Consider the following 111190-nt stretch of genomic DNA (forward strand, 5'->3'; position numbering starts at 1 on the left):
CGGCAACCTCGACTCCCGCGCCGGCGCCGAAGTCCTCGACTTCCTGCGCCGCTCCGTCGACGACCTCGGCCAGACCATCGTCATGGTCACCCACGACCCCGTCGCCGCCGCCTACGCCAACCGCATCCTGTTCCTCGCGGACGGGCACATCGTCGACGACATGCGCTCCCCCACCGCCGACCAGGTCCTGGACCGCATGCGGCGCTTCGACGCCCGCGGGAGGGTGTCGTGACCGTCCTCAAGACCTCCCTGCGGAGCTTCTTCTCCCACAAGGGACGGATGGCCCTCTCGGGCCTGGCCATCGTGCTCTCGGTCGCCTTCGTCTCGGGGACGCTGGTCTTCAGCGACACGCTGAACAAGACCTTCGACGAGTTCTTCACCGACCTCTCGCCCGACGTGACCGTCGGCGCCGCGGGCGGGGACGAGGCGCAGGACACCGGCCGGGCGCGGACGATGCCGGGCTCGCTGGTGGACGAGGTGCGCGCGGTCGAGGGCGTCGAGTCGGCAGAGGGCCTGGTCCTCGACCAGAACGTGACGGTGGTGGACCGGGAGGGTGAGGCCGTCGGCCCCACCTCGGGGGCGCCGACGATCGCCGCCGACTGGGGCCCGTCCATGCAGGACTCGATGGACCTGGTGTCCGGGCACGCGCCACAGGGCGCGGGCGAGGTGCTGATCGACCAGGACACGGCGGAGCGGCAGGACGTCTCGCTCGGCGACGCGCTGGACATCGTCGCGGTGCCCGGCACCTACCACGTCAAGGTCAGCGGCATCACCAAGCTGCACAGCACCAACCCGGGTGCGATGTACGTGCTGCTCGCGCCCGAGGTCGCGGCCACCGAGCTGCTCGGCGAACAGGACGCGATCACCTCGGTCTACGTGACGGCGGCCGACGGCGTCTCGGACGAGGAGCTGAAGCAGCGGGTGGCCGCCGCGATCGGCGACGACTACGAGGTGGACAGCCGCGCGGACAACAGGCAGGACATGAACGAGGACGTCGGCGGCTTCCTCGACGTGATCAGGTACGCGATGCTCGGGTTCGCCGGCATAGCGGTGCTGGTCGGGATCTTCCTGATCGTCAACACCTTCTCGATGCTCGTCGCCCAGCGCACCCGCGAGATCGGCCTCATGCGGGCCATCGGCTCCAGCCGCCGCCAGGTCAACCGCTCCGTCCTCATCGAGGCCCTCCTGCTCGGCCTCATCGGCTCGGCGGTCGGCGTCGGCGCGGGGATCGGGCTCGCGGTCGGCCTGATGCAGCTGATGAACTCGGCCGGGATCAACATGGACACCTCGCAGCTGACGGTGTCGGCGACCACGCCGGTGGCCGGGCTCACGGTCGGCGTGCTGGCCACGGTGCTTGCGGCCTGGCTCCCGGCGCGCAGGGCGGCCCGCATCTCCCCCATGGCGGCGCTGCGGGAGGCGGGCACGCAGGGCATGGCGCGCGCCGGCCGGGTCAGGGGCGCCCTCGGGCTGCTGCTGCTCGGCGGTGGTGGCGCGGCGCTCGTCGCGGCGGCGAGCGCGGGCGAGGCGGCCGAGGGCTCTTCGTTCCTCGGCATCGGCCTGCTGCTGACCCTGGTGGGCGCGATCGTGGTCGGCCCGCTGCTGGCCGGGATCGTGGTGCGCGTGGTCAGCGCCGCGCTGCTGCGGGCCTTCGGCCCGATCGGGCGGATGGCCGGGCGCAATGCCCGGCGCAACCCGCGCCGCACGGGCGCCACCGCGGGAGCGCTGATGATCGGCCTGGCGCTGGTCGGCTCGCTGTCGGTGGTCGGGTCCTCGGTGGTGGCCTCGGCCGAGCGGGAGCTCGACGACTCGGTGGGCGCGGACTTCATCATCGACACCTCCCAGCAGCTGATCACCCCGGAGGCGGCGGCGGCCGTCCACGCCACGCCCGGCCTGGAGCACGTGACCGACTACTCGATCGTCAAGGTGGAGCTGACCGCCGGCGGAGAGTCCTCCGAGCAGGAGGTGACGGCGGCCGACCCGACCTACGCGCAGGACATGCGGGCCAGGACGGTGGAGGGCGAGCTGGCGGACGCCTACCGGCCCGATCACCTGTCGGTCGGCGAGTCCTTCGCCGAGGACCACGGGCTGCAGGTGGGCGACGAGGTGACCGCCCGGTTCGCCGGGGGCGACACGGCGACGCTGACGCTGGCGGCGATCACCTCGGAGGACACGCTGATCGACCACGGCGCGATGTACATGTCGCGGGAGACCGCCAGGGCGCATCTCCCGGCCGAGTCCATGCCGCTGAACATGGTGATGTTCGCGACGGCGGAGGACGGCCACGAGGCGGAGGCGTACGCGGCGCTTCAGGAGGCGCTGCAGCCGTACCCGCAGTTCGAGGTGTCCGACCAGGCCGACTACAAGCAGCAGTTCAAGGACGAGATAGGCCAGCTGCTGAACATCGTGTACGCGCTGCTCGCGCTGGCGATCATCGTGGCCGTCCTCGGCGTGGTGAACACGCTGACCCTGTCGGTCGTCGAACGCACCAGGGAGATCGGCCTGATGCGGGCCATCGGCCTCTCGCGGCGGCAGCTGCGGCGCATGATCCGCCTCGAATCGGTGGTGATCGCCCTCTTCGGCGCCCTGCTCGGCCTCGGCCTCGGCATGGCCTGGGGCACGGCGGCGCAGCGGGTGCTCGCGAGCGAGGGGTTCAACGTCCTGGAGATACCGTGGCCGACGATCGGCGCGGTGTTCGCGGGCTCGGCGGCCGTGGGCCTGGCCGCGGCGCTGCTGCCGGCCTTCCGCGCGGGCCGGATGAATGTGCTCGGGGCCATCGCGACCGACTGAGCGCGCCACCGCGGCCGGGCGGGGCCCTTCGGGGCTGCCCCGCCCGGCCCTGGCTCGCGGGGACGGCCCTGGCTCGCGGGGACGGCCCGGGTCCGCAGGGCGCACGGGTCCGCGGAGGTGCGGCCGTCCGGTCTCCGGGGCCGTGGGGGTCCTGTCCGCAGGGGCGTCGGGGCCGGGCCTTCCTGGGGCGGCCGGCGCTCAGTCTCCCGAGGGCGGGGTGAGGGAGCGGCTGCGGTCCCGGGCGGCCTCGATCGCGGCGATCAGGGCGGCCCGCACGCCGTGGTTCTCCAGCTCGCGGATGGCGCTGATGGTGGTGCCGCCGGGCGAGGTGACGGCCTCCCGGAGCTTCACCGGGTGCTCCCCGCTGTCCCGCAGCATCACGGAGGCGCCGATCGCGGCCTGCACGATCAGGTCGTGTGCCTTGTCCCGCGGCAGTCCGAGCAGGATGCCCGCGTCGGTCATCGCCTCGACCAGGTAGTAGAAGTAGGCGGGTCCCGAGCCGGACAGCGCGGTGGCGGCGTCCTGCTGGGCCTCCGGAATCCTGAGGGTCTTGCCGACGGCGTCGAAGATCTCCTCGGCGTGGGCGAGGTGGGCCTCGGTCGCGTGGCGCCCGCCGGAGATGACGGACATGGCCTCGTCGACGAGCGCGGGGGTGTTCGGCATGACCCGCACCACGGGGATGCCCTCGGTCAGCCGCGACTCGACGAAGGCCGTCGTGATGCCGGCCGCCGCCGAGATGACCAGCCGGTCGGCGGGGGTGTGCGGGGAGAGTTCGTCGAGCAGCGTGCCCATGTCCTGCGGCTTGACCGCGAGGATGAGGGTGTCGGCCGTCTTGGCGGCCTCGGCGTTGGTGACGGCCTCCACGCCGTGGCGCTCCCTGAGCGCCTCGGCGCGCTCGGCCCGGCGGACGGTGACCAGCAGGTCGGCGGGGGCCCGTCCGGCGCGGAGCAGTCCGCCGAGGATGGCCTCGCCGATCTTGCCGGCGCCGAGGACGGCGATCTTGTGGTTGTCGGAACTCATGGCGGCCCGCCTTGTGTGTCGAGGGTGCTGTCGGGGTGCTGTCGGTGCCGTTGGTGCTGCCGATGCTGTCGGTCGGGGGCCGGCCGCCGGCCCCGGTGCCGGCCCCCGCGATGCTCGTCGTGTTCGTTTGTCGCCGGTGTGCCGCGCTCGGGGTGTGCGGTTGCCCGTTCGGGTTGCGGGCCGCTTCCCGCTGCCTGCCGCGTCGGCGGCCGTGCCGGTCCCCGCGAGGGGGTGGGTTCCGGCGCCCGGGCGACGCGGTGGCCCGGCCCGGTGGCGCGGCCCGGCGGCGGTTGCGGAGTCTGCCCCCTGCCTCCGGCGGCGCGCGCGGCAGCCGCCCGCCATCCTCGCACGCGGCCCGGCCCGCTCGGCCCGGCGGACGCCCCTGCCGGGCGGGGCGGCGTTCAGCCGCGGGGCCGCACGGCCACCGAGAGCCGCACCCTGTAGTCCTCCCGCACCCGTGCGTCCGGGAAGACCCGAAGGAGCGCCGCCTCCTCCTCGGCGAGGAGTGCGGCGCGCTCCCCGGGGGCGAGCACCGAGATGTGGGAGTGGGTGGCGAGGTTGGCCAGGTGGGTGGCGAGCGGCACGGTTCGGTGCCAGGGCACCTCGCGGTAGTGGGCGCTCACCCCGGGGGCGTGGCTGCGGACGAGTTCGGGCAGCAGGCGGGTGCGGTCGGGGCGGCCGTCCAGCGAGGGGAGCCGTTCGCGCAGCCGCCGCTCCTGGGCGTCGCGCCAGGCGACGGAGCGGTCGGGGGTGTTCCACCAGGTGGCGAGCGCGCCGCCGGGCCGCAGCACGCGCAGGGCCTCGGGAAGGGAGCGCAGCGGGTCGGTCCAGTGCCAGGCCTGCGCGTAGGTGACCAGGTCGAAGGAGCCGCCGGCGAAGGGCAGGGCGTCTCCCGAGGCGCGTACCAGGCGAATGCCGGGCAGCCCGGCCCGCAGCTGGGCCGCCATCCCGGGCCCCGGCTCGGCCGCGGTGACGCGCGCCCCGCGCTCCCACATCGGCCGGGTGCCGAGCCCGGTGCCCGCGCCTATGTCCAGGACGTCGGCGCCGCGGAAGGCGCGCCCGGCGAGTTCCTCGACGGCGTCGTACAGGGCGGGGGGATAGCCCGGGCGGGAGGCGGCGTACTCGGCGGCGATGGCGTTGAAGGAGGTGGCGAGCTGCGCGTGGTTCATGCCCTTATCGTCCCCGGCTCGTCAATGGCCGCGCCTCCGCGGCCGGGTCTCCTCCCGCCCACCGGCGCGGCCGGTGCCGGCCGGGGGCGGCCGCCCGCGCGCCGGCTCGTTCGCCCCGGCGGGGGCCGTCCGGCGGAGCGTGTTCGCCCGGGCCTTCGCGGCCGAGGCGCCCCGGCCGGGGCCTTCTCAGCCGCGGCGGGGGCGCCTCGGGGTGCCGCTGGGGTGTTTGCGGGGGAAGCCGTCGTTGGCGTACTCCCCACGGGGCGACGGCAGCAGCCGTCGGACGAAGCGGTGCAGGCGGCGCTTCATTCGGGTCGGGTCTCCTTCGGAGGTCAGTCGAGCTCGCGCATCATGCGTTCCATCGAGTCGACGGATTTCCGGGTCTCGCTCAGTTCGTCGGTGTAGCGGCGCAGGATCTCGGTGTTGTCCTCAAGCAGTTCTGCGTACTTCACGGTAAGCCGCTTGTACTCGTCCTCGCGCGTTGCGAGCATCCTGGCGCGCCATGTCGCCGCGAACTGCCAGACGACCACGATGAGCAGTGCGAAGACTCCGGCCGTGCCGAGCCCGGCGGCCCAGACGCCCGCCGGGTCCTCCGCCATCGTCGTCATCGAGTCGCTCACTGGCCCCTACCTTCCAGTTCCGAGTGGGCCTCTTGCCGGCCTTGCCTCAGGGTCTCGGCCGCCGCCGCGATGGTCTGCGGGGTCAGCTCGTAGATGAACGGTGCCACGTCGAAGAACTTCATCGCCTTGCCGTCGTCCGACAGTTCGAGGGAGCCGGTGACCAGCCCCGCGGCCTCCAGCCGCTGGAGGTGCATGTGGAGCAGCGGGCGGCTCATCCCGGTCTCGCGGGCGAGCCTGCTGACGTAGTTCCGCTCCACGGCGAGCGCGGCGATGATCCGCATGCGGTGCGGGTTGCTCAGCGCGGAGAGGACCTTCAACAGCTGTTCCCCCGTGGATGAGGTGTCCTCTTCGGGCATCACGCCCCCATTTCCGTTCTTCGGGTGCCTTGGCAGCGTCTCAGCGCGTCCGACCACCTGTCAAGAAGAGTTGACACGTCCCCGGGGCAACTCAGGGACCCGTCTCAGGGGCCGGTCAGGGATGAGTCAGGGTCGCCGGAAGGCCGGGCCCTCGCCGGTGGGCGGCGCGCGGGCTCAGCGCCTGCGGCGCTCGCGGCGGCGCGCGGGGTTGCCCGAGCGCCGTACCGTGCGGCGCTTGTGCCTCTCCACGGCGGCCTCGTAATCCGCGCGGCGCAGCCGCTCCCCCGGCGCCTCCGCGAGGCTGCGCAGCGTGTACGCCAGCAGCAGCCCGACGAAGCCGACCACCTTGATGGTGCGGAACTGCGACTCGTCGGGGCCGTCCGCGGGCTGCGCGCGCACGTAGCCGCTCCAGGCCCTGGTGAACGCCAGGGCGGTGCACAGCACGAACGCGAGCACCACCAGCGTGCCGAGCCAGCCTCCGCTGCCGGTGCCCACCAGGCCGACGTAGCCGAGCCACAGCACCAGGACCCCGGCCAGGGTCAGCAGCGCGGCGCCGGCCGTCAGGGCCGCCCGCCGCAGCCCGTAGTGGCGCGAGTGGTCCACCCACGAGGTGCCGTAGAACCGCAGCGGCTCGGGCCGCGGCCCCTCCTCCCGCTCGGCGCTCCCCGGGCTCTCGGGGCCCTGTGGGCTCTCCTGCCTGTCGTGCCTCCCGGCCTCGTCGTGCTCACCGGCCGCGGGCGACTGCGCGAACTTGGACATGCGGTCGATTATGGCCGCCTCCGGGACAGGCACCCACCCCAGTACGCTGTCCCGGGCCCAGCGCGCACGAGGGGGGCGGAGGCCATGACCGGGAGCAGCGGAGAGGTCCCCGAGCGGCTCGGGGACTACGTGCTCGAACGCCGCCTCGGCAGCGGGGGCATGGGCGTGGTCCACCTGGCGCGCACCGTCGCCGGCCGGCAGCTGGCGATCAAGGTGATCCGCCACGAGTACGCCGAGGACCCCGGCTTCCGGGCGCGTTTCCGGCGCGAGGTGGCGGCGGCCAGGCGCGTCAGCGGGGCGTTCACCGCGCCCGTCGTCGACGCCGATCCCGAGGGCGACCCGCCCTGGCTCGCCACCCTGTACGTCCCGGGCGGCTCCCTGGCCGACCGGGTGGAGCGGGACGGGCCCCTGGGCGGGCCCGAGGCGGCCCGGATCGGCGCCGAGCTGGCCGAGGCGCTGCTCGACATCCACCGCTGCGGCCTGGTGCACCGCGACCTGAAGCCGGGCAACGTCCTGCTGGCCGGGGACGGCGTGCGCGTCATCGACTTCGGCATCTCGCGCGCCCTGGACGACGGCCGGCGGCTGACGGAGGACGGGGCGGTGCTCGGCTCGCCGCCCTTCATGGCGCCCGAGCAGCTGACCGGCGGGGCCGAGGTGACCTGGGCGGCCGACGTCTTCGCGCTGGGCGCGGTGGTGGCGTACGCGGCCACCGGCCGCAGCCCCTTCGAGGCGGGCCGGCAGCCGGGCGGCGACCCGCTGGCCGTGGCCTACCGGGTGGTGCACGAGGAGCCCGAGCTGTCCGGGGTGCCGGCGTCCCTGCGGGACCTGGTGGCGCTGTGCCTGGCCAAGGACCCGGACGAGCGGCCCGAGGTGGCCGCCGTGCTCCGGATGGCCGCCTGGGCGGGCAGCCGGGCGCAGGCCGCGGCCATCCGGGAGTCCCCGGCGTGGCAGGGCGGGCAGCGGCACGGGGGCCGGGCGCCTGCGGGCGCCGGGCGCGAGGAACGGGACGGGAGCGCCGGGGCGCGCGGCGCCCGCGTGGGGAGCGAGGCCAGGCGTGCGCGCGGGCGCCGCCGCGCGTGGCTGGTGGCCGCGGCGGTGGTGGCGCTCGCCGCGGCGGGCGGCGGCGCGTTGCTGGCCCGGCAGGCCGGCGGGGAGGGCCAGGCCGGCCCCTCGCGGGACGCCTCGGACGACCCGGCCGGAGGGGGCGCGTCCGCCACAGGTCCCCCGCGTCCCTGGGAACTCGACCTCCGGGAGCACGGGGTCCTGGACGCCGCGACGGCCGGCCTGCGCTGCGCCCCGGCCGGCGGCGACCTGCTGTGCGGGGCGGGAGCCGAACTGGCGGTGCTCTTCGGCCCCGAGGGAACGGAGCGCTGGACCCACGGCGGCCCGCGGGACGCGCTCGGCGGCCCGGCGCCCCTGGCCGTCGGCGACACCGTGTTCGCCCGCTCGGACAAGGGCGTGGTCGCGCTGGCCCGGGAGGACGGCGAGGAACGCTGGGAGATCGACGCCCCCGAGCTGACCGGCTCGCTGGTCGCCACCGACCGCAGCCTGGCCCTCCAGAACGGCGACAGCACCCTGCGCTTCTACGCCCTGGACTCCCCCGAGCCGCTCGGCACCTGGGAGACGCCGGGACGCTATGTGACGGCCACCCTGGGCAACGCCGACCGGGTGCTCGTGCTCAGCCGCGACGCGGGCTCGGGGGGCGACCTCGCGCTCACCCTGCTCGGCGACGCGGGCCGGGAGCTGTGGCCCGGGCCGGTGCCGCCCCCGGCCGAGGCCGCCGGGGACCTGCGCCCGCTCGGCATGGACGCCTCGGCCGGGTACTTCGAGGAGCTCGACCCCGAGGTTCCGGTCGTGACCGCGGTGCTGCGCCTCGACCTGCGCGACGGTTCCTGGACGCGCACGGAGCTGCCCGAGGCGGCCGAGCAGCGTTCCGTGCTCGCCGACGGCCTCGTCTACGTCTCCACGGGCGCAGGACGGCTCGCGGCCGTGGACCCGGCGGCCGGGGAACTGCTGTGGCAGGCGGACCTCACGGAGGCCGAGCCACCGCTCTCCGAGCCGGCCGTGGCGAACGGCCTGCTGTACCTCTCGGACGCCGAGGGGCGGCTGCGGCGGGTGGACGCGGCGGACGGCGAGCCGCGGGGCGTGGGCGAGCCCCATCCGGGGACCCCGGGCCCCGGCAGCGACGCCTGGGCGCCGCCGCCGGTGATCGAGGACGGCGTGGCCTACGTGGTCACCCTGGGGAACACGCTGTACGCCATGCCGCTCGGCGACTGACTCCCGGCCCGCCCGCGAGGGCCCGCACCGGAACCGGCCCGCACCGGAACCGGCCGGCCCGGCGCGGCTCCCGGACGCGGCTCCCCGGACGCGCGGCTCCCGGACCGGGCCGGGCCCGCCCGGCGCGCCGGCGCGGCTCAGCCCTCGAGCCTGCTGATGTCCCGGACCGCGCCCTTGTCGGCGCTGGTGGCCATCGCGGCGTACGCGCGCAGCGCCGTGGACACCTTGCGGTCCCGCGCGACCGGCGCGTACCGGCCGCCGAGCGCCTCGCGGCGCGCGGCGAGCTCCTCCTCGGGGACCCGCAGTTCGATGCGGCGGCCGGGGATGTCGATCCGGATCGGGTCGCCGTCGCGGACCAGGGCGATCGTGCCGCCGGCCGCCGCCTCGGGCGAGACGTGGCCGATGGAGAGCCCCGAGGTGCCGCCGGAGAACCGGCCGTCGGTGATCAGGGCGCACTTCTTGCCCAGGCCCCGGCCCTTGAGGAAGGCGGTCGGATACAGCATCTCCTGCATGCCGGGGCCGCCGCGCGGGCCCTCGTAGCGGACGACGACCACGTCGCCCTCCTTGACCCGCTTGGCCAGGATCGCCTCCACGGCCTCCTCCTGGGACTCCACGACCACCGCGGGGCCCTCGAAGGTCCAGATCGACTCGTCCACGCCCGCCGTCTTCACCACGCAGCCGTCCTCGGCGAGGTTGCCGTACAGGACCGCGAGGCCGCCGTCCGCCGAGTAGGCGTGGGCGACGTCCCGCACGCAGCCCTGCTCGGCGTCGGTGTCCAGCGACTCCCAGCGCTCGGACTGGGAGAAGGCGCTGGCCGACCGCACGCAGCCGGGGGCGGCGTGGAACAGCTCGACGGCCTCGGGCGAGGGCGAGCCGCCGCGGATGTCCCAGCGCTTGAGCCACTCGGCGAGCGAGTCGGCGTGCACCGCGTGCACGTCCTCGTTCAGCAGCCCGGCGCGGTGCAGCTCGCCGAGGATCGCGGGGATGCCGCCGGCGCGGTGCACGTCCTCCATGTGGTACGAGCCGTTGGGGGCGACCTTGCAGACGCACGGCACCCGGCGGGAGAGGGCGTCGATGTCCGCCATGTCGAAGGAGACCTGCGCCTCCTGCGCGGCGGCGAGCAGGTGCAGGATCGTGTTGGTGGAGCCGCCCATGCCGACGTCCATGGCCATCGCGTTCTCGAAGGCCGCCCGGGAGGCGATGGCCCGCGGCAGGACCGTGGCGTCGTCCTGCTCGTAGTAGCGCTTGGTGATCTCGACCACGGTGCGCCCCGCGCCCTCGTACAGGTCGCGGCGGGCCGTGTGGGTGGCGAGGACGGAGCCGTTGCCCGGCAGCGCGAGGCCCAGGGCCTCCACCAGGCAGTTCATGGAGTTCGCGGTGAACATGCCGGAACAGGAGCCGCAGGTCGGACAGGCGGCCTCCTCGATGCGCAGCAGGTTCTCGTCCGAGGTCTCCTCGGAGACCGCCTCGGACATGGCGCTGATCAGGTCGAGGTTGGAGCGGACCGTGCCGTCGACCAGCGTGGCCTTGCCTGCCTCCATGGGGCCGCCGGAGACGAACACGGTGGGGATGTTCAGCCGCATCGCCGCCATGAGCATGCCCGGGGTGATCTTGTCGCAGTTGGAGATGCACACCAGGGCGTCGGCGCAGTGCGCCTCGACCATGTACTCGACGGCGTCGGCGATCAGGTCGCGGGAGGGCAGCGAGTAGAGCATGCCGCCGTGGCCCATGGCGATGCCGTCGTCGACCGCGATGGTGTTGAACTCGCGGGGCACGCCCCCGGCGGCCGAGATCGCCTCGGAGACGATCCTGCCGACCGGCTGGAGGTGGGTGTGGCCCGGCACGAACTCGGTGAAGCTGTTGGCCACCGCGATGATCGGCTTGCCGAAGTCCTCCCGCGCTACGCCCGCGGCACGCAGCAGCGCGCGTGCGCCCGCCATGTTGCGGCCGTGAGTGACGGTGCGGGACCTCAGTGTCGCCATGGTGTCTGGCCCTCCCTGCGAGGCTGTCTGGCTGACTTTCGAGGCTACGCCCCTCGCCCGGTTCCCGGGACGTCGATTTCGGGATACGAGACACCTCCCTAGGCGCCCCGACGCGCCCCCGCAAGCCCCCGGGCGCCCCGTCGCGAGGTCTCGCGGGCTTGCGGGGCGCGGGCTCACCGGGCTTGCGGGCGCTTGCGGGCTTGCGGGCTCGCTCAGCCGAGCGGCGGGTTCGCGGCGGGCGCCGGGGGCGGGTCGGCCGGGTGCGGGGCGAGCAGCGGCAGCGGCCTGGCGCCGGGCGGCAGCCCGGTCTGGGCCGCGAGCCGCGCGGCGCACAGCTCCGCCAGCCGGTCGTAGCCCTCCTTGCCCATCAGCTCGGTCAGCTCCGCCCGGTAGCTGACGTAGAGGGGCTCGCCCGCCCCGTGCGCCGCGGGCGCGCCGGTGCACCACCAGTGCAGGTCGTGACCGCCGGGACCCCAGCCGCGCCGGTCGTACTCCCCGATCGACACGTAGAGCAACTGCTCCCCGTCGGGCTGCTCCACCCACTCGTACGTCCGCCGCACCGGCAGCTGCCAGCACACGTCGGGCTTGGTCTCCAGCGGCTCGCGGCCCTCGCGCAGGGCCAGCGTGTGCAGCGCGCAACCCGCGCCCGTCGCGAACCCCGGGCGGTTGAGGAAGATGCACGCCCCCTGGATGCGCCGCGTACGCCGATCGCCGCCCGCCTCGGCCGCCTCCCCTTCGGCCTCTTCGGCCCCTTCGGCCCCTTCGCCCCCTTCGATCTCTTCCCCCTCTTCAGCGTCCTCGCCGTCCTCCGCTTCGGGCTCCTCGACCTCGACCCAGCCGCCCTCCTGGGCCTCCGCGTGGAACTGCCAGGTCTCGGGCGTCAGCCGCGCCGCGTGCTCGGCCACCCGCCGCTCGTCCTCCTCGTCGGAGAAGTGCGCGCCGAGCGAGCAACAGCCGTCGGTGGCGCGCCCCGCGTGGATGCCCTGGCAGCCGCGCCCGAAGACGCACTCCCAGCGGGAGGTCAGCCACGTCAGGTCGCAGCGGAACACCTGCTCGGGATCGGCCGGGTCGGGGAACTCCACCCAGGCCCTGGGGTGGTTGAGCGCCACCTCCTCCCCGGCGGCACGGCGGCGCGCGCCGTCGAGCGGCTCGGTGAACGAGCCTCGCGTGCGGGTTGTTCTGCCCAGCTTCGCCCTCTTCGTCTTCGCCACCTGGCCAGAGTAAGGGGACGGTAGCGTTGACCCCCATGAGGCTCGGTGTTCTGGACGTCGGTTCCAACACGGTCCACCTGCTGGTGGTCGACGCGCATCCCGGCGCGCGTCCGCTGCCCGCCTCCTCGCACAAGTCCGAACTGCGGCTGGCCGAACTCCTGGAGGCGGACGGCTCGATCGGGACGGCCGGGGTCGACCGGCTGGTGAGCACCGTCCGGGAGGCCCTGGAGGCCGCCGAGGAGCAGGGCGTCGCGGCCCTGCTGCCCTTCGCCACCTCCGCGGTGCGCGAGGCGGGCAACGCGGACGAGGTGCTGCGCCGGGTCGCGGAGGAGACCGGCGTGGACCTGCAGGTGCTGTCGGGCCCCGACGAGGCCCGACTGACGTTCCTGGCGGCCCGCCGGTGGCTGGGCTGGTCGGCCGGGCGGCTGCTGATGTTCGACATCGGCGGCGGCTCCTTCGAGGTCGCCCTCGGCATCGACGAGGAGCCTGACGTGGCGGTCTCCCTGCCGCTCGGCGCGGGCCGGCTGACGGCGGCCAGGCTGCCGGGCGACCCGCCCGCGGCGGCGGACGTCCGCGCGCTGCGCCGGGAGGTGCGTACCCAACTGGCCGGGGTGATGGGCGACTTCACCAGGTACGGCCAGCCCGACCGCGTGGTGGGCACCTCCAAGACCTTCAAGCAGCTGGCCCGCGTCACCGGGGCGGCGAGGTCGGCAGAGGGCCTGTACGTGCGGCGCGAGATGAGCCGCTCCGACCTGCGGACCTGGGTGCAGAAGCTGGCCGAACTCCCGGTGCGCGAACGCCGGCAGCTGCCCGGGGTGTCCGAGGGCCGGGCCCGTCAGCTGCTGGCCGGGGCCGTGGTGGCCGAGGCGGCGATGGACCTGTTCGACATCGAGACGCTCGAGGTCTGCCCGTGGGCCCTGCGCGAGGGCGTCATCCTGCGCCGCCTCGACCACATGCCGGGCGACTGACGGCGCTCAGGCGGTGCGGCGGCGCAGCGTGGCCGCCCCCAGGCCGAGGACGCCGAGCGCGACGGCCGCCACGATGAGCACGTCGCGCACGTAGTCCACGGTGAGGTCGGAGTGCTTCAGCACCTCCGTCATGCCGTCCACCGAGTAGGACATCGGCAGCACGTTGGAGACGTATTCGAGCACCGGCTGCATCGCGGAGCGCGGCGCGAACAGGCCGCACAGCAGGATCTGCGGGAACAGGATCGCCGGCATGAACTGCACCGCCTGGAACTCGGAGGCGGCGAAGGCCGAGACGAACAGCCCGAGGGCCGTGCCGAGCAGCGCGTTGAGCAGGGCCACCAGCAGCAGCAGCCAGGGCGAGCCGGCGATGTCGAGGTCGAGGAACCACAGCGCCACGCCGGTGGCGAGGCCGGCCTGGAGCACGGCGAAGACGCCGAAGGCCAGCGCGTATCCGAGGATCAGGTCCGCCTTGCCCAGCGGCATGGCCAGCAGCCGTTCCAGCGTGCCCGAGGTGCGTTCCCGCAGCGTGGCGATCGAGGTCACCAGGAACATGGTGACCAGCGGGAAGATGCCGAGCAGCGAGGAGCCGATGCGGTCGAAGGAGCCGCGGTCGGAGTCGAAGACGTAGTACAGCAGCACCAGCAGCAGCACCGGCACGAGCAGCAGCAGGGCGATGGTGCGCGGGTCGTGCCGCAGCTGGCGCAGCACGCGCAGGGCGGTCGCGAGGATGCGGGTGGCACTCAAGGTGCTCAGCCTTCTTCGTTGTCTCGGTTGTCTCGGTTGTCTCGGGGGTGTCGCCGGGGGTCTTCGGGCTCCCGGTGGTTCTGGTGGTTCTGGTGGTCTCGGTGCTCCTGGTCCGCGGGGTCCCCGGGGTTCCGGGGGTCTTCCCTCCCGCCGTCGCGGCGGGCGGTGTCCTCCTCGACGAGCCGGAGGAACGCGTCCTCCACCGTCTCGCTTCCGGTGCGCCGGCGCATCTCGTCCGGCGTGCCCTCCGCGAGGATGCGGCCGTCCCGCATGAGGATCAGCCGCTGGCAGCGGTCGGCCTCGTCCATGACGTGCGAGGAGATCAGCAGGGAGGCCCCGCGCTCGGCGGCCAGCCGGTGGAAGAGCCCCCACAGGCTGCGGCGCAGCACGGGGTCGAGCCCGACGGTCGGCTCGTCGAGGACCAGCAACTCGGGGGTGCCGAGCAGCGCCACGGCCAGGGAGACGCGCGAGCGCTGGCCGCCGGAGAGGTTGGCGACCAGGGAGCCGGCGTGCGAGGTCAGGTCCACGTCGGCGAGGGCCGCGTCCACCTGCCGTTCCCGCTCCCGGCGGGGAACGCCGAGCACGGCGGCGTAGTACGCCAGGTTCTGCCGGATGGTGAGGTCCGCGTAGACGGAGGGCGCCTGGGTGACGTAGCCGAGGCGGTGCCTGAGCGAGGGGCTGCCCGCCGGGCGCCCCAGCACCTCCAGGGTGCCCGTCACCTTCGCCTGGGCGCCGACGATGGCCCGCATCAGCGTCGTCTTCCCGCAGCCCGAGGGCCCGAGCAGCCCGGTGACCGAACCGCGCGCCACCGCGAAGTCCAGCCCCTTGAGCACCGGCGTGCGACCGCGCACGACCCCGAGGTCGCGCGCCCGCACCGCCTCCCGGCCCGCCGCGGCGGGCCCCAGGGCGCCCTCGCCCCCGCCTTGCTCGTCGTCCGGGATTTTATTCATCATGTGTTTAATAATCCTCGTGAGGCTTCCCACGGTCAAGGCGGAAGGGCCGGGGGTTGCGCTTAGGCTGGGCGCCGTGGCACATCAGGCACCGGCTCCGCTCGCGAAGGTCGCCCTCTCGACGGCCTCCGTGTACCCGGAGAACACCGCTTCCGCTTTCCGCATAGCCGGGCGTCTCGGCTATGACGGGGTGGAGGTGATGGTGTGGACCGACCCGGTGAGCCAGGATCTGGACGCGTTGCGCCGGCTCTCGGAGCGGGAGGGGGTGCCGATCCTGGCCGTGCACGCCCCCTGCCTGCTCGTCACCCAGCGCGTGTGGTCGAGCGACCCGTGGCGCAAGCTCAGCCGGGCCAGGGAGGCGGCCGAGGCGCTCGGGGCGAGCACCGTCGTCGTGCACCCGCCGTTCCGCTGGCAGCGCGGCTACGCCCGCGACTTCGTGGCGGGGATACGGCGCATGGCTGACGAGACGGACGTCAGGTTCGCGGTGGAGAACATGTACCCCTGGCGGTACCGCGATCGCAGGCTGGAGGCCTACGCGCCCGGCTGGGACCCGACGGACGAGGACTTCCCGCACTTCACGCTCGACGTCTCGCACGCGGCCACCTCGCGGTCGGACGCGCTGGCGATGGCCGACCGGATGGGGGACCGGCTGGGGCACGTGCACCTCTCGGACGGCTCTGGCTCGGGCAAGGACGAGCACCTGGTGCCGGGGCACGGCACCCAGCCCTGCGCCGAGCTGCTGGCGCGGCTCGCGGCCTCCGGCTACCGGGGGCACGTCGTCGCCGAGATCAACACCCGCCGGGCGGCCTCCTCGGCGCAGCGCGAGGCCGACCTGGCCGAGACCCTGGACTTCACCAGGCGGCACCTGGCCGTCCCGGGGGGCGGGGCGGGGGCCGCGGGGCGCCCCGTGCCGGCGGAGGAGGCCGGGCCGTGAGCCCGGCGGCCCCCGCCGCGCCCGCGGGCGGCGGGCCGCGCCGCGGGCGGGGGCGGCCGCGGCGGGCCGACGTCGCCGAACTGCCCGCCACCCGGGACCGCATCCTGGCCGCCGCGCGGGAGGTCTTCGCGGAGCGGGGCTACGACAAGACGTCCATCCGGGAGATCGCCAGGCTCGCCGACGTGAATCCCGCCCTCGTGCACCACTACTACGGCACCAAGGAGCGGATCTTCGCCGCCGCCGTGGCCGCCGCGGCGGCCCCCGCGACGGCCGGGCTGCCGGTGGCGCAGCAGTTCCCGCCCGAGGAGACCGGCCTGGCGTTCACCCGGCTCTTCTTCGGCGTCTGGGAGAACCCGGCGACGCGCGGCCCCCTCCTCGCGCTGGTGCGGTCCGCGGTGAACAACGAGACCGCCGCCGGCATCTTCCGCGGCTTCGTCACCTCGCAGCTGCTGTCCCGGGTCACCGGCGGGCTCGACCTGCCGGACGCCGAGCTGCGGGCCGAACTCGCCGCGGCGCAGCTGGTGGGCACGGTCATGCTGCGCTACGTCATGCGCTTCGAGCCGCTGGCCGGCGCCGACGCCGAGGAACTGATCCGCCGCCTCGCCCCCGTCGTCCAGCACCACCTGACCGGGCACGGCCTCCACCCACCGCACTGAACGCGCCGGCGCACCGCGCCGCACGCCCGGCACCACGCAACCCCGGCGCGCCCCCGCGCCCTGATGGCGCCCACACCGGCGCGCCCCTGCCCCCCACGCCGCGACGTCCGCGCCCGCGCCCGCCGGGGCCGTACGCGGGGGGCCCGCGCCCTTTCCACGCGCCCCGTGGCGCCGCCGCACGCCGGGGCGAACGCGGGGGCGCGGGCGGGAGCGCACGCGGGGGCGCGGGCTAAGCCCCGCCCCCGCCGGACGCGGCGGGGTCCCCGCCCTCGGCCGGCGGCGGGTCCTCCGGCGGCGGCTCCTCGCCCGGCGGATCGGTGGGCTCCTCCGGGGCGGCGCCCTCGCCCTCCACGGTGACCACCGTGGCCGCGGGGCTGAGGGTGACCCGGGCCTGCCAGGCGCCCGCCGGCTCCCGGGCCCGGTCCACGGAGACCTCGATCACCTGCGTCTCCCCCGGCCGCAGGGTTCCCGAGGAGACGCTGAGGAGCAGCCAGTCCGCGTCCGCCTCCGCCGTCCAGTCCACGGGCGCGCCGCCGGAGGCCGTCAGCGTGATCCGGGTGCCCGAGTCCGTGGTCACGGCCTCCGCGCTCAGCCGTCCCGGCGCGCCCTCCTCGCCCGGGCCCTCGGCGGTACCCGCGCCCCGTGCCGCACGCTCCGGGGCGCCGTCGGGGGCGCCTCCGCCGCCGTCCGCCCGGTCACGCGCCTCCCGCCCGCCCCGCCGCTCCGCCGCCTCGCCGTCGGCCCGCCCGCCCTCGGCGCCGGCGGCCTCCGGCCGCGGATCGCCCTCCCCCTGCGCCGCCACCTCGGAGCCGGGCCCGAGGCCCGCGCCCGGATCGTCCTGCGCGGTCACGGCCGGCTCCTCGTGCCCGCCCGCCTCACCGGTGACGGGCGCGCCGCGGCAGGCCGCCCACAGCGCGAGCACCGGGGCGGCCAGCACCGCCGCCACCACCGTCGTCGTCACCGCCCGGCCGCGGAGCTTCTCCCGGCGGGCGGCCCGGTCCCGCGCGGCCACGGGGAAGCCCGCCCGGTCGCAGCGCGGCGTGTACTGGGCGCGGGCCCGGAGCACCGCCAGCCTGGCGGCGTGCACCGCCGCGCGCGGCGCGGGCAGCACGACGAGCCGGGTGCGCGAGCCGGGCGCGGTGCCCGGCCAGCCCACGCCCACCATGGCGCGCTGGGCGACGAGCCGGCAGGCGGTGCACTCGTCCACGTGCCGCACCAGTTCGCCGCGCAGCCTGGGGCCGAGCAGCACCCGCCGGTCGTCGCCCGCGAGCGCCGCGGTGGCCGGGCAGCCCGCCGACTCCACGGCGGCCAGCGCGGCGCGGGTCCGCTCCACCTCGCAGGCGGCCGTGGTCAGCAGCGTGTGTGTCGCGGACTCCGGCAGTCCCAGCACGCGCGCGATCTCCCGCACCGACAGCTTGTGCCTGACCGCGAGTTCGAGCGCCTCGCGCTGCTCGGCCGTCGTGCCCGCGGCCTCCGGCCAGGAGAGCGTGGCCAGTTCGCGCCTGCGGCGGCCGGCGTCGGCGTCCTCGCCCGTGGCCACCGGTCCCGCGGCGCCGCCCTGGGCCACGGCGAGGCGGCGCAGGCAGGCCCACCTGGCGAGCGCGTACAGCCAGCTGCGGCGCAGCTCCGGGGCGGCGGGGCGGCGGCCGCGCTCGTGCTGCCGCTCGGCGAGGGCCACCGCCTCGCCGAGCGCCGCGGTGGCGGCGTCGTGCTCGCACATCAGCGACAGGCAGTAGGTGAACACCCCGTCCAGGTAGGCGTCCTCGTAGGGGGCCTCGCCCGGCCCGCGCCCGGCGGCGTCCGGGGCGTTGCCGGCCCCGGGGACATCCAGCGGCCTCGTGGGCCGGGTGGCCGCGGCGGCCGTGGCCTTGCCGCCCGGCTTGGCGGCCCGGCCGGCTTTGGCGGCCCGGCCGTTCCTGGCGGCTCGGTTCCTTCGGGCGGCTCTGGCGGTGGTGGCGGACGGGGAGGGCTCCATGGCCTCGGCGGAGTTCGAGGGGCGGGAAAGGCCGGAAAGGGCGGGCGAGTGCCACGGGTCCGCGGAGTTCTCCGGGTTCTGCGGGTTCTGCGGATTCTGCGAACTCGTGGGGCTCATGAGGTCTGTGGGGTGTGCGGGGTGCCCGGCCTGGGGGGCCGGCGGGGGCTTCGGGTTCTCCGGCGAGGTGCCGGGCTTGGGGGCTTTCCTGGACTTGGGGGGCTTGGCGTGCCTCGTGGGCCGGGCGGGCGGGGTGGGGGTGGAGCGACGCGCTGGGCCCGGTGCGGCGCCTGTCGAGCGGTCGCGGCTTCGGGTCGTCACGCTGGCGACCGTAAGCGCCAGGCGGGCGGCCACCGCGGCCGCCGACCCGAGGTTCCACCTATCGGGTGACGCCTGGGGACCGGTACGGGCGGGTTGGCTGTCAGACCCGGGCGATAGCGTTCCGTACATGGCCCGTAAGACTGATCGACCCGCCTACCGCTGCTCCGAGTGCGGCTGGTCCACCGCCAAGTGGCTCGGCCGCTGCCCCGAGTGCCACGCCTGGGGCACGGTGGAGGAGGTCGGCGGCGTGCCCGCCGTGCGCACCGCCCCGGCCGCGCGGGTGGCCTCCCCGGCCCTGCCGATCGGTCAGGTGGACGGCGCGCAGGTGACCGCGCGCGGCACCGGCGTCCCCGAGCTCGACCGGGTGCTCGGCGGCGGCCTGGTGCCGGGGGCGGTGGTGCTGCTCGCCGGCGAGCCCGGGGTCGGCAAGTCCACGCTGCTGCTCGACGTCGCGGCCAAGGCCGCCTCGCCACACCACCGCACGCTGTATGTGACGGGCGAGGAGTCGGCGGCCCAGGTGCGGCTGCGGGCCGACCGGATCGGCGCGATCCACGACCACCTGTACCTGGCGGCCGAGACGGATCTGGGCGCGGTGCTCGGGCAGTTGGACGCGGTGAAGCCCTCGCTGCTGATCCTCGACTCGGTGCAGACGGTCGCCTCGGCCGAGATCGACGGCGCGCCGGGCGGGGTGGCGCAGGTCAGGGAGGTGGCCGGCGCGCTGATCCGGGCCTCCAAGGAGCGCGACATGGCCACGCTGCTGGTGGGGCACGTGACGAAGGACGGCGCCATCGCGGGCCCGCGGCTGCTGGAGCACCTGGTCGACGTGGTGCTCCAGTTCGAGGGGGACAGGCACGCGAGGCTGCGCCTGGTCCGCGGCGTGAAGAACAGATACGGGGCCACCGACGAGGTCGGCTGCTTCGAGTTGCACGACGAGGGCATCACCTCGCTCGCCGATCCCTCGGGCCTGTTCCTGACCCGCCGGGACGAGCCGGTGCCGGGCACCTGCCTGACGGTGACGCTGGAGGGGCGCCGCCCGCTGGTCGCCGAGGTGCAGTCGCTGACGGTGGCGAGCCAGATCCCCTCCCCGCGGCGCACCACCTCGGGCCTGGAGACCTCCCGGGTCTCGATGATGCTCGCCGTGCTCGAACAGCGCGGCCAGATAGCCGCCTTGGGGAAGAACGACATCTACACCGCGACGGTCGGGGGCGTGCGCCTCTCGGAGCCGGCCGCCGACCTGGCCGTCGCGCTGGCGCTGGCCAGCGCCGCGAGCGACACCCCGCTGCCGAAGAACCTGGTGGCGATCGGCGAGGTGGGGCTGGCGGGCGAGGTGCGGCGGGTGACGGGCGTGCAGCGGCGGCTGGCGGAGGCCGCGCGGCTCGGCTTCACCCAGGCGCTGGTCCCGGCCGACTCGGGCGACGCGCCGCGGGGGATGCGGGTGCGCGAGGTCGCCGACATCGGAGAGGCGCTCAGGGTCCTGCCCGGGCGCCCGCCCGCCCGGGAAGCGGAGTCCCGCGGGCGTGAGGAGGTGCGCCGGTAGACTCGTGTGCACTCAGCGCAGATTCGTCCTCCGGAGGAGTGCATGGCAGCCAGCGACCGGCCGGGGACTCCCGGCAGGGCCGGGGGTGGCTCCGGGAGCGACGGCCTGCTGCGCGCTGCGCTCAGCGCGGTGGCCCCGGGGACCCAGCTGCGTGACGGTCTCGAACGCATCCTCCGGGGGAACACGGGGGGCCTGATCGTGCTCGGCGTCGACCGCACGGTCGAGTCGCTGTGCACCGGCGGCTTCGTGCTCGACGTGGAGTTCACCGCGACCCGGCTGCGCGAGCTGTGCAAGCTGGACGGCGCGGTGATCGTGGACAAGGACATCTCCCGCATCGTCAGGGCGGGCGTGCAGCTGGTGCCCGACCCCAGCATTCCCACCGAGGAGACCGGCACCAGGCACCGCACGGCCCAGCGGGTCTCCATCCAGACCGGCTTCCCTGTGGTCTCGGTGAGCCAGTCGATGCGGCTGGTCGCGCTGTACCTGGACGGCCAGCGGCGGGTGCTCGAGGACTCGGGCGCGATCCTCTCGCGCGCCAACCAGGCCCTGGCCACGCTGGAGCGCTACAAGCTGCGCCTGGACGAGGTGGCGGGCACGCTGTCCGCGCTGGAGATCGAGGACCTGGTCACCGTGCGGGACGTCGCCTCGGTCGCCCAGCGCCTTGAGATGGTGCGGCGGATCGCCGCGGAGATCGCCGAGTACGTCGTCGAGCTCGGCACGGACGGCCGGCTGCTCTCCCTGCAGCTGGACGAGCTGATCGCGGGCGTGGAGCCGGAGCGGCAGCTGATCGTGCGGGACTATCTGCCGGAGGCCGGGGGGAAGCGCTCGAAGCGGGTCGCCACCGCCCTCGCCGAGCTGGACACCCTGGGCCATGCCGAGTTGCTCGAACTGGCCACCGTCGCCAGGGCGCTGGGGCTCGGCGCGGGCGCCGAGGCGCTGGACTCGGCGGTCTCGCCGCGCGGCTTCCGGCTGCTGGCGAAGGTGCCGCGGCTGCCCGGGCTGGTCATCGACCGGCTGGTGGACCACTTCGGCGGGCTGCAGAAGCTGCTCGCCGCCAGCGTGGACGATCTGCAGGCCGTGGACGGCGTGGGCGAGACCCGGGCCCGCTCGGTGCGCGAGGGCCTCTCCCGCCTGGCGGAGTCCTCCATCCTGGAGCGTTACGTCTGACCCGGTGCTGCCTGGGCACCGCCCGCTGCGAGCGGCGTGGCCGCCGCCCCGCCCACCGGTCGTGCCGCGCTCCCTCGCGCGGCGCCCCACGGCCCGGCCGCACCCGGCCCGCGCCTCCCGCAGGCGCCCCTCCCACAGGCACCCCTCCCACAGGCACCCTCCCGTGGGCACGCTTCCCGGCGGGCACGCCTCGCCCACGCATCCCGCCCACGCGCCCCGCCTGCTCCTCCCGCCCGGTGGGGCGCACGTCCCGCCCGCCGGGGCCCTGCGCCCGGTGGTCCGGGCCCGCAGTCACGCGCCGGGTCCCGCGCCCGTGCGCCGTGCTCCGCTGCCACGCGCCGCCCGCGCGCCGCCGGGGGCGGCGCCGCGGGTGTTCCCGCCGGCCCGGTGGCGGTTGCCGCCAGGGGGCGTGCCGGGCCGGGGCGGGAGCCGGTTCAGTCCTCGTCGAGCAGGAAGGGCGTCTGCACCACGGGGAAGCCCGTCAGCTGGGCCTCCGCCAGGTAGGTTCCCGGCGCCGCGGGCTCGCCCGCGGGCCCGTCGCAGTCCTGGGGCGTGGAGTGGCGCCGGTCCCAGTCGAAGCTGCGGGTCACCGCGCCGCCGGCCGCGATGCCCACCCAGTCGGAGGAGGCCCCCTCCGGGCAGTCGGCGGAGGACCACACCTGCTCGTCGGCGGCGTCGGCCAGGGTGACGGTCAGCGCCGCGTACCCGAGGTCGAGGCGGCAGGCGGACCCCGATTCGTTGTGCGCGGTCAGCAGCAGCCGCGGCTGCTGTTCCGGCGAGTAGTCGTTCTCCGCGCTGCTCAGCGTCAGCGACACGTCCGCGGGCAGGCAGTCGGCCAGCCCCGCCGGGTCGATGCCTACGGTGTCGCCGCCTCCGCCCGCGGAACCGTCGGCCGCCGCGCCGCCGTTCGAGCCGTCCGCGGCGCCGGTGCCCTCCTCGCCACCCGCTCCTGCCTCGTCCCCGGGCTCCCCGGACTCGGTGGAGGAGGTGTCACGGCCGCCCGGGCGCTCGTCTATGAACGACTCCGATGGGGTGGGTCCCGGGGTGATCGACTCGGCCGGCCCGCCGTTGCCGTCGTCGTGCCCGCCCGTCTGCTGCTCGTCGTCCCCGCCCGAGGGGCGCAGCGCCCAGACGATCAGCAGCACGACGATCACGACGGGTAGCAGCACAACGGCCCTTCGCCGCCAGTAGATGGAGGACGGCAGCGGCCCGACCGGAGTGCGCAGTGATCCCACGCGGAAACCTTACGAGACATCAGCGGGGCCTCGTTCCCCTCCCCTCCGCTTCCCCTGCGCCTCCCCCGTCGTCAACACGCGCGGCCGTGACCGCTTTGTGCCGTGCCCGCGGCATGCCAGGATCGCCTTGCCATGACTGCGACGACTCCCACGACTGTTCCGACGGCGACGGCCGACCCCACCGTCCTGCACGCCCCCGTCATCGACTGGTTCGACAAGAACGCCCGTGACCTGCCCTGGCGCCGCCCCGACGCGAACGCCTGGGGGGTCATGGTCAGCGAGTTCATGCTTCAGCAGACCCCCGTCAGCCGCGTGCTGCCGGTCTACGAGGAGTGGCTCAAGCGCTGGCCACGCCCCGCCGACCTGGCCGCGGAGGCGCCCGGCGAGGCCGTGCGCGCCTGGGGCCGCCTCGGCTACCCGCGCCGGGCGCTCCGGCTGCACAACGCGGCCGCCGCCATAGCGGAACGGCACGGCGGCGACGTGCCCACCGACCACCACCAGCTGCTGGCGCTGCCGGGCGTCGGCGAGTACACGGCCGCCGCGGTGGCCTCCTTCGCCTACGGGCAGCGGCACGCGGTCCTCGACACCAACGTCAGGCGGGTGTTCGCCCGCGCCGTCACCGGCACGGAGTTCCCGCCGAACGCGACGACCGCGGCCGAGCGCAAGCTCGCCAGGATGCTGCTGCCCGAGGAGCCGAGGACGGCGGCCCGCTGGGCGGCGGCCACGATGGAGCTCGGCGCGCTGCTGTGCACCGCGCGCACTCCGGCGTGCGGGCGGTGCCCGATCGCCGACCTGTGCGCCTGGCGCCGGGCGGGTTCACCGGCGCACGCGGGCCCCCCGCGCCGCACCCAGACGTACGCCGGAACCGACCGGCAGGTGCGCGGGAAGCTGCTTGCGGTGCTGCGCGAGGCGACGGCGCCGGTGCCGCGCCTCCTGCTCGACCGGGTCTGGGGTGACCCGGAGCAGCGGGCCCGCGCGCTGAACGGCCTGGTCGGCGACGGGCTGGTCGAAAGGCTCCCCGACGGCCGCTACCGCCTGCCGGGAGCCGGCTGACCCGGCCCCCTCCCCGTCCCCGCCTCACCGGCCCGCTTTCCGGACCCCGTCCCGCCCCCGCTTCGGCCCGCCTACCGGTCCCCTACCCGACTCCCCGAACCCCACCCCCGTTCCGCCCCGCCCCCGCCTCCTTCCCGCTCGCCCCCTCCCCTGTTCCCCGGCACCCTTCCGATCCCGGTCCCCTTCCGGTCCCGGTCCCCTTCCCCTCCGCCTCCGTCCGGTCCTGTCCCGCCCGGCCCGCTCCCCCGACTGCGTTCCCCTTCCGTCCCGTTGTCCGTCCCGTTGTCCGCCCCGTTGCCCGTTCTGCCGTCCGTTCCGTTGTCCCGCCTTCCGTCCCGTTGTCCGTTCCGCTTCCGGTTCGTCACCTCTCCGCGGTTTCCGGCTCGTCCGCGGGGTCCTGGCGCCTGCCGAGCGTGGGCCTGGGAGCGTCGGCTCCCACCCACGGCAGCACGGCCCTCGCCTGGGCCCCCTGCGCCCAGAGCCCGATCATGAAGGCGGCGGCCGCCTCGAGGAGTCCCGCTCGCTCGAGGCCACCGCCCGCCACGGGCACGCAGCCGAGGTCCGCGACCAGGGTGCCCACCAGGGCGAGCGCCGTCTCCTGGTCCCCACACAGCGGCACGCCGAGCGGCACGCCGTCGAAGACCGGTGGCGTCATCCGCCACACCTCGTCCGGGCAGAGGTTGAACGCCTTCACCACGTGCGCCCCCGGCGCCGCCGCGGCGATCCGTTCCGCCATCGAGGGGCCGCCCTCGGTGGCCAGGCGCACCGTGCCGGGCACCAGCGGGTTGGTGCAGTCGATCAGCGTGCGCCCGCGCAGGGCGCCGCCTCCCGCGCCCACCGCCGCCAGCACCTCCAGGGCGGCGTGGTCGGGCACCGCCAGGAGCACCGCCTCGCCGAACGTCGCGGCCGTGGCGAGGCTCTCCGCTCCCGGCCCGGCGCGCCGCGGGTCGCGCGCCCCGGACAGCACCTCGTGCCCCGCCTCCCGCCACCGGCCGCCGAGCGCCTGCGCCATCCTCCCGGCGCCCAGAATCCCGATCCGCATGCGTGCTTCCTCCCTGTGTCTCGCCTGTCTCTCGCCTGTCTCTCGCCCGTCGGCCCCGCCCACGCATGCCGGCCGGCCGTTGCCGCCGGCGGCCGTGCGGTGCGGGGCCTCGTGGACGGTGCCGCTTGGCCGGCGGAGCACGAAGGTAGAAGATCCGTCATGCACCATTCGGTGCCCGACGCCCGCCTCGGGGGCGGGACGGACGGGCCGGGGCCGGGAAAGGAGGCGGCGTGCCGGAGTTCATCGCGGACTGCCAGGCGAGGCTGGCCCTCGACCTGCTCGGCAACACCTGGAACGGCGTGGTCCTGTGGGCGTTGCGCCGGGGCGCGCAGCGCCCCCACGAACTGCGCCGGCGCATCGGCGGGATCAGCCCCAAGGTGCTCACCGAGACGCTGCGCAGGCTGGAGCACAACGGCCTGGTCGCCCACCGCCGGTACCGGGAGGCGCCGCCGCGCGTGGAGTACGCGCTCACCGGGCTGGGCCGTTCGCTGCTCCCGGCCATCGAGGCGCTCGGCCTGTGGGCGGTCGAGCACGCCGAGGAGGTGCTGGCGGCGCAGGACCGCGCGGAGCAAGGAGCGGGCCGCGCGGGCTACGCCGACGCCGGCCAGGCCGACGGCACCGGCCACCCCGGGGGCACCGGCTACGCCCCGAAGTCCCAGACCTGAACGGCGACCGGCTCCTCCGCGTCGCGGCCCGCGGAGCGGTACGTCGCCCTGGCCGCCTCGTTGTCCGCGTCGACGGCCACCCACATGCCGTAGCAGCCCCTGCTCCTGGCCAGGTCGGCCAGTGCCTCGACCAGCGCGCGGCCGATGCCGCGCCGCCGGTGCGCCTCGTCCACGCCGAGCTCGTACAGGAACATCTCGGTGCCCTTGTCCGGGTGCGTCGTCTCCACGCCGCTGACCATCCCGGCCGGCTCGCCGTCCACGTAGGCGAGCAGCAGGTGGTGGCCGGGCTCCGCCAGGAAGCGTTCCGCCCACTCCGCGTGCACCGGGCCGTCGAACAGCCCCTGCGCCGCCACCAGTTCGGCCACCGTCGCCGCCCGCCGGATCTCCATGCAGGCACGGTACGCCCCCGCGTCGCGCGCCGCCCCCACCCCCTCGCCGGCACCCGGGCCGCCGGCCAGGCGGGCGCGCCGTGGCGGCCTGGCCCTACATCCGGTCCGCGGCGAGGAAGGGCAGCACCCCGGCCAGCACCTCCCCGGAACGCGCCCACCCTGCCTGGTGGTCGGCGCCGGGCAGCGAGAGGAACTCCGCCCCGGCGCGGCGGGCCGTCTCCCGCATCGGCTCGTGCCAGGGGTCCTCCGTCCCGCAGTACAGCAGCGTGGGGAGGGGGCTGGCGACGAGGGCCGCGTCGAGCCCGCGATCCCGGGAGAACGCCTCGTAGTTGGCCCGCAGGGCCGCGGGCGAGGCGGCCTCGCAGACGGCGGCCGACCCCGGGTCGGCGTACGCGACCTGCAGGAGGAGGCCGTACGGGTCGGTGTCGGCGGGGAGCCGGTGCAGGCGGAGCTCGTGGCGGACCGCCGAGGCGAAGCCCTCCACCGGGTCCCAGGCCCCGGCGACGACCCGCTCGCAGCGTTCCGGGGCGTAGCGCACCAGGCCGAGGACGGTCAGGGCGCCCATCGAGTAGCCCCACACGGCGGCCCGGTCCGCGCCCAGGTCGTCGAGCACCGCGAGAACGGACTCGGCGCGGCGTTCCAGCGCGTAGGCGGCCGGCTCGCCGGGAGCGTCGCTCGCGCCGAGGCCGAGCGGGTCGACGGCGACGACGGTGTGGCTCTTCCGGAGGATTTCGGTGTAGCCGAAGGCGGCCCACCCGGCGCCGGTCTGGAACATTCCGGGGTGCAGCAGGAGGAGCGGCCCTTCACCGTCGACCTCGTACGCGATCCGGTGACCGTTGCTGCGTGCGTGCGGCATGCTCCGCTCCTCACCTCTCCAGCCCGGCCTCCGGCCAGGACTGTTACCACTTGTAACGGGAGTCATCCTGGGGCAGGCTCGGGGTGCCGCGGAAGGAGGCACTTTCATGTCGCGACGGAACACGGCGGTAACGCACCAGGTCACCGGGCCGCCCGCGAACGAACGCGGCGCCGCCTCCGGGGCGGCGGGCCGCGCCCACCCCCGCACGAACGCCGCCGGTCCCCTCGCGGACCCCGCCGGCTCCCTCCCTGACCCGGCAGACTCCCTCGCGGACCCGGCCGGCTCCCTCGCGGACCCGGCCGGCCTCGCGGACTGCCCGCTGCGGGAGGTGCTGGCGCTGATCGGCGACAAGTGGAGCGCCCAGGTGCTGGTGGTGCTCGGCGCGGGACCGCACCGGTTCACCCAGCTGGAGCGGGCGATCGAGGGCATCAGCCGCCGGATGCTGACCCTGAGCCTGCGCAACCTCGAACGCAACGGCCTGGTGACCCGCACCGTCCACCCCGACACCCCGCCCCGGGTGGAGTACGCGACCACGCCGCTGGCGGAGGAGATCCGCGCCCCGCTGGAAACGCTCGCCGAGTGGTCGCAGCGCAACCGCCCCACCATCGCCGCGGCCCGCCACCGCTACGACGCCCGCCGCCCAACCCCCGCGGCACGCTGACCGGCGATCGTACGGCGGGCCCCCGGGGGGTCACCCGTTGCCCTGCGGCCGGCTGTCAGAGGGCCGCGTTACCGTTCCGGTGCGGCGGAGCGTCCGTGCCCAGCGCGTCCGGTGCAGCGGTCGCGAAGAGCAGCGGCGACGCGGGGAGCAGTGAGTGACCGGGGAAGCGGTGAGCGCGAATGAGCCCGTTGCACGACTACATCGACGGCTGGCGGCGGCACGATGTTGCCGCCGTGCTGGCCACGCTCGCCGAGGACTGCGTGGTGGTGGAGAGTTACGGTCCCGTCTACCGCGGGCGGGAGCGGGTCGCGCAGTGGATGCGTGCCTGGTTCGGCGCCGGGGGCACCGTGGACGGGTGGGAGATCACCGGCGAGGCGGCGGCGGGGGACACGCTGGTGGCCGAGTGGGTCTTCTCCTGCACCTGGGAGGGCAAGCCGGCGACGTTCGACGGCGCCTCCGTCGCCCGGGTGCGGGAGGGCCGCATTCGCTCGCTGCGGGAGTACGCCACCACCGCTCCGCTCTACGAGTGGACCGGCACCTGGCGCGGCTGAGGGGGCTGGGGCGCCAGGGAGCGGACGAAGGCGCCTACGCGCCGGGCCCGGGCGGTGTGGCGGGGTCCCGCTCGGCGACGAGGCCGGGGAGGGCGACGGCCTTCGGCCCGCCGAACGCCGCCCCGGCCGCCTCGACGGCCGCTGCCGGGTCGGTGCCGGGCCACAGGTGGGTGAGCAGCAGCCGGGCGGCGCCCGCGGCGGCGGCGTACTCCCCGGCCAGGCGCGCGGTCATCAGGTAGGGCGCGTCCTCCTCCGGAACGCGCCGTACGTACGTCGCCTCGCACAGGAACACGTCCGCCCCCTCGGCCAGCCGCAGCAGCTCCGGGGTGGGCCCCGTGTCGCCGGTGTAGGCGACCACCGCCCCGCCCGCGGCCACCCGGAGACCGGCGTTCGGCAGGTGGTGGGGGAGCAGCCGGGTCTCCACGGCGAAGGGGCCGATCTCCAGGCGCTCCCCCGGCGTGAACTCGCCCAGGCGGTAGGCCGGCTCCAGCATGCCGGGCCGGTCGAGCGCGAGCACGGCGTCCAGGGCGCCGTGCGGCGCGAAGACCGGCAGCCGCGGCGGCGGTTGGTCCCGCAGCGCCCGCGCGCGCAGCAAGGGGTTGAGGTCGGCGCAGTGGTCGGGGTGGCCGTGCGTGACCAGCACCGCGTCGATCCGCTCCGCCGCGCCGTGCGTCAGGAGCGCCTGGAGGGTCCCGTAGCCCGGGTCGAGGAGGAGCCGGAACCCCGCGTGCTCCACGAGGTAGCCGCTGCGGGCCCGCTCCGCCGTCGGCCATGCCCCGCTTCCGCCCAGCACCACCAGCCGCATGCCGCCACGGTAGGCGACCCCCCGCGCGGCAGGAACCCGGGGGCAGGAACCCCGGGGGGCGGCCGGCCCGGCCGACCCTCCGCCGGCGGGCCGGCCGCCGCCCGCTCGCCCGGAGGTCAGCGGCCGAAGGGGCGGGCGTGGCAGTCGGCCAGGTGGTCGTTGACCAGGCCGCAGGCCTGCATCAGCGCGTAGGCCGTCGTCGGGCCGACGAAGCGGAGGCCGCGCCGCCGCAGCTCCTTCGACAGCGCGGTGGACTCCGGGGTGGTGGCCGGGATGTCGCCGTGCGCCTTCGGGGCCGGCCGCCCGGCCGGGTCGGGCGCGAAGGACCATATGAGCTCGGTGAGCTCGCCCCCGGCCCAGTCGGCGAGCACCCGGGCGTTGGACAGCGTGGCCTGGATCTTCAGCCGGTTCCTGATGATGCGCGGGTCCTCCAGCAGGCGGGCGGCGTCCTCCTCCGTGAAGGCCGCCACCTTCTCGATCACGAACCCGGCGAAGGCCTCCCGGAACCCCTCCCGGCGCCGCAGGATGGTCAGCCAGGAGAGCCCGGACTGGAACGCCTCCAGGCACAGCCGCTCGAACAGCGCGTCGTCCCCGCGCAGCGGGCGGCCCCACTCGGCGTCGTGGTACTCCCGGTAGTCCTCCGGCTTGACCCCCCACGGGCACCGCAGCAGCCCGTCGGGCCCGGCAACGGCCTGTGTTTCGTCCATGGGAGGCAGTCTGCACGAGGCCACTGACAGTCGGCCCCGGCGAGGGCGCCCGCCCGCGTTCGGCGCCCGCGTCCTCGCGGGCGTCCCGCCACCGCCCCCGGCGCCCCGACGGCCCCCGCCGCCCCGCCGTCCCACGGCGACCCGACGCTCCGGAGCCTCGCCGCGCCCACCGCGCCCACCGCCCCCGCCGAAGTCTCCGTGCGGCCCCGGGCGCCCGGGGCCGGAACGGCCCGTCCCTCAGGCCACCTCGCGCAGGTAGAGGGCGCCGCAGGTGTGGCAGCTCAGTTTGGGCCAGGTGCCCCAGTCCCCGTCGGGCCGCGTCTCCGCCTCCGGCTGGAGCACCCGCCCGCACATCGCGACGTTGCCGTCGCCGCGCACCATGTGCCAGGTCCGCACCTCGTGCCCGGGAGACTCCTCCTCGCCGCTCGCGCCCACGTGCTCGTACTCGGCGCGCATCGTGTGCCGCATGCCTTCCGCACCTCCGCTCGCTCACGCCTCCCTCCCATCCTGGGCCCGCCCCCGCCGCCCGGCGAACCGGGCCGAACCCCCCCGTCACACCGGCCCCCCCTGGCCCCCGGAGCACCCGCGCCCCTCCGGCGCCCCGGCCGCGGCGCCCTGCCCCGGCCCCCGGCCCCCGGCCGCCGCACCCCGCCTCCGCCGCCTCTCCGCCGCCCCCACAGCGGCCCGCAGACGTCGCGAGACGCGCGCACTCTCTTGACAGGTCCCCCTCATCACCCGCAGCATCCTCACGGGTATGGGAGCGCTCCCACTCCTTCCGGGAATCGAGGTGCGCACAGTGAAACACCGACACAGAGCGGGCTGGGTCCGCAGGCTGGCCGCGGGCGGGCTCACGCTCCTGCTCGCGCTCGGCGGGGCCGCGCTGACCAACGGCAGCGCCCAGGCCGCCCCGGGCGACGGCCCGTGGTCCACGGACGGCGCCCAGATCGTGGACGCGGCGGGCAACCCGGTCCGCATGACCGGCATCAACTGGTTCGGCATGGAGACCGACACGTTCGCGCCGCACGGCCTGTGGGCGCGGAACTACCAGGACATGCTCGACCAGATCAAGGAGCTGGGCTACAACACGCTCCGCCTGCCGTACTCCAACGAGCTCTTCGAGGCCGGCTCGGCGCCCAACGGCATCGACTACACCAGGAACCCCGATCTCCAGGGCCTGTCCGGCATCGAGATCATGGACAAGATCATCGACTACGCGGGCGAGATCGGCCTGCACGTCTTCCTGGACCAGCACCGTCCCGACTCCGCCGGGCAGTCCCCGCTCTGGTACACCTCGGGGCTCAGCGAGCAGCGCTGGATCGACGACTGGGTCATGCTGGCCGAGCGCTACCGCGGCAACGACACCGTCGTCGGCGCCGACCTGCACAACGAGCCCAACGGCGCCGCCACCTGGGGCAGCGGGAACCAGTCCACGGACTGGCGGCTGGCCGCCGAGCGCGGCGGCAACGCGATCCTCGCCGCCAACCCGGACTGGCTGATCATCGTCGAGGGCATCGAGTGCTACCAGGGCGACTGCAACTGGTGGGGCGGCAACCTCCAGGGCGCGGCCTCCTACCCGGTGCGCCTGAACGTCCCGCACAAGCTCGTCTACTCGGCCCACGAGTACGCCACCTCGGTCTACCCGCAGCCCTGGTTCAACGACCCGTCCTTCCCGAACAACCTCCCGGCCCGCTGGGACAAGTACTGGGGCTACCTGGAGAACGCGGACACCGCCCCGGTCCTGCTCGGCGAGTTCGGCAGCACGCTCACCGCCACCAAGGACCAGCAGTGGCTGGCCGAACTGCTCGACTACATGGGCACGGGCAGCGGCGGCATGGACTTCACCTACTGGACGCTCAACCCCAACTCCGGTGACACCGGCGGCATCCTGAACGGCGACTGGACCACGGTCGACCAGAACAAGCAGCGCTTCCTCGACCCGTACCTGATCCCCGTGGGGGAGGTCGGCGATCCCGGCGACCCGGGAGACCCGGGCGATCCAGGGGACCCCGGCACGCCGGCGGCCTGCGACGTCACCGTGCAGATCGCCAGTAGCTGGAACGGCGGCTACCAGGCCAACCTCACCGTCACCAACACCGGTACGAGCCCGATCGGCGGCTGGCGTCTCGTCTTCCCGCTGCCGAGCGGCCAGCAGCTGAGCAGCGGCTGGAACGCGAGCTTCACCCAGTCCGGCCAGAGCGTCACCGCCACGAACCTGGACTGGAACGCCACCATCCCGGCCGGCGGCAGCGTCTCCTTCGGCTTCATCGTCAGCGGCTCGACCGACACCGCGCCCTCCTCGTTCACGCTCAACGGCAGCACCTGCTCCTGAGGGTCCGGCGCCCGAACCCGGCCGTCTCGCCTGAGCCCGGCCACCTCCCGGGAGCCCGGCCACCCGCCGGGAATCGGGCCGCCTCCGGCGCGTCCCGGTGTCCGTGCGGCGCCCCGCGGCAGGGCCGTGCCGCCGCCTCGGTCCCCACCAGGGTCCGGGGCGGCGGCCCCGCATAGGCTGAGGCCATGGACGTCTCGGGGGGTATGGTCCTGCGGCTCGCGTCCAGCGTGGTGACGCCGCTGGTGAAACGGCTCTTCAGGACCGGCGAGCCGGGGGCCGGGCTGGTGGCGGGGCCGGTGCGGCTCTCCGCGCTGGTGACCTTCCGCGGCGAGAAGCAGACCCTGACCGAGGCCGAACTCACCCGGCTGGCCCGGGCCCTGGTCGACCGCGCCGCCCGCGACCTGGACCCGCACGACCCGCTGCCCGAGGGCGAACGGGCCTGCGTGGCCGAGGCGTTGGCGCAGGCCCTGCTGGGGCTGGGCGAGCTCGGCATGGACGACGTGCAGGCCGTCCGCCTCGGCCACCGCGAACTCGCCCGCCGGCTGCGGGAGGCACGGCCCGGCCTGCCGGAGGGGCACCTGCTGGCGCGGGACGCGGAGCACCTGTTCGAGGCCCTGCTGGACGTCGCCTGCCTGCACATCCTGAACTTCTTCACCCAGCGCTCGGCCTTCGTCGCCCGCACCCTGGTCGAGCAGAGCCGCCTGCTGGACCGCCTGGTCCGCACGGCCGACCTCATCGCCGAGCGCCTGCCGCCGCGTTCGGTGGAGGACGCCGCCTTCGAGAAGCGCTACGCCGCCTACGTCGGGCGCGAGCACGGCCGCCTCACGGTCCACGGCCTCGACCTGGAGCAGTCCCGCCGCTGGCCGCTCGACGACGCCTACCTGAGCCTGGAGACCCACGACCAGCCGGAGGCTCCGCCGCGGCGCGCGGAGGTGGCGCTCGCCTACCGGCCCCGCGTGCTGCTGCGCGGCCTCGCCGGCTCGGGCAAGACCACGCTCGTCCAGTGGCTCGCCGTCGCCGCCGCCGGGCAGGACGTGGACAGCGGGATACCGGACCTGTTCGGCCACGTGCCCTTCGTGCTGCCCGTCCGCACCCTGACCCGCGACGGCCGGTCGCTGCCCTTGCCCGGCGCCTTCCTGTCCGCCGTCGACTGCCCGCTGGCCGGGGCCCAGCCGGAACGCTGGGCCGACCGGGTCCTGGCCGCGGGGCGCGGCCTCCTGCTCGTCGACGGGGTGGACGAGATCCCCGAGGAGGAGCGCGAGGGCGTCCGCCGCTGGCTGCGCCGCCTGGAGTCCTCCTACCCGGGCAACCGCTGGCTGGTCACCGCACGGCCCTCGGCGATCGAGCGCGACTGGCTGGGCGCGGAGGGCTTCGCCGAACTCACCCTCGCCCCCATGGGCCGGGACGACGTGGGGGCCTTCGTGCACCGGTGGCACCGGGCGGTCGGGGCGCAGGAGCAGCAGGAGCGCGCCCTGCGGGAGCTCCTCGACCGGCGCGCCGACCTCGCCGCCCTGGCCACCAGCCCGCTGATGTGCGCCCTGATCTGCGCCCTGCACCGGGAGCGCAACGGCCACCTGCCGCGCGGCCGCAAGGCCCTGTACGACGCGGCGCTGACGATGCTCCTCGAACGCCGGGACCGGGAGCGCCCCGACCCACCGCGCGGCGGGCTCGACCTGGACACCGACACGCAGCTCTCGCTGCTCCAGAAGCTCGCGTACTGGCTGATCACCAACGGCCGCGCCGAGCTCAACGCCGAACTGGCCGCCCGGCTGCTCGCCCAGGCGCTCCCGGCCCTCGGGGGCGGGCAGGCGCTCGGCTCGGGCGCGGAGGTGCTGCGGCACCTGGTGGAGCGTTCCGGGGTGCTGCGCGAGCCGATGGAGGGGGCGGTCGACTTCGTGCACCGCACCTTCCAGGACTACCTGGGGGCGCGGGAGATCGTCGAGTGGCAGCACTTCCCCGCCCTGGTCGAGAAGGCGCACCTGGACCAGTGGGAGGACGTGGTCCGGATGGCCGTGGCCCACGCCCAGCCGCTCCAGCGGGGCGAGTTGCTCACCGCCCTGCTGGAGCGCGGGGACCGGGACCAGGAGCACCGCACGCGGCTGCACCTGCTGGCCGTCGCCTGCCTCGACCAGGCCACCCAGCTCGCCCCCGAGGTGCGGGAGGCGGTGGCCGGGCGCGCCGCCCGTTTCCTGCCGCCGCGGGTTCCGGCCGAGGGCGTCTCGCTGGCCGCCGCGGGGGCCGTGGCCCTCAGCGTGCTGCCCCCGCCGGACGGGCTCGGGGACCAGGAGGCGGCCGCGGTGGTGCTGGCGGCGGTTCGCGTCGGCACCGACGCGGCGATTCCCCACCTGCGGCCCTTCCGGAACCATCCCTCGCCCGAGGTGCGCCACCGGCTCGCCACCTCCTGGTACCGCTTCGGCACCGAGCGCTACTTCGAGGAGGTCATCGCCCACCTGCGGCTGGACGGGGAGGTGACGCTCCCGGTGACGAGCCGGGAGGAGCTGCGGCTGCTGGAGAGGATGCGCCCGCGGCCGCGGCGGGTGGACCTGCGGGGCGGCTTCACGACCTGGGACATCGCCACCCGCCTGGCCTCGCTGCCGCTGACCGCGCTCGGCCTGCGGGAGTGCCGGGAGCTGGGCGGGGTGGGCTTCGTGCGGGACTTCCCCGAGCTGACCGGCCTGCTGATCGACGCCTGCCCGCAGATACGCGACCTTTCCCCCCTGGCCGGCACCGGCGTGCGGACGCTGAGCCTGCACGCCGACGCGGCCTCCTGGCGGCCGCAGGGCCTGGCCCGCCTTCAGGCCCTGGCGGAGCTCACCCTGGGCCGCCTCTTCCCGCTCGGCGCGCTGGCGGAGCTCCCCGCCGGGGCGCCGCTGCGGGCGCTGACCCTGCCCGCGCGGCCGCCGGTCCTGACCGGCCTGGCGGCCTGGCCCTCCCTCACGCACCTGGGGCTGCAGCACTGCGCGCGGGCGCTGTCCGCGGCCGAGGCGGTGGCCCTGGCGGGCCTGCCCCGGCTCGTCTCCGTGAGCCTCAGCCTGCCCGTGCTGCGTTCCCTGGCCCGCGCGGGAGTGGTCCTGCCCGCGGTCGAGGCGGTCACCTGCCTGTCGCACGAGGGGCCGCGGCCCGAGGACGGGGACCTGGCGGCCCTCGCCGCCGTGTTCCCCGGCCTGGCGCGGCTGCACCTCGTCGGATGGCAGTCCCTGGGCGCCGCCCCGCTCGCCGGGCTGCCCGGGCTGCGCGCGGTGCGGTGCAGCGAGCCGCTTCCCCGCCCGGCGGGCCTCCCCGCCCACGTGGAGTTCCTCGCCCCGCCCGCCCCCCGCTACTGACCGGGCGGACACGGGCCGGGCGGGACACGGCACCGGGCGGGACACGGGCGGGCGGGGCCGAAGGGCCGGGAACGCGACGGCGCCCCCGCCCGGGTGGGCGGGGGCGCCGTCGGCGTCGGGGCGGGTCAGTCCTTCGACAGGTTCGGGCCGCCCTTGGCCGCCTGCTCCACCGGGGGAGCGTCGGGCAGCGCGGACTTCTCCTCGCCGCGGAAGGTGAAGACCTTGTCCTTGCCCTCGCCCTCGGTGTCCACGACCACGATGTGCCCGGGCCGCAGCTCGCCGAAGAGGATCTTCTCCGAGAGCAGGTCCTCGATGTCCCGCTGGATGGTCCGGCGCAGCGGCCTGGCGCCGAGCACCGGGTCGTACCCGCGCTTGGCCAGGAGCTGCTTGGCCTCCGTGCTGAGCTCGATCCCCATGTCGCGGTCCTTCAGGCGGTCGTCCACCTGCGCGATCATCAGGTCGACGATCTTGATGATGTCGTCCTGGGTCAGCTGGTGGAAGACCACCGTGTCGTCGACGCGGTTCAGGAACTCGGGGCGGAAGTGCTGCTTCAGCTCGTCGTTGACCTTGGCCTTCATCCGGTCGTACCCGGTGGCGACGTCGCCGGCCACCGCGAAGCCCATGTTGAAGCCCTTGGAGATGTCCCGGGTACCGAGGTTCGTCGTCATGATGATGACGGTGTTCTTGAAGTCCACGACCCGGCCCTGGGAGTCGGTCAGGCGACCGTCCTCCAGGATCTGCAGCAGCGAGTTGAAGATGTCCGGGTGGGCCTTCTCCACCTCGTCGAAGAGGACCACGGAGAACGGCTTCCTGCGGACCTTCTCCGTCAGCTGGCCGCCCTCCTCGTACCCGACGTAGCCGGGCGGGGAGCCGAAGAGCCGGGAGACCGTGTGCTTCTCGCCGAACTCCGACATGTCGAGGGAGATCAGCGCGTCCTCGTCGCCGAACAGGAACTCGGCCAGCGTCTTGGACAGCTCGGTCTTGCCGACGCCCGAGGGGCCCGCGAAGATGAACGATCCGCCCGGGCGCTTCGGGTCCTTCAGGCCCGCCCTGGTGCGGCGGATGGCCTGGGAGAGCGCCTTGATGGCGTCCTCCTGCCCGATGACGCGCTTGTGCAGCTCGTCCTCCATCCGCAGCAGCCGGGAGGACTCCTCCTCGGTCAGCTTGAACACCGGGATGCCGGTGGAGGCGGCCAGGACCTCGGCGATGAGCTCCTCGTCCACCTCGGCGACGACGTCCATGTCGCCGGACTTCCACTCCTTCTCCCGCTGCGCCTTCGCCGCGAGCAGCTGCTTCTCGTTGTCACGCAGCGAGGCGGCCTTCTCGAAGTCCTGCGAGTCGATCGCGGACTCCTTCTCCCGGCGCACCCCGGCGATCTTCTCGTCGAACTCGCGCAGGTCCGGCGGTGCGGTCATCCGGCGGATGCGCATCCTGGACCCGGCCTCGTCGATGAGGTCGATCGCCTTGTCGGGCAGGAACCGGTCCGAGATGTACCGGTCGGCCAGCTGGGCGGCGGCCACCAGCGCGGCGTCGGTGATGGAGACGCGGTGGTGCGCCTCGTACCGGTCGCGCAGGCCCTTGAGGATCTCGATCGTGTGCGGCAGCGAGGGCTCGGCGACCTGGATCGGCTGGAACCTGCGCTCGAGCGCGGCGTCCTTCTCCAGGTACTTCCGGTACTCGTCGAGCGTGGTCGCGCCGATGGTCTGCAGCTCGCCGCGGGCCAGCATCGGCTTGAGGATGCTGGCGGCGTCGATCGCGCCCTCGGCGGCGCCGGCGCCGACGAGCGTGTGCAGCTCGTCGATGAACAGGATGATGTCGCCGCGGGTGCGGATCTCCTTGAGCACCTTCTTCAGGCGCTCCTCGAAGTCACCGCGGTACCTGGACCCGGCGACCAGGGCGCCGAGGTCCAGCGTGTACAGGTGCTTGTCCTTGAGCGTCTCGGGCACCTCGCCCTTGACGATGGCCTGCGCGAGGCCCTCGACGACGGCCGTCTTGCCGACGCCGGGCTCGCCGATCAGGACCGGGTTGTTCTTCGTCCGGCGGGAGAGCACCTGCATGACCCGCTCGATCTCCTTCTCGCGCCCGATGACCGGGTCGAGCTTGGATTCGCGCGCGGCCTGGGTGAGGTTCCGGCCGAACTGGTCGAGGACCAGGGAGGTCGACGGGGTGCCCTCGGAGGGAGCGCCCGCCGTGGCGGCTTCCTTGCCGCCGGAGTAACCGGACAGCAGCTGGATGACCTGCTGGCGCACCCGGTTCAGGTCGGCACCGAGCTTCACCAGGACCTGGGCCGCGACGCCTTCGCCCTCGCGGATCAGGCCGAGGAGGATGTGCTCCGTACCGATGTAGTTGTGGCCGAGCTGGAGGGCCTCGCGGAGCGAAAGCTCCAGCACCTTCTTGGCCCGGGGAGTGAACGGGATGTGCCCGGACGGTGCCTGCTGGCCCTGCCCGATGATCTCCTCCACCTGCTGGCGGACCGCCTCAAGCGAGATCCCGAGGCTCTCCAGGGCCTTAGCGGCGACACCCTCACCCTCGTGGATCAGGCCAAGAAGGATGTGCTCGGTGCCGATGTAGTTGTGGTTGAGCATCCGGGCCTCTTCCTGAGCCAGGACGACAACCCGCCGCGCACGGTCGGTGAACCTCTCGAACATCGTTAATCGCTCCTCAGAGCGGTCAGGCAGTAAAGGGGTCGGTCCCCTCCCTGTCCTTCCGCAGCTTAGTCCCGCAACGGGGGACCGCTCATTCCAAACTGTCTACTCCTGCTCCGGCCGGCGTGCCCCGAACAGGCGACAACAGTTCCAACCCGATGGTGCGAGACGATGTTCCCGCAGGCCAAGTGCTGGCGCCCCGGACGGCTACGCCGTTGGCGAACACCCCCGGGCGGCACAGGCCACGCGGCCACCGCCCCCTCATCCAATAGGGCCCCCTCTCTCCTTAGGGAACTGCCTACCCCTCAAGGCTGACACTCCATGCCGTACCAGCCACGGACATCCGCTACCGGCGAACGCGGCCACCCCGGCCGTCCTCGCGCTCACGCCCCGCGGCCGGGAGCCGACAGGGCGTAACTCTTCCGTACTCGGGCGGGCGGGTTACGGCATGACACTCGTGATTCCCCGTCCGCGCCGCGGCAACCCACGTCCCGGCGCCCTCGCACACCCGCCCCGCGCCCCCGGCCGCCCCGGCCGCCTCCCCTCGCCGCCCCCGGCCCCGGCGCCCTTCCCCCGGGCACACCTCGGGGGGCCCGCCCACTGGGCGTGGCCCCCCGGACATGGTTGGCGTCAGTGCCGCGGCGGTGGAGCCGGCCGGCCGGCCCCGGCGCGCGGCACCCGCCCGCGACTTCAGGCGCCGGCCTTCTCGTAGGCCTCGCGAATGTTGGCGGGAACACGGCCCCGGTCATTGACCTCGTATCCGTTTTCCTTGGCCCAGGCACGGATTTTCGCGGTGTCCTGGCTCCCCCCGGTGCCGCCGGAGGGGGCGGCGGCCCGGCCGCCACGGCCCCGCGCGGCGCGCCCGCCGCCGGCCCGGCGCCCGGCCTTGACATAAGGCTCAAGGGCGCTGCGGAGCTTGTCCGCGTTTTCAGAGTTGAGGTCGATCTCGTAAGTCTTGCCGTCCAGCGCGAACGTAACGGTCTCCTCCGCCTCGCCGCCGCTGAGGTCATCGAGGAGAAGGACCTGAACCTTCTGTGCCACCGGGCTACTCCTCATTCATAGTCGCTGAATACACATTAGGTGTAGTGCGGTGTAATCAAACCGCCATTGCCGGGAAAACACAAACCTCGGGTCAGGATTAAGGAGCACCCCATAAGACACCATGGGACGATCCGGACATAACCACCACTCGCTGTGTTCAATCAGAGATGCCTCGGCATCCGACTGTTACCCAAAGTGCCGACCTTCACGCGTTCCGGACCGGTGAACTCGGCGATCCCCACATCATAGGAACGCCGAGCTCGCCCCGAGGCGCCGGCGGAGTCGGTCTCCCGGGCATCACAGACATCGCGCGGAGACATCAGGGGAGACAACCCGGGAGACAACAGGAGACTTCAGGGGGACGGATCGGAAGGGCAACAAGGGCCAACACGGAGAGAGTGGCCCTTGGCGCCCACCTCGCCGATCCGGGGAAGCCGGACGCGGTGAAGAACTCGGCTTCGAAGGTCAGACAGAAAAATGGCCCGCCGAGCGGGCGGCGCACCCCGGGATCTCCGCGGCGTACCCCGGGACCACCGCTTCTTCCACGCCCGGCGCCCGCTCCCCGCCATTCCCGGCGCCCGCCGCCCCGCCACGACCTGGCCCCACCCGGGCCGGGCCGTCCGCGCAGAGGGCGCCACCGCCTCTCCCGCCGGGCCCTGCCCCTCCCGCCGCCCTCCGGCGCCCCAGGGGCGGCTCCGGCGTACCGCCGCGCTCCCGGCGCCCCACGGGCGTTTCCCGGCGTTCTCCGGCCTTCTCCCGGCGTTTTCTCCCCGGCCTCCCGCCCGTGCCCCCGGCCCCGCGCCCCGCCGCTCCCCTCGCCCGGGCCCGCCGGGGGACGCACCCGCCGCCCACACATCGCTTCCGCGGCGATCCCGCGGTACGGAACTCGTGAATGCCCGGTTAAAGGCCCGCGCCCCGGCCGCCGCGCCCGGTTCCCGGTGACTCGCCCCGGCGAGGATGCGCCCGGCGAGTGGAGATGCGTAGTCTCAGGACGGCGGACAGTGACTTCCGCGCGCCTTCCCCGGCGCTTCCCAGGCGCTTTCCGGCGCGACGCCCCGGCTAACGGCTTCCGGCTTCCTCCCGGCCTTCGAGACGGCCTTCGGCAGGACCTTCGGCCGCGCCTTCACCGGCCCCTTGGCGCCGCTCTTCGCGTTCCCCTTCGGGGGCGGTCACCCGCACCCCCGCGACATCGACGACGCGCAGCGCGTCCCGCAAAGCCTCGGTCTGCTCGGCGGACATCATCCCGAAGAAAGCGACGAGCGCCGCCGCGGCGTTGTCGCTCTCCGCCCAGGCGTCATTCATCAATGCCGCCGAGTACGCCGCGCGAGTGGAGATGGCCTCATAACGATAGGCCCTGCCCTCCTGCTCGCGACGGACCCAGCCCTTCTGATGGAGGTTGTCCAGGACGGTCATCACCGTCGTATAGGCGATCGAACGCTCCCTGCGCAGATCTTCAAGAACTTCTCGCACCGTGACGGGACGGTTCCACTCCCATACACGGCTCATCACCGCGTCTTCCAGCTCTCCCAATGGTCGGGGCACAGATGCAGAATAACCGCGCGAGAACAAAACGGACAGATGTGGCGATCCGGGCTCGGGGCCCGGGCGGCGGCCCGGCCGGAAGCGGCCCCGCTCCGGCAGCCGGCGGCGCCTTGGCCGCGGCGGGCGGGCCGTGGCAAAGGCGGGTGGCGGCGGAGGGGCGGGGCGGCGCCCGGCGGGGCCGGCTCAGGCGTCGGGGTGCCCGGCGCGCTCCTGCGCGGCGAGGGCGGCGTCCACGGCCGCGTCCTCCTTGGCCTTGTTGGCGCCGCCCTGCGAGCGGACGATGGTCACGATCAGCCAGATGAAGCCCACCGCCATCACCAGCGGGGGGAAGAGTGCGACGATGTAGTCCACAGCGATCGGCCTCCAGGTGCGCGCTCGGCTAGCCGCCGCCCAGCCTACCGACCGCCTTGGGCGGAGTTCTCCCCACTCCTCCCCTCGCCGCTCTCCCCCCTGCCCTCGCGGCTCTCCCCGCGGCCCTCGCGGCCCTCGCGCTCGCGGTCCCGCGCCTCCCCCGGCGGGGCCGGCGGCGCCTGGGGGCGCTTGCGGTGCGGCGGGAAGACCTCCGCGGGCGTGGGGACCGGCCGGGGCGCCTTGGGCCGGCGCTGCTGCTCACCGTTCTCGTCCCCGTCACCGCCTGGGGTGGGGGACCCCTTGGACGTAACCATAAACCGACATTAAGTGGTAAGCAGACAAATCGCGCGGAGCGCGCCCGGCCCCGGCGTGTTCCCGGGTGTTCCCCGGAGCCGGGGACCCGGCGGGAGGCCCCGGCCGGAAGCAGCCGGTCCGGGGCCCGCTCAGGAGCGGGAGACGTTCCGCTCGTAGACCAGGCGCAGGCCGATCAGCGTGAGCCAGGGCTCGTGCTCGTCGATCACCGTCGCCTCCCGCAGGACCAGCGGCGCGAGGCCGCCGGTGGCGATCACGGTGACGTCGTCCGGGTCGTCCGCCAGCTCCCGCGACATCCGCTCCACGACCCCGTCCACCTGCCCGGCGAAGCCGTACAGGATGCCCGACTGCATCGACTCCACGGTGTTCTTGCCGATCACGTGCCGCGGCCTGGCCAGCTCGACCTTCCGCAGCTGGGCCCCGCGCATGCCCAGCGCCTCCACCGAGATCTCGATGCCGGGCGCGATCGCGCCGCCCGCGTACTCGCCGCGGGCGGAGACGGCGTCGTACGTCGTCGCGGTGCCGAAGTCCACGACGATGCAGGGCCCGCCGTAGAGCTCGACGGCGGCGACCGCGTTGATGATCCGGTCGGCGCCGACCTCCTTGGGGTTGTCGGTGAGGATCGGCACCCCCGTCTTGACGCCGGGCTCGACCAGCACGGCGGGGATGTCCCCGTAGTACCTGCGGGTCACCTCGCGCAGCTCGTGCAGCACGGAGGGGACCGTGGAGCAGATCGAGATGCCGTCGATCCCGTCGCCCAGCTCCTCGCCGAGCAGCGGGTGCATGCCCATGAGCCCCTGGAGGAGCACGGCCAGCTCGTCGGCCGTCCGGCGCGCGTCCGTGGAGATGCGCCAGTGCTCCACGATCTCCTCGCCGTCGAAGAGGCCGAGGACCGTGTGGGTGTTGCCGACGTCGATGGTGAGCAGCATGGTCAGTCGCGCCTCTCCTGGCGGAGGTCGAGGCCGATGTCGAGGATCGGCGCGGAGTGGGTCAGGCCGCCGACGGCCAGATAGTCCACGCCGGTCTCCGCGTAGGAGCGTGCGGTGTCCAGGGTGAGGCCGCCCGATGCCTCCAGGGCGGCGCGGCCCGCGGTCAGCGCCACGGCCTCGCGCACCTGCCCGGGGCTGAAGTTGTCGAGCAGCACCAGGTCGGCCCCGGCGGCGAGCACCTCCTCCAGCTGGTCGAGGCGGTCCACCTCCACCTCCACGGGAACGCCGGGGAACTCCTCGCGCACCCGCCGGAACGCCTCGGCGACCCCGCCCGCGGCGAGCACGTGGTTGTCCTTGACCAGGGCCGCGTCCGACAGCGACATGCGGTGGTTGACGCCGCCGCCGCAGCGCACCGCGTACTTCTCCAGGGCGCGCAGCCCCGGCGTGGTCTTGCGGGTGTCGCGGACCCGGGTGGGGGTGCCCTCCAGGGCATCGGCCCAGGCCCGGGTGAGGGTGGCGATGCCGGAGAGGCGGCACAGCAGGTTGAGCGCGCTGCGCTCGGCGGTGAGCAGGTCCCGGGTGCGGGTGGTGACGCTGAGGAGCACCTGCCCCGCCTCGACGCGGTCCCCGTCCGCGACGTGCCGCTCGACCTCCAGGTCGTCGGTGCACACCACGGAGAGCACGGCCTCCGCCACGTGCAGGCCGGCGACGGTGCCGGCCTGGCGGGCGGTGAAGTCGCCGGTGGCGACGGCGTCTTCCGGCACGGTGGCCACCGTCGTCACGTCCACGCCGTTGTCGAGGTCCTCCTCGACGGCGAGGTGGGCGACGTCCTCCACCTGGACCGGGTCGAGACCGGCCGCGGCGAGCAGTTCGGCGAGGTCGGGGTCAAGACCGCACTCCAGGGGGTCGAACTCCCCGGCGTGGCCTTCCGCCCCACAGGCGCAGCCTGCGCCGCAGCCGCCGGCGGCGGCCCCGGACTCGGCGTCGCCCGGGCGCGTGCCGATGGGCAGCAGGGTCAGCTCCACGCGCTGCGGGGGTGGGCTCTGAGGGCTGGTCACGGGTTCTCCGGATTCTGCTGGGCGGCGACCGCCGTCGGCGGGAAGGCGGGCGTCTCGGTGGTGCGGATGTCGAGGATGGAGCCGGTGGGACCGGGGCGCAGGGTGAGCACGAGGTGACGCCGCCAGCGGGCATCGTCCCGCTCGGGGAGGTCCTCGCGCCAGTGGGAGCCGCGCGTCTCCGCCCGCTGCGCGGCGGCGGTGACGAGCGCCCTGGCGACGAGATGCAGATTAGCGGTCTCCCAGGACTCGGCGCCCGGCTCGGCCGGTTTACGATCGTCCTCGGCCAGGCCGAGCGCGTCGAGGGCGCGCGCCGCGGCTTCCAGGCTGGCGGCGGAACGCAGCACGCCGGCGCCCTCGGTCATCACCCGCTGGATCGCGGCCCTGGCCTCGGGCGGCGGCAGGGGGGCGGCCGCCGGGCCAGGGGCCGCCGCGGGCGCCGCCGCGGCGGCCGGGGAGTCACCCGCGGCGCCGGCGTCGGCGGCGATCGCCCCGGCCAGGCGGGCGGCGAAAACCAGCCCCTCAAGCAGGGAGTTGGAGGCCAGGCGGTTGGCGCCGTGGACGCCGGTGCAGGCCGTCTCGCCGCAGGCGTACAGGCCGGGGATGGTGGTGCGCCCCGACCGGTCGGTGCGGACGCCGCCCGAGGCGTAGTGCGCGGCGGGGGCGATGGGGACGGGCTCGGTCACCGGGTCGAAGCCGTTGGCCCGGCAGGCGGCCAGGATGGTGGGGAAACGGCGCCGCCACAGGCGCTCACCGAAGTGCCTGGCGTCCAGGTACATGTGGGAGACGCCCTGTTCGAGCATCCGGCGCGTGATGGCCTTGGTGACCACGTCCCGCGGCGCCAGCTCGGCCAGTTCGTGCTGCCCGCGCATGAACCTGACGCCCTCGGCGTCCACCAGCCGGGCGCCCTCCCCGCGCACCGCCTCCGAGATCAGCAGCTGCTGCCCCTCGGCCTCCGGGCCCAGGTAGAGGACGGTCGGGTGGAACTGGACGAACTCCACGTCGGACACCTCGGCCCCGGCGCGCAGCGCCAGGGCGACGCCGTCGCCCGTGGAGACCGGCGGGTTGGTGGTCGCCGCGTACATCTGGCCCATGCCGCCGGTGGCGAGCACCACGGCCGGGGCGTGCACCGCGCCGACGCCGTCGTGGCGGCCCTCCCCCATGACGTGCAGGGTGACCCCGGCGGCGCGGCCCGAGGCGTCGCGCAGCAGGTCGAGGGCGAGGGCGTGTTCCACCGTCTCGATGCCGGCCGCCCGCACGGCGGCGACCAGCGCCCTGGAGACCTCGGCGCCCGTGGCGTCGCCGCCCGCGTGGGCGATCCGGTGGCGGTGGTGGCCGCCCTCCCTGCCGAGCGCGAGGCCGCCGTCCTCCTCCAGGTCGAAGGCGGCCCCGAGCGCGATCAGCTCCCTGACCGCCGCGGGGGCCTCGGTGACGAGGGTGGCGACGGCCGCCTCGTCGCACAGCCCGACGCCAGCCACGAGCGTGTCGGCCAGGTGCTGGTCGGGCGAGTCCCCCTCGCCGAGGGCCGCGGCGATGCCGCCCTGCGCCCAGCGGGTGGAGCCGTCGTCGAGCCCGGCCTTGGTGACGATGACGGTGCGGCGCCCGGCCGCGGCGCAGCGCAGCGCGGCGGTGAGCCCGGCCACGCCCGAGCCGACGACCACGACGTCGGCCTCGATCGCCCAGCCGGGCGCGGGGGCGGGCAGCGCCACGGGCATCGGCAGGGGAACGGAGGCGAGCACGCCGGCCGCCGGGGTTTCGCTCATGCCGCACCTCCGAAGCGCAGGCGGACGTTGTCGATGAGGCGGGTGGTGCCGACCCTGGCCGCGACGGCGAGCAGGGCCTCCCCGGCGAACGCCCCGGACACCGGCGTGAAGTCGGCCGGGTCCACCAGCGCCAGGTAGTCCAGGCGCAGCGGCGGGTCAAGGCGGGCGGCCTCGCCGAGCACGGCGCGGGCCGCCGCCTCGGCCGCGGCGGGGGTCGCCGGCGCGGCCTCCGCCTCGCCCGGGGCGCCGGGGGGCGGCCCGGCGACGAGGCGGCGGGCGGCGTCGAGGGCCCGGGAGAGGGCCAGCGCGGTGCCGCGCTCGGGGCCGGACAGGTAGGCGTTGCGGCTGGACTTGGCCAGGCCGTCGGGCTCCCGCACGGTGGGCACGGCCAGGATCTCCACCGGGAAGTTCAGGTCGCCCACCATGCGCCTGATCAGGGCGAGCTGCTGGGCGTCCTTCTCGCCGAAGGTGGCGACGTCCGGCTCGGTGAGGTGCAGCAGCTTGGCGACGACGGTCAGCATGCCGTCGAAGTGGCCCGGCCGCGAGGCGCCTTCGAGCACCTCGCCCATCGGCCCGGCCGCGATCGTCACCCGCGGGCGGCCCGAGGGGTACATTTCGGCGTCCGAGGGGGCGAAGACGAGGTCGGCGCCCGCGGCGGCGGCCACCTCCAGGTCGTGGTCCAGGGTCCGCGGGTAGCGGTCGAAGTCCTCTCCCGCGCCGAACTGGAGCGGGTTGACGTAGACGGTGACGAGGACCTGGCCCGTGGGCCCGACGCGTTCGCGGGCGGCCCTGATGCCCGCCGCGTGGCCCTCGTGCAGGGCCCCCATCGTCATCACCACGGCGCGGGTGGCTCCCGGCCGGTGGTGGGCGCGCAGCTCCTTCGCGCGGTGCGCCAGGGGTATGGTCATGCCTCTCCTTCCGCGGCGCCGTCCGCCAGGACGCCGAGCAGTGCCTCCGCCAGCTCCGGCTTGAGCAGGCCGTGGTCGAGCGCACGGTCGGCGGTGGTGCGGGCCATCGCGAGGTAGCCGGCCAGCGCGTGCGGGGCGTGCCGGCGCAGCTCGGCGATGTGGGCGGCGACCGTGCCGGCGTCCCCCCGGGCGACGGGCCCGGTGAGGGCCGCGTCGCCGGAGCGCAGCGCGTTGTCGAGGGCGGCGCCGAGCAGCGGGCCGAGCATCCGGTCGGGGGCGGCCACCCCGGCGAGGCCGAGGAGTTCGAGGGACTGCGCGACCAGCGTCACCAGGTGGTTGGCGCCGACGGCGAGGGCCGCGTGGTACAGCGGCCGGTCCCGCTCCTCGATCCACTCGGGCTCGCCGCCCATCTCGATGACCAGGGCCTCGGCGGCGAGCCGCAGCTGCGGGGGCGCGGTGACGCCGAAGGAACAGCCGGCCAGCCGCTGCACGTCGACGGGGGTGCCGGTGAACGTCATCACCGGGTGCAGCGCGAGCGGCAACGCGCCCGCCCGCAGCGCCGGGTCGAGCACGGAGGCGCCGTACCGCCCCGAGCAGTGCACGAGCAGCTGCCCCGGCCGCACCGCGCCCGTCTCGGCGAGGCCGCCGACCAGCCCGGGGAGGGCGTCGTCCGGCACGGTCAGCAGCACCAGTTCCGACCTGGCGAGCACCTCGTCCGGGGCGAGGAGCGGCACGCCGGGCAGCAGCGCCTCGGCGCGGCGGCGGGAGGCGTCCGAGACGCCGGAGGCGGCCACCGGCCGGTGCCCCGCGAGCCGCAGCGCGGCGGCGAGCACGGGGCCGACCCGTCCGGCGCCGACGACGCCGACACGCAGTCGCGCGGGGCGGTCCTGCGCCTCGGTGGCCCGGGGGGCGTTCGGGGCGGCGTTCACGGCGGGGTGCCTTTCTTCTGCCGTTCCGGTCCGTGTGTTCGGTACCGGACGTCGGTCCATGCTACGGCCGCCGGCCGCCGCGGTGGCCGGGAGCGTCCCCGCCCGGGCCGTTCAGCGGCCCTGGGCCCTGACCAGCCCCGTCTCGTAGGCGAGCACGACCGCCTGGACCCGGTCGCGCAGGCCGAGCTTGGCGAGGATGCGGCCCACGTGCGTCTTGACCGTGGCCTCGGAGACGAAGAGATGGGCGGCTATCTCGCCGTTGGACAGGCCCTGGGCGATCAGCAGGAGCACCTCCCGCTCCCGCTCGGTGAGCTGGTCGAGTTCGGGGTGGGCCGCCGGCTCCTCGACCGGCAGCAGCGACATGAAGCGGTCCAGCAGGCGGCGGGTCGTGGAGGGCGCCACGACCGAGTCGCCGCTGTGCACCGACCTGATGGCGCCCAGCAGCTCCTGCGGCGGCACGTCCTTGAGCAGGAAGCCGGCGGCGCCCGCCTTCAGCCCGGAGAACGCGTATTCGTCGAGGTCGAAGGTGGTCAGGATGAGCACCTTGGGCTCACCGGGGCCGCCCGCGCCGCCCTGGCAGATGCGCCGGGTGGCCTCCACCCCGTCCAGCCGCGGCATCCGCACGTCCATGAGGACCACGTCCACGGCCGTGCCGCGCAGCACCTCCAGGGCCTCGGCCCCGTCGCTCGCCTCGGCCACCACCTCCATGTCGGGCTGCGCGGAGAGCACCATCCTGAAGCCCGTGCGCAGCAGCACCTGGTCGTCGACCAGCATCACGCGGATCGGCATCTGTCACTTCCCTGGAGAGTTCGGTCCCGGCGCGGGGGTGGCGGCGTCGGTCGTGGCGAGGCGCGGCGGCGGCCTCACCCGTGCCCCGACAGGGGCAGTGTGGCGCTTATCCGGAAGCCGCCGCCCGGCCGGGGCCCTGCCACCAGCACGCCGCCCACCATCCCGACCCGCTCCCGCATGCCGATCAGGCCCTGGCCGAGGCCGTCGGCGCCGCGCTCCTCGTACAGCTCGCGCTGGGCGCCGCGCCCGTCGTCCTCGGCGAGCACCGTCAGCGCCTTGCCCCCGTACTCCAGCCTGACGGTGGCCACGACGCCGGGGCCGCCGTGCTTGCGGGTGTTCGTCAGCGCCTCCTGCACGATGCGGTACGCGGTCAGCTCCACGCCGCTGGGCAGGGGGCGCGGGGCGCCGTCGATCCGGAAGTCGACGGAGAGCCCGGCGTCGCGCACCTGGTCCACCAGGTCGGCCAGCTGCTCGACGCCGGGCTGCGGCACGTAGTCCTGGGCGGTGGTCCCGCCGTCCTCGCTGCGCAGCACGCCCAGCAGGCGGCGCATCTCGGTGAGGGCCTGGCGCCCGGTGCCCGAGATGGTCTCCAGCGCGTCGCGGGTCTGCTCGGGGGCGCTGTCGAGCATGTAGGCGGCGCCGTCCGCCTGCACCACCATCACCGACACGTTGTGCGCGACGACGTCGTGCAGCTCGCGGGCGATCCTGGCGCGTTCCGCGGCCACCGCCATCCTGGCCTGCGTCTCCTTCTCCTGCCCCAGGCGGTGGGCGCGTTCCTCCAGCTCGGCGTAGTAGGCGCGGCGGGTGCGCAGCGAGTCGCCGAGCACCCAGGCGAGGCAGAAGGCGGCGGTGAGGAAGACCGCCGAGACGACGGCGCCCGCGGTGCTCTCGTCCTCGCCCTGCTGGGGCCAGCGGAGCTGGGCGAGGGTGGGGGCGACGAGGGCGCCGGCGAGTGCCAGCCTGGAGGGCCGGCGGGGCGGGCGGGAGGCCACGGTGAAGATGATGACGAGGAACGCGAAGTTGGCCGGCATCGGCGGCACGTCGGCGATCAGCTGGAAGACCCCGGTGAGCCCGGCGAGCACCAGCATGGGCTCCGGCGTGCGGCGGCGCAGCAGCACCACGACGCACAGGGCGAGCACCGCGACGACGGCCGGGGCCTCCGCGCCCCGGTACTCGGTCTCGCTCTCCGGCAGGGAGAGCAGCACGACGGAGAGGAACAGCAATACGAGCGCCCAGCAGCCGTCGACCCAGGTCGGGTGACGGCGGATGAAGTCGTAGAGCCGGTTCACGTAACCCAGAGTAGGCATTCTGTGCGCGTCGGGAGTCAGCCGAAGGGCCGATACGTGAAGGCATCAACTACTCCTCAAGGTGGACGGTGATCGTGCGGGAATCGGGGACGTGGCCCCTGCGCTGGCGGGCCGCGGCGGAGCGGGCGCTGTACGGGCCCGGCGGGTTCTTCCTCCGCCAGGCGCCGGGGGCGCACTTCAGGACGGCGGTGCACGCCTCCCCGCTGTTCGCGGAGGCGGTGGCCGAGCTGCTGACCCGGGTCGACGCCGCCCTCGGCCGCCCGCCGCGCCTGGACTTCGTGGACCTGGGCGCGGGCCGGGGCGAGCTGGTGGCCGGGGTGCTGGCCGCGCTGCCCGCCGGGGTGGCCGCCCGGCTGCGGCCCTGCGCGGTGGAGCGGGCGCCGCGCCCGGCGGGCCTCGACGAGCGGATCGCGTGGCGGGCCGCGCCCCCGGCCGGCGCGGTGGGGCTGCTGTTCGCGAACGAGTGGCTGGACAACGTGCCGCTCGACGTGGCCGAGGTCGACTCCCGCGGCACGGCCAGGTACGTGCGGGTGGCGGCGGACGGCGCCGAGAGCCTGGGCGAGCCGGTGTCGGGCGCGGACCTGGACTGGCTGCGCCGCTGGTGGCCGCTGCCCGCGGAGCCCGGGCTGCGCGCCGAGCTGGGCGGGCCGCGCGAGGCCGCGTGGGCGGGGGCTGTGGCGCGCGTGTCCCGGGGACTTGCGGTGGCGGTGGACTACGGGCACACCCGCGGGGAGCGCCCGCCCTTCGGCACGCTGACCGGCTACCGCGAGGGGCGGCAGGTGCGGCCGGTGCCCGACGGCAGCTGCGATCTGACGGCGCACGTCGCGCTCGACGCCTGCGCGGACGCCGCCGCCACGCTGCGGACCCAGCGCGCCGCGCTGGCCGCGCTCGGCCTGCGGGCCGCGCGCCCGCCGCTGCGGCTGGCCGCGGCGGAGCCCGCGGCCTACGTGCGGGCCCTGGCCCGGGCCGGTGAGGTTGCGGAACTCACCGACCCGGCCGGCCTCGGCGGGTTCACCTGGCTGTGCCGGCCGGTGGGGACGGCCGACCCCCTGGCGTAGCGCGGGCGCGGGCCTGCGCGCCCCACGGCGTGGCACGGGCGCCGGGCGCCGCGCCGCCCGCCCGCGGCTGCCCGTGCGGCTACTTGTCGATGTCTCCGACCACGAAGAAGAACGACCCCAGGATCGCGACCATGTCGGAGACCAGCGTGCCGGGCAGCAGCTCGCCGAGGGCCTGGATGTTGTTGAAGGAGGCGGAGCGCAGCTTCAGGCGGTGGGGGGTCTTCTCCCCCTTGGAGACGAGGTAGTAGCCGTTGATGCCCAGGGGGTTCTCGGTCCAGGCGTAGGTGGCGCCCTCGGGTGCCTTGAGCACCTTGGGCAGCCGCTGGTTGACCGGTCCCGCCGGCAGCCGGGCCAGCCGGTCGAGGCAGGCGTCGGCCAGGTCGAGGGAGTTCTCCGTCTGGTCGAGCAGCACCTCGAACCTGGCCAGGCAGTCGCCCTCGGCGCGGGTGGCGACCCGCAGCACGTCCCCGAGCTCCCCGTAGGCGAGGTACGGCTCGTCCCGGCGCAGGTCGAAGTCCACGCCGCTGGCCCGGGCGATCGGGCCCGACACCCCGTAGTCCCGCACGACGGCCGACTCCAGTACGCCCACCCCGCGGGTGCGCGCCCGGAAGACCTCGTTGCCGAGCACGAGACCCGACAGCCGCGGGAGTCCGGCGCGGACCGCGGCCACCGCCTCCCTGACCCGGCCCGTCCAGCCGGCCGGCACCTCCTCCTTGAGGCCGCCCACCCGGTTGAACATGTAGTGCATCCGGCCGCCGGACACCTCCTCCAGCACCTGCTGCACGCTCTCGCGCTCGGTGAAGGCGTAGAAGACCGGCGTGATGCCGCCGAGTTCCAGGGGGTAGGAGCCGAGGAACATGAGGTGGCTGAGCACCCGGTTCAGCTCGGCGAGCAGCGTGCGCAGCCACACCGCCCGCTCCGGGACCTCCATGCCGAGCATCCGCTCGACCGCGAGCACCACGCCGAGTTCGTTCGCGAAGGCAGACAGCCAGTCGTGCCGGTTGGCCAGCACGATGATCTGCCGGTAGTCGCGCACCTCGAACAGCTTCTCGGCGCCGCGGTGCATGTACCCGACGATGGGCTCGGCCTGCGTGATCCGCTCCCCGTCGAGCACCAGGCGCAGCCGCAGCACGCCGTGCGTGGAGGGGTGCTGCGGGCCGATGTTGAGCACCATGTCGGTGCTGTCGGTGCTCTCGGCCCCCGCGCCCACCCCGACGACCGTCTCCGTCATGCCCGCCAGTTTCTCACCGGCGCCCCGCGCCTGGTTCCGCCAGGCCGCCCTCCCTCTAAGCTCGTCGGCATGGACAGGGCAGCTGAGGCACCTCCCGCCGGTGCGGGCGGCGAGGTATGGCAGCCGGTGGAGCCGGCACTGCTCACCATGCGGCGGCTGCTGCTCGTGTGCTGGCTGGCGCCGCTGGCGCTGGCCGCCGGGGTGCTGCCGCCCCTGCTCGGCGGCCCCGCCCTGGCGCTGCTCGCCCTTCCCCCGCTGGCCGCCCTGCCCTGGGGCTGGTGGGCGCTGGGCCGGAACTGGGCCTCCTGGTGCTACCTGGAGCGCGACGACGACCTGCTGATCAGGCGCGGGGTGATGTGGCAGCAGCTGACCGTGGTGCCCTACGGCCGGATGCAGCTGGTCGAGGTCACCTCGGGGCCGCTCGACCGCAGGTTCGGCCTGGCCAGGCTCCAGCTGCACACGGCCGCCGCCGCCACCGACGCCACCATCCCCGGGCTCGCCCCCGCCGAGGCCGAGCGGCTGCGCGACCGGCTCACCGAGCTGGGCGAGGCCCGTTCGGCCGGGCTGTGAGCGGGGAGAGGCGGCCGGACGTGGGCACCCCGAGCGCCGAGGACGGCCCCGGCACCCCGGGCACGCCGAGCACCCCGAGCACCCCGAGCACCGAGGCCGCCGTGAGCACCCCCGGCCTCCCCGCCGGAGGCGCTGCTCCCCACCCCGCCGAGGCCGCCGGGGCCGCCGCGGAGCTGCCCGCCGGCCAGGGCAAACGGCTGCACCCGGTGACCCCGTGGCGCCGCGCCTGGGCCCCGCTGACCGGCATGTCCGCGGTGCTCGCGCAGAACGCGGAGCAACTGCCCGGCTGGCTGGGCTCGCTCGGCCCCGGGCGGCTGCTGCTGCTCGCGCTCGGCCTGCTCGCCTGCGGCAGCGCCTACGGCTTCCTCTCCTGGCGGGTGACCCGCTACCTCGTCACCGACACGGAGCTGCGGATTCGCACCGGGCTGCTGTTCCGGCGCACCGCGCACCTGCGCCTGGACCGCATCCAGTCCATCGACATCACCCGCCCGCTGCTGGCCAGGGCCCTGGGCGTGGCCAAGCTGAAGATGGACGTGGTGGGTTCGGGCGAGGCGGACGAGCTGGCCTACCTCGGCGAGGAGGAGGCCAGGGCCCTGCGCGCCGAACTCCTCGCCAGGGCGGCGGGGATCGCCCCCGAGGCGGTTCCCTCCGCGGGCGAGGCCCCGGCCCGCGAGCTGCACCAGGTGGACCCGGGAACGCTGGTGCGGGCGCTGGCGCTCACCGGCCGGGTCTGGGCCCCGGTGGTGGTGACGCTGGTCGTGGCGCCCCTGCTGTGGTGGTTCAGCGACAGCCTCTTCGCGACGGCCGCCTTCCTGCTGCCGATGCTGGCCGCGATCTGGCGCGCGGGCCTCGGCACCTTCCTGCTCCAGTACGGCTGGACCGTCAGCGAGTCGCCCGACGGGCTGCGCCTGGACCACGGCCTGCTCCAGCGCGACCACGCCACCGTGCCGCCGGGCCGGGTGCAGTCGGTGCGGCTGGTGGAGCCGCTGCTGTGGCGGGCGCGCGGCTGGGTGCGGGTGGAGCTCAGGGTGGCGGGCGAGGGCACCGAGTCCGGGCTGCTGGTGCCGGTGGCGCCCCGGCGGCTGGCCGCGGACCTCGTCGGCCGCATCCTGCCCGGCCTGGACATCGAGGGCACCCTCGCCGCGATCACCCCGGTGCCGCGCCGGGCCCGCTGGGCGGCACCGGTCAGGCGGGTCGGCTACGGCCTGGGCGTGACCCCCTCGGTCTTCGTGGCCAGGAGCGGGCGGCTGCGCCGGGTGCACGAACTGGTGCCGCACGCCAAGGTGCAGAGCGTACGGCTGACCCGCGGCCCCTGGACGCGGCTGCTCGGCCTGGCGCACATCCACGTGGACCACGGCGCGAACGGCACCGCGAGCGCGCGGCTGCTCGACGCCGCGCAGGCGGAGCGGGAGGTCGCGGCCCAGGCCGTCCGCTCCCGGCTCGGCCGCAGGACGGCCGTCCCCGAGCGCTGGCTGACGGGCGGCGGGTAGCCCGCGCGGGCGGGCCGCCGCCGCGGCTCAGGCCTTGCCGCCGCCGAACTGGATCAGCTTCAGCAGGGCCTCGGCGGCCGTCTTGACGTGCCCCATCTGGCCCGGCAGCACGAAGCCGACGCCCCGGGCGCCCCAGCCGGGCGAGACGTTGTACTTGGTGCCGTTGACCACAAGCGCCAGGGTCTTCCCGCGGGTGAACCGCACCATCGAGGCGCTGACCTGGGACACCGGCGCGCTGTCGATGGGCTGCTGGTCGCTGCCCAGCAGCGACAGCACGCCCTTGTCGACGGTCACGAACCCGTGCTGGGCGACCGGCCGCAGCCCCTTGCCGATCTGCACCTGGTCGAAGACGTACTCCGGCTCCTGCCCGGTCATCGCGCGCCAGCCTCCCGTGCCTTGCAGTGATGTGCGGTCGATATGCGGTCGATATGCGGTCGATATGCGGTCAACAAACTGTCACCATGCGGCCGGCATGCGGTCGTATGCCGTCATCCACGGCCCTGTGCGTCCCTGCGCCGGAGCGTCAGCGACCCGGCCATCTCGCCGGCCGTCGCCAGCATGGCGTTCCCCGGCACCGGACTCGACCAGCTGACGGTCATCTCCACAATTCCGTCACCAAAACCGGGCGGCACGCCTTCGGACCGGGTGGCTCAGACCGTCTCGTGTGCCGCGAACTCCGCGGACTCGGCGGGCCGCAGGGTCAGCGACTCGGCCATCTCGTCCGCCGTCTCCAGCATCGTGTTGCCGAAGGTCGGGCTCGACCAGCTGACGGTCAGCTCCACGACCCCGCCGGGGTAGCTCTTCGGGATCACGTAGTAGGAGACGTACTCCATGACCAGCTGGCGCTCGTCGCCCGGCACGTCGTTCAGGACGAGCTCGTGCACCCGGCAGGCCGGACCCGCGGGGAGCTCGACGACCTTCACGTCCGGCTCCTGGAAGCGGTACGGCTGCGGCTGGCGGGCGAGTTCCGCGATGGCCTCCGGCGTGCGCTGCTCCGGCGGCGCGTCCCAGGGCGCGACGAACGCCGTGATGGGCAGCATCGGCCGCAGCTCGGAGGGATAGGCCGGCGCGAAGACGATGACGGGCGAGGCGTTGCGCTCCAGGGCGCGGTCCCTGATCGCCTTCAGTTCCACGTACGCCTCCTCGGCGTACGCCTGGTCCAGTTCGCCGCCGCGGTCGGCGATCTGCTGCGCGGCGCGTTCCGCCACGTCCTCGGCGCTCATGTCGAGCTCGATGAACCCGCCCTCGGGATAGTCGAACCCGGCCACCCACTCGGCCACGGCACCTCTTCCTTTCCTCGCCTTGTGGCGTCTGTTGTGTCACCGGCGCGCCCGTGCCCGGGGCCGGCGGCCGGCCCCGGGCACCGCGGCGCTCACTGGACGGCGGCCTCCTCGGGCCGGTAGGTGAAGTCGCCGACGCCCGCGGCGTCGCCCGGGAGCGGGTTGTCGCCGCCGAGCGAGATGCCGTTCCAGTCGACGAGCGAGCCGACGCCGTCCTTGAAGATGAGGCCGCCGAGCCCGGAGGCCGCACCGGCGCCGCCCGCCCCGAGGAACGCGCCGCTGGCCCCGGCGAAGCCGCTGATCTGGGCGCCGTTCTGGGCGGCCCGGCCCAGCGAGAGGGCGTCGGCCGCCGCGCCCGGGTTGGCGAACACCGAGTGCGCGCCCGCGTGCAGGGCACCGCCGACGCCCGCCGTGCGGAAGGCGTTCGGGATGTTCCTGAGCCCGGCCAGGCCCTCGACGCCGGCCTGCCGCCAGGCGCTGCCGCTGAAGATGGTCCGCATGCCCTCGCCGAACTCGCTGGCGATTCCCCGCGGCCCGAACGCGGCGCGGCCCCAGCCCATGATCCCGGAGGGGTTGCTGAACCGGCTGGCGATGACGTTGGCGCCGTGCAGGCGGCCGGCCGTGCTGCCGATGATGCCCTCGGCCCTGGCGGTACGCGCGGCCCGGTTGCCGAACTGCATCATGCCGCGCAGGCTGCGGAACGCCGCGAAGCGCGAGGACTGGCCCGCCGCCCGCAGCGCCGGGGTGACGGCGCGGCCGATGCCGAAGGTGACGATGCCGACCAGGTCGAGCGCCGCGCCCAGCCAGTCGCCCTTGAGGATGTTGCCGAGCAGCGAGAAGCAGCTGGCGATGAGGGCGATGGTGCCGAGCACGGCCGCGAGCGCCTGCCCGATGACGGGTATCCAGCCCACGAGCAAGGCGAGGACACCCGCGATGGCCGCGATCTTGCTCGCCCATTCCCCGATCGCGATGAGGATGTTCTTGAGGCCGTCGAAGAAGGTCTTGAAGCGGTCGCTCCAGCCGTCCTTGAGGCCGTCGTCCCCGATGAAGTCGCCGATCGCGTTGGCCGCGGCGTCGGCGGCGTCGTCCTTCATCGTGATGAGGTTGTGCAGCTGGTTGCGCAGCCCGTTCAGCCGGGCCTGGGCGTCGTTGAGGTGGCCCTGCGCCTCGTCGAGGTCGCTCTGGGCCTGCTCGTTCTCCTCGTCGGTGCCGCCCTCGGTGTCGATCGAGTGCACCCGGTGCGTGTAGACCTGGATGTCGTCCTGCACGCTCAGCGCCTGGGTGCGCAGGTCCAGGCTCTGCTCCTGGGCCTCCTCGAAGGTCGGCCAGTACCCTGCCAGGGCGTTGGCCGTCGCGTCGTAGCGGCCCCACGCCTTGAAGACGTTGTCGGAGAGCTCGGTGGCCTTCTCCCGGAAGGCGTCACCCGACTCGCCGCGCCAGCCGTTGCTCGCGTTCGTCACGTTGCCCAGCAGGGTCTTGGCCCGCTCGATCGCGTCCGCCGTGCGGCGGTAGCGCGCCGCCGCCTCCCGCACGAGCTCCCAGTCCCCCGGAATCGGGTCCCTGCCGTCCTCGGTCAGTGGACTCCAGTCGGCCGGCCTCCCCGCCATCAGCCGTTCCCTTCGAGCGAAGCCACCAGTTGGTCCTCAATGCCGTCGAATGCCTCGCCGGCCTCCTTCGCCTTGTCGGCGAAGGCCTTCAGCGTGTCCATCAGCGCCCGCCGCTTGTGGTGCCAGTTCTCCGCGAACTCGCGTACCTCGTGCGCCAGATGGTCGTTGCCCACCTCGTCCGCGTAGTCCGAGGCCAGGTCCTCGGAGTCCTCGAACTCGGCCGCCACGAAACGTAGTTGTGCCCCCAGCTCGGTCACTTCCGAGGGGGTTACTTCTATGTCGTGACCCATTTCTCAGCTCCTACGGTGCTACGACCACCGCAGCGATCCCGCGATGGCGTCGAACATATCCACCAGCGCGTCCGCCAGCTCCGGTATCGGTGTACTGAACGTCAGCAGCAGCCAGGCCCCCGTGTTGGGCACTGGTAGGTAGAAGTCAAGCAATGTATTGGGACGCTCTTCCGGCTGTCCCAGTTCCTTGGAATCGGGGGACAACTCGGTCCGCCGGCACCGCACGGCGGGCCCCGAGGGCAGCTGCACCACCGAGACCGCGGCGCCCTCCCCGTGCTTGTCCCGCAGCCCGTCGGCCAGCATCTCCGGCGGAAGCTGCACGCCCGGGTGCTCCGGGTCCTCCGGCTCCGAGGACACGAGCAGGGTCGCCGGGATGGGCACGGCGCCGACGCCCTGGGTGGACAGGTAGAGCTCGATCCCCTCCCGGGAAGCGGCCTGTTCCACGACGTTCGCCAGCAACTCGCCCAGCTCGTGCCGCTTGGCGGCGTCCTGGTCGCGGTTCGGGTAGGTCATGTCGACCAGGGTCTTGACCGAGCGCTCGCGCTTGGCCTCGGAACCCAGCGGTATCCGGAACCAGTCGGTCGGCGTGAGCATCCGGTAGCGCGACGGCGGCCGCAGCTCCCGCGGCAGCTCGGGCTCCGGCCCCTCGTCCAGCGCCTTCTGCGACGCGTGATCTTCCGCCAGCACGCGGAGTTCCCCCTGCCACGTGGATTATGTGTCGAACCAGAGAATGACCGTATCTCGCCGGTCAACGCCGAGGCAACACGCGTTCGCAGGGGGGTCCTCAGCCGATCTCGGTCAGGCCGCCGCCCTCGCCCTCCCCGTTCCCCGGGCCCTCGTTCTCCTCGCCCATCCCGCCGTCCTCGCCCTCCTCACGCTCGACGAGCACCGGCGAACCGTGGTGCGACCACAGCTTCCAGGCGCCCTCCGCGGTGCGGCGGAACAGGTTGGTCGCCACGACGAGCCCGCCGACCAGCGGCCCCGTGGAGCCGTCCGCCTCGGCCGGGCCGCCGCTGAGGATGTTCTCGGTGCAGGTGACCAGGGCGGTGTCCCCCGCCACCGAGACCTCCACGTCGGTCAGGAAGAACTGGATGTACTCGGTGTTGGCCATGATCAGCGCGTAGGAGCGCATCACCTCGCCGCGCCCGCTGATGACCGGCCACCCCGGGTGGACGACGCTGATGTCCTCGTCCAGCCACCGCTCCGCCACCGCGTCCAGGTCGCCGCGTTCGAGCGCCTCGTACAGCGCGGCGTTGGCGGCGGCCACCGCCTCGGAGTCGGAGGCCGGCGTGCTCATCGCGGCTCTGCCCCGGCCGCGGCGACGGCCTCGGCCACCCGGACCGCGTCGGCGCTGGCCCGCACCTCGTGCACCCGCACCGCCCAGGCGCCGGCCGCGGCGGCCAGGGCCGTGACCGCGGCCGTGGCCGCGTCGCGCTCGCGGGCGGGCGGGGGGCTGCCGCCCGGGCCGGCGAGCACCCGGCCGAGGAACCGCTTGCGCGAGGCGGCGATCAGCAGCGGCCTGCCCAGTTCCGCGCGCAGCCGCGCCGCCGCGGCCACCAGCGCCAGGTCGTGCTCGGCCCGTTTGGCGAAGCCGAGGCCGGGGTCGGCGATGATGCGGTCCGCCGCGATGCCGCCGGCCACCGCCGCGTCCAGGCTGCGCCGCAGCTCGTCGATCACCTCGCCGACGACGTCCGCATAGCCGGCCCGCTCGTTCATGTCGATGCTCTGCCCGCGCCAGTGCATCACCACGAAGGGCACCCGCGCCTCGGCCACCGTGGGCACCATCCGCCCGTCGGCACGGCCGCCGCTGACGTCGTTCACCAGCCGGGCGCCCATGGCCACCGACCGCTCGGCCACCGAGGCGCGCATCGTGTCCACGCTCACCAGGACGCCCTCGGCGGCCAGCTCCCGCACGACCGGGATCACCCGGCGCAGCTCCTCCGCCTCGTCCACCCGGGTCGCGCCGGGCCGCGTCGATTCGCCTCCGACATCGATCAGATCGGCGCCCTGGGCGACCAGGTCGAGGCCATGTTTGATCGCGGCCTCCGGGTCGAACCACCGGCCGCCGTCGGAAAACGAGTCGGGTGTGACGTTGACCACCCCCATCACCGCGCAGCGGTCCCACCCCGGGAGTCCTGTCACCTGGCCGTGCGAGAGGGTCATGGCACCAGAGTAGGGGCCACACCCCGGCCCCGCCGGGGCGAGGGGAACAACGCCGGGGCGGGTGGCGCTGTCCCCGCAGGGCCGGGCTTCGCAGGTAGATTCGAATGCCCCGGGCGGGAGCCGGCACCCCGGGTCCGGCCGGCCCACGACCACGCGACGACCCCCGCCGACCGGACAGCGACCAAACACCGACCAGACAGCGATCGAAAGCGCCTGGCCACCGAGCAGACAGCGAGCACACACCGACCAGACAGCGAGCAGAAAGCAGCGAACGGACGTCAACCGGCGTGCGGAGACGAACTCCGCCGGCGAGCCCCTTCGTCCCGCGGACGAACCCCCCAACGGGCCGCGGCCGAACGTGACCCCGAGCGTGACCGTGGGTAAGTGACCCAGAGCCGCGAAAACGGGCAACGCGCAGCAAATCAGCGAAACCCCGAGCACAGAGAACCCGAAGATCCCGGCAAGGCCGGGACCAGACGCAGGACAGAGACGAAGGGAAGTGAGCGCCGTGGACCGGATCGCGCTGCGCGGACTGCGAGCCAAGGGCTTTCACGGAGTCCTGCCGCGGGAGCGCGCCGAGGGCCAGCCGTTCGTGGTCGACGTGGACCTCGGCGTCGACACCAGGGCGGCGGCGGCCCACGACGACCTCGCGCGGACGGTCGACTACGGCCTGGTGGCCGAGCAGGTCACCGCCGTCGTCACCGGCGAGCCGTGCGACCTGCTGGAGACGCTCGCCCAGCGCATCGCCGACCAGTGCCTGAGCCACGAGGCGGTGCACGAGGCGATCGTCACCGTGCACAAGCCGCAGGCGCCCATTTCGGTGCCCTTCGCCGACGTGACCATCACCATCAAGCGGAGCCGAGCATGACCCCCATGAATGCCGCGTCATCCCCCGATCCCACCGTCCAGCCGGTGCCCGCATCCGTCGTCCGCCAGGTGGACGCGGCGGACGCCACGTTGCACAACCCGAAACGCGCCGTCCTCTCCCTCGGCAGCAACCTGGGCAACCGCCTGGAGACGCTCCAGGGCGCCGTCGACGCCCTGGAGGAGACCCCGGGCCTGCGCGTGAAGAAGGTCTCGCCGGTGTACGAGACCGCGCCCTGGGGCGTACCCGAGGGCAGCCAGCCCTCCTATTTCAACGCGGTGGTGGTGGTCAAGACGACGCTGCCGCCCTCCTCCCTGCTGGAACGCGCCCACGCCATCGAGGAGGCGTTCGAGCGCACGCGGGACACCCGCTGGGGGCCGCGCACCATCGACGTGGACATCGTGGCCTATCAGGGGGTCGTCTCCGACGACCCGGCGCTCACGCTGCCCCATCCCCGGGCGCACGAGCGGGCCTTCGTCCTGGTCCCGTGGCACGATGTCGAGCCGGGCGCCGAGGTTCCCGGCCGCGGCCCGGTCGCTGAGCTGCTGGCGGACCTGGCCGCACAGGGGGTCACCCGCCGCGCGGACCTGACGCTGATCCTGCCGGAGTGACCGGCCCCACCGGGGCGGCACCGGGCAGGGGCGGCGGCCCCGGCACGACCGCGGCCCCCTGAGAGAACGGCACAGGCACCATGCACCACCCGACAGACGGCACACCAGGCACCACGCACGGCACGGACGGCAACGCCTACGGCACCCCGTATGGCACCCCATACGGAACTCCGCACCGGACCGTGCGCGGGAACTCGCAGGAAGACTCGCAGGAAAACTCGCAGGGAAACTCGCAGGAAGAGGGGCGCGAACAGCGGTGAATCAGCTGCGGATCAGGACACTGGCCGGACTGTGCGTCGTGGCCTTCGCCCTGGCCTGGGCGGTGGCGGGGCTGTGGGAGTCGCTCGACCGGACGCTGCCCGCGGTGCCGCTGCTCGCGCCCGTCATCCTCGGCCTCATCGCGGTCGTCCTGCTCGTCACCGCGCTCTCCCTGCGCTCCCGGCTGCGCGCCTGGCGCGAGCGGCGCCCCGACGCGAAGCCGGTGGACCGGCTGATGGCGGCCCGCGCGGTCGTCTTCGGGCAGGCCAGCGCCCTGGTTTCGGCGCTCGCCTGCGGCCTGTACGGCGGCTTCGGCCTGTACCTCGCGCTCCACGAGTGGGACGTCCCCAACCGCAGGGACCAGGCCCTGTACGCGCTCCTGGCCGTCGTGGCCTCACTCGGGGTAATCGCCGCGGCCCTCTTCCTGGAACGGGTCTGCCGGCTCCCCGACGGGGACGACGAGGGCCGGGGCAACCGCAACGGGCCCATAGGCTCCCCGATATGACCCGGCTCCCCGGACGACGGGGCCCGGGACGCCGGCCCCGGGAGGCCGCGCCCCGGCCCGCCCCCAGGGCTCACATGCCGGCGATCTCCAGCTTCACGGCCGCCCGTTCCACATCCCTGGCGTCGGCGTCGATCGACCTGCGCAGCGCCTCGTGCAGGCTGGCCGGCGTGAGCACCCCGAGGAAGCGGTCGCGTTCCCCCGGGTCGAGGACGGCGATCCAGCCCGCGTCGTACTGCAGCATCGTGCTGAACGCCTGCTTGAGCGAGGCGCCGAGCGGCAGCCAGGCATCCATCCGCTTGGCATGCGCGGCGACGCTGCCCGGCAGTTCCCGGCCGCTCTCCGGTATCGGCACCCAGCCGTGCAGCGCGTCCCGCTCGTCGAGGACGACGGCCCAGCGCACGCCGTCCTCCCGCATCCGCGAGGCGGCCAGCGCCATCGGGTCCGCGAGGTGCACCACCGGCGGCTGTTCCAGGTCGCCCTTCTCCACCGGCGTCACCGACAGGCGCTTCAGCCCGCGGTCGCTGCCGACGAAGGAGGCCACGTACGCGTTGGCCGGCGCGCCCAGCACGGCCGCCGGCGTGTCGAACTGCTCGATCCTGCCCTGCCCGTAGACGGCGATGCGGTCGCCGAGCCGGACGGCCTCCTCCATGTCGTGGGTGACGAAGAGCACCGTCTTGCGCACCTCGGCCTGGAGCCGCAGGAACTCGCTCTGCAGCCGCTCGCGCACCACCGGGTCCACCGCGCCGAAGGGCTCGTCCATCAGCAGCACGGGCGGGTCGGCGGCCAGCGCCCTGGCCACCCCGACCCGCTGCCGCTGGCCGCCGGAGAGCTGCTCGGGGTAGCGGCCGCCGTACACCTTGGGGTCGAGGCCGACCAGTTCGAGGAGTTCGGCGGCCCGCCGGCGCGCGTCGGCGCGGCGCCAGCCGAGCAGGTGGGGGACGGTCGCGGTGTTGTCCAGCACGGTGCGGTGCGGGAAGAGGCCGACCTGCTGGATGACGTAGCCCATGCGGCGGCGCAACTTCACCGGGTCCCAGGTGGCCACGTCCTTGCCTTCCAGCAGGATGCGCCCCGAGGTGGGCTCCTCCAGCCGGTTGACCATGCGCATGGTGGTGGTCTTGCCACAGCCCGAGGGACCGACCAGCGTGACGAGTTCGCCTTCGCGAACCTCCAGGTCGAGGTCGTCCACGGCGACGGTGCCATCGGGGTAGCGCTTGGACACGTGCTCGAACCGCAACATGTTCATCATTCTGTCAGCTTTAACGGCTAGGGTGCTGGAGCATGAGTGCGCACGCCCGGAACTGTCTGGCGGCCAACGACTGGATCTGCGGCGAATACCTGCGCAGCCGGAGCGAAGAGCTGACCGACGCGACCGTCGAGCACATCGTCATCACCCTCAGCGCCGTCGGCCTGGCGATCCTCGTCGCCTTCCCCCTCGCGCTGCTGGCCCGGCGCTGGCGGATCGCGGCCGGCGGCATCCTCAGCCTGACGACCGTCCTCTACACGATCCCCTCGCTGGCGATGTACGCGCTGCTGCTGCCGGTCTTCGGCATCTCGGCATCCATCGTCGTCACCGGCCTCGTCCTCTACTCGCTCACCGTCCTCGTGCGCAACATGCTCGCCGGGCTCCAGGCCGTGCCCGAGGAGGCCCGCGAGGCGGCCAGGGGCCTGGGCTACGGCCCGGCCAGGCTGCTGTTCGCCGTCGAACTGCCCCTCGCCCTGCCCGCCGTGATGGCCGGGGTGCGGATCGCCACCGTCTCCGCCGTCTCGCTCACCACCGTGGGCGCGATCGTCGGCCACGGCGGCCTCGGCAACCTCATCTACAGCAGCCTCGACAGCTACTTCAAGGCCCAGGTCCTCACCGCCTCGGTGCTCTGCGTGGCCCTCGCCGTCGCCGCCGACCTGCTGCTGCTCCTCGTGCAGCGGCTCCTGACCCCGTGGGCCAGAGCCGGTGGCGGCGGGCGGCGCACCAGGCGGCGCCCGGGCCCGGCCCCGGCACCCCGCGCCGAGGAGGTGGCCTGAGATGAACCTGAGCGTCATCCCCGACGCCTGGTCCTGGCTGACCACCGCGGACAACTGGTCGGGCAGCGGCGGGGCCGCGCACCGGCTCAACGAGCACCTCTACCTGACCGCGGTCTGCCTCGTGCTGTCCTGCGCCATCGCCCTGCCGCTCGCCCTGTGGCTGGGGCACGGCGGCGGGCGGCGGTTCGGCGGCGCGCTGGCGATCAACATCTCCAACGCCGGGCGCGCGGTGCCCACCTTCGCCGTGCTGGTGCTGCTCACCCTCGGCCCGCTCGGCACCCACGGCGACCTGCCGACCGTCATCGCCCTCATCCTCTTCGCGGTGCCGCCGCTGCTCACCAACGCCTACGTCGGCATCTCCCAGGCCGACCCGAGCGTCGTCCAGGCCGCAAAGGGCATGGGCATGTCCCACCTGCAGGTCCTCGGCCGGGTCGAGATCCCCCTCGCCTTCCCGCTGATCATGACCGGCGTGCGCACGGCGGCCGTGCAGATCGTCGCCACCGCCACGCTGGCCGCCCTGCCGGGCGGCGGCGGCCTCGGCCGCATCATCACCGCGGGCTTCCGCACCTACCGCACCCCGCAGGTGGTGGCCGGCGCCGTGCTCGTCGCGCTGCTCGCCCTCGCCGTCGAGGGCGTGCTCGCGCTGGCCCAGCGGCTCCTCGACCCGGGCCGCAGGCACCGGGTCCGCGAGGCCGCGCCCGCGCCGGCCGGCGAGGCGCCCCACGAGCCGCCCACCGGCCGGCCCCGACCCACCCGACCCCTCACAGGGAGCACCCAGTGACCACCACTGACACGTCCGCCACCGACTCGCCCCGTCCGAGCGGAAGCACCGGAAGCACCGGAAGGGCGCCCGGTGGCCTCGGCCGCGCCCTCCTCGCCTTCGGCAGCGTCGCCACCCTCGCCCTGACCCTGGCCGCCTGCGGCGGGGACAGCCTGGAGGAACAGGACAGCGGCGGCTCCAGCGGCGGCGGCAGCGGCTCGGAGGAGCCCGCCGGGGGCTCGCTGACCATCGGCGCCGCCAGCTTCACCGAGTCGACGGTGATGGCCGAGCTGTACGCCCAGGTCCTCGACGAGGCCGGCTACGACACGACGGTCACCACCGTGCAGAACCGCGAGCTCTACGAGCCCGACCTGGAGGACGGCAACATCGACATCGTCCCCGAGTACGCCGCCACCCTGGCCGAGTTCCTCAACGCCCAGGTCAACGGCGCCGACGCGGAGCCGGTCGCCTCCCCCGACATAGCCGACACCCTCGCCGCCCTGCGGGAGCTCGCCGAGCCGAGGGGCCTGACCGTGCTGGACGCCGGGGACGCCGTGGACCAGAACGCCTTCGCCGTCACCGAGGACTTCGCGGCGGAGCACGACCTCAGGACGCTCTCCGACCTCGGCGAGGCCGGCGTGCCGGTGCGGCTGGCCGCCGGCGACGAATGCCCGGAACGGCCGTTCTGCGAGCCCGGCCTTGAGGACACCTACGGCATCGAGGTCACCGAGATCGACCCCAAGGGCGTGGGCACCGTCCAGGCCAAGCGCGCCGTCGAGCGCGGCGAGGACGACATGGTCCTGGTGACCACCACCGACGCCACCCTGGAGGACTTCGGCCTGGTGCTCCTCGAGGACGACCGTCACCTGCAGCTCGCCGACAACCTCGTCCCCGTCCTCAACACCGAGAGCGCGGGCGACGAGGAGATCGCCACCGCGCTCAACGGCCTCACCGAGACCCTCACCACCGAGGACCTGATCCAGCTCAACCGGCAGGTCGACTCCGAGCGCCTCAAGCCCGAGGACGTGGCCCACGACTACCTGGAGGAGCACGGCCTGATCGGCGGCTGAGCCCGGCCCGCACCGGTCCCCACCGGCTCCCGGCGCCCCCGCGCCGGCACCGTCGGCGCCCCTCACCGACCGGTACATAACCACCAGGGAACAACCGCCGGGTACCCTCCCGCGCAGCCGCGGCGTCACGGTAGGTTTCGCCCATGGCACGTGGACGTCACCGTAACGCGGCACTGCACCGAGTGCTGATCCCGGCCGCCCTCGGCGGCTCGGCGCTGCTGTGCGCGGCGGGGGCCTGGCTGGTGGGCGGCGAGCCGGGCGACCGGGACGCCCTGGTGCCGCGCGTCCTGGTCGCGGTGGCCGCGTTCGCCGCGGTGGCCGGCGCGGCCCTGCTGCGGCGCTGGGACCTGGAGGCGGGCCGGCAGGTGGCCCGGGAGCGGGCCGCCAAGGCGGGGATGAGCTGGCAGGTCGAGGAGAGACAGGCCGAGCTTGAGGAGGCCCAGGAGCTGGTCGCCGCCCTGGAGGAGAAGATAAGGGGCAAGCGCGCCGACCTCGGCCGGCTCCGCTCCGAGCACGCCGACCTGCTGCGCCGCTACGCCACGGCCGAGAGCGAGCGGGCCAAGGCCCTGGAGGGCCGCCGCCGGCTGGCCATCGAGGCGGCGGAACCCGCCAAGGCGCTGCCCGCCAGGGCCACCGACCACCGCGCGGCGAACGGCGCCCCGACCCCCCTCACCTACCTCCAGGCGTACGAGGCGCTCAACCGGCTCTCGCGCAACGCCGCCAGGCAGCGCGAGGCCGAGGCCGCCTCGGCCTACCGCGAGAGCGAGCCCTACGTCCGCCCGCGGCCCGAGGCGCTGCCCGAGGGGCAGCGGCCACGCGGGCTGCCCGCCGCGCCGCAACGCACCGGCGGCTTCGACTTCTTCGGCACCGGCAAGGTCGCGGGGCAGCGCAGGGCGCGCGAGGAGACTAGCGAGCGAGGATGAGGCTCATCGCCTCCGCCCTGGTGGCGGGGTCCCTGAGCTGACCGCGCACGGCGGAGGTCGTGGTCTTGGCGCCCGGCTTCCGCACCCCGCGCATCGTCATGCACATGTGCTCGCACTCCACGACGACGATGACCCCGCGAGGCTCCAGGATGCGCATCAGCGAATCGGCGATCTGCGTGGTCAGCCGCTCCTGCACCTGCGGCCGGCGCGCGAACACGTCGACCAGCCGCGCCAGCTTCGAGAGCCCGGTGATCTTGCCGCTGGTGGAGGGGATGTAGCCGATGTGGGCACTGCCGACGAACGGCACCAGGTGGTGCTCGCAGGAGGACATCACCTCGATGTCCTTCACCAGCACCATCTCGTCGTGCCCCAGGTCGAAGGTCGTGGTCAGCACGTCCTCCGGCTGTTGCCACAGACCGGCGAATATCTCCCGGTACGCCCGCGCCACCCGCGCCGGGGTGTCGCGCAGCCCCTCCCGGTCCGGGTCCTCGCCCACCGCGAGCAGCAGCTCGCGAACGGCCGCCTCGGCGCGCTTCTCGTCGAACTCGCCGATCGCGCCGCGCAGCGAGTCCCGCTCGCCAAGCGTCACTGGGTCAGTCATGGGCACCTCGCTTCTCGTCCGGCGCGCCCATTCGCACATACGGCCGCGCCCCTCACCATAACGTGAGAGGCGCGGCGGGTGATTCCTGAGGCGGGCCGGTCAGTCCTCGGTGCGGCCGTCCTCCACCGGCACCGCGTGCTCCAGGGTGCCGTTGGCCAGGTTGATCTCCTTGGTGGGGAAGCTCACCGGCGGCCGGGTGGAGGGGGTGCGGCGGGCGGAGCCGGTCCAGGCCGGGCGGCTCGGCCGCTTGACGACCCCGGCGAAGATCTCGGCGAGCTCCTCCTTGTTGAGGGTCTCCTTCTCCAGGAGGGCGAGCACCAGGTTGTCCAGGACGTCCCGGTTTTCCACCAGGATCTCCCAGGCCTCGTTGTGCGCGGCCTCGATGAGCTTCTTCACCTCGTCGTCCACGAGCCCCGCGACCTCTTCCGAGTAGTCGCGCTGGTGGCCCATCTCCTTGCCGAGGAACGGCTCGGAGCTGTCGGAGCCGAACTTGATCGCGCCGAGCCGCTCCGTCATGCCGTACTGGGTGACCATCGCCCTGGCCGTGTTCGTGGCCTTCTCGATGTCGTCGCCCGCACCCGTCGTCGGGTCGTGGAAGACCAGCTCCTCGGCCGCGCGGCCGCCCATCATGTAGGCGAGCCGGTCGAGCATCTCGTTGCGCGTCGTGGAGTACTTGTCCTCCTCGGGCAGCACCATCGTGTAGCCGAGGGCCCGGCCGCGGGAGAGGATCGTCACCTTGTGCACCGGGTCGCTGTTCGGAGAGGCCGCCGCGACCAGGGCGTGCCCGCCCTCGTGGTACGCGGTGATGATCTTCTCCTTCTGGCTCATGATCCGGGTGCGCTTCTGCGGACCGGCCACGACGCGGTCGATCGCCTCGTCGAGGAACTTGTTGTCGATCAGCTTGGCGTTGCCCCGGGCGGCGAGCAGGGCCGCCTCGTTCAGGACGTTGCTCAGGTCGGCGCCGGTGAAGCCGGGGGTGCGCCTGGCCACGGCCGCCAGGTCGACGTCGGGCGCGACCGGCTTGCCCTTCTGGTGGACCTTGAGGATCTCCAGCCGGCCCTGCATGTCGGGGCGGTCCACCGCGATCTGCCGGTCGAAGCGCCCCGGGCGCAGCAGCGCCGGGTCGAGGATGTCGGGGCGGTTGGTCGCCGCGATGAGGATCACGCCGCCCTTGACGTCGAAGCCGTCCATCTCGACGAGCAGCTGGTTCAGCGTCTGCTCGCGCTCGTCGTGCCCGCCGCCCATGCCGGCGCCGCGGTGGCGGCCGACCGCGTCGATCTCGTCGACGAAGACGATCGCGGGCGCGTTGGCCTTGGCCTGCTCGAACAGGTCGCGGACCCGGGAGGCGCCGACGCCGACGAACATCTCGACGAAGTCGGAGCCGGAGATCGAGTAGAACGGGACGCCCGCCTCCCCCGCGACCGCGCGGGCGAGCAGCGTCTTGCCGGTCCCCGGCGGGCCGTACAGCAGCACGCCCTTGGGGATCTTGGCGCCGACGGCCTGGAACTTCGCGGGCTCCTGAAGGAACTCCTTGATCTCCTGGAGTTCCTCCACCGCCTCGTCCGAGCCGGCCACGTCGGCGAAGGTGGTCTTCGGCGTGTCCTTGGTGATGAGCTTCGCCTTCGACTTCCCGAAGTTCATCACCCGGGAGCCGCCGCCCTGCATCTGGTTCATCAGGAACAGGAAGACGATGATGATCACCAGGAAGGGCAGGATCGAGAGCAGCATCCCGACGAACGGGTTCTGCGACTTCGGCGAGACGGTGTAACCGTCCTTCAGCTGGTCGTCCTGGAACTTCGACTGCAGCATGTTGGCGATGTCCTCGCCCTGCCCGTCGATGTAGTCCGCCTGGACCTTGCTGCTGCCGTCGATCTCCTGGCCGTCCTTGAGCTCGACCCTGATGGTCTGCTCATCGCCGGTGGTGAGCTCGGCCGACCTGACATGGTTCTGGCTGATCGCCTGTACGACCTCGCCGGTGTCCACGTGCTTGTAGCCCTCGGAGGAGCTGAACACCTGCATCAGCAGAATCACGGCGAGGACGGCCAGCACGATCCACATCACTGGCCCACGGAAATAGCGCTTCACGTCTATCCATACGGGGCGGCGCGCCCCGTCCCTCCTGCCACATCCAGGCACAGCCCCCGGTCGGGATCTGCTGTGCGCGCGGTGTCCTTGTCATCTCCAACGGTAGGGGATCGGCCCGTGTTCCCGGCTATCCGCTATAGACGTGCGGGGCGAGCGTACCGACGAAGGGCAGATTGCGGTACTTCTCCGCGTAGTCGAGGCCGTAGCCGACGACGAACTCGTTCGGAATGTCGAAGCCCACCCACTCGACCTCGATGTCCACCTTGGCGGCGTCCGGCTTGCGCAGCAGCGTGCACACCCGCAGCGAGGCGGGCTCGCGGGAGCCGAGGTTCGACAGCAGCCAGGAGAGCGTCAGGCCGGAGTCGATGATGTCCTCGACGATCAGGACGTGCCGCCCCTTGATGTCCGCGTCCAGGTCCTTGAGGATGCGCACCACGCCGGAGGACTGGGTGCCCTCGCCGTAGGAGGACACCGCCATCCAGTCCATCGTCACCCGCGAGGACAGGGCACGCGCGAGGTCCGCCATGACCATCACCGCGCCCTTGAGCACCCCCACCAGGAGAAGGTCCTTGCCCGCGTACTCCGCGTCGATCTTCACGGCAAGCTCGGCGAGCTTGGCGTCGATCTCTTCCTTGGTGATGAGCACCGACTCGAGGTCGGCTCCCAGGTCCTTCTCTCGCACCCGCGCCACTGCTCCGTACTGGCCTCAACCGTTCGCCTGCTGGAGGAACAGTCTGCCACCCTGCCTGCTGGCCTCCACGCGGCCGGGCAGGTTGAGCGGCCGCTGCCCCCGCCAGGCGGTGATCAGGCGGTCCGTCTCCTCGATGTGCCGGGCGAACAGCGAGCCCGCCGGGGCGCCCGCGGCGATGGCGGCCCGGCGCAGCACCCGGCGCCGCACGGCGGGCGGCAGCCGGTGCAGCGCGGCGATGTCGAGGGTGCCGTCCGGGCGGGTGGCGGCCCGCTGCGCCTCGGTGGCCCAGGCGTCGAGGGCGTCGGCGTCGTCCCTGGAGAGCTGGGCGGTGCGGGCGAGCGCGTCCACCACGCCCCTGCCGAGCGCCTTCTCCAGCACGGGCAGGGCCTCGTGCCTGACCCGGGAGCGGGTGTAGGCCGGGTCGGTGTTGTGCGGGTCGTCCCAGACCGGGATCGACTGCACCAGGCAGGCCTTGCGCGTGGTCTGGCGGTCGACGCCGAGGAAGGGGCGGCGGTAGCGGTGCGCGGCGGCGGGGGTGCCGGACAGGCCGCCGGAGACGGCGGCCATGCCCGAGAGCGAGCGGGTGCCCGAGCCCCTGGCGAGGCCGAGCAGGACGGTCTCGGCCTGATCGTCCCTGGTGTGGCCGAGCAGCACGGCGACGGCGCGGTGCCGGTCGGCCGCGGCGTCGAGGGCGGCGTAGCGCGCCGTGCGGGCCGCGGCCTCGGGGCCGCCCTCGCGGCCCACCTCGACGGGGACGACGTCCACGGGGTCGAGGCCCAGCTCGCGCAGCCGCTCGGCGACCTCGCGGGCGCGGGCGTCCGAGCCCGGCTGGAGGCGGTGGTCGACGGTGACGGCCCCGGCCCTGACCCCGGCCCGCGGGGCCTCGAAGGCGACGGCGGAGGCGAGCGCCATGGAGTCGGCGCCGCCCGAGCAGGCGACGAGGACCAGCGGGGCGTTCTGCGGGGAGTCCGGCGCGCCGGCGCCCCCGGGGCGGGCGGCCGGGACCTGGGAGCCCGGCGGGGGCTGGGGGGCGGGCCAGGCGGCGGGGGCCGGGGGCACGGGGGCCGCGGCGGGCGCGGTCCGGCCGGACGAGCCGGGGGAACCGGGGGAGCCGGAGGGGGCGGGAAGGCCCGGGGGCGGGGAAGCGGGGGCGGCGGGGAGGCCGGGAGCGCCGAATGCCGCGGCGGCCTCGGCGGGCCGGGTGGGCCCGGTGGGCTCGGGAAGCTCGGAGATCAAGCCGGGGAGATCGCGCAGGACGTCCTGGAGAACGCGGCGAACCGCCAGGCGTATCGCGGCGACCGCGGGGTGGGGACCCATATCCGAATCACTTCTTTCTGCGGGGCTCGGGCCGTGCGGGGACGGGGAGCGGAGTCACGCTGAGTGCGTAAATGGTGACAGAGAAGGTCTGTTACCCGAGCATCGCACGCCAGGCATGCCGCGACGGTCCCTCGTAAGAGTGATTTTGGGTGTGTTTTGGCCGCTACGCGGCACCGGGCCGCATTCGTGCCACCCACCGCTCGGGGTGGGAGATCTCCTCCTTGGTCGGCAGCGTGTTGGGCGAGGTCCACACCCGGTTGAAGCCGTCCATCCCGGCGCTCTCCACCGCGGCCCGCACGAAGCGCTCGCCGTCCCGGTACTGGCGCAGCTTGGCGTCCATGCCGAGCAGCCGCCGCAGCGCCCGGTCCAGCCGCCCCGCCCCGGTCTGGCGGCGCCGGGTGAACTTCTCGCGGATCTCGGCGACCGAGCCCACCACCTCGGGCCCGACTCCGTCCATCACGTAGTCGGCGTGCCCCTCGAGCAGGGACATCACGGCGGTCAGCCGGTCCAGGATCTCGCGCTGGCGCGGGGTCTGGACGAGGTCGACGATCCCCATGCCGCCGCCCCGCTGCGCCGCCGCCTCCTCGGCCTCCGCGGCCTGGGCCGCCTCCTCCTGCGGCTGCCCGCGGCCGGTCATCGACTGGACCGCCTGCCGCAGCCGCTCCACCAGCGTGCCCGGGTCGACGTCGGCCTCGCCGAGGAACGCCTGGATCTCGCTCTCCAGGTGGTCGCGCAGCCAGGGCACCGCGGTGAACTGGGTCCGGTGCGTCTCCTCGTGCAGGCACACCCACAGCCGGAAGTCGTGCGGCTGGACGTCGAGTTCGCGTTCCACGTGGACGATGTTGGGCGCCACGAGGAGCAGCCGGCCCGCGCCCTGCGCCTGTCCGCCGCTCCCGGCGGGGAGCCCGGGCGTGGCCGGGGCGAAGGTCTCGTACTGGCCGAGCACCCGGGAGGAGAGGAACGACAGCAGCATCCCGACCTCGACGCCGGTGACCTTGCTGCCCATGACCGCGAGCGCGGTGCCGCCGGGCGTCGCGGCCCGCCGCTGCCGCATCCGCGTCATCAGGGGCTGGAGCACCTGCCGGAAGCCCGCCACGTTGGCGCGCACCCAGCCAGGGCGGTCCACCACGAGCACCGGGGTGTCCGCGTTCGCGGCGCGCAGGCCGGTGAAGGCGCGCACGTGGTGCTCCGAGGCGATGGCGTGGCGGCGCAGCTCGGCGACGACGGCCCGCGCCTCGTCGCGGCTGACCTCCGGTCCCGGCCGCGCGATGCGGGCCGCGGTGGAGACCGCCAGATTCCAGTCGACCAGGTCCGTGTCGCCGAGGCTCGTCATGCCGTCAACGGTACGGTGCCCGCGCCGCAACCGGATAGGCCGGAGACGGCGGGCCACGCGCCGCCCCGCCGCCCGCACCCGGCCCGGGCGGCGCCCTCCGGCGGCCACGCGGCACGGCGGCGGGCGCGGCGCGCGCTGCTGCGGACGGGTGAGGCGGGCGCCGCCCGCGGCTACCCGCAGGCGCAGCCGGCCAGGGTGCCGGCGGCGGCGTCGAGGGCGGCCTCCGCCGCGGCGGCGTCGGCGGTCCCCGAGGCGAGGAAGGCGAAGGCGAGCACCCGGCCGTCCCGGGTCATGACGGTGCCCGCCAGGGTGTTGACGCCGGTGAGGGTCCCGGTCTTGGCGCGGACCGCGCCCGCCCCCGCGTCGGCCGGCGCCGCGGCGGCGCCCCCGGCCACCGGGTCCGTGTCCCGCGCCGCCCCCGCGTCCCCGTCGAAGCGGCCGGCGAGCGTGCCGGTGAACCCGGCGACGGGCAGGCCGGTGAGGACCGGGCGCAGCTCGGGCCGGTCCGGGTCGCCCGCGGCGACCAGGGCGCGGGTGAGCAGGTCGGCGGTGAGGCGGTCCTCGCGGTCCAGGCCGCTCGCGTCGGCGATCCTGACGCCCTCGTGGGGCAGGCCGAGGGCGTCCAGCTCCTGCGCCACGGCCCGCCCCACGCCGCGGAAGTCGGCGCGCCTGCCCTGGGCCAGGGCGGTGTGCCTGCCCAGCGCCTCGGCCAGGTCGTTGTCGCTGTTGGTCAGCATGCGCTCGACCAGGGAGCCGAGGGGCGCGGAGCGGTGGATGGCGAGCTGTTCCGCCTCCTCGGGGTCCTCGGGCGCGGCGTGCCTGGCGGGCCGGCCTTCGACCCGCAGCCCGGCCTCGGCGAGATCCGCGGCGAAGAGCTCGGCGGCGTCCTGTTCCGGGTGGGTGGCGCGGGGGGTGGGGCCGGAGGTGCTGCCGTCGAGGCGCCCCTCGTTGACCTGGAGGGGGGTGATGAGGGCGATGTTGTCGTTGACCCCGAGCGGGTGACGCTGGCCGCCCCCCGCGTAGAGGGACACGTCGTAGGCGAGGGAGGCGCCGGTGATCCCGCGCTCGGCCAGGGCGGCGGCGGTGCGCCGGGCAAGGCCGGCCAGGTCCGCCTCGGTGAGGGTCGGGTCGCCGCCGCCGACGAGGACGACCCGCTCCCCGTCGGCGTCCCAGCGGACGGTGGTGGCCAGGCGATGGTCGGGGCCGAGGGCGTCGAGCGCGGCCAGGGCGGTGACGATCTTGATCGTGGAGGCCGGGACCCGGCCGCCGCCCGGGTCCTCGGCGTAGAGGCGCTCGCCCGTGGTGAGGTCGAGGACGGCGGCGGTGACGTGGTCGCCGAGGGCCGGGTCGCCGAGCAGCGAGCCGAGCGCGTCCGTCAGCCCGGCGGGGACCCCGGCCCCCTCCGCGCCGCCCTCCCCGGCTTCGAGGGGGACGAGGACGGGCTCGGCGGCCGGTAGAGTGCTCCCGATCCGTTCCGTGTCCATCCGGTCACCGGTCGCGTCCGCCGCGGCCTGCCTGCGCTCGGCGCTTCGCTGGCCGGCGTCCCAGGGCCCGGCCAGGGCCACCGCCCCGGCGGCGACGGCCAGCCCCGCGGCCGCCGCGCCCACGGCCAGCCGCCAGGTGGCCCGGTGTTGACGCAGCGCGTCGCGGATCTCTGCTGCCCTGCGCACAGTAAGGACCAGCCCCTTTCGCGAGCGGACACCTCCGTGAGGGACACTTAACCACCTGTCGCGTGCATTGATCGGTTAAGGAGTGCCCTCGTGGAGTTCGACGTCACCATCGAGATTCCGAAGGGTTCGCGTAACAAGTACGAGGTGGACCACAAGACGGGCCGCATCCGGCTGGACCGGCACCTGTTCACCTCGACCGTCTACCCCGCGGACTACGGCTTCGTGGAAGGAACGCTGGGGGAGGACGGGGACCCGCTGGACGCGCTGGTGCTGCTCGAAGAGCCGACGTTCCCCGGCTGCCTGATCCAGTGCCGGGCGATCGGCATGTTCCGGATGCGGGACGAGGCCGGCGGCGACGACAAGCTGCTGTGCGTGCCCGCCTCCGACCCGCGGGTGGAGCACCTGCGCGACATCCACCACGTCAGCGAGTTCGACCGGCTGGAGATCCAGCACTTCTTCGAGGTCTACAAGGACCTGGAGCCGGGCAAGTCGGTCGAGGGCGCCAACTGGGTGGGCCGCGCCGAGGCCGAGGCGGAGATCGAGACCTCGTTCAAGCGGGCCGCGGAGTCGGGCGGCCACTGAGCCCCGCCCTCCCCGCGCCGCGCCCGCCGCACCGGCGTGCCGCGGCGTCCCCGTGGCCCGGCGCCCCCGTGGCCCGGCCGCGGGGGGTCGATTGGCGGGCGGCGCGCCGCGTGAGAGCCTTGGGGGCAGAGCCCTACCGGCTCCTGGACGAGGTGCGCCGTACCCAGCCCCACGACAAGACGGCGCGGGGAGTCCTCCATGGCATGGGTTGTTCTCGTGGTCTCCGGCGTGCTCGAGGCGGTGTGGGCCACGGCCCTCGGGAAGTCGGCGGGGCTCAGCCGCCTGGTGCCCGACGTCGTCTTCGGCGCCGGCCTCGCGCTGAGCATGGCCGGCCTCGCCTTCGCCCTGCGGACCGTGCCGGTCGGCACCGGCTACGCGGTCTGGGTCGGCACGGGCGCGGCCTGCACCGCCGCCTACGCGATGCTGGTGGGCGACGAGCCGGCCAGTGTGCTGAAGCTCGCTCTCCTGCTGGGGATCGTCGCCTGCGTGATCGGGCTGAAGCTGGCCGAATGACCCCGCCCGGTCAGAAGCCGCGGGTGCGCTTGGCGCCACGGCGGCCGAGCGGGGCGGCCTGGCCCGGAATCCGGATGAACAGGCGGGCCATCTCGCCGCCCAGGTTCACCCCGATGGCTATGGCCAGGGCCAGGGTGACGGCGGTCAGCAGGTTCTGGATGCCGGCGTCCACGTTGCCCTGCGCGAAGCCGAGCAGCCCGAGGTAGACCGCGCTGCCCGGCAGCAGCGGGCCGATGGCCGCGGTGACGTAGGGCAGCGACGAGGTGGACCGGTACCTGGCCAGCAGCTGGCCGAAGAGGCCGACCATCCCGGCGCCGACGGCCGTCGCGGCGAACGGCGAGAGCCGGGCCGTGTCGTGCATCGCGCCGTAGATCAGCCAGGCCACCCCGCCGTTGAGGGTGGCGGGGATGACGCTGGGCCGCGCCTGCTGGAGCAGCACGCAGAACGTCAGCGAGAGCAGCAGCGCGGCGCCGAGCTGGAGCGTCGGGCGGGTGGCGCGGTCCAGCACGTCGGGGTCGAGGCTGACCCCCGAGGTCTCGCCGACGTAGAGCACGGCGAGCACGCCGCAGACGATGCCGACGCTGAGGTAGACCACCTCCAGGAGGCGGGCCGAGGCGGTCAGGTAGTAGCCCGTCAGGCCGTCCTGTACCCCGGCGACCAGGGCGCGTCCCGGGATCAGCGCGAACAGGCCGCCGGTGATCATCGCGGCCGCCTGCCGCTCGTCCGCCCCGCTCGGGTGCACGGCGGCCCACAGGACGCCGACCATGGCCGGGGCCATGGCGGCGGCGACGAACTGGTAGAACTCCGGCACTCCGCGGCCGGCCGCGAGCCAGGCGAGCCGGTCGCCGAGCATGGCGCCGACCGCGGCCAGCAGGAAGACCTGCCAGTGGCCGCCGACCAGGGTGCTGGCGGCCCCGGCGAGCAGGCCGCTGGCCAGGGTGAGCTGCCACTTGGTGAACGGGTGCCGGTTGCGCCTGATGGTCGCCAGGCGCCCGTACGCCTCCTCCAGGGTGACCTCGCCCGAGGAGATGTCGTCGACCAGCCGGAAGACGGCCGCCAGCCGGGTGTAGTCGGTGCCGCGGCGGCGGACGGTGCGGCTGAGCGAGACCGGCGGGTCCACCAGGGAGGGCTGGTGGGTGACCGAGATGAGGGTGAAGGTGACGGTGACCTCGCTGCGGTCGAGGCCGTAGGCGTGGGCGACGCCGAACATGGCGGCCTCGACGTCCTCGGCGCCCTCCCCGCCGGCGAGGAGCAGTTCGCCGATGCGGAGCGTCAGGTCGAGCACGCGCGGCACGGATATCGGGGCCTCGTCCTCGCCCTGCGGCACCCGCTCCGGCGCGGGCCGCTCGGCCAGCGGGAGCCGCACCAGGCTGCGCATCCGGTCCTGCCAGGGGGCGTTCCGCAGCCCTGCGGGCGCGGGTATGCCCTGGGCGGGCGTGAACTCGCTGCGCGGCGCGGGCCGCGGCGCCACGGTCAGCCCCTCGGGCACGGCGAACTCCGAGGTGGGGTGCTCCTGCTCGGCCGCGGGTGCGGCGAGTCCCTCGGGAATGGCGAAGCCCGAGGTCGTCTCCTGGTCCACCGGCTCTTCGACCCCAGGACGCCTGCTCTCCCCGGCCACGCCCGCCGTACTCCTCCCTGTCGTGGCCGGTCCCGCCCCAGCCCCTCACCGCGAGGATAAAACCACCCGGAGTGCCTCCGGGTACCTCCGCGGCAGGGATCACACACCCTCTTTCCCGCGGGCCCGCGCGGGACTTTCGCCCCCGCCCGGCCTCCCGCCTGGCGCCGGGTGGCGGAGGCCGGGGTGGGAGACTCGTGATCTCCGCCTCCGGCGTGGGCGGGCGGACGGGCGCAGAAGGGCGGCTGGTCGATGTCGGTCATTCGGCTCCTGGTGCTGGGGGCGGTGCGGCAGCACGGGCGGGCGCACGGCTACCAGGTCCGCAACGACCTCGAGTTCTGGGGCGCGCACCGCTGGTCGAACGCCAAGCCGGGGTCGATCTACCACGCGCTGAAGCAGATGGCGAAGGAGGGCCTGCTGCTGGCGCACGAGACGGCCCCGAGCCCGGCGGGCGGCCCGCCGCGCACCGAGTACGAGCTGACCGCGGCGGGCGAGGAGGCGTACCTGGAGCTGCTGCGCGCCTCGCTGCGGGCCCACGACCAGCGGATCGACGTGCTCACCTGCGGCGTGGGCTTCCTGGTCGACCTGCCGCGGCGGGAGGCGGTGGCGCTGCTGCGGGAGCGGGTGGCCCGGCTGGAGGCGTGGCGGGAGGAGGTGGGCGCGGAGTGGACGCCGCAGGACCCGCCCGCCGGGTGGGGGCACATCGGGGAGATCATGCGGCTGTGGGTGCACCACGCGGAGTGCAGCGCGGAGTGGACGCGCGGCCTGATCGAACGGCTGGAGCAGGGCGCGTACGTGATGGCGGGTGAGGGGGAGCGCAGCGTGGAGGTGCTGCCCGAAGGCGAGCCGAACCCCTTCGGCTGAGGCGCCGGCCGGCGGGCCTGGCCCGCGGCCCCGGCCGGCGGTCAGAGCGCGCGGCGCAGCTCGGTCAGCAGCTGCCGGGTGGCGGCGACGTCGAGGGCCGACTCGGCCAGGCGGTCGAGCACGTCCTGGTAGGCGGCGACCTCCTCGCCCTTGTCGAGGTACAGGGCGCCGGTGAGCTGCTCCAGGTAGACCAGGTCGGGGATCTCGTGCTCGGCGAAGCGCAGCAGCGTGAACGCCCCGGACTCGGCGACGTGCCCGCCCTGCGCGAACGGCACCACCTGGAGGGTGACGTTGGGGTACTCGGAGTAGGCGAGCAGGGCCCGCAGTTGCTCGTCCATCACGGCGTGGCCGCCGTACTGGCGGCGGAGCGCGGCCTCGTCGAGGATGCAGTGCAGGTGCGGGGCGTTCTCCGAGACCAGGAGCTTCTGGCGGCCGAGCCGGAGGGCGATGCGTTTGTCGACCTCGGAGCGGGGCAGGCGTCCGCGGTGACCGCTGACCATCACGGCGTGGGCGTAGGCCTCGGTCTGGAGGAGACCGTGCACGAACTGCAGCTCGTAGGTGCCGATGCGCTCGGCCGCGGCCTCCAGGCCGATGTAGGTCTGGAACCAGCTGGGGAGGACGTCGTTGTAGTTGTGCCACCAGCCGGCCTGTCCCGAGGCGCGGGCGAGGCGTAGCAGGGGCTCGCGTTCGTCGTCGTCGGTGACGCCGTAGAGGGTGAGCAGATCGGCGACGTCGCGCGGCTTGAAGCTCACCCGGCCGAGCTCCATCCTGCTGATCTTGGACTCGGAGGCGCGGATCGAGTAGCCGGCCTCCTCCCGGGTGACGCCGCGCTCCTCGCGCAGCCGCCGCAGCTGGGAGCCGAGCAGGATGCGGCGAACCATCGAGCCGCCGGCCGAAGCGGGGACGCTTCGCACGCTCGTGCTCCCCACGATCTGTTCGGTACTCATTCGCACACACCCTCCACTTCCGACGAGACGAAGTCTGCCATCTTCACGTGCCGTTGGGTGCCCACGTGATTACAGTCAATCAAAATTTTTCATGCACGTGCATCTGCCCTTGCATTTGCCGTGAGCGTTGGGAAGCATGAGCCCTGCGCGCTGGGAACCGGTGCGTCAGCACGACCCTGCCGCGATCACAGCCGGGGCAGGCACGGGGGATGGCTTCGGGTATGTCAGCCCTCGTACGAGACGAGTGCCGTCGCCGTAAGCCAGGAGTGCCGCGTCATGGGAACCAAAGGACTGCCCATGCTCGACCAGTTAGGGCAACCGTTCCCACCCGTCGACCCGCGGACGCTGGCCGGCACCGCGACCCTCGGCCTCTCTCCCCGGCCGGAATCGGTGCGCCGCGCCCGCGACTTCACGCGCAACACCCTGTACGGCTGGCGGCTGCCCGAGCAGTTCGACGCGGTCTCGCTCGTCGTCTCGGAGCTGGTGACCAACGCGCTGCGCCACGGCCTCGCCACCCGGCAGGTGCCGGCGCAGGGCCCTTCGCCCTCCCGCGCGCCGCAGACCGCCCCCGCCGCTCCCGCGGTCCCGGCACAGGCGGTGTCTTCCGCATCCCCGGGCGCGCAGACGGCGGCCGTCGAGCTCGAACTCATGCTGTGCGCACGCCGGTTGATATGCGCGGTGCAGGATCCGAGCGCCTCGGCCCCGCGCGTGGGGGACATGGACGGCGCGGCCGAGTCGGGACGCGGACTCCACCTGGTGGAGTGTTTCAGCGACGGCTGGGGCTGGCGCCGGCTGACCGGCGAGCGGCGCGGCAAGGTGGTCTGGGCGGTCTTCCAGCTCGGCTGACGCCCCCGATGCGCCCCCTGGGCGCCCGTCAGCCGATGGCGGCCCCTTCAGCCGATGGCGGCCCCTTCAGCCGATGAGATGGTCGAACTCGCCGTCTTTCACACCCCGCAGCAGTGCTTCCACCTCTGCCGGGGTGTAGACCAGCGCGGGCCCGTCGGGGAACCGTGAATTGCGAACGGCTACGTCCCCGCTGGGCAGTTTCGCGAACTCCGCACAGGTGCCCTGTGAGTTGCTGTGGCTGCTCTTGAACCACACCACGTTCCGGAGCTCATGTGCGGCCATGCCGTTGTAAGCGTCGGGCAACGGTCTCTCCCGGGTCGCGCGAGTGGTGCAACGAGAGCCCCACACGCACGCGTGGGACTCAACTACCGCCGATCATAACGTCGTTCAATTGCATCTGCACGGGATAATGCACGTGCACGACGCGCTGTCGCCGTTCCGTCACGGCAGCGGCACAACAATGCCCCTCTAGCCCTGCTTGAGACGCGGTGGGCCGCCCGGTGGTTCCCGCGCGAGGCGGCGCGCCGCCAGGACCGCGGCCCGCGCGCGGGTCGCGCGGGCGCGGCCGGGCGCCCGCGCAGCTCAGCCCCACATCTCCGGCTCCGGCTCCGGCTCCGGCTCCTGCGCGGCCCAGTCCTCCTCGGGCCAGTCCTCCCCCGCCGCCCGGGACCCCGGCCTCCCCTCCGGTCCCCCGGGTCCCTCCGGCCCCTTGAGCCCCTTGAAGCCCTCGTGCCCCTCGTGCCCCTTGAGCCCCTCGGGTTCCCCGGGGGCCGGCCGTGCCGTGCCCTCCTGCCATTCCGCCAGGACGGCGAGCACGCCCTCCCCGTACGTGGCCAGCTTCTTCTCGCCGACGCCCCCGATGCCCGAGAGCGCGGACAGGGAGGCGGGCCGCAGCGTGGCGATCTCCCGCAGGGTGGCGTCGTGGAAGATGACGTACGCGGGAACGCCCTGCTCACGGGCCTGTTCCGCGCGCCAGGCGCGCAGCGCCTCGAACAGCGGCAGCAGCTCCTCCGGCAGGTCCTCGGCCGCCTTCGCCCGCTTGGCGCCCCGCTCCGCCCGGCCCTGCGCCCCGGGCGCCGCGGCCTGCCGCGCCTCCTTCCGCAGCGGCACCTGCCGCCGGCCGCGCAGCACCTCCGCGCTGCCCTCGGTCAGCACAAGCGTGCCGTACTCGCCCTCCACCGCGAGCAGCCCCTGGGCGAGCAACTGCCGCACGACACCGCGCCATTCGGCCTCGGCGAGTTCCTGGCCCACGCCGAAGACCGACAGCTGGTCGTGGTCGAACTGGATCACCTTGGCGGTCTTGCGGCCGAGCAGGATGTCGATCACCTGTCCCGCGCCGAACTTCTGCCCCCGCTCCCGCTTCAGCCGCACCACCGCGGAGAGGACCTTCTGGGCGGCGACGGTGCCGTCCCACGTCTCCGGCGGGCTCAGACACGTGTCACAGTTGCCACAGGTCTCGGCCCCCTGCTCCTGTCCGAAGTACGCCAGCAGCTGGGCGCGGCGGCAGCGCGCCGTCTCGCACAGGGCGAGCATCGCGTCCAGATGCCCGGCCGCGCGCCGCCGGAACGCCTCGTCGCCCTCCCCCGACTGGATCAGCTTGCGCTGCTGCACCACGTCCTGGAGCCCGTAGGCCATCCACGCCGTGGAGGGCAGCCCGTCGCGCCCGGCCCGGCCCGTCTCCTGGTAGTAGCCCTCGACCGACTTGGGCAGGTCGAGGTGGGCGACGAACCGCACGTCGGGCTTGTCGATGCCCATGCCGAAGGCGATGGTGGCCACCACCACCAGGCCGTCCTCGCGCAGGAACCGCGACTGGTGCGCGGCGCGGGTCGCCGGGTCGAGGCCGGCGTGGTACGCCACCGCCTCGATGCCGTTGCGGGTGAGGAACTCGGCGGTCGCCTCGACGGCGCGCCGGGACAGGCAGTACACGATGCCCGCGTCGCCCTGGTGCTCCTCGCGCAGGAACGCCAGCAGCTGCCGCTTCGGGTCGGCCTTCGGCACGATGCGGTACTGGATGTTGGGCCGGTCGAAGCTGGCCACGAAGTGCCGCGCCCCGGCCAGGCCGAGCCGCTGGGTGATCTCCTCGTGCGTCGCGCGGGTCGCCGTGGCCGTCAGCGCGATCCGCGGGACCTCGGGCCAGCGCTCGCCGAGCAGGGAGAGGGACAGGTAGTCGGGGCGGAAGTCGTGGCCCCACTGCGCCACGCAGTGCGCCTCGTCGATCGCGAAGACCGAGATCTCGCCGCGGCCGAGCAGCCCGAGCGTCGCCTCCAGGCGCAGCCGCTCCGGGGCCAGGTACAGCAGGTCGAGCTCGCCGGCGAGGAACTGGGCCTCCACCACCCGGCGTTCCTCGAAGTCCTGCGTCGAGTTGACGAAGCCGGCGCGCACGCCGAGCGCCCGCAGGGCGTCCACCTGGTCCTGCATCAGCGCGATCAGCGGGGAGATCACCACGCCCGTGCCCCGCCGCACCCGCGCGGGGATCTGGTAGCACAGCGACTTGCCGCCGCCGGTCGGCATCAGCACGACCGCGTCCCCGCCCGCGATCACGTGCTCGATGATCGCCTCCTGCTCGCCGCGGAACGCCTCGTACCCGAAGACGGAGTGCAGGGTGCGCAGCGCCGCGCTCACCGCGGCCTGGCCCCCGGCGCCCGCCTCCCGCGCCGCCGCCTGTGCCGCCGCCTCGCCCGCGACCCACTCCGGGGCCTTCGCCCCGCCCGTCGCGCTCGTCGCACTCATCAGCTCCGCCGCCCTTTGACCTCTCGCCTCAACCGCCACGGCCACCATAGGCGCCGGGAAGGACACGGCAGGGCCCGTCCGCGGATTCGGCTCAGGACGCCCGGGCGAGCAGGTCCTCCACGTAGGGGAAGCGTGCCACGGCCGGCTCGGTGGCGAAGAAGGTCTCCGCCCTGGCCATCGCCCCCTCGTCGGCGAGCACGTCGCCCGGCCTGCTGCCGCTGCCGAGCAGCACCCCGCCGAACCGCATGCCGAAGTAGGCCGCCGAATGGTGCAGCGTGCCGATCAGGGGCGCGGCCACCTCCGGCTCCCGGTGGGCGTGCGCGGTGACCCCCCACAGCGTGCGGCGGGCCATCTCCGCGCGGAAGGAGACGCCGGGCAGCCGCAGCCAGCCCGACCAGTGGTCCAGCAGGCGCTTGGTGGGCGTGCTGACCGAGTACCAGTACAGCGGCGAGGCGATCACCAGGTCGGTGGCGGCGAGGGTGGCCGCGAGGAGCATCGCCTCGGCGCCCTCGGGGGCGGGTGGCTCGCCGCCGTGCCGCCGGTCCTCGAAGTCGGGCAGGGGGTGCTCGGCCAGCCGCAGCCACCGCTGCGCCGTCCCCGCGGGCAGCCGCCCGGCCGCCTCGCGGGCGAGCAGTTCGGTGTTGCCGCCGGGCCGGGTGCTGCCGAGCAGGAAGAGGAAGGAACGGGCGCCGCTCATGAGATCCCCCGGGGGGTGGGCGCGGGCCGGCCCGCGCGAGGACGTGTGCCTGCGGGGCAACGCGCCGGCCGCCGGGGGCATTCCGCGCCGGCGCGCGGGTGCGGCGGGCGGCCCCCGCCGGGGCGGCGGGGGCCGCGGAGGCCGCGGAGGCGCCGCGGGCGGCAACTCCCGCGCCGGGCGCGTTCGGTGGGGCGCCACGCGCCGGGCGCGCCGGGACGGGCGCCCGGGCGCCGGGCGCGTTCAGGTGGAGACCGGGTCGAGCAGCTCGTCGAACGCCGAGGGCAGCCGCCGCCACTCCTCGCGCCCCGCCGCGTACTCGCGGTCGGTCAGCAGGCAGGAGGCCAGCAGGCGGCGCAGCCCGGCCGCGTCGAGACCCGGGGCGGTGAACACCAGGTGCTGCACCCGGTCGCCGAGCTCCGGGTCCCAGTCCATCGCGGCGGCCACCTGCCGCACCGGCGGCACCAGCTCCCAGGCGCTCTCCGGCAGCGCGGCGAGCCAGGGACCGGCGTTGTCCACGGAGAGCGCGCCCCCCGCGGCGTCCCAGGCGACCAGCGTGTCGGGCCGGTCGGCGAGCCAGAAGCGGCCCCGGCTGCGCGGCGCGGCGCAGGTCAGCTGCTCGAGCGCCGCGTACAGCCGTCCCGGGTGGAAGGGCCGCCGGTGGCGCCAGACGAGGGTGCTGACCCCGTGCTCCTCCGCCTCCTGCGGCAGCAGCGCGCTGGCCGGGTGCTGCCTGGCCGCCGCCGCCTCGACGTCGAAGCCGCCGGTGGCCAGGCGCGGATAGGCCTGGTCGGCGACGTGCACGCGGGCCGCCGTGGGGTGCAGCTGGGTGAGCAGGGCGCGATCGGCCTCGGCCGCCGTCTCCCGCCCGCCCACGAGCGCGAGCACCGGCGCGTACTCCAGCTGGCGCGCCCAGGTGTCCGCAACCGTGCGCTGGTCGGTCGCCGAGGCGGCGAGGCCGGCGTCGGTCAGGTCGTCCCCGCAGGCGAGGTACGGCAGGACGAGCGCCGGGTCCACGGCGGTGACCACCCCGGCCAGCCGCAGCCGTTCCCCGGCGTTGGCGGCGATCACCTCGGCCACCGAGCGCGGCTCGACCGAGTCCCACAGCTCGACGACCGCCAGCTCGCACATGCCGTCCTCGGCGATCCGGGTCAGCTCGGGCACCAGGTCGGCGCGCACCGCGCAGCAGGCGCACTCCTCGCCCACCGGGGTCTCCGCGCCGCGGACCACGCCGTCGGAGTCGCGGACGGTGCGGACGACACGGCCGCGGGCGGTGGCCTCCGCGAGGTCGTGGTAGAGGGCGAGGCTGCCGGGCACCGCCCGCAGCAGCCGCCACACCGCGGCCCGGCGGGCGTCGGTGTGCAGCCCGCCGACCAGGACGACGGGAAGCATCAGCGGCCCCCGCCCTCGGACCCGCCGCGCCTGCCGTAGCGGCGCTCGAAGCGCTCCACGCGGCCCGCGGTGTCGATCACGCGCTTGGTGCCCGTGTAGAAGGGGTGGCTGGCCGAGGAGGTCTCGACGTCGACCACGGGGTAGGTGTTCCCGTCCTCCCACTCGATCGTCTGGTCACTGGTGGCGGTCGAGCGGGTGAGGAAGGCGTAGCCCGCGGCCCGGTCGCGGAAGACGACCGGGTGGTAGGGCGGGTGGGTTCCGGACTTCATGGGACTGTCCTCGCTCTCTGCGCACTGTGCGGCCTTGCCTCACGCCGTGGCCCGATGCCCGTCCCTGCCTCGAAGGCCCGCGCCCCGGGCACGGCCGGATACGAGTACCCCGTGCTCGCGGTGTTCCCCAGCCGGCGGCCGCCGCGATGTGGGCCATGCGGGTCATCCGGCCGCAGCCAGCATACAGAAACGGGAACCATTTTCACTCGATTCCGGTCGTCCTCCGGGTGCGCCCCGGGGCGGCCGAAGCCTCCCGGAAAGCGCCGAGCGCCCGCGCGCACCACCTCCCCCACCGGCGCGCGGGCGGCACGCGCCTCCCGGTCGCCCCGCCCCGCGCTCACCCGTACACCCGTGCGCTCGGCCGCCGCCCGCCGATCCGGTGAACGGCACGCGGCCCGCCCCCGCGCTCCCGCCGGGCGCGCGGCGCCCCCGGTACATGGAGACCGTGAAGAACGGACGGCTCCACGGACCGCTTTCCCTCCGGACGCACCCCGGGCTCCCCACACGACGGCACCCACGGCGCGGCCGCAGGCGGGCCGCCGCGCTGCTCGCCGCAGCGGCGCTCGCCGCCGGCTGCGGGGGCGGTTCCGGGGAGGAGCGGGTGTCCGCCTTCACCGGCGAGCAGGCCGGCCTGGCCCGGGTGGTCGCCGTCAAGGTCGGCAACGCCCCGAAGGCGCGCCCGCAGACCGGCCTGGACGCGGCCGACCTCGTCTACGTGGAGGAGGTGGACGACGGCCTGACCGGCTTCGCCGCCCTCTACTCGGGCGAGCTGCCCGACCTCGTCGGCCCGGTGCGCGGCGTGCGGGAGACCGATCTGCGGCTGCTGCGCCAGTTCGGCAGGCCGGCCCTGGCCTACGCGGGCGTGCAGAGCATGCTCCAGCCGCGGCTCGACAAGGCGCCGCTCTTCGCGGTGCCGGAGAGCGCGGCCTCCGGCGCCTACGAGCGGCACGACGACCGCCCCGCCCCGAACGACCTCTACGTGCACCCCGCCGCGGTGCTCGACGCCGCGCCCGACGCCTCCCCGCCCCGGGACGTCGGCCTGCGCTTCGGCAAGGCCCCGCGCGCCGGGGGCGAGGTCACCAAGCACGTCGAGGTCTCCTACCCGCACGCCGGCCTCGCCTTCGACTGGGACCGCGAGCGGGAGGAGTGGCGGATCTCCCTGGACGGCGAGCCCGCCGACCTGTACGCCACCACCGTCGTCATCCAGTCGGTGACCGTCGCCCAGTCCCGTTTCCACGACGCCGAGGGCGGCTCCACGCCCTTCAGCGAGACCGTCGGCGCCGGGGAGGCCACCGTGCTGCGCGAGGGAATGCAGTTCCGCGCCAGGTGGTCGCGCGAAAAGGCGGGCGACGTCACCGAGTTCACGACTCCTGGCGGGGACCCGTTCCGGTTCGCTCCCGGCCGGGTGTGGGTGGTACTCGCCCCGCGCTGAGCCCCCGGGTCAGGAGCAGCGAGACCAGCAGCGAGGCGGCCGCCATCGCCGCCATCGCGCCGGCCGGGCCGAGCGGCACCGCGACCGCGCCCGCCAGCGTGGCGCCCACCGCCTGGAAGAAGAGCAGCCCCGCGCTGTGCAGCCCGAGCGCCTGCCCCCGGTTCTCCTCCGGGGTCAGCGTCACCAGCCGCTCCGTGAGCAGCAGACTCGCCCCGTAGCCGAGGCAGGCGAGAGTCACCACCGCGACCGCGAGCCCGAGCGGCAGCCTGAAGGGCAGCGCGAACAGCAGGAAGGGCGCGGCCAGCAGCAGCCGCAGCGGCGTGATCAGCCGGGCCCGCAGGCGCGGGGGCACCAGCCGCCCCACCGAGGCATCCCCCAGCAGCATGCCGAAGGCCGCCGCCGCGTAGAGCACCGAGGCCGAGCCGGGCGCGTACGGCACGAACAGGGCCTCGCAGCCCACGATCAGGCCGTTGGGCACCCACAGCGCGAGGTAGACGACGCGGCGCGCGGGCGAGGACCACAGCAGCCGGTCCACGCGCCAGGTCTCCGCCACGCTCGGCCGCCCCGCCGACCACGGCGGCCTCGGCCGCAGCCCGAGGAGGACCGCGGGCACCGTCGCCGCGAACAGCGCCGCGGCGAGCAGCAGCGCCCCGCGCGCCGAGAGGGCGGCGATCAGGGCGCCGCCCAGCGCGGCCCCGCCGATCTGGGTGAGCCCGCTCGACACGTTGAACACCGCCCGCGCCGGCACGTAGCCGCCCTCGGGCACGATCCGCAGCAGGAGGCCCCAGCGGACCGCGCCCGCCACCGAGTTGACCAGGCCGAGGGCGAGGACCACGAGCAGCAGGCAGCCAGCCGGCAGGCCGGGGACGGCGAGCAGGCACGCCCCGGCCGCGAACAGCAGGCCCGAGGCGGCCAGCGCCGCCCGCGGGGGCAGCCGGTCCGCCGCGGACAGCAGCATCGTGGCGCCGATGACCTGCGTGAACGAGGCGCCGAACATGCTGACCGCGGACAGCAGCGGCGAGCCGGTTGCCCCGTAGACCAGCGTGGCCAGCGCGAGGCCCTGCACGGTGACCGCGGCCACCTGCGCGGTGGTGGCGAGGAAGAGCGGGAGGAACTCGGCGAGGCGGAACAGCTCTCGGTAACTGCGCACGCCCGTCAGTGTGTTGCGGCGCCCAGCGGAGGGGTTAGCTTTTCGGGCGGAGGCGAAACGTGGGCGTGTGGGTGATCCCGGCCGACGTGCTGGCGCGGGGCAGGTTCGCGGTGTCCCCGCTGTCCGAGACGGTCGCCGCGCTGCTTGCCCTGGCGCGCGGCGAGACGCGGCCCGGGCGCGAGGACTGGCTGCGCGCGCACGCCCCCGCGTTCCGCCGGCGGCTCGCCGCCGATCCCTTCGCAGCGGGGTTCGTGCGGGTGGCGCTGCCGCCGCGCTGGCTGCCCGACCTGCTGGTCACCCCGCCGCTGCCGGGCGACCGCACCTTCCACGACGAGCTGCGGCGGGTGCGCGCCACCCCGCCCGAGGCCGCCCTGGCGGACCTCGCCGAGGGGCTGAACGGGCCGCCGCCCGCCCGGCTGTGCGTCCCCGACCTGCCCGACCGGGTGGCCGGGCTGCTCGACTGGGTCTGGACGCACACCGTCCGCCCCGAATGGCCGCGCCTGCGGCGGCTGTTCGAGGCCGACATCGTCTCCCGCGCCCAGGCCCTGGGCTCCGGCGGCTGGGCCGCCGCCCTGGACGGGCTGCGGCCCGGCATGCGCTGGCTCGGCGACGGCCGGCTGCGGATCAACGCCAACCCCTACCCGCCGCGCGAACTGTCCGGCGCGCAGCTCCTGTTCATCCCCACCACCACGCCGCGCGGCTGGGTGGGCTGGGAGGAGCCGCGCCGCTACTCGGTGATCTACCCGGCGACGGGGCTGCTCGCCGGCCCGGAACCGGCCGGGCCGCCCGGGGCCGCGCTCGGCAGGCTCCTCGGCCCGGCCAGGGCCGCGGTGCTCGGGCAACTCGGCTCGCCGCTGAGCACCACGCAGCTGGTGGCGCTCACCGGGCTCTCCCTCGGCTCGGTCGGCGGCCACCTGAAGGTGCTGCGGGAGGCCCGGCTGGTGCACCGCCGCCGCTCGGGCCGCCTGGTGCTCTACTACCGGACGGCCCTGGGCGAGGCCCTGGCCACGGGACGCGAGGCGGGCCCGGCCTGGGACGCGGTCCCCGGGGAGCCGGGCCCGGGGGACCGCCCGCGCGGGAGGGCGGCGGGGGACCGCCCGCGGGGGGAGGCGGCCCGGCCCGGTCGGGAGACGTAGGACGATGGTCCGGGAGAGGGGCCGATGCGGCGGGCGGGCCCTGCCGGGTGGGATGGGGGCGTGAGGGCCGAACAGGACACGCCGCCGCCCGAGGTGCTCGCCCGCCTGACGCAGGAGCCACGGGCCTGGCTGTGCACCGTGCGCGCGGACGGCTCCCCCCACGTGACGCCCGTCTGGTTCGTCTTCCGGGACGGCCGCTGGTGGATCGGGACCGACGGCCGCGCGGTGAAGGTGCGCAACATCGACCGGGACCCGCGGGTCTCGCTGAGCCTGGAGGACGGCCGGCTGCCCGTGGTGGCCGAGGGCGTGGCGCGCGTGCACCGGGGCCCGTTCCCGCCCGAAATCGTCCGGGCCTTCCAGGCCAAGTACGCGTGGGACGTCACCGCCGTACGGGACCCGCGGGGCGGGCGGGTGCTCCTCGAGGTTCCCGTACGGCGCTGGCTGCTCGCCGGAGTGGCGCAGTGAAGGCCGGGGCGCGGCGCGTTCTGCGGGGCGGGGCGCGGCGCGTTCTGCGGTAACGGCCCGCCGCCGTCGGCAACCCGCCGGGTCAGGCCAGCAATTGGCCGCCGTCCATGGTGAGGACGGTGCCGGTGATGTAGGTGTTGGCCATCAGGGTCAGCGCGGCGGCCGCCGCCTCCTCGGCCGTGCCGAAGCGGCCGAGCGGGGTGCTCGCGCCCGCCGCGGCGAGCCGCGCCTCCGCCTCGGGGCCCTCCGCCGGACCCCCGTTCAGCAGCAGCCTGCGCAGCAGGGGCGTGTCCACCGAGCCGGACCGGACCGCGTTCACCCTGATCCGGTCGGGGGCGAGTTCGACGGCGAGGGCCCTGGTCATCGCCTCGACCGCGCCGACGCTGCCGATGGCCGCGGCGGCGCCGGGAATGGGGCGGATCAGGTAGGTGCCGGAGAAGAAGGTGAGCGAGCCGCCCGGCGGGAGCCGGCGGGCCGCGACCCTGGCCACCGCGTAGCTGCCCCACAGCCGGCTGTCCACGGTCTCCTCGACGGCCTTGCGGCCGGCCTCCCGGATCGGCCCGCCCCCGATGCCGCCCGCGGTGACCAGCACGTGGTCGATCGCGCCCGCCTCGTCCCAGCCGGCGGCGAGCGCCTCCTCGTCCTGCACGTCGGCGGTGAAGGTGCGCACGCCCGCGGCATCCGGGCCGCCCGGGCCCGCGGCGGGACCGCCGGCCTCGCCGGCCGTCGCCGCCGCCCCGTCCGTCGCGAGCGCCTCGCGGGCGGCGTCGAGCCTGGCCCGGTCGCGGCCGGCGAGCACCACCCGGGCGCCGAGTTCACGCAGCAGGCGGGCGGCGGCCAGGCCGATGCCGGAGCTGCCGCCGACGATCAGCACGGACTGCCCGGCCAGGGCCGTCGGCAGCGGCGAGCGCACTGGGAGGGCGGGCGGTGCTTCGGGCACGGCGCCGGGGGCGCCGGGGAGGTCGGAACCGGCCTCGGACGTGGGCTCGGACACGGCATCGGACATGGCATCGGACATGGCATCGGACATGGCGGACACTCCTAAATCAACCAGTTGGTTTAGAACAGATGAGCAGAGCCTCACACGCGGGGGGCAATAAAGTCAACCGGTTGGTTTAAAGTGGGGCGGCATGAGCACTACGCGTTCCCCCTACGACGCGGAGGCGACCCGGAGGCGCATCTTCGAGGCCGCCGCAGCCGAGTTCGCCGCCCACGGCCTCGCCGGCGCCAGAATCGACCGCATCGCGGCCAGGGCCGAGGCCAACAAGCAGGCGATCTACCTCTACTACGGCGGCAAGGAGAAGCTCTTCGCCGCCGTGGTGCAGGTCAGGATCGAGGAGCTGTGCCGGGCCGCCAGGATCGACCCGGAGGACCCCGCCGCCTCCGCGGAGCGCCTGTTCGACGCGTACGCCGAGCGGCCCGAGGTCGTCCGGCTCGTGCTATGGGAGGCCCTGGAGACGCGGGACGGGCCGGCCGCGGGCGAGGAGGCCCGGCGGGCCGAGTACCGGGAGCTGATCCGCTCGCTGTGCCGCGACCCCGGCCGGGAGCGGGAGGCACAGGACTGGCTCCAGACGCTGCTGAGCCTCGTCGCGTGGAACTTCGCCGCCCCCCAGGTGACCCGGATGCTGCTCGACGAGCCGACCGACGAGGCCGCCCTGCGCCGGCGCCGCGCCACGGTCACCGCCCTCGCCGCCGCGCTCCCCCGCCCCCGGCGCGGCCACACCCCCTGAACCGGCGCGCCCCCGCGCGCCCGCCCGCACCCGTCACGCCCCGGGCGCACGCCGCACCCCGGGCGCACGCCTCGGCGCGGGGACACCCGGCCGGGACCGCCGCGGGGGCCGGACGCGCCGCCGCGGGCCCGCGAGCCCTTGACTTCAAGTTAAGTTGAGGCCATAGAGTCTGGCGGCGTGAGTATGGAAATGGCCGCCTGGCATCAGCTCTACAGCCAGCGGCACGCCAAGGACGACCAGCGTCCGTTCGACCGGAAGACCCTGCGGCGGATCGGCGCCTTCGCGCGCCCGCACCGCGGCGAGCTGCTGTGGTACCTCGTGCTCAGCGTCGGCTCCGCGCTGCTGGCCGTGGCCACGCCGGTGCTGGCCGGGCGGGTGGTGAACGCGATCTCCGAGGGCCGGTCGCAGCACACCGTCGTGACCCTCGCCGTGCTGATCGCGGCGATCGCGGTGGCCGAGGCCGCGGTGGGGCTCACCGGGCGGTGGCTGTCCGCGCGCATCGGCGAGGGCCTGATCCTCGACCTGCGCACCACCGTCTACGACCACGTGCAGCGGATGCCGATCGCCTTCTTCACCAGGACGCGGACGGGCGCCCTGGTCAGCCGCCTGAACTCGGACGTGCTCGGCGCCCAGCGCGCCTTCAGCAGCACCCTCTCCGGCGTGCTGAGCAACATCGTCATGCTGCTGCTTGCGCTGGCCGTCATGCTGCGGATCTCCTGGCAGATCACCCTGCTCGCGCTGCTGCTGCTTCCGGTGTTCGTGCTGCCGGCGCGGCGGATGGGCACCAGGCTGGCGCGCCTGTCGCGCGAGGCGGCGCACCACAACGCGGTGATGTCCGCGCAGATGACCGAGCGGTTCTCCGCGCCCGGCGCGACGCTGGTCAAGCTGTACGGGCGCCCGGAGGAGGAGTCGCGGGAGTTCGCCGTGCGGGCCGGGCGCGTCCGGGACATCGGCATCAGGACCGCGATGCTGCAGATGCTCTTCGTCACCGCCCTCACCCTCGTCTCCGCCCTCGCCCTCGCCCTCGTCTACGGCCTCGGCGGCTTCTACGCCCTGCGCGGAAGCCTCGACTCGGGCGCCGTCGTCTCGCTCGCCCTCCTGCTCACCCGGCTGTACACGCCCCTCACCTCGCTGGCCAGCGCCAGGGTCGAGGTGATGAGCGCGCTGGTGAGCTTCCAGCGGGTGTTCGAGGTGCTCGACCTGGAGCCGCTGATCGCCGAGCGCCCGCGGGCCGAGGCGGTGCCCGAGGGGCCGGTGTCGGTGGAGTTCGAGTCGGTGGACTTCGCCTACCCGGCCGCGGACCGGGTCTCGCTGGCCTCGCTCGAAGAGGTCGCCACCCTGGACACGCGGGGCGGCGAGCAGGTGCTGCACGGGGTCTCCTTCCGCGCGGAGCCCGGGCAGCTGGTGGCGCTCGTCGGCTCCTCGGGGGCGGGCAAGTCCACCATCGCCCAGCTCGTGCCGCGGCTCTACGACGTGGACGCGGGCGCCGTGCGGGTCGGCGGGCGGGACGTACGCGACCTGACGGCGGCCTCGCTGCGCCGGACGCTGGGCATGGTCACCCAGGACGGGCACCTGTTCCACGACACCATCGCCGCCAACCTCAGGCTCGCCCGGCCCGAGGCCACCGAGGAGGAGCTGTGGGACGCGCTCGGCCGCGCCAGGCTCACCGAACTCGTGGCCGCCCTTCCCGACGGACTGGAGACGGTGGTGGGGGAACGCGGCTACCGCCTCTCCGGCGGCGAGCGGCAGCGGCTGACCATCGCGCGGCTGCTGCTGGCCAGGCCGCGGGTGGTGATCCTCGACGAGGCCACGGCCCACCTGGACGCGACCTCGGAGGCGGCGGTCCAGGAGGCGCTGGGCGAGGCCCTGGCGGGGCGCACCTCGCTGGTCATCGCGCACCGGCTCTCGACCGTGCGCGCCGCCGACCAGATCCTCGTCGTCGAGGGCGGCCGGATCGTGGAACGCGGCACCCACGAGACGCTGCTCGCGGCCGGCGGGCGGTACGAGGAGCTGTACCGGACCCAGTTCGAGCCGGGAGAACGCCCGGCGGACGCCCGCGGACCGGCCGGGGCCGAGGCGGCCGAGGCGGGGGCGGCGGCGGACGAGACGGCCGATGCGGCCACCATCTGAAGGAACCTGACGCATCGTCTCCGCCGGTCGGCGTACTCCAGCGGGCGAGGCATCGATCCGGCATTCAGCCTGATCGTATGACCCTCACCTTTGATCACCTCCGCCGCTGCACCGTGGCCGCGGACCTCGGCGCCGCCCGCACCCGCGTCTACCTCAAGAACAACGGCCTCGTCGTCGACGAGCCCTCGGTCGTCGCCGTCAACACCAAGACCGGCGCGCTGATCGCCGTCGGCACCCCGGCCGAGCGGATGGCGGGCAGGACCCCGGCGAACATCCGCGTGATCAAGCCGGTAACGGGCGGCACGGTCGTGGACATCGACATGGCCCAGCGCATGCTCCGCGCGCTGGTCGGCACGAAGCTGCGGCGCGCCTGGCGGCGCAGGCCGCTGTTGCGCGCCGCGGTGTGCGTCCCCCACGACGCCGACCCGCTGGCCAGGCGCGCGGCCCTGGAGACGATGGTCGGGCTCGGGGCCCGGCGGGTGGAGCTGGTGGACAGCCTGGTGACGGCCGCGGTCGGCTGCGGACTTCCGGTCGAGGAGCCGGAGGCCACCATGATCGTGCAGTGCGGCGCCGCGCACACCGAGGTCGCCGTGCTCTCGCTCGGTTCGATCGTGGCCGCCGAGAAGGTCCCGATGGGTGGCGAGACGATCGACCGGGCGCTGGTGCAGCACCTGCGCAACGAGCACGAACTGATGCTGCCCACCCAGGCGATGCACCCCCTGCACGAGGCCCTGGCCGGCACGGCCGACCCGCTCGCCGAGGTGTCGGGCCGGGACGTGGCCACCGGCCTGGCCAGGACGGTCCGCGTGAACGCGAGCAGCCTGCGGGCGGCCGTGCTGCCGCCGATGACGTCGCTGATCGACACGATCCGCGCGGTGCTGCACCGCTGCCCGCCCGACCTGGTCGCCGACCTGGCCGACCGTGGGGTCATGCTCACCGGCGGCGCGGCGGGCATGCCGCTGCTGGACACGGTCATCAGGGAGCACACCGGGATGCCGGTGAACGTCGCCGAGGAGCCGGGGCTGTGCGCGGTACGCGGGCTCGGCGCCATGCTGGAGGGCAGGGTCAGGCCGCGCGTGCTGATCGAACCCGAACTCCAGGTCGCCGTCTCCGCCCCGGCCGGCTCCCGCTCCCACCGGGAGGAGGCCGACGAGCCGGGTCGCGGCGAGCAGGCGAGCGCCGAGCCCGCCGGCGGCGCCTGACCGACCGCGCGGCCGCCCCCGCCACGCGGCCCCCGCGCCTCGCCCGGTCCCCCTCCGCCCCGTCCGCGCGCCCGCGTTCCCCGCGCCGCCCATGCGCCGTCTCGCGCGCCGTCTCCGGGCGCCCCGGGGCGGCCCCCGCGCCCCCTCTCGCGCCGGACGCGGGGAAGGGGGCGTTCCCCTGCCCGCCCGCGTACCCGGCAGGCGCCGCGGACCCGGCACCTGCCGGAGGCCCGCCATGGCGAGACGGCGCGGGGGCGGAGGCGGGTCAGGCCCGTGGCGGAAGCGGGGCAGGCGCGGCGGAGGCGCGGCAGCGGTGGGGCGGTGGTGCGGGGGCGCGCTACGCGGCCGGCTCCGGCACGGGGGCCTCGACCGGTCCCGGCGCCGCCTCGGCGGCACGCGGCCTGCCGAGCAGGACGACGAGAGCCGCGGTGAGGACGGCCGCCACGCCCGCGGTCACGTACACCAGGTCGAGCCCGGCCGCGAAGTCGGCCGGAGTGCCCGAGGTGCCGCCGCTGACGCGGGTGGCGAAGAGCGTGCCGAGCACCGCGACGCCGAGCGCGTAGCCGAGCTGCCGGAAGGTGTTGACCGCGCCGCTCGCCATGCCGGCCCGCTCCGGCGGCGCCGCCTGGAGCGCGGCCGAGACCAGCACGGGCACGGCCATCCCGACTCCCACCCCGCTGACGATCAGGCCGGGCAGCAGCACCGACCGGCCGGAACCGGCCGATATCGCCGTCAGCGCCAGCGTCCCGGCGCCGATCAGGAAGAGCCCGCCGCCGACCGCGGCCCACGCGGGCACCCGCTGCCACAGCCGCCCGCCCGCACCGGCCGTCACGAACGCCGAGGCCGCCATCGGCACCACCGCCAGCCCCGCCCGGATCGGGCTGAGGCCCAGGACGTTCTGCAGCCACAGCATGGTGAAGGTGTAGTGGGCGAAGGCCGAGGCGGTCAGCACCAGGGCCGCCGCCATCAGCGCGGCGAACGAGGGCCTGCGCATCAGGGCGAGGTCGAGCAGCGGGGCGGGCGAACGCAGTTCGACCGCGACGAAGGCGGCCAGGGCGAGCGCCGCGGCCGCGAGCGCCCCCACGGTGCCCGCGTCGCCCCAGCTCTCCTCGCCGCCCCTGATCAGGCCGTAGGTGAGGGCCCCGGCGCAGGCCGTGAACGTCACGGTGCCCGGCCAGTCGATGCCGGCGCCCTCCCGCGGGCCGTGCGACTCGGCGACCGTGCGCCAGGTGATCAGCAGCGCGAGGGCGCTGACCGGCAAATTCACCAGGAAGATCGCCCGCCAGTCCACGTACTCGGTCAGCACCCCGCCCAGCAGCACGCCCACGGCACTCGCCGCGCCGCTCACCGCGCCCCAGACGCCGAACGCGACCCCGCGGTCGCGGCCCCCGTAGGCGGCGGCGAGCAGCGGCGCATTGGTGGCCAGGGTGGCCGCGGCGGCGAGGCCCTGCACCGCGCGGGCGGCGATCAGCACGCCCGCGTTCGGGGCGAGGCCGCACACCAGCGAGGCCAGCGCGAAGCCGGACAGGCCCAGGACGTACACCCTGCGGCGGCCGAACCGGTCGCCCGCCGCGCCCGCCGCCATCAGCAGCGCCGCGAGGGCGAGGGCGTAGGCGTCCATCACCCACTGCAGGTCGGAGAAGCCGGCGTCCAGGTCGCCGGCCATCTGCGGCAGCGAGGCCACCACGATGGTCACGTCGATGAGCAGCATGAAGTTGCCGAGGCAGACCGCGAACAGCGGCCACCACTTACCGTTCCCTCTGGTCATGGGCCCAGCCTCCGAGGGCGAGGGGGATCTCTCCAGCCAACGGCCCCTCCATGGCGCTATCCGACATCCCCTAGCCTTGACGGCATGCTTTTCGACATGATCGACCGGCAGCTCATCCACGCGCTCCAGCTCGACGGCCGGGCGCCGTTCTCGCGGATCGCGCAGGCGCTGGGCGTCTCGGACCAGACGGTCGCGCGCCGCTACGCGCGGCTGCGCTCGGCCGACGCGGTGCGGGTGGTGGGGCTGACCAGCGCGGTGGCGCTGGGGCAGGTCATGTCGGCGGTGCGGCTGCGCTGCGTGCCCAGCGCAGCCGAGGACCTGGGCATGGCGCTGGCCAGGCGGGACGACACCATGTGGGTCTGCCTCCTCTCGGGCGGCACGGAGATCACCCTCTCGGTGAAGGCCAAGCCGGGCGCCACGCTCCTCTCCCGGCTGCCGCGGGCCAAGGGCGTGGTGCAGGTGACCGCGCAGACCGCCCTGCACCTGTTCTTCGGCGAGGCCCTGAGCCAGGTGAACAAGTCCGGCGTGCTGACGCCCGGCCAGATCGCCATGCTCCGGCCGCCGCCGGTGACCGGCAGGCCGCTGGCCGACATGACCGAGCAGGACCGGCTGCTGGTGGCCGCGCTGAAGGACGACGGCAGGGCGCCGGTCGCCGACCTCGCCGCCGTCACCGGCTGGTCGCCGACCACGGTGCGGCGCCGCATCGCCGAACTGCGCGCCGACGGCACGCTGTACTTCGACGTGGACTACGACTGGGCCATCTACGGCCTCGGCGCCAGGGTCGCCATGTGGCTCTCGGTGCCGCCGTCCAGGCTCGCGGAGACCGGTGAGGCCCTGGCGGGGCATCCGGAGGTCGGCTACTGCGTGGCCACCACCGGGCCGACGAACCTCATGGCCTCCGTGATCTGCCGCGACATCGAGTCCCTGTACACCTACCTGACCACGCGCGTCGCGGCGCTGCCGGCCGTGGAACGCATGGAGACCGCGCCGGTGGCCAGGGTGCTCAAGGGCGCGGCGCTCCGGGGCCTTCGGCCCCAGCCGGCCGTCTCCCGCTGAACGCCGGCCGCCGCCGAAGCCCGCACCGGCCACCGGCCGCGCCCGGCCCTTCGGGCGCACGCCGGGCCTGCGGGGCGGGTGGGCCGGGGGCGGCGGTGCCGCAAGGGCGCGGCGTGGCTTGCTCGCGCCGCCACGCCGGGCCGCGCTCCCCGGCCGGCGCCGGGCGGCTGGCGACGATGCAGGCATGAGAGCAGCTTCGGAGAACGCGGCACGCATGCCGGAACACCCCTTCCTCGGCTATCTGGTCTGGGCGGCCCTGCTCGGGGCGCTCTTCGTATGGGAGGCCATCGGCCTGGCGCGGGCGGGCGACTCCTTCCCCACGTTCAGCCAGGCCCTCGACGCGCTGATGCGGTACCAGCTCGGGCGCTGGGTGCTCTTCGCCGCCTGGCTGTGGCTCGGCTGGCACGCCTTCGTGCGGGGCTGGCACTTCCTGCTCAGGGGCCCGGTGGAGTGAATGACCGCCGCGGTCACTGCGGCCGGGTACCTGCTGGTGATGGCCCTGCTCGCCACCGGGCTCAGGCTCATGCCAGGCCGCGCCCGGCCCCCGCGGCGCACCGGAACCGGCCTCGGCCGGCCAGCGCTGCTGCGCCAGGCCCTGGCCACCGCGTGCGGCGGCTGGCTGCTCCTGACCGCCGTGGCCGCGGTATTCGCCCTCGTTCCGGGGGGCTTGGGGGGCGGATTTCTGTGGGCGGCGGCCAACGGCACGGCGCTGCTGACCGGCCTCGCGCTGCCGCTGTTCCTCGCCGCCAGCCTGGCCGAGACGCGGCTGCGCGAGAGGCGTGCGCGGCGGCTGAGGCGCTGACATGCCGCGCGGCCGGGCGTGGTGTCATGGGGACGGGCAGGAACAATTCCAGATCACCGTGAACGTTGAGCGCGAGAGAAGGCGTGAAGGTTTCATGAGCACGCACTACGACGTCGTCGTCCTGGGCGCGGGGCCCGGGGGTTACACCGCGGCGGTCCGGGCCAGCCAGCTCGGGCTGCGGACGGCCGTCATCGAGGAGAAGTACTGGGGCGGGGTGTGCCTGAACGTCGGCTGCATCCCCTCGAAAGCCCTGCTGCGCAACGCGGAGCTCGCCCACATCTTCCACCAGGAGCGGCAGCTCTTCGGCATCCGCGTCGAGGGCCAGGTGACCTTCGACTACGGCGAGGCGTTCCGGCGCAGCCGCAAGGTCGCCGAGGGCCGCGTCAACGGCGTGCACTACCTGATGAAGAAGAACAACATCACCGAGTACGACGGCCGCGGGACCTTCACCGACCCGCACACGCTGCAGGTGGCGCTGAGCGCCGGCGGCACCGAGACGATCACCTTCGACAACTGCATCATCGCGGCGGGCGCCACGACGCGGCTGCTGCCGGGCACTTCCCTCAGCGACCGCGTCGTGACCTACGAGGAGCAGATCCTCAGCGAGGAGCTGCCGGGCAGCATCGTCATCGCGGGCGCGGGCGCGATCGGCGTCGAGTTCGCGTACGTGCTGCACAACTACGGCGTGAAGGTGACCATCGTCGAGTTCCTCGACCGGATGGTGCCGCTGGAGGACGCCGAGGTCTCCAAGGAACTGGCCAGGCAGTACCGCAAGCTGGGGATCGAGGTGCTCACCTCCACCCGGGTGGACGCCATCGACGACTCGGACGCGTCCCGCCCCGTCCGCGTCACGGTCACCAAGGGCAACGGCGAACAGCAGGTGCTCGAGGCCGACAAGGTGCTCCAGGCCATCGGCTTCGTTCCCAGGGTCGACGGGTACGGGCTCGAGAACACCGGGGTGCAGCTGACCGAGCGCAGGGCGATCGCGGTGGACGGCCGCCTGCGCACCAACGTGCCGCACATCTACGCCATCGGCGACGTGACGGCCAAGCTGATGCTCGCGCACGCCGCGGAGTCGATGGGCATCATCGCGGCCGAGACGATCGCGGGCGCGGAGACCATGGAGCTCGACTACCCGATGATCCCGCGGGCGACGTACTGCCAGCCGCAGGTCGCCAGCTTCGGCTACACCGAGGAGCAGGCGCGGGAGCGCGGCTTCGACGTGAAGGTCGTGAAGTTCCCCTTCACCGCCAACGGCAAGTCGCACGGCCTCGGCCAGGCGAACGGCTTCGTGAAGGTGATCAGCGACAACACCCACGGGGAGCTGCTCGGCGCCCACCTCATCGGCCCCGAGGTGACCGAGCTGCTGCCGGAGCTGACGCTGGCGCAGCAGTGGGACCTGACCGTGCACGAGGTGGCCCGCAACGTGCACGCCCACCCCACGCTCGGCGAGGCGGTCAAGGAGGCCATCCACGGCCTCGCGGGCCACATGATCAACATGTGAGAGCCGCCACCGCCCGGCCGCCGTCGGAACGTTCGCGCCGGCGGCGGCCGGCGGCGCGCCGGGGCCCGGAGGGCGGCCGGACGCCCGAAGCACGCCACACGGGGCGCCACACGGGGCGCCGGGCGGGCCGGCCGGCGAAGCCGCCGGGACTTGCGCCCTTAATCCTGGACGTCTAACATCCAGGTTATGCGGATGAACGAGGGCGTCGAATGGGCCCTGCACAGCTGCCTGAACCTCTCCTGGCTCGAGCCGGGCGAGGCGATGACCGCTGCCAGGCTCGCGGCGTTCTACGACCTGCCGGCCGCCTACCTCAACAAGCAACTCCAGGCGCTGGCCAGGGCGGGCATCCTCACCTCGACCCCGGGGCCGCGCGGCGGCTTCCGGCTGGCCCGCGCCCCCGAGCGGATCACCCTGCTGGACGTGGTGACGGCGATCGAGGGAGCGACCCCCGCCTTCCGCTGCGAGGGCGTGCTGCGCAACGGCCCCGGCGGCCGGGACGACGTGGACTACGCGAAGCTCTGCGTCGTCTCCCAGTCCATGCACCGGGCCGAACTGGCCTGGCGCAAGGAACTGGCCGGGCAGACGCTCGCCGACGTCAAGGCCACCGTCGAGCGCAGGTACCCGGAGACGCCCGCCCGCACCCGGAGCTGGTTCACCTCCCCCCGCGCCTGACCACGGCCCCGGCGCCGGGGCCTCACTCGTACCCGAATTCTGGATATCTCTCATCCAACTAGTCCTTGAAACTCAGAGGAGTCCGACCATGGCACGCATCAGCCTCCGCAAGCCCGCCGCCAAGGGCATCCAGGCGCTGCTCGATCTCGAGGCGTATCTCAAGAACAGCCCGGTCCCCCAGGAGACCCTCGACCTGATCCGGCTGCGGGTCAGCCAGATCAACGGCTGCGGCTACTGCGTGACGATGCACGCCCGCGAGGCCAAGGAGAGCGGCCAGCGGGACGAGCGGATCTTCGGCGTCGCCGCCTGGCGCGAAACCCCGTTCTTCACCGACGCGGAGCGGGCCGCCCTGGCCCTCGCCGAGTCCGCCACCCGCCTCGCGGACAACGCGGAGGGCGTGCCGCAGGACGTCTGGGACGAGGCCGCCGCGCACTACGACGAGGAGTCCCTGGCCGCCCTCGTCATGGCCATCGCCTCCATCAACGCCTGGAACCGCCTCAACGTGAGCGTCCGCAACCTCGCCACCGACTGATCGGCCCACCCGGCGGCACCGCCCGGCGGAAGCCACCCCCCCGGGCCCCACTCGGCCCCACCCCCGGCCCGCGCCCGCCCCGGACGCGGGCCGGGGTTCAGGACCGCCGGAGACCGGCCCGGCCCCCGGGTGGCGTGACGGGCACGCCGACGCGCAGACTCAGCGGGCTCCCTCTCTCTCCTCGTGGAGGCGGGCACAGGTGCGGCTGAGCAGGCGCGAGACCTGCATCTGGGATATCCCCAGGTGCTCGGCGATCCTGCTTTGCGTCATCTCACGGAAGAAGCGCAGGCAGAGCAGCCGCCGCTCGCGCTCGGGTCCGGCCGGCACCTCGGCCAGGCGCGCGAACTGCCTGCTGGTGTCGGGCGCATCGTCGTGCCGTCGGCGCCGGGTGCGGCCACCCGGGTGCGACGTCGCCGGGGTGGTCGGCGCAGGCGACGTGGATCGTGCCGTCCCCCTCACAGTGCCCCTCGCATTCGTCGGAATCGTCGTGGTCACGCGGTCTTCGAAACCGCCGGCGAGGCCGTAGCGGTCTTCGGGGACTCGGAGGGCAGAGGCCCCGAGGATCGCGGCACCTCTCCGGCGACGAAGCACGGTCGCTTTACACCGTTTTGCTCTGGTTCGCCCGGGGATGCCCTTGCCCATGACCGACACTCCGCGTGATAAACGCTCCGGTTGCCGGTGGCGGCCGGCGACAGCAAGGTGAAGGAGAGCCGGCACAGGAAAGCCGGGCTCGGCAGGGGTAAGGAAGCCGGAAGGCCGGGTACCCTGACCTTGATAGTTATAAATTCAACTATCTTCCGTCTCTGGGAGTCACCATGGACGTCCTGGTACTCATCGGCCGGATCGTTTTCGCCAGCCTCTTCTTCCTCTCGGCGATCAACCATCTGACCAAGGCGCGGGCCATGGGGGCCTACGCGCGCTCGAAGGGCATTCCCGCCCCGGAGGCCGCCGTCTTCGGCTCCGGCCTCCTCATGCTGCTCGGCTCCCTCAGCGTCGCCTTCGGCATCTGGCCCGACCTGGGAGCCCTCCTGCTGCTGATCTTCCTGCTCCCCACCGCCTTCCTCATGCACAACTTCTGGGCGGTGGCCGATCCGGCGGCCCGGCAGAACGACATGCTCCACTTCCACAAGGACCTCGCCCTCGCGGGCGCCGCCCTCGTCATGCTCGGCACCTTCGCCGACCTGGGAGGGGATCTGGGCCTCACCCTGACGAAACCGCTCTTCGGATAGCACCGCGGCTCACCACCTGAATCTCGTCTTCGCCCGGCGCGCCGGGCGGCCTCCGAAACGCCCGCGTCCATCGGGCCTCACCCTCCACGACCACCCCGGCCCGCCCGCCCGTTGCCCGCTCGGGCCAACCCCACTCGAACGAGTGAACGGAGACGGGTTGGGGAACACCGGGCAGGGGCCTCCCGTTCCATTTCCGAACGAACGGGACGAAGGGGGGACCGGTGAATCTGCTCGACCTGCTGCTGCTCGTGGCCGTGGTGCTGTCCGCCGTGCCCGGCTACCAGCGAGGGCTGCTCGCGGGGGTGGTGGCCCTGGCCGGCTTCGTCGGCGGGGCCGCGCTCGGCGTGTGGCTGCTGCCGTACCTCGTGAAGCCCACGGACCCAGGCTCGGCTCCGGCCACCCTGCTCGCCCTGCTCGTCGTACTGGTCCCGGCCGCCGCAGGACAGGCCCTGGCCTGGCCGCTCGCGCTGCGGCTGCGGCGGGCCGCCAGATGGACGCCGGTGCGCTGGGCGGACGGCGCGGGCGGCGCCGCCTTCAACGCCGTGGGCGTGCTGCTCGTCGCCTGGATACTCGCCAGCGCCCTGATGCCCACCCCGGCCCCCGGCCTGAACCGGGAGGTCCAGGACTCCTGGGTGCTTGGCCGGGTGCAGGAGGGGATGCCGGACCAGGCGCCGACCTGGTTCAGCCGGGCCACGAGCGCCCTGACCGACGCCGGCTTCCCGCAGGTCTTCGACCCCTTCGCGAACACGCCGACGGCGGATGTGCCCGCCCCCTCGGGCGACAACGTCACCCCGGCCGCGGTCGAGGCGGCCCAGCGGAGCACCGTGAAGGTCACCACGACCACGGGGCTGTCGGGGCAGGAGGGCAGCGGCTTCGTCATAGCCGACGACCGGGTGATGACCAACGCGCACGTGGTGGACGACGCCAGCGCGGTGGCCGTCCGGGTCGGCGGCACCGGCCGGCTGCTCAACGCGACGGTCGTCCTCTTCGATCCGGAGACGGACGTCGCCGTGCTGAACGTCCCCGAGCTGGACGCGCCCACGCTGCGACTCGCCGGCGACGCGGAGCGCGGCACGCCGGCCGTGGTCGCCGGCTACCCGGAGAACGGCGGCCTCGACCTGCGCGCGGCGACCGTCGCCCACCGCACGGACGCACGCGGCCAGGACATCCACGGCGACACGATGGTCACCCGGGACATCTACGCGATCCGCGCCCTGGTCCGCCCGGGGAACTCCGGCGGGCCCCTGCTGACCACCGAAGGGGAGGTGTACGGAATGGTCTTCGCCCGCTCGGTGACCGACTCGGAGACCGGTTACGCCCTGACGGCCGACCAGATACGCGGCTACATATCCCAGGCCGGCTAGACGCGTGGTCCGGGGGCGCCGCGGTCGGGCTCACCGCGGCCGGGCGAGCCGGGGCGGCGGGGGGAGCCGGAGCGCGGGCGGTTTCGCCGGTTGCCGCGGCGCGGCGCCGCGGGAGGAGTGGCTGCCAGGTGCCCGCCGCCGGGCCGCCCGTCCGCCGCGCGGCCCGGACGTCCTTCAGGCGGCCGTGGTCTCGGGGGCGAAGGCCTGGGCGACGGCCAGGCTGTCCTCGTAGACGTGGTGCCGGGTGATCAGCCCGTTCTCGACGGTCAGCCGCAGGGCGAACCGGGAGCGGTAGGCCCGGCCGGTCGACGCGGCGGTCTGCCGGATCTCCCCGAACAAGATCGCGTCGGTGCCCGTGACCAGCACCTCGTCCACCGTGGTGGCCGCGCCTTCCGGCAGGTGGTGGGCGGCGAGGCTGCGGTAGTGGTCGGCCGCGTCGCCGCGGCTGGAGCGGTGGCGAATCCACGGGGTGGCCGCGCGCCCGTGTTCGGCCTCCGGCCAGTCGAGCTGCCAGTCGGCGCCGTCGGCGTACAGCTCCGCGATGTGCTCGGGGTCGCCCGCGCCGATACGGCGCAGCAGTTCCTCGGCTACGGAACGGGTCTCCACGGTCGTGGTGTCGTCGGGGGTGGTCATCGCGTGGCCTTTCTCCTGCGCGGCTTTCGTGCGCGCCTCGCCGTGGGCGTGGCTTCCGTGCCGCCTCGCCGTGGGCGCGGCTCGGCCAGTCTCGCGAGCATCGGCGGCGGTGGCGATGACCTCCGGGGTAATGGTGCTCAGCCGCGGTTGCCGCCGGCGCCGACGGGAGACGAGGGCCCGACGGCGGCCTTGGGCCGGCGCGGAAGACGGCCGGCGCGGAAGGCGGCCGGCTTCGGGGGCTACCGGGGAATGGCCGCCGCCAGCAGCGTCTCGATCCGGTCGTGTGTCCAGTGGCCACGGGCGCCGGGCCGGGTGGCCAGGTAGGCGGCGGCGCGGGCGGGGGTCCAGCCGTGGGCGGCGATCAGGCCGGTGCCGAGATGGCGCAGGTAGGCGGCCGCCGGGGCGACGAGGCCGACCTGGTCACTGCGCCAGGGCGCAGTGAAGGTGAACACCGGGTGGCCTTCGCGTTCGCCCAGGCACACCAGCGTCTCGTACCGGCCCCGGCCGAGGGCCGCGCGCCCGGCCCGCAGCGCCTCGGTGAGGTCGAGGTCCCTGCCCGGGGCACGGCCCATCTCCTGCGCCGCGATGTCGGAGAACTGGCCGAGGGTGAGCAGGTGCGCGTGGGCGGGCACCGTGCCGCCCGGGACGTCCGGGTCGTAGAAGGCGCGGCCGCCGCCCCACACCGGTGACTCGGTGGCGAAGTACAGCACGCCGGGCAGCGTCACCGGCACCGAGCGGGAGGGCGGGCGGGGGTCGCGGCAGCCGGGGTGGCGGCGCGCCCCGCCCGGCGGGGTGCCGCCGCGCAGGTAACAGTCCAGCCGATCCAGATGCATATTCGACCCATACGCCGCATACCACACCCGCCGCGGGGAAAGCGATGGTGATCTCTGAGGGAACTCTTTGCCGCCGAAGGCCAATTGACGGTTCCTTCCTCAATACTCACTCGGGTCGGCCACCCGGCCACCGCCTCAACAGCCGTCCCGGGAGGAATCGTGGCGCACCTCAGCCGCCGTCACACCATGTCCGCCGTCGGTGTCGCGGCAGCCGCCCTGGTCGGCGGCCTCGCGACCCCGGCCGTCGCCCATCGGCGCGGCCCGCTCAAGCGGGCCCACGCCCACAACGACTACGAGCACGAGCACCCGCTGTTCGACGCCCTCTCGCACGGCTTCGCCAGCGTGGAGGCGGACATCTGGCTGGTGGACGGGCACCTGCTCGTCGCCCACGACGAGGTGGACCTGGACCCGAGCCGCACTCTCGAGTCGCTCTACCTCGACCCGCTGTTCGAGCTGGTGCGCCGCAACCACGGTTCGGTGTTCCGCGGCGGCCGGCTGCCGCTTCAGCTGCTCATCGACATCAAGAGCGCGGGCGACCCGACCTACCGGGAGCTGGCCCGGCACCTGCGCCGCTACCGGCCGATGCTGACCGAGGCCACCCGCGGCCGGGTGAGCACCGGCGCGGTCACCGCGGTGATATCCGGGGACCGGGCGGCGCGGGTGCCGATGGAGGAGGAGATCGCCTCCGGCGCCGTCAGCCTGGCCTTCTACGACGGCCGCCTCGCCGATCTCGGTTCCGGCGCGCCCGCCTCGTTCATTCCCCTGATCAGCGACAACTGGACCTCCTCCTTCACCTGGCGCGGCGAGGGGGAGTTCCCGGCCGAGGAACGGGAGTTGCTGCGCGACCTCGTCGGCCGGGCACATGCGGCCGGGCAGCGGGTCAGGTTCTGGGAGACGGTGGACGTGGCCGGCCCGGCCAGGGACGCCGTGTGGGGCGAGCTCCTCGCCGCCGGGGTCGACCACCTCAACACCGACGACCTCGCCGGCCTGGAGGACTTCCTGCGCGCCCACGACCGGGGCCGCGGGCGCTGACCGCCGTTCCCTCACGTTCCCCGGCCGGGCCGCGACGGCCGGCAGGCATCATGGACGGCGAACGGCAGGCCGGGGACGGGAGGGCGCAGAGCATGGCGGAACAACCGCGGGCGGATCAACCGCAGGCGGAGGAGCCACGGGCGGATCAACCGCGGACGGGGGAGCCGCGGACGGGGGGCGTGGAGCTGAGGACCGAGCGGCTGGTGCTGCGGGGCTGGCGGGACGAGGACCTCGACCCGCTGGCCGCCATGGACGCCGACCCCGAGGTGATGCGTTACATCGCCGACGGTTCCGTGCGCAGCCGGGAGCAGACCGCGGCCACGCTGGAGCGGATGCGGCAGGGCTGGGAGGAGGCGGGCTACGGGCTGTTCGCGCTGCAACTGCGCGAGACGGGCGAGTTCGCGGGCTGGACGGGGCTGGCCGTGCCGCGGTTCCTGCCGGAGGTTCTGCCCGCTGTGGAAATCGGCTGGCGGCTGCCGCGTGCCCTGTGGGGCCGGGGGCTCGCCACCGAGGCCGCGCGGGCCGTCCTGGAGTTCGGCTTCGCACGGGTGGGTCTGGAGGGCGTCGTGAGCATCTGCCGGGTGGAGAACCGGGCCTCCGCCCGCGTGATGGAAAAGCTCGGCATGCGCCTCGACCGCGAGACCGAGTTGCCCGTGCTCGGGCTGCGGGTCCGGGTGTGTGCCCTCTCGCGCGCGGAGTACGAGGCGAACGGCGGGGTCCCGGCCTCCGGTGAGCCCCGCTCCGCGCGGGGCGCGTGAGCCGCGCGCGGTCGGCGCCGGCGCGGTTCGGTCGGCGGGGGCGGGCGTGTTCAAGCCCCCGGCGAGGGGCGGCTCTCGGGCGGAGCGGCCCTCGTCGGCGGGCGGCAGGGAGCGGTCGGGCGGCAGGAGCCGTTCGGGGCAGGAGCCGTTGGGCGGCAGGAGCCGTTGGGCGGCAGGGAGCGGTCGGGCGGTGCGCCGGGCGGGGGCGCCCGGCGGGCCGGGCGGGCGCCGGTCAGGCGCGCAGGGGCAGGTCGTCGATCCAGGTGTAGCGGGTGCCGCCGCCCTGGGTCGACTGAAGTTCGTACAGGCCGTCTCGGCTGTGCCCGCCCTCCTGTCCCAGACCTTCCTGGCGGGCGGCCAGCATCAAGGGCAGTGGTGCCCGGTCGGTGATGACGAGGTCGATCGTGCGGCCGTGGCGGGGGCCGCCCTCGAAGCGGACGTTGATCACGTGGGGCTTCGCCATACCGCAAGTGTGACGGCACGCCGCGCCCGAAACGTCCGGCCCGTCGCGGCGGACCCCCGCTGCTCAGGCAGCTTGCCGGGGCCGCCGCCCAAAACTCACCCGAACGAGCTAAGGCCCCGCGCCCGGAAGCGCCTCAGGGCGCCGGGCGCAGCACCGAGCGCTGGCGGCCGAGCCCGGTGATCTCCAGTTCCACCACGTCGCCGGCGCTCAGATACGGGAAGCGGCCGGAGAGCGCGACGCCCTGCGGGGTACCGGTGTTGACGACGTCCCCCGGCTCAAGCACCAGGTACTGCGACAGGTCGTATATCAACTCGGCCACGCCGAAAATCATGTCGGCGGTCGTCGAGTCCTGCCTGGGCTCGCCGTTCACCCAGGAACGCAGCCGCAGCCCGGTCGGCTCGCCGGCCTCGTCCGGGGTCACCAGCACCGGGCCGAGCGGGTTGAAGGTCTCGCAGCTCTTGCCCTTGGACCACTGCCCGCCGGACTCCTCCAGCTGGAAGGCGCGTTCCGAGACGTCGTTGCTCAGCGCGTAGCCGGCGACGTGCGCGAGGGCGGCGGCCGGCGACTCCAGGTAGCGGGCGCGGCGGCCGATGACGACGGCGAGTTCCACCTCCCAGTCGGTCTTCTGTGAGCCGCGCGGGATCAGCACGTCGTCGTACGGGCCGACGACCGTGTTGGGGGACTTGTAGAAGAGGATGGGCCGCTCCGGCGGTTCCGCGCCTGACTCGCGCGCGTGCGCCGCGTAGTTCTGCCCGATGCACAGCACCGCGGAGGGCCTGGCGACGGGTGGGCCGACGCGCTCGCCGCCGATGTCGGTCTCCGGCAGCGCGGACGCCGGCGGGACGATCCCGGGGTCCTCGGCCAGGGCGGCCAGGAAGCGCCCGTCGATGTCCTCCGTGACGGGACGCAGGTCGTAGTGCCGGTCGGACGAGACGAGGACGGGCCGCTCCCGGCCCGCCTCGCCCACACGCATCAGCCGCATGGCGGGGTGGCTCCCTGTGATCTCGTGGTGGCGTTGAGGTGGGGTGTGGTTTCTGGATCGGGGTCTCGGCGGTCCCGGCGGTCCGCGGGGCCCGCCGTTCGCACAGGTGCACCAGGCACTCTCCCCCACACGGGCGCCCCGCTCAACCTCCGGCCCCTCGATGGCTGCCCCCACCACCGCGGGCGCAGAGGGCGCGCGGAACGGCGCAAAGTGCCTCGTCGGGGGCTGCCGGGCACCGGTGCCGCGCCCTTACGATCGGGCCTGTCCCCCCGAGACCGGCGAAAGAAGGAGTCACGTGTGCTTGTTTTCCCCGGACTTGTGGCGACAGCCGCGGCCCTCTCCACGGCACTCTCCCCCGCGTCCCCCGCGCTGACCGCCTCCTCGGCCCCGGCCGTCGGCGCTCCCTCCAGCGCCTCGTCGGCCTCCGGCACACCGGCCACCGCCCGGCCGGCCGGCGGCTTATCGGCCACCGCCGCGCCGACCAGCGCCGCACCGACCACCGCCGCGCCAACCAGCGCCGCCTCCGCCGCGGGCGCGGCGTACGCCGACTTCAACGGCGACGGCTACCCCGACCTCGCGGTCTCCCATGCCCTCGCCAGCGTGAACGACCGGCCGGGCGCCGGGGCGGTCGTGGTCTTCTACGGCTCGGCCGGCGGGCTGAGCGCGGCCGGGAGCGCGGTCCTCTCCCAGGCGAGCCCGGGCGTGCCGGGTGCGGCCGAGGCCGGGGACCGGTTCGGCGGCGCCACCGCGAGCGCCGACCTGGACGGGGACGGTTACGCGGACCTGCTGGTCGGCTCGCCCGGCGAGGCGGTGGGCGGCGTCGTGCTGACCGGCGGAGTCACCGTCCTCTGGGGCGGCCGGAGCGGGCTCAGCGGCGGCGCGGTACTCGCCGCCTCGGGCCCGGACCTCCCCGAAGGCGCCGAGGAGGGCTGCCGGTTCGGGGCCGCCCTCTTCACGGGCGACGTGAACGGCGACGGCTCCCCCGATCTGACCGCGGGCAGCGACTGCGGAGCCGGCCACTTCACGGGCCCGTTCACCCGGACGGGTGAGCCGGCGGGCGAGAGCCGGGACGCGCTGACGGGGCCGGTACTCGGGGGCGTCGCGGGCAGTCTCGACGGCGACGCCGCCGCGGAACGGGTGCTGCTGCCCGGGCCCGACGCGGGCGACCCGGGCGGCCGGGTCTACGTGGACGACTGGCGGCAGGGCGCGTTCGTGCGCACGGAGCTGACCGGCGCCGACGGGCTGACCGGCGCGATCGCGGACGTCGACGGCGACTCCTACGGCGACCTGGTGCTCGGCGACCCGGTGGACCGGGTGGGGCGCGGCACCGGCGGCGAACTGACCGTCTGGTACGGCGGGCCGCGCGGGATCGACCCGGCGCAGACCCCGACCAGGTTGCGGCAGGACGTGGGCGGGGTGCCGGGCTCGGGCGAGCCGGAGGACGCGTTCGGCGCGGCGCTCGGCGTGGGCGACACCGACGGCGACGGCTATGCCGACGTGGTGGTGGGGATTCCGGGCGAGGACGTGGGCGACACGCAGGATGCGGGCGCCGTGGTGGTGCTGCGCGGTTCCGCCGCCGGCCTGACCGGCGAGGGCGCGCTCGCCCTGCACCAGAATGCGGCCGGGGTGAGCGGCGCGGCCGAGTACCTCGATCTCTTCGGGCGGCAGACGCGCCTGGCCGACTTCGACGGCGACGGCGCGGCCGACCTCGCGGTGGGTGCGCCGGGGGAGAACGAGGAGGGTTGTGCGTGGTTCGCCGAGGGGCGCGCCGGTTCCGGGATCACCACGGCGGGTTCCTTCGGCGTGTGCGCCTCGGCCGTCGGCGGGCTCACGCCGTACGGGGCGGGGTTCGGTGAGGTGATCGCGCCGTAGCGGGCAGTGGGGGCCCTGCGGCGTCGCGAGGTTGACGGCGCGCGAGGCGTGTGCGGCGCGCGAGGCGTTGCGGAGTCGCGGGGTCCCCGTGCGTCGGTGGGGCGGGCGCCCGCGTGCGCCCGCTACCGCAGTTCGGGCTGCTGTCCCGTGGTGGTGGACGTGTCGATGAGCGCGAACCCGGCGCCCATCGGGTCGGCCACGGTGGCCAGCCTGCCGTACGGGCTGTCGATGGGGCCGTCGATCAGCCGCCCGCCGAGCCGCTGCACCTCGGCCACCTTCGCGTCGCAGTCGGAGACGGCGTAGTACACCTGGGCGTGCGGCCGGGCCTCCGCCGGGGCGTCGGCCGGGATCGCGAACCGGCCCGCCACCGGCGTTCCCCCGACGCTCCACACCTTGAAGTCGAGGCCGGAGGGGTCGGCGAGACCCCTCGCGTCGATCGGGAAGACCGCGGGGTAGAAGGCGTCGGCCGCGCCGGGGTCCCTGGTGTGCACCTCCGCCCAGCAGAACGAGCCGGGCTCGCCCTGCCTGCCGAACCCGTGGTGGGCGCCCTCCTGCCAGACGCCGAAGAGCACGCCGCCGGGATCGCGCGCGATGAGGACCCGGCCGAAGTCGCCGACCTCCATGGGCTCCATCAGCAGCTCGCCGCCGTTGTCCCGGATCCTGGCCGCGGTCTCCCTGACGTCGGGGGAGGCGAAGTACAGGGTCCAGGCCGGCGGCACGGTGTCCACCTGCCCCGGCATCTGCGGGGCGAGCGCGGCCACCGGCTCGCCCTCGGAGTACGCCTGGGTGTAGCCGCCGTACTTGTCGGAGGCCGATTCGAACGTCCAGCCGAACAGCTCGCCGTAGAAGCGCTTTCCGGCCTCCAGATCGGGCAGCGTGACGTCGGCCCAGCAGGGCGCCCCCTCGGGAAAGTCGGGCATGGGTTCTCCTCGGGGTCTCCAGGGACTCCTGGCCGTGTGGACGGCGCGCCGCGCTCGCGCCGGCGTACGCCGGGCGGCCGCGCACCGCGGTTCCACGCTAGCCACCCGGGCCTCATCCCGCAGGGCGAGGCGGGGCGGCGAGGCCGCGCGGTGACGAGCCGCGCGGTAACGAGCCGCGCGGTGACGAGCCGCGCGGTGACGAGGCAGGGAGACGAGGCAGGGAGACGAGGCGGGAGGCCGACAGGCGGGCGAGGCCGGGTGGCGCCCAAGGGCGTACGGCCGGCGCCCGCGTGCCCGGCGGCCTCGCGCGCGCCCCCTCAGCGCCGGTGGAAGAAGGTGGTGCCGACGGGGCAGTGCGGGGCGCAGGCCCACAGGATGAAGACGTGCCCCCAGCGGTCCCTGACCAGGCCCAGCCTGAGCCCGGAGGCCCCTAATCGGCGCCCGCACCGCACGCAGGCGATTCCCATCTGCTGGGCCGGCGTGAGCCGGTCGAGGTCGGGTAAGTCCCCCGCGGGTCTCCCGACGGGGATCATCGCGACACCACCCACATGGCGTCCCCTCTCCCCTTGCCGATGCCCCCTTACTGGCCGAAGGCGGCGTGGGAGAGATACCCGCTAACGGGCGCTCGCATCGCGTTGAGACATCACCCAGTCCGCAAACGTTGCCGATCCGCGATAATCCGGTCGTTCGTCGGTCAATGCGCCGGCGCGCAGGGCCCGGCCCGCGCGCCCCGGAACGCGCACCGGAAGCAGGAGCGCGCGCCGTCCGGTCAGGGAGCGCCAGGTTCGCGCGAGCGCCCGCGCGTTCACCACCTCGGGCCCGGCGACGGTGACCCGACCGCGCGCCTCAGGCCCCTCGGCGACCTCCGCGACGACCGCGGCCACCTCGGCCGCGGCGACCGGCTGGAGCAGCGCCCCCGGCACCGGCAGCACCCGCCGGCGCCCGGCGGTGGTGAACATCCTGCCGACCAGTTCGTGGAACTGGGCCGCCCTGACGATGCTCCAGGGCAGCGGCCCCTCGGTGACCAGCCGTTCCTGTTCCTCCTTCACGCGGTTGTAGCCGACCGGCACCCGTTCGCAGCCGAGCAGCGACACGCAGACGTGGTGCCGCACGCCCGCCGGCGCCCCGGCCGCCAGCAGGTGGCGGGTGCCCTCGACGAGGGTCAGCCGGGCACCCTTCGCCGAAGAGGGGTTGTTGGCCGCGTCCACCACCACGTCGCAACCGGCCAGGGCGTCCGCGAGCCCCTCGCCCGTGGCGAGGTCCACCCGGTACTCGGCCGAGCGGCGGCTGAGGACCCGCACCTCGTGGCCGTGCCTGCGCAGTTCCCCCGCCACCTCGCGCCCGAGCGTGCCGGTGCCCCCGGCGACGGCCACGGTGAGGCGTGCGCCCCGGCGCGCACCCGGGCGGTCGGCCGGGGCGTCGGCCGCGCGGTCGGCCGCCTCGCGCGGTCCGGCCACCGGTTCGGCTCGTTTCGGGTCGCTTTCCATCCGCCCGGTTTCGCGATCGGTCGTCTTACGGTCGTCACTCGTCATGCGAACCAGACGGGAGGCGGCCCCCCGGCGTGACAGTTCACTCCGATGCGGTGGCGTCTCGCTCCGATGCGGTGGCGTCCGGCGCCTGTTCCTGGGCTCTCGGGCCGGGCAGTTCCGTCCCGCCCGGCCGCTCCGGCTGCCGCGCGCGCCGGTGTCTCGCGCCCGCCGGAAGTTGCGCGGTCGCCGGAAGTTGCGCGGTCGCCGGAAGTTGCGCGGTCGACTGCGACGCGCCCCCGGCTCCCGGTCCACCCGGTCCCCGGGCCCCGTCGGCCCCCGGCCCACCCGGCCGGCCCGCCGCACCGGTCGGGGCCGTACCGGTCGGGGCCGAACGGGAGCGGCCCGTGCGGAAGGGGGGCGCCGCGCCGAGAAGGCGGCCGGCCGGCGGGAGGAGGGCGAGCAGCAGGGCGGAGGTGAGCGCCGCCCCGAGGACGGCGCCGGCCAGGACGTCGTGCGGGTAGTGCACGCCCACGGCGACCCGCAGGGCCGCGGTGGCGAGCGCCAGCGGCGCGGCCAGGGCGGCGCCGAGC

At 74.6% G+C, this 111190-nt stretch carries 106 protein-coding genes, 3 pseudogenes and 1 riboswitch (1 of these 110 cut by a window edge); of the genes and pseudogenes, 45 read left to right on the forward strand and 64 right to left on the reverse strand.

Annotated features, from left to right (window positions below; genetic code table 11):
• Both D7294_RS10255 and D7294_RS10260 read left to right on the forward strand, forming a co-directional pair.
• Window positions 1-232, forward strand: a pseudogene (locus D7294_RS10255) (ABC transporter ATP-binding protein); the annotation flags it as partial.
• Window positions 229-2787, forward strand: coding sequence for an ABC transporter permease (locus D7294_RS10260; protein WP_120677957.1), 2559 nt, complete (start codon window positions 229-231; stop codon window positions 2785-2787). The pseudogene D7294_RS10255 and the gene D7294_RS10260, both read left to right, overlap by 4 nt.
• A gap of 198 nt (window positions 2788-2985) precedes the next feature.
• Here the strand turns inward: D7294_RS10260 and proC are convergent, their stop codons facing one another.
• The 6 genes from proC to D7294_RS10285 all read right to left on the reverse strand — a co-directional run bounded on the left by proC (window position 2986) and on the right by D7294_RS10285 (window position 6711).
• Window positions 2986-3807 carry a pyrroline-5-carboxylate reductase gene (gene proC, locus D7294_RS10265; RefSeq protein WP_120677959.1) on the reverse strand — a complete coding sequence of 274 codons (822 nt, stop codon included), beginning with the start codon at window positions 3805-3807 and terminating at the stop codon, window positions 2986-2988.
• 401 nt (window positions 3808-4208) lie between these two features.
• A complete protein-coding gene (locus D7294_RS10270) occupies window positions 4209-4976 on the reverse strand; it encodes a class I SAM-dependent methyltransferase (protein ID WP_120677961.1) in 768 nt (255 codons plus the stop codon).
• A 186-nt stretch (window positions 4977-5162) separates the two neighbouring features.
• Window positions 5163-5285 carry a hypothetical protein gene (locus D7294_RS33690; protein WP_277751078.1) on the reverse strand — a complete coding sequence of 41 codons (123 nt, stop codon included), beginning with the start codon at window positions 5283-5285 and terminating at the stop codon, window positions 5163-5165.
• Window positions 5286-5308: 23 nt separating this feature from the next.
• On the reverse strand, window positions 5309-5584 hold the full coding sequence (locus D7294_RS10275) for a hypothetical protein (protein WP_241562289.1): 276 nt from the start codon (window positions 5582-5584) through the stop codon (window positions 5309-5311).
• An 8-nt stretch (window positions 5585-5592) separates the two neighbouring features.
• Entirely contained in the window at window positions 5593-5952 is a 360-nt protein-coding gene (locus D7294_RS10280) for an ArsR/SmtB family transcription factor (RefSeq protein WP_120677963.1), read from the reverse strand.
• Between the two features lie 174 nt (window positions 5953-6126).
• On the reverse strand, window positions 6127-6711 hold the full coding sequence (locus D7294_RS10285) for a hypothetical protein (protein ID WP_120677965.1): 585 nt from the start codon (window positions 6709-6711) through the stop codon (window positions 6127-6129).
• An 84-nt stretch (window positions 6712-6795) separates the two neighbouring features.
• Between D7294_RS10285 and D7294_RS10290 the strand changes: the two genes are divergently transcribed.
• Window positions 6796-8988: a protein kinase domain-containing protein gene (locus D7294_RS10290; RefSeq protein ID WP_120677967.1), complete on the forward strand. Its 2193-nt coding sequence runs from the start codon at window positions 6796-6798 to the stop codon at window positions 8986-8988.
• Window positions 8989-9125: 137 nt separating this feature from the next.
• On the opposite strand, the gene ilvD is transcribed toward D7294_RS10290, so the two are convergent.
• Together ilvD and D7294_RS10300 are read right to left on the reverse strand one after the other, a co-directional pair.
• Window positions 9126-10970 (reverse strand): dihydroxy-acid dehydratase, encoded by a 1845-nt coding sequence (gene ilvD / locus D7294_RS10295; RefSeq protein ID WP_120677969.1) that lies wholly within the window; start codon window positions 10968-10970, stop codon window positions 9126-9128.
• A 212-nt stretch (window positions 10971-11182) separates the two neighbouring features.
• On the reverse strand, window positions 11183-12181 hold the full coding sequence (locus tag D7294_RS10300) for a DUF3109 family protein (RefSeq protein ID WP_241562250.1): 999 nt from the start codon (window positions 12179-12181) through the stop codon (window positions 11183-11185).
• 35 nt (window positions 12182-12216) lie between these two features.
• On the opposite strand from D7294_RS10300, the gene D7294_RS10305 reads away from it, so the two are divergent.
• Window positions 12217-13149, forward strand: coding sequence for a Ppx/GppA family phosphatase (locus D7294_RS10305; RefSeq protein ID WP_120677971.1), 933 nt, complete (start codon window positions 12217-12219; stop codon window positions 13147-13149).
• 6 nt (window positions 13150-13155) lie between these two features.
• On the opposite strand, the gene D7294_RS10310 is transcribed toward D7294_RS10305, so the two are convergent.
• Together D7294_RS10310 and D7294_RS10315 are read right to left on the reverse strand one after the other, a co-directional pair.
• Window positions 13156-13893: an ABC transporter permease gene (locus D7294_RS10310; RefSeq protein ID WP_120677978.1), complete on the reverse strand. Its 738-nt coding sequence runs from the start codon at window positions 13891-13893 to the stop codon at window positions 13156-13158.
• A 5-nt stretch (window positions 13894-13898) separates the two neighbouring features.
• On the reverse strand, window positions 13899-14846 hold the full coding sequence (locus D7294_RS10315) for an ABC transporter ATP-binding protein (protein ID WP_241562251.1): 948 nt from the start codon (window positions 14844-14846) through the stop codon (window positions 13899-13901).
• Window positions 14847-14919: 73 nt separating this feature from the next.
• On the opposite strand from D7294_RS10315, the gene D7294_RS10320 reads away from it, so the two are divergent.
• Together D7294_RS10320 and D7294_RS10325 are read left to right on the forward strand one after the other, a co-directional pair.
• Complete coding sequence (locus tag D7294_RS10320; protein WP_241562252.1) at window positions 14920-15777, forward strand: sugar phosphate isomerase/epimerase family protein; 858 nt, start codon at window positions 14920-14922, stop codon at window positions 15775-15777.
• Entirely contained in the window at window positions 15774-16433 is a 660-nt protein-coding gene (locus tag D7294_RS10325) for a TetR/AcrR family transcriptional regulator (protein WP_120677984.1), read from the forward strand. Before D7294_RS10320 ends, D7294_RS10325 begins: the two co-directional genes overlap by 4 nt.
• Window positions 16434-16662: 229 nt before the next feature.
• Here D7294_RS10325 and D7294_RS10330 read toward each other — a convergent pair whose 3' ends face one another.
• Window positions 16663-18525, reverse strand: a complete 1863-nt coding sequence (locus D7294_RS10330) for a BACON domain-containing protein (RefSeq protein ID WP_120677986.1) — start codon at window positions 18523-18525, stop codon at window positions 16663-16665.
• Between the two features lie 328 nt (window positions 18526-18853).
• Between D7294_RS10330 and radA the strand changes: the two genes are divergently transcribed.
• Window positions 18854-20263, forward strand: coding sequence for a DNA repair protein RadA (gene radA, locus D7294_RS10335; protein ID WP_120677988.1), 1410 nt, complete (start codon window positions 18854-18856; stop codon window positions 20261-20263).
• 42 nt (window positions 20264-20305) lie between these two features.
• A complete protein-coding gene (disA, locus tag D7294_RS10340; RefSeq protein ID WP_120677991.1) occupies window positions 20306-21430 on the forward strand; it encodes a DNA integrity scanning diadenylate cyclase DisA in 1125 nt (374 codons plus the stop codon).
• A gap of 434 nt (window positions 21431-21864) precedes the next feature.
• Here disA and D7294_RS10345 read toward each other — a convergent pair whose 3' ends face one another.
• A complete protein-coding gene (locus D7294_RS10345) occupies window positions 21865-22665 on the reverse strand; it encodes a hypothetical protein (RefSeq protein ID WP_120677994.1) in 801 nt (266 codons plus the stop codon).
• Window positions 22666-22797: 132 nt separating this feature from the next.
• Here D7294_RS10345 and D7294_RS10350 point away from each other — a divergent pair, with 132 nt between their 5' ends.
• Window positions 22798-23718, forward strand: a complete 921-nt coding sequence (locus D7294_RS10350; RefSeq protein WP_120677996.1) for an HhH-GPD family protein — start codon at window positions 22798-22800, stop codon at window positions 23716-23718.
• A gap of 361 nt (window positions 23719-24079) precedes the next feature.
• Here D7294_RS10350 and D7294_RS10355 read toward each other — a convergent pair whose 3' ends face one another.
• Entirely contained in the window at window positions 24080-24760 is a 681-nt protein-coding gene (locus D7294_RS10355) for an NADPH-dependent F420 reductase (RefSeq protein ID WP_120677998.1), read from the reverse strand.
• A 230-nt stretch (window positions 24761-24990) separates the two neighbouring features.
• On the opposite strand from D7294_RS10355, the gene D7294_RS10360 reads away from it, so the two are divergent.
• Window positions 24991-25425, forward strand: a complete 435-nt coding sequence (locus D7294_RS10360) for a winged helix-turn-helix transcriptional regulator (protein WP_120678001.1) — start codon at window positions 24991-24993, stop codon at window positions 25423-25425.
• On the opposite strand, the gene D7294_RS10365 is transcribed toward D7294_RS10360, so the two are convergent.
• Complete coding sequence (locus D7294_RS10365; protein WP_120678004.1) at window positions 25401-25814, reverse strand: GNAT family N-acetyltransferase; 414 nt, start codon at window positions 25812-25814, stop codon at window positions 25401-25403. The two genes, D7294_RS10360 and D7294_RS10365, sit on opposite strands and share 25 nt — an antisense overlap.
• Before the next feature lie 94 nt (window positions 25815-25908).
• The gene (locus D7294_RS10370) at window positions 25909-26670 is read right to left on the reverse strand and encodes an alpha/beta fold hydrolase (protein WP_158674604.1); all 762 of its coding nucleotides are present in this window, start codon (window positions 26668-26670) and stop codon (window positions 25909-25911) included.
• A gap of 106 nt (window positions 26671-26776) precedes the next feature.
• Between D7294_RS10370 and D7294_RS33935 the strand changes: the two genes are divergently transcribed.
• Both D7294_RS33935 and D7294_RS10380 read left to right on the forward strand, forming a co-directional pair.
• Complete coding sequence (locus tag D7294_RS33935; RefSeq protein WP_120678012.1) at window positions 26777-27331, forward strand: winged helix-turn-helix transcriptional regulator; 555 nt, start codon at window positions 26777-26779, stop codon at window positions 27329-27331.
• Between the two features lie 179 nt (window positions 27332-27510).
• On the forward strand, window positions 27511-27882 hold the full coding sequence (locus D7294_RS10380) for a nuclear transport factor 2 family protein (RefSeq protein ID WP_120678014.1): 372 nt from the start codon (window positions 27511-27513) through the stop codon (window positions 27880-27882).
• A 34-nt stretch (window positions 27883-27916) separates the two neighbouring features.
• Here D7294_RS10380 and D7294_RS10385 read toward each other — a convergent pair whose 3' ends face one another.
• The 3 genes from D7294_RS10385 to D7294_RS10395 all read right to left on the reverse strand — a co-directional run bounded on the left by D7294_RS10385 (window position 27917) and on the right by D7294_RS10395 (window position 29862).
• Entirely contained in the window at window positions 27917-28687 is a 771-nt protein-coding gene (locus tag D7294_RS10385; protein ID WP_120678017.1) for an MBL fold metallo-hydrolase, read from the reverse strand.
• Window positions 28688-28803: 116 nt separating this feature from the next.
• A complete protein-coding gene (locus D7294_RS10390) occupies window positions 28804-29394 on the reverse strand; it encodes a DNA-3-methyladenine glycosylase I (RefSeq protein ID WP_120678615.1) in 591 nt (196 codons plus the stop codon).
• Window positions 29395-29631: 237 nt separating this feature from the next.
• Window positions 29632-29862, reverse strand: coding sequence for a hypothetical protein (locus tag D7294_RS10395; RefSeq protein WP_120678020.1), 231 nt, complete (start codon window positions 29860-29862; stop codon window positions 29632-29634).
• Between the two features lie 328 nt (window positions 29863-30190).
• Here D7294_RS10395 and D7294_RS10400 point away from each other — a divergent pair, with 328 nt between their 5' ends.
• Both D7294_RS10400 and D7294_RS10405 read left to right on the forward strand, forming a co-directional pair.
• Window positions 30191-31723, forward strand: coding sequence for a cellulase family glycosylhydrolase (locus D7294_RS10400; RefSeq protein WP_241562253.1), 1533 nt, complete (start codon window positions 30191-30193; stop codon window positions 31721-31723).
• A 185-nt stretch (window positions 31724-31908) separates the two neighbouring features.
• Window positions 31909-35046 (forward strand): NACHT domain-containing protein, encoded by a 3138-nt coding sequence (locus D7294_RS10405; RefSeq protein ID WP_147450810.1) that lies wholly within the window; start codon window positions 31909-31911, stop codon window positions 35044-35046.
• Between the two features lie 125 nt (window positions 35047-35171).
• Here D7294_RS10405 and D7294_RS10410 read toward each other — a convergent pair whose 3' ends face one another.
• The 12 genes and pseudogenes from D7294_RS10410 to D7294_RS10470 form a co-directional block, all read right to left on the reverse strand.
• The gene (locus tag D7294_RS10410) at window positions 35172-37694 is read right to left on the reverse strand and encodes an ATP-dependent Clp protease ATP-binding subunit (protein ID WP_120678028.1); all 2523 of its coding nucleotides are present in this window, start codon (window positions 37692-37694) and stop codon (window positions 35172-35174) included.
• Between the two features lie 687 nt (window positions 37695-38381).
• Window positions 38382-38732 carry a histone-like nucleoid-structuring protein Lsr2 gene (locus D7294_RS10420; RefSeq protein ID WP_120678030.1) on the reverse strand — a complete coding sequence of 117 codons (351 nt, stop codon included), beginning with the start codon at window positions 38730-38732 and terminating at the stop codon, window positions 38382-38384.
• Between the two features lie 161 nt (window positions 38733-38893).
• Window positions 38894-38986, reverse strand: a pseudogene (locus D7294_RS10425) (amino-acid N-acetyltransferase); the annotation flags it as partial.
• 805 nt (window positions 38987-39791) lie between these two features.
• Window positions 39792-40274 carry a BlaI/MecI/CopY family transcriptional regulator gene (locus tag D7294_RS10430; protein WP_120678033.1) on the reverse strand — a complete coding sequence of 161 codons (483 nt, stop codon included), beginning with the start codon at window positions 40272-40274 and terminating at the stop codon, window positions 39792-39794.
• 183 nt (window positions 40275-40457) lie between these two features.
• On the reverse strand, window positions 40458-40625 hold the full coding sequence (locus tag D7294_RS32220; protein ID WP_174248320.1) for a hypothetical protein: 168 nt from the start codon (window positions 40623-40625) through the stop codon (window positions 40458-40460).
• 443 nt (window positions 40626-41068) lie between these two features.
• The gene (locus tag D7294_RS10440; RefSeq protein WP_120678039.1) at window positions 41069-41866 is read right to left on the reverse strand and encodes a type III pantothenate kinase; all 798 of its coding nucleotides are present in this window, start codon (window positions 41864-41866) and stop codon (window positions 41069-41071) included.
• Between the two features lie 2 nt (window positions 41867-41868).
• The gene (nadC, locus tag D7294_RS10445) at window positions 41869-42924 is read right to left on the reverse strand and encodes a carboxylating nicotinate-nucleotide diphosphorylase (protein WP_120678041.1); all 1056 of its coding nucleotides are present in this window, start codon (window positions 42922-42924) and stop codon (window positions 41869-41871) included.
• Window positions 42921-44684, reverse strand: a complete 1764-nt coding sequence (locus D7294_RS10450) for an L-aspartate oxidase (protein WP_422070677.1) — start codon at window positions 44682-44684, stop codon at window positions 42921-42923. The genes nadC and D7294_RS10450 overlap by 4 nt, the downstream gene beginning before the upstream one ends.
• A complete protein-coding gene (gene panC, locus D7294_RS10455; RefSeq protein WP_120678044.1) occupies window positions 44681-45592 on the reverse strand; it encodes a pantoate--beta-alanine ligase in 912 nt (303 codons plus the stop codon). Before panC ends, D7294_RS10450 begins: the two co-directional genes overlap by 4 nt.
• Window positions 45589-46521 (reverse strand): Rossmann-like and DUF2520 domain-containing protein, encoded by a 933-nt coding sequence (locus tag D7294_RS10460; RefSeq protein ID WP_241562254.1) that lies wholly within the window; start codon window positions 46519-46521, stop codon window positions 45589-45591. The genes panC and D7294_RS10460 overlap by 4 nt, the downstream gene beginning before the upstream one ends.
• 111 nt (window positions 46522-46632) lie before the next feature.
• Window positions 46633-47310, reverse strand: coding sequence for a response regulator (locus D7294_RS10465; protein WP_120678050.1), 678 nt, complete (start codon window positions 47308-47310; stop codon window positions 46633-46635).
• Between the two features lie 74 nt (window positions 47311-47384).
• Window positions 47385-48599: a sensor histidine kinase gene (locus tag D7294_RS10470; RefSeq protein ID WP_120678053.1), complete on the reverse strand. Its 1215-nt coding sequence runs from the start codon at window positions 48597-48599 to the stop codon at window positions 47385-47387.
• A gap of 89 nt (window positions 48600-48688) precedes the next feature.
• Between D7294_RS10470 and D7294_RS10475 the strand changes: the two genes are divergently transcribed.
• Entirely contained in the window at window positions 48689-49675 is a 987-nt protein-coding gene (locus D7294_RS10475) for an SAM-dependent methyltransferase (RefSeq protein ID WP_120678618.1), read from the forward strand.
• A 79-nt stretch (window positions 49676-49754) separates the two neighbouring features.
• On the opposite strand, the gene D7294_RS10480 is transcribed toward D7294_RS10475, so the two are convergent.
• Complete coding sequence (locus D7294_RS10480) at window positions 49755-50906, reverse strand: NADH-quinone oxidoreductase subunit D (RefSeq protein WP_120678055.1); 1152 nt, start codon at window positions 50904-50906, stop codon at window positions 49755-49757.
• Between the two features lie 69 nt (window positions 50907-50975).
• On the opposite strand from D7294_RS10480, the gene D7294_RS10485 reads away from it, so the two are divergent.
• Window positions 50976-51476 carry a PH domain-containing protein gene (locus tag D7294_RS10485; protein ID WP_120678058.1) on the forward strand — a complete coding sequence of 167 codons (501 nt, stop codon included), beginning with the start codon at window positions 50976-50978 and terminating at the stop codon, window positions 51474-51476.
• Between the two features lie 20 nt (window positions 51477-51496).
• Window positions 51497-52966, forward strand: coding sequence for a PH domain-containing protein (locus tag D7294_RS10490; protein WP_241562255.1), 1470 nt, complete (start codon window positions 51497-51499; stop codon window positions 52964-52966).
• Window positions 52967-52993: 27 nt separating this feature from the next.
• On the opposite strand, the gene D7294_RS10495 is transcribed toward D7294_RS10490, so the two are convergent.
• The 7 genes from D7294_RS10495 to folP all read right to left on the reverse strand — a co-directional run bounded on the left by D7294_RS10495 (window position 52994) and on the right by folP (window position 58306).
• Window positions 52994-53341 (reverse strand): hypothetical protein, encoded by a 348-nt coding sequence (locus D7294_RS10495; protein ID WP_120678060.1) that lies wholly within the window; start codon window positions 53339-53341, stop codon window positions 52994-52996.
• A gap of 275 nt (window positions 53342-53616) precedes the next feature.
• On the reverse strand, window positions 53617-54246 hold the full coding sequence (locus tag D7294_RS10500) for a hypothetical protein (RefSeq protein ID WP_120678063.1): 630 nt from the start codon (window positions 54244-54246) through the stop codon (window positions 53617-53619).
• Window positions 54247-54338: 92 nt separating this feature from the next.
• The gene (locus tag D7294_RS10505; protein ID WP_120678066.1) at window positions 54339-55853 is read right to left on the reverse strand and encodes a WXG100 family type VII secretion target; all 1515 of its coding nucleotides are present in this window, start codon (window positions 55851-55853) and stop codon (window positions 54339-54341) included.
• Window positions 55853-56110 carry a hypothetical protein gene (locus tag D7294_RS10510; RefSeq protein WP_147450811.1) on the reverse strand — a complete coding sequence of 86 codons (258 nt, stop codon included), beginning with the start codon at window positions 56108-56110 and terminating at the stop codon, window positions 55853-55855. Before D7294_RS10510 ends, D7294_RS10505 begins: the two co-directional genes overlap by 1 nt.
• A 51-nt stretch (window positions 56111-56161) precedes the next feature.
• The gene (locus D7294_RS31885) at window positions 56162-56830 is read right to left on the reverse strand and encodes a hypothetical protein (RefSeq protein WP_158674605.1); all 669 of its coding nucleotides are present in this window, start codon (window positions 56828-56830) and stop codon (window positions 56162-56164) included.
• Window positions 56831-56927: 97 nt separating this feature from the next.
• On the reverse strand, window positions 56928-57440 hold the full coding sequence (locus D7294_RS10520; protein ID WP_120678072.1) for a nuclear transport factor 2 family protein: 513 nt from the start codon (window positions 57438-57440) through the stop codon (window positions 56928-56930).
• Complete coding sequence (gene folP / locus D7294_RS10525) at window positions 57437-58306, reverse strand: dihydropteroate synthase (RefSeq protein WP_174248321.1); 870 nt, start codon at window positions 58304-58306, stop codon at window positions 57437-57439. The genes D7294_RS10520 and folP overlap by 4 nt, the downstream gene beginning before the upstream one ends.
• Before the next feature lie 508 nt (window positions 58307-58814).
• Here folP and folB point away from each other — a divergent pair.
• From folB to D7294_RS10540, 3 genes are all read left to right on the forward strand, one after another.
• On the forward strand, window positions 58815-59174 hold the full coding sequence (gene folB, locus D7294_RS10530; RefSeq protein WP_120678075.1) for a dihydroneopterin aldolase: 360 nt from the start codon (window positions 58815-58817) through the stop codon (window positions 59172-59174).
• The gene (folK, locus tag D7294_RS10535; protein ID WP_120678077.1) at window positions 59171-59782 is read left to right on the forward strand and encodes a 2-amino-4-hydroxy-6-hydroxymethyldihydropteridine diphosphokinase; all 612 of its coding nucleotides are present in this window, start codon (window positions 59171-59173) and stop codon (window positions 59780-59782) included. The genes folB and folK overlap by 4 nt, the downstream gene beginning before the upstream one ends.
• A 256-nt stretch (window positions 59783-60038) precedes the next feature.
• Window positions 60039-60545, forward strand: coding sequence for a DUF3180 domain-containing protein (locus D7294_RS10540; RefSeq protein WP_120678080.1), 507 nt, complete (start codon window positions 60039-60041; stop codon window positions 60543-60545).
• A 70-nt stretch (window positions 60546-60615) separates the two neighbouring features.
• Here the strand turns inward: D7294_RS10540 and D7294_RS10545 are convergent, their stop codons facing one another.
• Complete coding sequence (locus D7294_RS10545; protein WP_120678083.1) at window positions 60616-61782, reverse strand: ABC transporter ATP-binding protein; 1167 nt, start codon at window positions 61780-61782, stop codon at window positions 60616-60618.
• Between the two features lie 41 nt (window positions 61783-61823).
• Between D7294_RS10545 and D7294_RS10550 the strand changes: the two genes are divergently transcribed.
• From D7294_RS10550 to D7294_RS10565, 4 genes are all read left to right on the forward strand, one after another.
• Window positions 61824-62564 carry an ABC transporter permease gene (locus tag D7294_RS10550; RefSeq protein ID WP_120678086.1) on the forward strand — a complete coding sequence of 247 codons (741 nt, stop codon included), beginning with the start codon at window positions 61824-61826 and terminating at the stop codon, window positions 62562-62564.
• Between the two features lie 7 nt (window positions 62565-62571).
• Window positions 62572-63345, forward strand: a complete 774-nt coding sequence (locus D7294_RS10555; RefSeq protein WP_120678625.1) for an ABC transporter permease — start codon at window positions 62572-62574, stop codon at window positions 63343-63345.
• Window positions 63342-64394 (forward strand): ABC transporter substrate-binding protein, encoded by a 1053-nt coding sequence (locus D7294_RS10560; RefSeq protein WP_120678089.1) that lies wholly within the window; start codon window positions 63342-63344, stop codon window positions 64392-64394. The genes D7294_RS10555 and D7294_RS10560 overlap by 4 nt, the downstream gene beginning before the upstream one ends.
• 143 nt (window positions 64395-64537) lie before the next feature.
• Complete coding sequence (locus D7294_RS10565; RefSeq protein WP_147450812.1) at window positions 64538-65317, forward strand: hypothetical protein; 780 nt, start codon at window positions 64538-64540, stop codon at window positions 65315-65317.
• On the opposite strand, the gene folE is transcribed toward D7294_RS10565, so the two are convergent.
• The 6 genes from folE to dacB all read right to left on the reverse strand — a co-directional run bounded on the left by folE (window position 65301) and on the right by dacB (window position 73014).
• A complete protein-coding gene (folE, locus tag D7294_RS10570) occupies window positions 65301-65918 on the reverse strand; it encodes a GTP cyclohydrolase I FolE (RefSeq protein WP_120678095.1) in 618 nt (205 codons plus the stop codon). The two genes, D7294_RS10565 and folE, sit on opposite strands and share 17 nt — an antisense overlap.
• 99 nt (window positions 65919-66017) lie before the next feature.
• The gene (ftsH, locus tag D7294_RS10575; protein WP_120678627.1) at window positions 66018-68009 is read right to left on the reverse strand and encodes an ATP-dependent zinc metalloprotease FtsH; all 1992 of its coding nucleotides are present in this window, start codon (window positions 68007-68009) and stop codon (window positions 66018-66020) included.
• 121 nt (window positions 68010-68130) lie between these two features.
• A complete protein-coding gene (gene hpt / locus D7294_RS10580; protein ID WP_120678629.1) occupies window positions 68131-68685 on the reverse strand; it encodes a hypoxanthine phosphoribosyltransferase in 555 nt (184 codons plus the stop codon).
• A 24-nt stretch (window positions 68686-68709) separates the two neighbouring features.
• Window positions 68710-70011: a tRNA lysidine(34) synthetase TilS gene (gene tilS / locus D7294_RS10585; RefSeq protein WP_120678098.1), complete on the reverse strand. Its 1302-nt coding sequence runs from the start codon at window positions 70009-70011 to the stop codon at window positions 68710-68712.
• Between the two features lie 163 nt (window positions 70012-70174).
• The gene (locus tag D7294_RS10590) at window positions 70175-71344 is read right to left on the reverse strand and encodes a zinc-dependent metalloprotease (RefSeq protein ID WP_120678101.1); all 1170 of its coding nucleotides are present in this window, start codon (window positions 71342-71344) and stop codon (window positions 70175-70177) included.
• A 170-nt stretch (window positions 71345-71514) separates the two neighbouring features.
• Complete coding sequence (gene dacB / locus D7294_RS10595) at window positions 71515-73014, reverse strand: D-alanyl-D-alanine carboxypeptidase/D-alanyl-D-alanine endopeptidase (protein WP_241562256.1); 1500 nt, start codon at window positions 73012-73014, stop codon at window positions 71515-71517.
• 90 nt (window positions 73015-73104) lie between these two features.
• Between dacB and D7294_RS10600 the strand changes: the two genes are divergently transcribed.
• Both D7294_RS10600 and D7294_RS10605 read left to right on the forward strand, forming a co-directional pair.
• Window positions 73105-73596 carry an inorganic diphosphatase gene (locus D7294_RS10600; RefSeq protein ID WP_120678104.1) on the forward strand — a complete coding sequence of 164 codons (492 nt, stop codon included), beginning with the start codon at window positions 73105-73107 and terminating at the stop codon, window positions 73594-73596.
• 125 nt (window positions 73597-73721) lie between these two features.
• Window positions 73722-73785, forward strand: a riboswitch (guanidine-III (ykkC-III) riboswitch).
• 9 nt (window positions 73786-73794) lie between these two features.
• Window positions 73795-74109 carry a DMT family transporter gene (locus D7294_RS10605; protein ID WP_120678106.1) on the forward strand — a complete coding sequence of 105 codons (315 nt, stop codon included), beginning with the start codon at window positions 73795-73797 and terminating at the stop codon, window positions 74107-74109.
• A gap of 10 nt (window positions 74110-74119) precedes the next feature.
• Here the strand turns inward: D7294_RS10605 and D7294_RS10610 are convergent, their stop codons facing one another.
• Window positions 74120-75727, reverse strand: coding sequence for a threonine/serine exporter family protein (locus tag D7294_RS10610; protein ID WP_120678109.1), 1608 nt, complete (start codon window positions 75725-75727; stop codon window positions 74120-74122).
• Between the two features lie 249 nt (window positions 75728-75976).
• On the opposite strand from D7294_RS10610, the gene D7294_RS10615 reads away from it, so the two are divergent.
• Window positions 75977-76588 (forward strand): PadR family transcriptional regulator, encoded by a 612-nt coding sequence (locus D7294_RS10615; RefSeq protein ID WP_120678112.1) that lies wholly within the window; start codon window positions 75977-75979, stop codon window positions 76586-76588.
• A 41-nt stretch (window positions 76589-76629) separates the two neighbouring features.
• On the opposite strand, the gene D7294_RS10620 is transcribed toward D7294_RS10615, so the two are convergent.
• Window positions 76630-77469 carry a helix-turn-helix domain-containing protein gene (locus D7294_RS10620; RefSeq protein WP_120678115.1) on the reverse strand — a complete coding sequence of 280 codons (840 nt, stop codon included), beginning with the start codon at window positions 77467-77469 and terminating at the stop codon, window positions 76630-76632.
• Between the two features lie 342 nt (window positions 77470-77811).
• Between D7294_RS10620 and D7294_RS10625 the strand changes: the two genes are divergently transcribed.
• Complete coding sequence (locus D7294_RS10625; RefSeq protein WP_120678118.1) at window positions 77812-78381, forward strand: ATP-binding protein; 570 nt, start codon at window positions 77812-77814, stop codon at window positions 78379-78381.
• Between the two features lie 66 nt (window positions 78382-78447).
• Here the strand turns inward: D7294_RS10625 and D7294_RS10630 are convergent, their stop codons facing one another.
• The 5 genes from D7294_RS10630 to D7294_RS10650 form a co-directional block, all read right to left on the reverse strand.
• Window positions 78448-78684, reverse strand: coding sequence for a DUF397 domain-containing protein (locus D7294_RS10630; protein ID WP_120678121.1), 237 nt, complete (start codon window positions 78682-78684; stop codon window positions 78448-78450).
• A gap of 279 nt (window positions 78685-78963) precedes the next feature.
• Window positions 78964-81111, reverse strand: a complete 2148-nt coding sequence (gene recQ, locus D7294_RS10635; RefSeq protein WP_120678124.1) for a DNA helicase RecQ — start codon at window positions 81109-81111, stop codon at window positions 78964-78966.
• Window positions 81112-81202: 91 nt separating this feature from the next.
• Window positions 81203-81808 carry a flavodoxin family protein gene (locus D7294_RS10640; protein WP_120678126.1) on the reverse strand — a complete coding sequence of 202 codons (606 nt, stop codon included), beginning with the start codon at window positions 81806-81808 and terminating at the stop codon, window positions 81203-81205.
• Window positions 81809-82048: 240 nt separating this feature from the next.
• Window positions 82049-83197 (reverse strand): CobW family GTP-binding protein, encoded by a 1149-nt coding sequence (locus tag D7294_RS10645; protein WP_120678129.1) that lies wholly within the window; start codon window positions 83195-83197, stop codon window positions 82049-82051.
• Window positions 83197-83466, reverse strand: coding sequence for a type B 50S ribosomal protein L31 (locus D7294_RS10650; protein WP_120678131.1), 270 nt, complete (start codon window positions 83464-83466; stop codon window positions 83197-83199). Before D7294_RS10650 ends, D7294_RS10645 begins: the two co-directional genes overlap by 1 nt.
• Window positions 83467-84067: 601 nt before the next feature.
• Here D7294_RS10650 and D7294_RS10655 point away from each other — a divergent pair.
• Window positions 84068-84898, forward strand: a complete 831-nt coding sequence (locus tag D7294_RS10655; protein ID WP_241562257.1) for a DUF3048 domain-containing protein — start codon at window positions 84068-84070, stop codon at window positions 84896-84898.
• Here D7294_RS10655 and D7294_RS10660 read toward each other — a convergent pair.
• Entirely contained in the window at window positions 84828-86048 is a 1221-nt protein-coding gene (locus tag D7294_RS10660; protein WP_120678134.1) for an MFS transporter, read from the reverse strand. The two genes, D7294_RS10655 and D7294_RS10660, sit on opposite strands and share 71 nt — an antisense overlap.
• 59 nt (window positions 86049-86107) lie before the next feature.
• On the opposite strand from D7294_RS10660, the gene D7294_RS10665 reads away from it, so the two are divergent.
• Window positions 86108-87184, forward strand: a complete 1077-nt coding sequence (locus D7294_RS10665; RefSeq protein ID WP_120678137.1) for an ArsR family transcriptional regulator — start codon at window positions 86108-86110, stop codon at window positions 87182-87184.
• Between the two features lie 60 nt (window positions 87185-87244).
• A complete protein-coding gene (locus D7294_RS10670) occupies window positions 87245-87649 on the forward strand; it encodes a TIGR03618 family F420-dependent PPOX class oxidoreductase (protein WP_241562258.1) in 405 nt (134 codons plus the stop codon).
• Between the two features lie 82 nt (window positions 87650-87731).
• Here D7294_RS10670 and D7294_RS10675 read toward each other — a convergent pair whose 3' ends face one another.
• Window positions 87732-88679 carry an SDR family oxidoreductase gene (locus D7294_RS10675; RefSeq protein WP_277751079.1) on the reverse strand — a complete coding sequence of 316 codons (948 nt, stop codon included), beginning with the start codon at window positions 88677-88679 and terminating at the stop codon, window positions 87732-87734.
• A gap of 100 nt (window positions 88680-88779) precedes the next feature.
• Here D7294_RS10675 and D7294_RS10680 point away from each other — a divergent pair, with 100 nt between their 5' ends.
• From D7294_RS10680 to D7294_RS10690, 3 genes are all read left to right on the forward strand, one after another.
• A complete protein-coding gene (locus D7294_RS10680) occupies window positions 88780-89379 on the forward strand; it encodes a TetR/AcrR family transcriptional regulator (RefSeq protein ID WP_120678145.1) in 600 nt (199 codons plus the stop codon).
• Between the two features lie 183 nt (window positions 89380-89562).
• Complete coding sequence (locus D7294_RS10685) at window positions 89563-91509, forward strand: ABC transporter ATP-binding protein (RefSeq protein ID WP_422070682.1); 1947 nt, start codon at window positions 89563-89565, stop codon at window positions 91507-91509.
• A gap of 77 nt (window positions 91510-91586) precedes the next feature.
• Complete coding sequence (locus D7294_RS10690) at window positions 91587-92711, forward strand: rod shape-determining protein (RefSeq protein ID WP_120678150.1); 1125 nt, start codon at window positions 91587-91589, stop codon at window positions 92709-92711.
• Window positions 92712-93048: 337 nt separating this feature from the next.
• On the opposite strand, the gene D7294_RS10695 is transcribed toward D7294_RS10690, so the two are convergent.
• A complete protein-coding gene (locus D7294_RS10695; RefSeq protein ID WP_120678152.1) occupies window positions 93049-94479 on the reverse strand; it encodes an MFS transporter in 1431 nt (476 codons plus the stop codon).
• A gap of 84 nt (window positions 94480-94563) precedes the next feature.
• Here D7294_RS10695 and D7294_RS10700 point away from each other — a divergent pair, with 84 nt between their 5' ends.
• The 6 genes from D7294_RS10700 (at window position 94564) to D7294_RS10725 (ending at window position 99045) form a co-directional block, all read left to right on the forward strand.
• On the forward strand, window positions 94564-95535 hold the full coding sequence (locus D7294_RS10700; RefSeq protein ID WP_120678155.1) for an Lrp/AsnC family transcriptional regulator: 972 nt from the start codon (window positions 94564-94566) through the stop codon (window positions 95533-95535).
• 184 nt (window positions 95536-95719) lie between these two features.
• Window positions 95720-95989, forward strand: a complete 270-nt coding sequence (locus D7294_RS10705; protein WP_147450813.1) for a DUF6186 family protein — start codon at window positions 95720-95722, stop codon at window positions 95987-95989.
• Window positions 95990-96337 (forward strand): DUF6256 family protein, encoded by a 348-nt coding sequence (locus tag D7294_RS10710; protein WP_120678160.1) that lies wholly within the window; start codon window positions 95990-95992, stop codon window positions 96335-96337.
• Window positions 96338-96431: 94 nt separating this feature from the next.
• Complete coding sequence (gene lpdA, locus D7294_RS10715; protein ID WP_120678162.1) at window positions 96432-97841, forward strand: dihydrolipoyl dehydrogenase; 1410 nt, start codon at window positions 96432-96434, stop codon at window positions 97839-97841.
• A 186-nt stretch (window positions 97842-98027) separates the two neighbouring features.
• Window positions 98028-98513 carry an RrF2 family transcriptional regulator gene (locus tag D7294_RS10720; protein ID WP_120678164.1) on the forward strand — a complete coding sequence of 162 codons (486 nt, stop codon included), beginning with the start codon at window positions 98028-98030 and terminating at the stop codon, window positions 98511-98513.
• An 88-nt stretch (window positions 98514-98601) separates the two neighbouring features.
• A complete protein-coding gene (locus D7294_RS10725; protein WP_120678166.1) occupies window positions 98602-99045 on the forward strand; it encodes a carboxymuconolactone decarboxylase family protein in 444 nt (147 codons plus the stop codon).
• Window positions 99046-99204: 159 nt separating this feature from the next.
• On the opposite strand, the pseudogene D7294_RS33095 reads toward D7294_RS10725, so the two are convergent.
• Window positions 99205-99360, reverse strand: a pseudogene (locus D7294_RS33095) (sigma-70 family RNA polymerase sigma factor); the annotation flags it as partial.
• A 500-nt stretch (window positions 99361-99860) separates the two neighbouring features.
• On the opposite strand from D7294_RS33095, the gene D7294_RS10735 reads away from it, so the two are divergent.
• Together D7294_RS10735 and D7294_RS10740 are read left to right on the forward strand one after the other, a co-directional pair.
• A complete protein-coding gene (locus D7294_RS10735; RefSeq protein ID WP_120678168.1) occupies window positions 99861-100274 on the forward strand; it encodes a DoxX family membrane protein in 414 nt (137 codons plus the stop codon).
• A gap of 221 nt (window positions 100275-100495) precedes the next feature.
• Complete coding sequence (locus D7294_RS10740) at window positions 100496-101638, forward strand: MarP family serine protease (RefSeq protein ID WP_120678170.1); 1143 nt, start codon at window positions 100496-100498, stop codon at window positions 101636-101638.
• A 174-nt stretch (window positions 101639-101812) separates the two neighbouring features.
• Here the strand turns inward: D7294_RS10740 and D7294_RS10745 are convergent, their stop codons facing one another.
• Together D7294_RS10745 and D7294_RS10750 are read right to left on the reverse strand one after the other, a co-directional pair.
• Window positions 101813-102271: a nuclear transport factor 2 family protein gene (locus tag D7294_RS10745; protein WP_120678172.1), complete on the reverse strand. Its 459-nt coding sequence runs from the start codon at window positions 102269-102271 to the stop codon at window positions 101813-101815.
• A 239-nt stretch (window positions 102272-102510) separates the two neighbouring features.
• Entirely contained in the window at window positions 102511-103104 is a 594-nt protein-coding gene (locus tag D7294_RS10750) for a histone deacetylase (protein ID WP_120678174.1), read from the reverse strand.
• Between the two features lie 159 nt (window positions 103105-103263).
• On the opposite strand from D7294_RS10750, the gene D7294_RS10755 reads away from it, so the two are divergent.
• On the forward strand, window positions 103264-104136 hold the full coding sequence (locus tag D7294_RS10755; protein WP_120678176.1) for a phosphatidylinositol-specific phospholipase C/glycerophosphodiester phosphodiesterase family protein: 873 nt from the start codon (window positions 103264-103266) through the stop codon (window positions 104134-104136).
• Between the two features lie 179 nt (window positions 104137-104315).
• Complete coding sequence (locus D7294_RS10760) at window positions 104316-104894, forward strand: GNAT family N-acetyltransferase (protein WP_241562259.1); 579 nt, start codon at window positions 104316-104318, stop codon at window positions 104892-104894.
• A gap of 232 nt (window positions 104895-105126) precedes the next feature.
• On the opposite strand, the gene D7294_RS10765 is transcribed toward D7294_RS10760, so the two are convergent.
• Window positions 105127-105357 carry a hypothetical protein gene (locus D7294_RS10765; RefSeq protein WP_120678178.1) on the reverse strand — a complete coding sequence of 77 codons (231 nt, stop codon included), beginning with the start codon at window positions 105355-105357 and terminating at the stop codon, window positions 105127-105129.
• A 133-nt stretch (window positions 105358-105490) separates the two neighbouring features.
• Window positions 105491-106339 (reverse strand): fumarylacetoacetate hydrolase family protein, encoded by an 849-nt coding sequence (locus D7294_RS10770; protein WP_120678180.1) that lies wholly within the window; start codon window positions 106337-106339, stop codon window positions 105491-105493.
• A gap of 297 nt (window positions 106340-106636) precedes the next feature.
• On the opposite strand from D7294_RS10770, the gene D7294_RS10775 reads away from it, so the two are divergent.
• Complete coding sequence (locus D7294_RS10775; protein WP_241562260.1) at window positions 106637-108211, forward strand: FG-GAP and VCBS repeat-containing protein; 1575 nt, start codon at window positions 106637-106639, stop codon at window positions 108209-108211.
• 122 nt (window positions 108212-108333) lie between these two features.
• Here the strand turns inward: D7294_RS10775 and D7294_RS10780 are convergent, their stop codons facing one another.
• The 4 genes from D7294_RS10780 to D7294_RS32615 all read right to left on the reverse strand — a co-directional run.
• Window positions 108334-109131, reverse strand: a complete 798-nt coding sequence (locus tag D7294_RS10780) for a VOC family protein (protein WP_120678181.1) — start codon at window positions 109129-109131, stop codon at window positions 108334-108336.
• A 317-nt stretch (window positions 109132-109448) separates the two neighbouring features.
• A complete protein-coding gene (locus D7294_RS10785; RefSeq protein ID WP_120678182.1) occupies window positions 109449-109664 on the reverse strand; it encodes a hypothetical protein in 216 nt (71 codons plus the stop codon).
• An 81-nt stretch (window positions 109665-109745) separates the two neighbouring features.
• A complete protein-coding gene (locus D7294_RS10790) occupies window positions 109746-110663 on the reverse strand; it encodes an SDR family oxidoreductase (RefSeq protein ID WP_241562261.1) in 918 nt (305 codons plus the stop codon).
• 37 nt (window positions 110664-110700) lie between these two features.
• A protein-coding gene (locus D7294_RS32615) for a phosphatase PAP2 family protein (protein ID WP_206619494.1) crosses the window boundary here: on the reverse strand, window positions 110701-111190 show its 3' portion. It continues 503 nt past the right edge of the window; 490 of the gene's 993 nt are visible here — the last part of the coding sequence; its start codon lies off the right edge, out of view; it ends in the stop codon at window positions 110701-110703.

Source organism: Streptomyces hoynatensis, assembly GCF_003626535.1.
Taxonomy (GTDB): domain Bacteria; phylum Actinomycetota; class Actinomycetes; order Streptomycetales; family Streptomycetaceae; genus Streptomyces; species Streptomyces hoynatensis.

Bases quoted from the DNA above. Each gene is read 5' to 3' on its own strand.
- proC (WP_120677959.1), bottom strand. From the start codon at position 3,807: ATGAGTTCCGACAACCACAAGATCGCCGTCCTCGGCGCCGGCAAGATC.
- D7294_RS10270 (WP_120677961.1), bottom strand. From the start codon at position 4,976: ATGAACCACGCGCAGCTCGCCACCTCCTTCAACGCCATCGCCGCCGAG.
- D7294_RS33690 (WP_277751078.1), bottom strand. From the start codon at position 5,285: ATGAAGCGCCGCCTGCACCGCTTCGTCCGACGGCTGCTGCCGTCGCCC.
- D7294_RS10275 (WP_241562289.1), bottom strand. From the start codon at position 5,584: ATGACGACGATGGCGGAGGACCCGGCGGGCGTCTGGGCCGCCGGGCTC.
- D7294_RS10280 (WP_120677963.1), bottom strand. From the start codon at position 5,952: ATGCCCGAAGAGGACACCTCATCCACGGGGGAACAGCTGTTGAAGGTC.
- D7294_RS10285 (WP_120677965.1), bottom strand. From the start codon at position 6,711: ATGTCCAAGTTCGCGCAGTCGCCCGCGGCCGGTGAGCACGACGAGGCC.
- D7294_RS10290 (WP_120677967.1), top strand. From the start codon at position 6,796: ATGACCGGGAGCAGCGGAGAGGTCCCCGAGCGGCTCGGGGACTACGTG.
- ilvD (WP_120677969.1), bottom strand. From the start codon at position 10,970: ATGGCGACACTGAGGTCCCGCACCGTCACTCACGGCCGCAACATGGCG.
- D7294_RS10305 (WP_120677971.1), top strand. From the start codon at position 12,217: ATGAGGCTCGGTGTTCTGGACGTCGGTTCCAACACGGTCCACCTGCTG.
- D7294_RS10315 (WP_241562251.1), bottom strand. From the start codon at position 14,846: ATGATGAATAAAATCCCGGACGACGAGCAAGGCGGGGGCGAGGGCGCC.
- D7294_RS10330 (WP_120677986.1), bottom strand. From the start codon at position 18,525: ATGAGCCCCACGAGTTCGCAGAATCCGCAGAACCCGCAGAACCCGGAG.
- radA (WP_120677988.1), top strand. From the start codon at position 18,854: ATGGCCCGTAAGACTGATCGACCCGCCTACCGCTGCTCCGAGTGCGGC.
- disA (WP_120677991.1), top strand. From the start codon at position 20,306: ATGGCAGCCAGCGACCGGCCGGGGACTCCCGGCAGGGCCGGGGGTGGC.
- D7294_RS10350 (WP_120677996.1), top strand. From the start codon at position 22,798: ATGACTGCGACGACTCCCACGACTGTTCCGACGGCGACGGCCGACCCC.
- D7294_RS10355 (WP_120677998.1), bottom strand. From the start codon at position 24,760: ATGCGGATCGGGATTCTGGGCGCCGGGAGGATGGCGCAGGCGCTCGGC.
- D7294_RS10365 (WP_120678004.1), bottom strand. From the start codon at position 25,814: ATGGAGATCCGGCGGGCGGCGACGGTGGCCGAACTGGTGGCGGCGCAG.
- D7294_RS10370 (WP_158674604.1), bottom strand. From the start codon at position 26,670: ATGCCGCACGCACGCAGCAACGGTCACCGGATCGCGTACGAGGTCGAC.
- D7294_RS33935 (WP_120678012.1), top strand. From the start codon at position 26,777: ATGTCGCGACGGAACACGGCGGTAACGCACCAGGTCACCGGGCCGCCC.
- D7294_RS10380 (WP_120678014.1), top strand. From the start codon at position 27,511: ATGAGCCCGTTGCACGACTACATCGACGGCTGGCGGCGGCACGATGTT.
- D7294_RS10385 (WP_120678017.1), bottom strand. From the start codon at position 28,687: ATGCGGCTGGTGGTGCTGGGCGGAAGCGGGGCATGGCCGACGGCGGAG.
- D7294_RS10390 (WP_120678615.1), bottom strand. From the start codon at position 29,394: ATGGACGAAACACAGGCCGTTGCCGGGCCCGACGGGCTGCTGCGGTGC.
- D7294_RS10395 (WP_120678020.1), bottom strand. From the start codon at position 29,862: ATGCGGCACACGATGCGCGCCGAGTACGAGCACGTGGGCGCGAGCGGC.
- D7294_RS10405 (WP_147450810.1), top strand. From the start codon at position 31,909: ATGGACGTCTCGGGGGGTATGGTCCTGCGGCTCGCGTCCAGCGTGGTG.
- D7294_RS10410 (WP_120678028.1), bottom strand. From the start codon at position 37,694: ATGTTCGAGAGGTTCACCGACCGTGCGCGGCGGGTTGTCGTCCTGGCT.
- D7294_RS10440 (WP_120678039.1), bottom strand. From the start codon at position 41,866: ATGCTGCTCACCATCGACGTCGGCAACACCCACACGGTCCTCGGCCTC.
- D7294_RS10450 (WP_422070677.1), bottom strand. From the start codon at position 44,684: ATGAGCGAAACCCCGGCGGCCGGCGTGCTCGCCTCCGTTCCCCTGCCG.
- panC (WP_120678044.1), bottom strand. From the start codon at position 45,592: ATGACCATACCCCTGGCGCACCGCGCGAAGGAGCTGCGCGCCCACCAC.
- D7294_RS10465 (WP_120678050.1), bottom strand. From the start codon at position 47,310: ATGCCGATCCGCGTGATGCTGGTCGACGACCAGGTGCTGCTGCGCACG.
- D7294_RS10480 (WP_120678055.1), bottom strand. From the start codon at position 50,906: ATGACGGAGACGGTCGTCGGGGTGGGCGCGGGGGCCGAGAGCACCGAC.
- D7294_RS10485 (WP_120678058.1), top strand. From the start codon at position 50,976: ATGGACAGGGCAGCTGAGGCACCTCCCGCCGGTGCGGGCGGCGAGGTA.
- D7294_RS10495 (WP_120678060.1), bottom strand. From the start codon at position 53,341: ATGACCGGGCAGGAGCCGGAGTACGTCTTCGACCAGGTGCAGATCGGC.
- D7294_RS10505 (WP_120678066.1), bottom strand. From the start codon at position 55,853: ATGGCGGGGAGGCCGGCCGACTGGAGTCCACTGACCGAGGACGGCAGG.
- D7294_RS10520 (WP_120678072.1), bottom strand. From the start codon at position 57,440: ATGAGCACGCCGGCCTCCGACTCCGAGGCGGTGGCCGCCGCCAACGCC.
- folP (WP_174248321.1), bottom strand. From the start codon at position 58,306: ATGACCCTCTCGCACGGCCAGGTGACAGGACTCCCGGGGTGGGACCGC.
- folK (WP_120678077.1), top strand. From the start codon at position 59,171: ATGACCCCCATGAATGCCGCGTCATCCCCCGATCCCACCGTCCAGCCG.
- D7294_RS10545 (WP_120678083.1), bottom strand. From the start codon at position 61,782: ATGTTGCGGTTCGAGCACGTGTCCAAGCGCTACCCCGATGGCACCGTC.
- D7294_RS10550 (WP_120678086.1), top strand. From the start codon at position 61,824: ATGAGTGCGCACGCCCGGAACTGTCTGGCGGCCAACGACTGGATCTGC.
- D7294_RS10565 (WP_147450812.1), top strand. From the start codon at position 64,538: ATGGCACGTGGACGTCACCGTAACGCGGCACTGCACCGAGTGCTGATC.
- folE (WP_120678095.1), bottom strand. From the start codon at position 65,918: ATGACTGACCCAGTGACGCTTGGCGAGCGGGACTCGCTGCGCGGCGCG.
- tilS (WP_120678098.1), bottom strand. From the start codon at position 70,011: ATGGGTCCCCACCCCGCGGTCGCCGCGATACGCCTGGCGGTTCGCCGC.
- D7294_RS10590 (WP_120678101.1), bottom strand. From the start codon at position 71,344: ATGACGAGCCTCGGCGACACGGACCTGGTCGACTGGAATCTGGCGGTC.
- D7294_RS10605 (WP_120678106.1), top strand. From the start codon at position 73,795: ATGGCATGGGTTGTTCTCGTGGTCTCCGGCGTGCTCGAGGCGGTGTGG.
- D7294_RS10615 (WP_120678112.1), top strand. From the start codon at position 75,977: ATGTCGGTCATTCGGCTCCTGGTGCTGGGGGCGGTGCGGCAGCACGGG.
- D7294_RS10620 (WP_120678115.1), bottom strand. From the start codon at position 77,469: ATGGTTCGCCGCATCCTGCTCGGCTCCCAGCTGCGGCGGCTGCGCGAG.
- D7294_RS10625 (WP_120678118.1), top strand. From the start codon at position 77,812: ATGGGAACCAAAGGACTGCCCATGCTCGACCAGTTAGGGCAACCGTTC.
- recQ (WP_120678124.1), bottom strand. From the start codon at position 81,111: ATGAGTGCGACGAGCGCGACGGGCGGGGCGAAGGCCCCGGAGTGGGTC.
- D7294_RS10640 (WP_120678126.1), bottom strand. From the start codon at position 81,808: ATGAGCGGCGCCCGTTCCTTCCTCTTCCTGCTCGGCAGCACCCGGCCC.
- D7294_RS10645 (WP_120678129.1), bottom strand. From the start codon at position 83,197: ATGCTTCCCGTCGTCCTGGTCGGCGGGCTGCACACCGACGCCCGCCGG.
- D7294_RS10650 (WP_120678131.1), bottom strand. From the start codon at position 83,466: ATGAAGTCCGGAACCCACCCGCCCTACCACCCGGTCGTCTTCCGCGAC.
- D7294_RS10675 (WP_277751079.1), bottom strand. From the start codon at position 88,679: ATGTCCGATGCCATGTCCGATGCCATGTCCGATGCCGTGTCCGAGCCC.
- D7294_RS10680 (WP_120678145.1), top strand. From the start codon at position 88,780: ATGAGCACTACGCGTTCCCCCTACGACGCGGAGGCGACCCGGAGGCGC.
- D7294_RS10685 (WP_422070682.1), top strand. From the start codon at position 89,563: ATGGAAATGGCCGCCTGGCATCAGCTCTACAGCCAGCGGCACGCCAAG.
- D7294_RS10690 (WP_120678150.1), top strand. From the start codon at position 91,587: ATGACCCTCACCTTTGATCACCTCCGCCGCTGCACCGTGGCCGCGGAC.
- D7294_RS10695 (WP_120678152.1), bottom strand. From the start codon at position 94,479: ATGACCAGAGGGAACGGTAAGTGGTGGCCGCTGTTCGCGGTCTGCCTC.
- D7294_RS10700 (WP_120678155.1), top strand. From the start codon at position 94,564: ATGCTTTTCGACATGATCGACCGGCAGCTCATCCACGCGCTCCAGCTC.
- D7294_RS10705 (WP_147450813.1), top strand. From the start codon at position 95,720: ATGAGAGCAGCTTCGGAGAACGCGGCACGCATGCCGGAACACCCCTTC.
- D7294_RS10710 (WP_120678160.1), top strand. From the start codon at position 95,990: ATGACCGCCGCGGTCACTGCGGCCGGGTACCTGCTGGTGATGGCCCTG.
- lpdA (WP_120678162.1), top strand. From the start codon at position 96,432: ATGAGCACGCACTACGACGTCGTCGTCCTGGGCGCGGGGCCCGGGGGT.
- D7294_RS10720 (WP_120678164.1), top strand. From the start codon at position 98,028: ATGCGGATGAACGAGGGCGTCGAATGGGCCCTGCACAGCTGCCTGAAC.
- D7294_RS10725 (WP_120678166.1), top strand. From the start codon at position 98,602: ATGGCACGCATCAGCCTCCGCAAGCCCGCCGCCAAGGGCATCCAGGCG.
- D7294_RS10735 (WP_120678168.1), top strand. From the start codon at position 99,861: ATGGACGTCCTGGTACTCATCGGCCGGATCGTTTTCGCCAGCCTCTTC.
- D7294_RS10745 (WP_120678172.1), bottom strand. From the start codon at position 102,271: ATGACCACCCCCGACGACACCACGACCGTGGAGACCCGTTCCGTAGCC.
- D7294_RS10750 (WP_120678174.1), bottom strand. From the start codon at position 103,104: ATGCATCTGGATCGGCTGGACTGTTACCTGCGCGGCGGCACCCCGCCG.
- D7294_RS10765 (WP_120678178.1), bottom strand. From the start codon at position 105,357: ATGGCGAAGCCCCACGTGATCAACGTCCGCTTCGAGGGCGGCCCCCGC.
- D7294_RS10770 (WP_120678180.1), bottom strand. From the start codon at position 106,339: ATGCGGCTGATGCGTGTGGGCGAGGCGGGCCGGGAGCGGCCCGTCCTC.
- D7294_RS10780 (WP_120678181.1), bottom strand. From the start codon at position 109,131: ATGCCCGACTTTCCCGAGGGGGCGCCCTGCTGGGCCGACGTCACGCTG.
- D7294_RS10785 (WP_120678182.1), bottom strand. From the start codon at position 109,664: ATGATCCCCGTCGGGAGACCCGCGGGGGACTTACCCGACCTCGACCGG.
- D7294_RS10790 (WP_241562261.1), bottom strand. From the start codon at position 110,663: ATGACGAGTGACGACCGTAAGACGACCGATCGCGAAACCGGGCGGATG.